This window comes from Novosphingobium aeonii, assembly GCF_052279045.1.
In the GTDB taxonomy this organism is placed as follows: domain Bacteria; phylum Pseudomonadota; class Alphaproteobacteria; order Sphingomonadales; family Sphingomonadaceae; genus Novosphingobium.
On the sequence record NZ_CP176832.1, the window covers coordinates 332,757 to 443,323 of the forward strand.

General features: G+C 66.2%; 105 protein-coding genes (2 of these 105 cut by a window edge). 63 read left to right on the forward strand and 42 right to left on the reverse strand.

Annotated features, from left to right (window positions below; translation table 11 throughout):
• The 5 genes from lnt to ACLIMP_RS01735 all read left to right on the forward strand — a co-directional run.
• A protein-coding gene (gene lnt / locus ACLIMP_RS01715; protein WP_324697119.1) for an apolipoprotein N-acyltransferase crosses the window boundary here: on the forward strand, nucleotides 1-330 show its 3' end. Its footprint begins 1,320 nt before the window's first position; only the last 330 of its 1,650 coding nucleotides appear in the window; the start codon falls outside the window, past its left edge; it ends in the stop codon at nucleotides 328-330.
• Nucleotides 331-371: 41 nt separating this feature from the next.
• On the forward strand, nucleotides 372-1,589 hold the full coding sequence (metK, locus tag ACLIMP_RS01720; RefSeq protein WP_324697121.1) for a methionine adenosyltransferase: 1,218 nt from the start codon (nucleotides 372-374) through the stop codon (nucleotides 1,587-1,589).
• Between the two features lie 484 nt (nucleotides 1,590-2,073).
• Complete coding sequence (gene pepF / locus ACLIMP_RS01725) at nucleotides 2,074-3,933, forward strand: oligoendopeptidase F (RefSeq protein ID WP_324697123.1); 1,860 nt, start codon at nucleotides 2,074-2,076, stop codon at nucleotides 3,931-3,933.
• Between the two features lie 112 nt (nucleotides 3,934-4,045).
• Nucleotides 4,046-4,894, forward strand: a complete 849-nt coding sequence (locus ACLIMP_RS01730) for a sulfurtransferase (protein WP_443478011.1) — start codon at nucleotides 4,046-4,048, stop codon at nucleotides 4,892-4,894.
• Nucleotides 4,895-5,050: 156 nt separating this feature from the next.
• Nucleotides 5,051-7,969: a CHAT domain-containing tetratricopeptide repeat protein gene (locus tag ACLIMP_RS01735; protein ID WP_443478012.1), complete on the forward strand. Its 2,919-nt coding sequence runs from the start codon at nucleotides 5,051-5,053 to the stop codon at nucleotides 7,967-7,969.
• A gap of 120 nt (nucleotides 7,970-8,089) precedes the next feature.
• Here the strand turns inward: ACLIMP_RS01735 and nadB are convergent, their stop codons facing one another.
• From nadB to ACLIMP_RS01750, 3 genes are all read right to left on the reverse strand, one after another.
• On the reverse strand, nucleotides 8,090-9,703 hold the full coding sequence (gene nadB / locus ACLIMP_RS01740; RefSeq protein WP_324697129.1) for an L-aspartate oxidase: 1,614 nt from the start codon (nucleotides 9,701-9,703) through the stop codon (nucleotides 8,090-8,092).
• 441 nt (nucleotides 9,704-10,144) lie between these two features.
• The gene (locus ACLIMP_RS01745; RefSeq protein ID WP_185998488.1) at nucleotides 10,145-10,474 is read right to left on the reverse strand and encodes a DMT family transporter; all 330 of its coding nucleotides are present in this window, start codon (nucleotides 10,472-10,474) and stop codon (nucleotides 10,145-10,147) included.
• Nucleotides 10,475-10,482: 8 nt separating this feature from the next.
• Nucleotides 10,483-11,430 carry an ABC transporter ATP-binding protein gene (locus tag ACLIMP_RS01750; RefSeq protein WP_054442307.1) on the reverse strand — a complete coding sequence of 316 codons (948 nt, stop codon included), beginning with the start codon at nucleotides 11,428-11,430 and terminating at the stop codon, nucleotides 10,483-10,485.
• Between the two features lie 155 nt (nucleotides 11,431-11,585).
• On the opposite strand from ACLIMP_RS01750, the gene ACLIMP_RS01755 reads away from it, so the two are divergent.
• Nucleotides 11,586-12,857 carry a cytochrome P450 gene (locus ACLIMP_RS01755; protein WP_443478013.1) on the forward strand — a complete coding sequence of 424 codons (1,272 nt, stop codon included), beginning with the start codon at nucleotides 11,586-11,588 and terminating at the stop codon, nucleotides 12,855-12,857.
• 8 nt (nucleotides 12,858-12,865) lie between these two features.
• On the opposite strand, the gene ACLIMP_RS01760 is transcribed toward ACLIMP_RS01755, so the two are convergent.
• On the reverse strand, nucleotides 12,866-13,303 hold the full coding sequence (locus tag ACLIMP_RS01760; RefSeq protein WP_185998485.1) for a winged helix-turn-helix transcriptional regulator: 438 nt from the start codon (nucleotides 13,301-13,303) through the stop codon (nucleotides 12,866-12,868).
• 115 nt (nucleotides 13,304-13,418) lie between these two features.
• Here ACLIMP_RS01760 and ACLIMP_RS01765 point away from each other — a divergent pair, with 115 nt between their 5' ends.
• The 6 genes from ACLIMP_RS01765 (at nucleotide 13,419) to ACLIMP_RS01790 (ending at nucleotide 17,384) form a co-directional block, all read left to right on the forward strand.
• Complete coding sequence (locus ACLIMP_RS01765; protein WP_443478014.1) at nucleotides 13,419-13,988, forward strand: FMN-dependent NADH-azoreductase; 570 nt, start codon at nucleotides 13,419-13,421, stop codon at nucleotides 13,986-13,988.
• A 93-nt stretch (nucleotides 13,989-14,081) separates the two neighbouring features.
• A complete protein-coding gene (locus tag ACLIMP_RS01770; protein WP_054442253.1) occupies nucleotides 14,082-14,294 on the forward strand; it encodes a zinc-finger domain-containing protein in 213 nt (70 codons plus the stop codon).
• A gap of 90 nt (nucleotides 14,295-14,384) precedes the next feature.
• Nucleotides 14,385-15,806, forward strand: coding sequence for a metalloprotease TldD (gene tldD / locus ACLIMP_RS01775; protein ID WP_132468676.1), 1,422 nt, complete (start codon nucleotides 14,385-14,387; stop codon nucleotides 15,804-15,806).
• Nucleotides 15,807-15,936: 130 nt separating this feature from the next.
• Nucleotides 15,937-16,353, forward strand: a complete 417-nt coding sequence (locus ACLIMP_RS01780; RefSeq protein ID WP_420719850.1) for a hypothetical protein — start codon at nucleotides 15,937-15,939, stop codon at nucleotides 16,351-16,353.
• Nucleotides 16,354-16,447: 94 nt separating this feature from the next.
• A complete protein-coding gene (locus ACLIMP_RS01785) occupies nucleotides 16,448-16,846 on the forward strand; it encodes a DoxX family protein (RefSeq protein WP_324697138.1) in 399 nt (132 codons plus the stop codon).
• Nucleotides 16,847-16,892: 46 nt separating this feature from the next.
• On the forward strand, nucleotides 16,893-17,384 hold the full coding sequence (locus tag ACLIMP_RS01790; RefSeq protein WP_324697140.1) for a methylated-DNA--[protein]-cysteine S-methyltransferase: 492 nt from the start codon (nucleotides 16,893-16,895) through the stop codon (nucleotides 17,382-17,384).
• Nucleotides 17,385-17,446: 62 nt separating this feature from the next.
• Here ACLIMP_RS01790 and guaA read toward each other — a convergent pair whose 3' ends face one another.
• Nucleotides 17,447-19,030, reverse strand: a complete 1,584-nt coding sequence (gene guaA / locus ACLIMP_RS01795) for a glutamine-hydrolyzing GMP synthase (protein WP_054442251.1) — start codon at nucleotides 19,028-19,030, stop codon at nucleotides 17,447-17,449.
• Between the two features lie 557 nt (nucleotides 19,031-19,587).
• Here guaA and gyrB point away from each other — a divergent pair.
• The 5 genes from gyrB to ACLIMP_RS01820 all read left to right on the forward strand — a co-directional run bounded on the left by gyrB (nucleotide 19,588) and on the right by ACLIMP_RS01820 (nucleotide 28,146).
• A complete protein-coding gene (gyrB, locus tag ACLIMP_RS01800; RefSeq protein WP_324697142.1) occupies nucleotides 19,588-22,137 on the forward strand; it encodes a DNA topoisomerase (ATP-hydrolyzing) subunit B in 2,550 nt (849 codons plus the stop codon).
• A 133-nt stretch (nucleotides 22,138-22,270) separates the two neighbouring features.
• Nucleotides 22,271-23,788: a tetratricopeptide repeat protein gene (locus ACLIMP_RS01805; RefSeq protein WP_324697144.1), complete on the forward strand. Its 1,518-nt coding sequence runs from the start codon at nucleotides 22,271-22,273 to the stop codon at nucleotides 23,786-23,788.
• Nucleotides 23,789-23,826: 38 nt separating this feature from the next.
• Entirely contained in the window at nucleotides 23,827-25,728 is a 1,902-nt protein-coding gene (locus tag ACLIMP_RS01810) for a M1 family metallopeptidase (protein WP_324697146.1), read from the forward strand.
• Between the two features lie 5 nt (nucleotides 25,729-25,733).
• Nucleotides 25,734-26,147 carry a metallopeptidase family protein gene (locus ACLIMP_RS01815; protein ID WP_054442248.1) on the forward strand — a complete coding sequence of 138 codons (414 nt, stop codon included), beginning with the start codon at nucleotides 25,734-25,736 and terminating at the stop codon, nucleotides 26,145-26,147.
• A 226-nt stretch (nucleotides 26,148-26,373) separates the two neighbouring features.
• Complete coding sequence (locus ACLIMP_RS01820; protein WP_443478015.1) at nucleotides 26,374-28,146, forward strand: bifunctional metallophosphatase/5'-nucleotidase; 1,773 nt, start codon at nucleotides 26,374-26,376, stop codon at nucleotides 28,144-28,146.
• 55 nt (nucleotides 28,147-28,201) lie between these two features.
• Here the strand turns inward: ACLIMP_RS01820 and ACLIMP_RS01825 are convergent, their stop codons facing one another.
• Nucleotides 28,202-30,952 (reverse strand): [protein-PII] uridylyltransferase, encoded by a 2,751-nt coding sequence (locus ACLIMP_RS01825; RefSeq protein ID WP_054442246.1) that lies wholly within the window; start codon nucleotides 30,950-30,952, stop codon nucleotides 28,202-28,204.
• A gap of 185 nt (nucleotides 30,953-31,137) precedes the next feature.
• Between ACLIMP_RS01825 and lgt the strand changes: the two genes are divergently transcribed.
• From lgt to ACLIMP_RS01850, 5 genes are all read left to right on the forward strand, one after another.
• A complete protein-coding gene (lgt, locus tag ACLIMP_RS01830) occupies nucleotides 31,138-32,037 on the forward strand; it encodes a prolipoprotein diacylglyceryl transferase (protein ID WP_324697153.1) in 900 nt (299 codons plus the stop codon).
• 25 nt (nucleotides 32,038-32,062) lie between these two features.
• Complete coding sequence (locus ACLIMP_RS01835; RefSeq protein WP_324697155.1) at nucleotides 32,063-33,118, forward strand: class I SAM-dependent methyltransferase; 1,056 nt, start codon at nucleotides 32,063-32,065, stop codon at nucleotides 33,116-33,118.
• A 22-nt stretch (nucleotides 33,119-33,140) separates the two neighbouring features.
• Entirely contained in the window at nucleotides 33,141-33,686 is a 546-nt protein-coding gene (locus ACLIMP_RS01840) for a DUF2306 domain-containing protein (protein ID WP_082370632.1), read from the forward strand.
• An 87-nt stretch (nucleotides 33,687-33,773) separates the two neighbouring features.
• Nucleotides 33,774-34,946, forward strand: a complete 1,173-nt coding sequence (locus tag ACLIMP_RS01845) for a patatin-like phospholipase family protein (protein WP_324697158.1) — start codon at nucleotides 33,774-33,776, stop codon at nucleotides 34,944-34,946.
• Nucleotides 34,943-35,725, forward strand: a complete 783-nt coding sequence (locus ACLIMP_RS01850) for a 3-hydroxybutyrate dehydrogenase (RefSeq protein WP_324697160.1) — start codon at nucleotides 34,943-34,945, stop codon at nucleotides 35,723-35,725. The genes ACLIMP_RS01845 and ACLIMP_RS01850 overlap by 4 nt, the downstream gene beginning before the upstream one ends.
• Before the next feature lie 65 nt (nucleotides 35,726-35,790).
• Here the strand turns inward: ACLIMP_RS01850 and gltX are convergent, their stop codons facing one another.
• Both gltX and ACLIMP_RS01860 read right to left on the reverse strand, forming a co-directional pair.
• Complete coding sequence (gene gltX / locus ACLIMP_RS01855) at nucleotides 35,791-37,125, reverse strand: glutamate--tRNA ligase (RefSeq protein ID WP_324697162.1); 1,335 nt, start codon at nucleotides 37,123-37,125, stop codon at nucleotides 35,791-35,793.
• Between the two features lie 32 nt (nucleotides 37,126-37,157).
• Complete coding sequence (locus ACLIMP_RS01860) at nucleotides 37,158-38,327, reverse strand: benzoate/H(+) symporter BenE family transporter (protein ID WP_324697164.1); 1,170 nt, start codon at nucleotides 38,325-38,327, stop codon at nucleotides 37,158-37,160.
• 109 nt (nucleotides 38,328-38,436) lie between these two features.
• Between ACLIMP_RS01860 and ACLIMP_RS01865 the strand changes: the two genes are divergently transcribed.
• Complete coding sequence (locus ACLIMP_RS01865; protein ID WP_324697166.1) at nucleotides 38,437-38,865, forward strand: YbaY family lipoprotein; 429 nt, start codon at nucleotides 38,437-38,439, stop codon at nucleotides 38,863-38,865.
• Here the strand turns inward: ACLIMP_RS01865 and ACLIMP_RS01870 are convergent.
• Both ACLIMP_RS01870 and ACLIMP_RS01875 read right to left on the reverse strand, forming a co-directional pair.
• Nucleotides 38,862-40,517, reverse strand: a complete 1,656-nt coding sequence (locus ACLIMP_RS01870) for an NAD+ synthase (protein ID WP_443478016.1) — start codon at nucleotides 40,515-40,517, stop codon at nucleotides 38,862-38,864. The two genes, ACLIMP_RS01865 and ACLIMP_RS01870, sit on opposite strands and share 4 nt — an antisense overlap.
• A gap of 187 nt (nucleotides 40,518-40,704) precedes the next feature.
• Nucleotides 40,705-40,878 (reverse strand): hypothetical protein, encoded by a 174-nt coding sequence (locus tag ACLIMP_RS01875; RefSeq protein WP_021232409.1) that lies wholly within the window; start codon nucleotides 40,876-40,878, stop codon nucleotides 40,705-40,707.
• Between the two features lie 168 nt (nucleotides 40,879-41,046).
• Between ACLIMP_RS01875 and ACLIMP_RS01880 the strand changes: the two genes are divergently transcribed.
• The 6 genes from ACLIMP_RS01880 to ACLIMP_RS01905 all read left to right on the forward strand — a co-directional run bounded on the left by ACLIMP_RS01880 (nucleotide 41,047) and on the right by ACLIMP_RS01905 (nucleotide 48,712).
• Complete coding sequence (locus ACLIMP_RS01880) at nucleotides 41,047-42,069, forward strand: ArsR/SmtB family transcription factor (protein WP_324697170.1); 1,023 nt, start codon at nucleotides 41,047-41,049, stop codon at nucleotides 42,067-42,069.
• Complete coding sequence (gene metF / locus ACLIMP_RS01885) at nucleotides 42,066-42,968, forward strand: methylenetetrahydrofolate reductase [NAD(P)H] (RefSeq protein WP_324697172.1); 903 nt, start codon at nucleotides 42,066-42,068, stop codon at nucleotides 42,966-42,968. Before ACLIMP_RS01880 ends, metF begins: the two co-directional genes overlap by 4 nt.
• 97 nt (nucleotides 42,969-43,065) lie before the next feature.
• Nucleotides 43,066-44,112, forward strand: a complete 1,047-nt coding sequence (locus ACLIMP_RS01890) for a homocysteine S-methyltransferase family protein (protein WP_132468672.1) — start codon at nucleotides 43,066-43,068, stop codon at nucleotides 44,110-44,112.
• 4 nt (nucleotides 44,113-44,116) lie between these two features.
• On the forward strand, nucleotides 44,117-44,644 hold the full coding sequence (locus ACLIMP_RS01895; RefSeq protein WP_054442239.1) for a GNAT family N-acetyltransferase: 528 nt from the start codon (nucleotides 44,117-44,119) through the stop codon (nucleotides 44,642-44,644).
• Between the two features lie 36 nt (nucleotides 44,645-44,680).
• Nucleotides 44,681-47,383, forward strand: a complete 2,703-nt coding sequence (gene metH / locus ACLIMP_RS01900; protein WP_324697175.1) for a methionine synthase — start codon at nucleotides 44,681-44,683, stop codon at nucleotides 47,381-47,383.
• Nucleotides 47,384-47,524: 141 nt separating this feature from the next.
• A complete protein-coding gene (locus tag ACLIMP_RS01905) occupies nucleotides 47,525-48,712 on the forward strand; it encodes a cation:proton antiporter (RefSeq protein ID WP_054442238.1) in 1,188 nt (395 codons plus the stop codon).
• Nucleotides 48,713-48,714: 2 nt separating this feature from the next.
• Here ACLIMP_RS01905 and ACLIMP_RS01910 read toward each other — a convergent pair whose 3' ends face one another.
• Complete coding sequence (locus ACLIMP_RS01910; protein WP_324697179.1) at nucleotides 48,715-49,569, reverse strand: SDR family NAD(P)-dependent oxidoreductase; 855 nt, start codon at nucleotides 49,567-49,569, stop codon at nucleotides 48,715-48,717.
• A 108-nt stretch (nucleotides 49,570-49,677) separates the two neighbouring features.
• Here ACLIMP_RS01910 and recQ point away from each other — a divergent pair, with 108 nt between their 5' ends.
• Nucleotides 49,678-51,510, forward strand: coding sequence for a DNA helicase RecQ (gene recQ / locus ACLIMP_RS01915; RefSeq protein ID WP_420719851.1), 1,833 nt, complete (start codon nucleotides 49,678-49,680; stop codon nucleotides 51,508-51,510).
• A gap of 13 nt (nucleotides 51,511-51,523) precedes the next feature.
• Here the strand turns inward: recQ and ACLIMP_RS01920 are convergent, their stop codons facing one another.
• Entirely contained in the window at nucleotides 51,524-52,174 is a 651-nt protein-coding gene (locus ACLIMP_RS01920) for a glutathione S-transferase family protein (RefSeq protein WP_185998455.1), read from the reverse strand.
• Nucleotides 52,175-52,266: 92 nt separating this feature from the next.
• Here ACLIMP_RS01920 and ACLIMP_RS01925 point away from each other — a divergent pair, with 92 nt between their 5' ends.
• Nucleotides 52,267-52,719, forward strand: coding sequence for a YaiI/YqxD family protein (locus ACLIMP_RS01925; RefSeq protein WP_197283158.1), 453 nt, complete (start codon nucleotides 52,267-52,269; stop codon nucleotides 52,717-52,719).
• Nucleotides 52,720-52,786: 67 nt separating this feature from the next.
• Here ACLIMP_RS01925 and ACLIMP_RS01930 read toward each other — a convergent pair whose 3' ends face one another.
• Nucleotides 52,787-53,068, reverse strand: coding sequence for a hypothetical protein (locus ACLIMP_RS01930; protein WP_054442236.1), 282 nt, complete (start codon nucleotides 53,066-53,068; stop codon nucleotides 52,787-52,789).
• Nucleotides 53,069-53,206: 138 nt separating this feature from the next.
• Nucleotides 53,207-54,415 carry a L,D-transpeptidase family protein gene (locus tag ACLIMP_RS01935; RefSeq protein WP_420719852.1) on the reverse strand — a complete coding sequence of 403 codons (1,209 nt, stop codon included), beginning with the start codon at nucleotides 54,413-54,415 and terminating at the stop codon, nucleotides 53,207-53,209.
• A 7-nt stretch (nucleotides 54,416-54,422) separates the two neighbouring features.
• On the opposite strand from ACLIMP_RS01935, the gene ACLIMP_RS01940 reads away from it, so the two are divergent.
• From ACLIMP_RS01940 to acnA, 3 genes are all read left to right on the forward strand, one after another.
• Nucleotides 54,423-54,692 carry a hypothetical protein gene (locus tag ACLIMP_RS01940; RefSeq protein ID WP_243692594.1) on the forward strand — a complete coding sequence of 90 codons (270 nt, stop codon included), beginning with the start codon at nucleotides 54,423-54,425 and terminating at the stop codon, nucleotides 54,690-54,692.
• Nucleotides 54,693-54,861: 169 nt separating this feature from the next.
• Nucleotides 54,862-55,761 (forward strand): DMT family transporter, encoded by a 900-nt coding sequence (locus ACLIMP_RS01945; protein ID WP_054442294.1) that lies wholly within the window; start codon nucleotides 54,862-54,864, stop codon nucleotides 55,759-55,761.
• A 170-nt stretch (nucleotides 55,762-55,931) separates the two neighbouring features.
• Complete coding sequence (gene acnA, locus ACLIMP_RS01950) at nucleotides 55,932-58,604, forward strand: aconitate hydratase AcnA (RefSeq protein WP_443478017.1); 2,673 nt, start codon at nucleotides 55,932-55,934, stop codon at nucleotides 58,602-58,604.
• Between the two features lie 153 nt (nucleotides 58,605-58,757).
• On the opposite strand, the gene ACLIMP_RS01955 is transcribed toward acnA, so the two are convergent.
• The 3 genes from ACLIMP_RS01955 to ruvA all read right to left on the reverse strand — a co-directional run bounded on the left by ACLIMP_RS01955 (nucleotide 58,758) and on the right by ruvA (nucleotide 61,775).
• Nucleotides 58,758-59,645, reverse strand: a complete 888-nt coding sequence (locus tag ACLIMP_RS01955; protein ID WP_165913178.1) for a PEP-CTERM sorting domain-containing protein — start codon at nucleotides 59,643-59,645, stop codon at nucleotides 58,758-58,760.
• A 246-nt stretch (nucleotides 59,646-59,891) separates the two neighbouring features.
• On the reverse strand, nucleotides 59,892-60,941 hold the full coding sequence (gene ruvB / locus ACLIMP_RS01960) for a Holliday junction branch migration DNA helicase RuvB (RefSeq protein ID WP_054442234.1): 1,050 nt from the start codon (nucleotides 60,939-60,941) through the stop codon (nucleotides 59,892-59,894).
• 225 nt (nucleotides 60,942-61,166) lie between these two features.
• The gene (gene ruvA / locus ACLIMP_RS01965) at nucleotides 61,167-61,775 is read right to left on the reverse strand and encodes a Holliday junction branch migration protein RuvA (RefSeq protein ID WP_054442233.1); all 609 of its coding nucleotides are present in this window, start codon (nucleotides 61,773-61,775) and stop codon (nucleotides 61,167-61,169) included.
• A 96-nt stretch (nucleotides 61,776-61,871) separates the two neighbouring features.
• Between ruvA and ACLIMP_RS01970 the strand changes: the two genes are divergently transcribed.
• On the forward strand, nucleotides 61,872-63,374 hold the full coding sequence (locus ACLIMP_RS01970; RefSeq protein ID WP_324697188.1) for a glycosyltransferase family protein: 1,503 nt from the start codon (nucleotides 61,872-61,874) through the stop codon (nucleotides 63,372-63,374).
• Between the two features lie 4 nt (nucleotides 63,375-63,378).
• Here the strand turns inward: ACLIMP_RS01970 and ACLIMP_RS01975 are convergent, their stop codons facing one another.
• From ACLIMP_RS01975 to ACLIMP_RS01995, 5 genes are all read right to left on the reverse strand, one after another.
• Nucleotides 63,379-63,873, reverse strand: coding sequence for a nucleoside deaminase (locus ACLIMP_RS01975; RefSeq protein ID WP_185998447.1), 495 nt, complete (start codon nucleotides 63,871-63,873; stop codon nucleotides 63,379-63,381).
• A 34-nt stretch (nucleotides 63,874-63,907) separates the two neighbouring features.
• The gene (gene ruvC / locus ACLIMP_RS01980; RefSeq protein WP_054442230.1) at nucleotides 63,908-64,384 is read right to left on the reverse strand and encodes a crossover junction endodeoxyribonuclease RuvC; all 477 of its coding nucleotides are present in this window, start codon (nucleotides 64,382-64,384) and stop codon (nucleotides 63,908-63,910) included.
• A gap of 4 nt (nucleotides 64,385-64,388) precedes the next feature.
• Nucleotides 64,389-64,913, reverse strand: coding sequence for a hypothetical protein (locus ACLIMP_RS01985; protein ID WP_185998446.1), 525 nt, complete (start codon nucleotides 64,911-64,913; stop codon nucleotides 64,389-64,391).
• Between the two features lie 29 nt (nucleotides 64,914-64,942).
• Nucleotides 64,943-65,707, reverse strand: coding sequence for a YebC/PmpR family DNA-binding transcriptional regulator (locus tag ACLIMP_RS01990; protein ID WP_132468669.1), 765 nt, complete (start codon nucleotides 65,705-65,707; stop codon nucleotides 64,943-64,945).
• A gap of 161 nt (nucleotides 65,708-65,868) precedes the next feature.
• A complete protein-coding gene (locus tag ACLIMP_RS01995) occupies nucleotides 65,869-66,105 on the reverse strand; it encodes a DUF2312 domain-containing protein (protein ID WP_021232392.1) in 237 nt (78 codons plus the stop codon).
• Between the two features lie 259 nt (nucleotides 66,106-66,364).
• On the opposite strand from ACLIMP_RS01995, the gene sugE reads away from it, so the two are divergent.
• Nucleotides 66,365-66,682, forward strand: a complete 318-nt coding sequence (sugE, locus tag ACLIMP_RS02000) for a quaternary ammonium compound efflux SMR transporter SugE (protein ID WP_054442293.1) — start codon at nucleotides 66,365-66,367, stop codon at nucleotides 66,680-66,682.
• A 64-nt stretch (nucleotides 66,683-66,746) separates the two neighbouring features.
• Here sugE and ACLIMP_RS02005 read toward each other — a convergent pair whose 3' ends face one another.
• Nucleotides 66,747-67,058 (reverse strand): DUF1244 domain-containing protein, encoded by a 312-nt coding sequence (locus ACLIMP_RS02005; RefSeq protein ID WP_324697196.1) that lies wholly within the window; start codon nucleotides 67,056-67,058, stop codon nucleotides 66,747-66,749.
• A gap of 79 nt (nucleotides 67,059-67,137) precedes the next feature.
• Between ACLIMP_RS02005 and pyk the strand changes: the two genes are divergently transcribed.
• Nucleotides 67,138-68,622: a pyruvate kinase gene (gene pyk, locus ACLIMP_RS02010; protein WP_292635473.1), complete on the forward strand. Its 1,485-nt coding sequence runs from the start codon at nucleotides 67,138-67,140 to the stop codon at nucleotides 68,620-68,622.
• A 68-nt stretch (nucleotides 68,623-68,690) separates the two neighbouring features.
• On the opposite strand, the gene ACLIMP_RS02015 is transcribed toward pyk, so the two are convergent.
• Nucleotides 68,691-69,353 (reverse strand): YggS family pyridoxal phosphate-dependent enzyme, encoded by a 663-nt coding sequence (locus ACLIMP_RS02015; protein WP_324697200.1) that lies wholly within the window; start codon nucleotides 69,351-69,353, stop codon nucleotides 68,691-68,693.
• Here ACLIMP_RS02015 and ACLIMP_RS02020 point away from each other — a divergent pair.
• The 4 genes from ACLIMP_RS02020 to ACLIMP_RS02035 all read left to right on the forward strand — a co-directional run bounded on the left by ACLIMP_RS02020 (nucleotide 69,352) and on the right by ACLIMP_RS02035 (nucleotide 74,774).
• The gene (locus ACLIMP_RS02020; protein WP_443478018.1) at nucleotides 69,352-69,963 is read left to right on the forward strand and encodes a thiamine phosphate synthase; all 612 of its coding nucleotides are present in this window, start codon (nucleotides 69,352-69,354) and stop codon (nucleotides 69,961-69,963) included. The genes ACLIMP_RS02015 and ACLIMP_RS02020 overlap by 2 nt on opposite strands.
• Nucleotides 69,964-70,030: 67 nt before the next feature.
• Nucleotides 70,031-72,415 (forward strand): FtsK/SpoIIIE family DNA translocase, encoded by a 2,385-nt coding sequence (locus ACLIMP_RS02025; RefSeq protein ID WP_324697204.1) that lies wholly within the window; start codon nucleotides 70,031-70,033, stop codon nucleotides 72,413-72,415.
• Between the two features lie 5 nt (nucleotides 72,416-72,420).
• Nucleotides 72,421-72,894, forward strand: coding sequence for a hypothetical protein (locus ACLIMP_RS02030; protein ID WP_443478019.1), 474 nt, complete (start codon nucleotides 72,421-72,423; stop codon nucleotides 72,892-72,894).
• A gap of 125 nt (nucleotides 72,895-73,019) precedes the next feature.
• Complete coding sequence (locus tag ACLIMP_RS02035) at nucleotides 73,020-74,774, forward strand: cation:proton antiporter domain-containing protein (RefSeq protein WP_054442224.1); 1,755 nt, start codon at nucleotides 73,020-73,022, stop codon at nucleotides 74,772-74,774.
• A 23-nt stretch (nucleotides 74,775-74,797) separates the two neighbouring features.
• Here the strand turns inward: ACLIMP_RS02035 and ACLIMP_RS02040 are convergent, their stop codons facing one another.
• On the reverse strand, nucleotides 74,798-75,253 hold the full coding sequence (locus ACLIMP_RS02040) for an Lrp/AsnC family transcriptional regulator (RefSeq protein WP_054442223.1): 456 nt from the start codon (nucleotides 75,251-75,253) through the stop codon (nucleotides 74,798-74,800).
• A gap of 137 nt (nucleotides 75,254-75,390) precedes the next feature.
• On the opposite strand from ACLIMP_RS02040, the gene ald reads away from it, so the two are divergent.
• Nucleotides 75,391-76,506: an alanine dehydrogenase gene (gene ald / locus ACLIMP_RS02045; protein ID WP_054442291.1), complete on the forward strand. Its 1,116-nt coding sequence runs from the start codon at nucleotides 75,391-75,393 to the stop codon at nucleotides 76,504-76,506.
• 56 nt (nucleotides 76,507-76,562) lie between these two features.
• On the opposite strand, the gene ACLIMP_RS02050 is transcribed toward ald, so the two are convergent.
• Nucleotides 76,563-76,967, reverse strand: coding sequence for an acyl-CoA thioesterase (locus ACLIMP_RS02050; protein ID WP_185998440.1), 405 nt, complete (start codon nucleotides 76,965-76,967; stop codon nucleotides 76,563-76,565).
• Complete coding sequence (locus ACLIMP_RS02055) at nucleotides 76,964-79,069, reverse strand: S9 family peptidase (protein ID WP_324697212.1); 2,106 nt, start codon at nucleotides 79,067-79,069, stop codon at nucleotides 76,964-76,966. Before ACLIMP_RS02055 ends, ACLIMP_RS02050 begins: the two co-directional genes overlap by 4 nt.
• Before the next feature lie 42 nt (nucleotides 79,070-79,111).
• Here ACLIMP_RS02055 and ACLIMP_RS02060 point away from each other — a divergent pair, with 42 nt between their 5' ends.
• The 5 genes from ACLIMP_RS02060 (at nucleotide 79,112) to ACLIMP_RS02080 (ending at nucleotide 84,630) form a co-directional block, all read left to right on the forward strand.
• The gene (locus ACLIMP_RS02060; RefSeq protein WP_443478020.1) at nucleotides 79,112-80,932 is read left to right on the forward strand and encodes an aminopeptidase P family protein; all 1,821 of its coding nucleotides are present in this window, start codon (nucleotides 79,112-79,114) and stop codon (nucleotides 80,930-80,932) included.
• 111 nt (nucleotides 80,933-81,043) lie between these two features.
• Nucleotides 81,044-81,445, forward strand: a complete 402-nt coding sequence (locus ACLIMP_RS02065) for a cupin domain-containing protein (RefSeq protein ID WP_324697216.1) — start codon at nucleotides 81,044-81,046, stop codon at nucleotides 81,443-81,445.
• Between the two features lie 189 nt (nucleotides 81,446-81,634).
• A complete protein-coding gene (locus ACLIMP_RS02070; protein ID WP_324697219.1) occupies nucleotides 81,635-82,393 on the forward strand; it encodes an EF-hand domain-containing protein in 759 nt (252 codons plus the stop codon).
• A gap of 40 nt (nucleotides 82,394-82,433) precedes the next feature.
• Nucleotides 82,434-83,168, forward strand: coding sequence for a response regulator (locus ACLIMP_RS02075; RefSeq protein ID WP_324697221.1), 735 nt, complete (start codon nucleotides 82,434-82,436; stop codon nucleotides 83,166-83,168).
• A gap of 28 nt (nucleotides 83,169-83,196) precedes the next feature.
• On the forward strand, nucleotides 83,197-84,630 hold the full coding sequence (locus ACLIMP_RS02080) for an ATP-binding protein (protein ID WP_324697223.1): 1,434 nt from the start codon (nucleotides 83,197-83,199) through the stop codon (nucleotides 84,628-84,630).
• Nucleotides 84,631-84,650: 20 nt separating this feature from the next.
• On the opposite strand, the gene ACLIMP_RS02085 is transcribed toward ACLIMP_RS02080, so the two are convergent.
• Together ACLIMP_RS02085 and ACLIMP_RS02090 are read right to left on the reverse strand one after the other, a co-directional pair.
• Nucleotides 84,651-87,335 (reverse strand): M1 family metallopeptidase, encoded by a 2,685-nt coding sequence (locus tag ACLIMP_RS02085; protein ID WP_324697225.1) that lies wholly within the window; start codon nucleotides 87,333-87,335, stop codon nucleotides 84,651-84,653.
• Nucleotides 87,336-87,339: 4 nt separating this feature from the next.
• A complete protein-coding gene (locus ACLIMP_RS02090) occupies nucleotides 87,340-88,938 on the reverse strand; it encodes a helicase HerA-like domain-containing protein (RefSeq protein WP_324697227.1) in 1,599 nt (532 codons plus the stop codon).
• Between the two features lie 103 nt (nucleotides 88,939-89,041).
• Here ACLIMP_RS02090 and pabB point away from each other — a divergent pair, with 103 nt between their 5' ends.
• From pabB to arfB, 4 genes are read left to right on the forward strand one after another with little or no spacing between them, the layout of a single operon-like run.
• Nucleotides 89,042-90,847, forward strand: coding sequence for an aminodeoxychorismate synthase component I (gene pabB / locus ACLIMP_RS02095; protein ID WP_324697229.1), 1,806 nt, complete (start codon nucleotides 89,042-89,044; stop codon nucleotides 90,845-90,847).
• A gap of 13 nt (nucleotides 90,848-90,860) precedes the next feature.
• Nucleotides 90,861-92,042, forward strand: coding sequence for a pyridoxal phosphate-dependent aminotransferase (locus ACLIMP_RS02100; RefSeq protein WP_132468663.1), 1,182 nt, complete (start codon nucleotides 90,861-90,863; stop codon nucleotides 92,040-92,042).
• A gap of 1 nt (nucleotide 92,043) precedes the next feature.
• Nucleotides 92,044-92,700: an RluA family pseudouridine synthase gene (locus ACLIMP_RS02105; RefSeq protein WP_324697233.1), complete on the forward strand. Its 657-nt coding sequence runs from the start codon at nucleotides 92,044-92,046 to the stop codon at nucleotides 92,698-92,700.
• Nucleotides 92,697-93,113, forward strand: coding sequence for an alternative ribosome rescue aminoacyl-tRNA hydrolase ArfB (gene arfB, locus ACLIMP_RS02110; protein WP_185998432.1), 417 nt, complete (start codon nucleotides 92,697-92,699; stop codon nucleotides 93,111-93,113). The genes ACLIMP_RS02105 and arfB overlap by 4 nt, the downstream gene beginning before the upstream one ends.
• Before the next feature lie 3 nt (nucleotides 93,114-93,116).
• On the opposite strand, the gene ACLIMP_RS02115 is transcribed toward arfB, so the two are convergent.
• From ACLIMP_RS02115 to dksA, 5 genes are all read right to left on the reverse strand, one after another.
• Nucleotides 93,117-93,338 carry a hypothetical protein gene (locus tag ACLIMP_RS02115; protein WP_324697236.1) on the reverse strand — a complete coding sequence of 74 codons (222 nt, stop codon included), beginning with the start codon at nucleotides 93,336-93,338 and terminating at the stop codon, nucleotides 93,117-93,119.
• Nucleotides 93,339-93,343: 5 nt separating this feature from the next.
• Nucleotides 93,344-93,733 carry a DUF4112 domain-containing protein gene (locus ACLIMP_RS02120; RefSeq protein WP_054442215.1) on the reverse strand — a complete coding sequence of 130 codons (390 nt, stop codon included), beginning with the start codon at nucleotides 93,731-93,733 and terminating at the stop codon, nucleotides 93,344-93,346.
• 69 nt (nucleotides 93,734-93,802) lie between these two features.
• A complete protein-coding gene (locus tag ACLIMP_RS02125) occupies nucleotides 93,803-95,386 on the reverse strand; it encodes an ABC transporter substrate-binding protein (RefSeq protein ID WP_443478021.1) in 1,584 nt (527 codons plus the stop codon).
• Between the two features lie 343 nt (nucleotides 95,387-95,729).
• Entirely contained in the window at nucleotides 95,730-96,107 is a 378-nt protein-coding gene (locus tag ACLIMP_RS02130; protein WP_054442213.1) for a PilZ domain-containing protein, read from the reverse strand.
• A 197-nt stretch (nucleotides 96,108-96,304) separates the two neighbouring features.
• Entirely contained in the window at nucleotides 96,305-96,763 is a 459-nt protein-coding gene (gene dksA / locus ACLIMP_RS02135) for an RNA polymerase-binding protein DksA (protein WP_054442212.1), read from the reverse strand.
• A gap of 299 nt (nucleotides 96,764-97,062) precedes the next feature.
• Here dksA and ACLIMP_RS02140 point away from each other — a divergent pair, with 299 nt between their 5' ends.
• Complete coding sequence (locus ACLIMP_RS02140) at nucleotides 97,063-97,413, forward strand: SEL1-like repeat protein (protein ID WP_054442211.1); 351 nt, start codon at nucleotides 97,063-97,065, stop codon at nucleotides 97,411-97,413.
• 19 nt (nucleotides 97,414-97,432) lie between these two features.
• On the opposite strand, the gene ACLIMP_RS02145 is transcribed toward ACLIMP_RS02140, so the two are convergent.
• The 5 genes from ACLIMP_RS02145 to ACLIMP_RS02165 are packed head-to-tail and all read right to left on the reverse strand — an operon-like array spanning nucleotide 97,433 to nucleotide 100,727.
• Entirely contained in the window at nucleotides 97,433-98,569 is a 1,137-nt protein-coding gene (locus ACLIMP_RS02145) for a GNAT family N-acetyltransferase (RefSeq protein WP_324697243.1), read from the reverse strand.
• A complete protein-coding gene (locus ACLIMP_RS02150) occupies nucleotides 98,566-99,336 on the reverse strand; it encodes a glycerophosphodiester phosphodiesterase family protein (protein ID WP_324699089.1) in 771 nt (256 codons plus the stop codon). Before ACLIMP_RS02150 ends, ACLIMP_RS02145 begins: the two co-directional genes overlap by 4 nt.
• Nucleotides 99,317-99,781, reverse strand: coding sequence for a RidA family protein (locus ACLIMP_RS02155; protein WP_324697245.1), 465 nt, complete (start codon nucleotides 99,779-99,781; stop codon nucleotides 99,317-99,319). The genes ACLIMP_RS02150 and ACLIMP_RS02155 overlap by 20 nt, the downstream gene beginning before the upstream one ends.
• 2 nt (nucleotides 99,782-99,783) lie before the next feature.
• Complete coding sequence (locus tag ACLIMP_RS02160; protein WP_132468662.1) at nucleotides 99,784-100,449, reverse strand: HAD family hydrolase; 666 nt, start codon at nucleotides 100,447-100,449, stop codon at nucleotides 99,784-99,786.
• The gene (locus ACLIMP_RS02165; RefSeq protein ID WP_221937217.1) at nucleotides 100,446-100,727 is read right to left on the reverse strand and encodes a DUF3572 domain-containing protein; all 282 of its coding nucleotides are present in this window, start codon (nucleotides 100,725-100,727) and stop codon (nucleotides 100,446-100,448) included. The genes ACLIMP_RS02160 and ACLIMP_RS02165 overlap by 4 nt, the downstream gene beginning before the upstream one ends.
• A 58-nt stretch (nucleotides 100,728-100,785) precedes the next feature.
• On the opposite strand from ACLIMP_RS02165, the gene ACLIMP_RS02170 reads away from it, so the two are divergent.
• The 3 genes from ACLIMP_RS02170 to spt all read left to right on the forward strand — a co-directional run bounded on the left by ACLIMP_RS02170 (nucleotide 100,786) and on the right by spt (nucleotide 102,749).
• Entirely contained in the window at nucleotides 100,786-101,148 is a 363-nt protein-coding gene (locus tag ACLIMP_RS02170; protein ID WP_054442205.1) for a response regulator, read from the forward strand.
• Nucleotides 101,149-101,262: 114 nt separating this feature from the next.
• On the forward strand, nucleotides 101,263-101,502 hold the full coding sequence (locus tag ACLIMP_RS02175; RefSeq protein WP_054442290.1) for an acyl carrier protein: 240 nt from the start codon (nucleotides 101,263-101,265) through the stop codon (nucleotides 101,500-101,502).
• Nucleotides 101,503-101,513: 11 nt separating this feature from the next.
• Entirely contained in the window at nucleotides 101,514-102,749 is a 1,236-nt protein-coding gene (gene spt, locus ACLIMP_RS02180; RefSeq protein WP_132468660.1) for a serine palmitoyltransferase, read from the forward strand.
• Between the two features lie 48 nt (nucleotides 102,750-102,797).
• Here the strand turns inward: spt and ACLIMP_RS02185 are convergent, their stop codons facing one another.
• The 3 genes from ACLIMP_RS02185 to ACLIMP_RS02195 form a co-directional block, all read right to left on the reverse strand.
• Nucleotides 102,798-103,346, reverse strand: a complete 549-nt coding sequence (locus tag ACLIMP_RS02185; protein WP_054442203.1) for an NADPH-dependent FMN reductase — start codon at nucleotides 103,344-103,346, stop codon at nucleotides 102,798-102,800.
• 53 nt (nucleotides 103,347-103,399) lie between these two features.
• The gene (locus ACLIMP_RS02190; RefSeq protein ID WP_324697252.1) at nucleotides 103,400-103,975 is read right to left on the reverse strand and encodes a nuclear transport factor 2 family protein; all 576 of its coding nucleotides are present in this window, start codon (nucleotides 103,973-103,975) and stop codon (nucleotides 103,400-103,402) included.
• A 77-nt stretch (nucleotides 103,976-104,052) separates the two neighbouring features.
• Nucleotides 104,053-104,691, reverse strand: a complete 639-nt coding sequence (locus ACLIMP_RS02195) for a YqaA family protein (RefSeq protein ID WP_185998424.1) — start codon at nucleotides 104,689-104,691, stop codon at nucleotides 104,053-104,055.
• Nucleotides 104,692-104,881: 190 nt separating this feature from the next.
• On the opposite strand from ACLIMP_RS02195, the gene ACLIMP_RS02200 reads away from it, so the two are divergent.
• The 8 genes from ACLIMP_RS02200 to ACLIMP_RS02235 form a co-directional block, all read left to right on the forward strand.
• On the forward strand, nucleotides 104,882-105,388 hold the full coding sequence (locus ACLIMP_RS02200) for a hypothetical protein (RefSeq protein WP_054442201.1): 507 nt from the start codon (nucleotides 104,882-104,884) through the stop codon (nucleotides 105,386-105,388).
• Nucleotides 105,381-106,709 (forward strand): DNA-packaging protein, encoded by a 1,329-nt coding sequence (locus ACLIMP_RS02205; protein ID WP_324697255.1) that lies wholly within the window; start codon nucleotides 105,381-105,383, stop codon nucleotides 106,707-106,709. The genes ACLIMP_RS02200 and ACLIMP_RS02205 overlap by 8 nt, the downstream gene beginning before the upstream one ends.
• 35 nt (nucleotides 106,710-106,744) lie before the next feature.
• Complete coding sequence (locus tag ACLIMP_RS02210; protein ID WP_324697257.1) at nucleotides 106,745-107,926, forward strand: phage portal protein; 1,182 nt, start codon at nucleotides 106,745-106,747, stop codon at nucleotides 107,924-107,926.
• On the forward strand, nucleotides 107,923-108,231 hold the full coding sequence (locus ACLIMP_RS02215) for a DUF6127 family protein (protein WP_054442199.1): 309 nt from the start codon (nucleotides 107,923-107,925) through the stop codon (nucleotides 108,229-108,231). The genes ACLIMP_RS02210 and ACLIMP_RS02215 overlap by 4 nt, the downstream gene beginning before the upstream one ends.
• Nucleotides 108,228-108,650, forward strand: a complete 423-nt coding sequence (locus ACLIMP_RS02220) for an HK97 family phage prohead protease (RefSeq protein WP_132468657.1) — start codon at nucleotides 108,228-108,230, stop codon at nucleotides 108,648-108,650. The genes ACLIMP_RS02215 and ACLIMP_RS02220 overlap by 4 nt, the downstream gene beginning before the upstream one ends.
• A 65-nt stretch (nucleotides 108,651-108,715) precedes the next feature.
• On the forward strand, nucleotides 108,716-109,858 hold the full coding sequence (locus tag ACLIMP_RS02225) for a phage major capsid protein (protein ID WP_185998422.1): 1,143 nt from the start codon (nucleotides 108,716-108,718) through the stop codon (nucleotides 109,856-109,858).
• A gap of 154 nt (nucleotides 109,859-110,012) precedes the next feature.
• On the forward strand, nucleotides 110,013-110,561 hold the full coding sequence (locus ACLIMP_RS02230; RefSeq protein WP_324697263.1) for a head-tail connector protein: 549 nt from the start codon (nucleotides 110,013-110,015) through the stop codon (nucleotides 110,559-110,561).
• Nucleotides 110,558-110,567 carry the start of a hypothetical protein gene (locus ACLIMP_RS02235; protein ID WP_054442196.1) on the forward strand. Its footprint extends 170 nt past the window's final position, so only the first 10 of its 180 coding nucleotides appear in the window; the start codon lies at nucleotides 110,558-110,560; the stop codon falls past the right edge of the window. Before ACLIMP_RS02230 ends, ACLIMP_RS02235 begins: the two co-directional genes overlap by 4 nt.

Sequence of the window (110,567 nt, forward strand, 5' to 3'; positions counted from 1 at the left end):
CCTGACTATATCTTCAACCCGTCCAACGACGGCTGGTTCGGGAGCTGGGGCCCGCCGCAGCACCTCGCCCAGGCCCGGCTTCGTGCTATCGAGGAAGGCCTGCCCGTCATGCGCTCGACCACGACCGGGATCAGCGCCGTGATCGATGCCGATGGTATCGTGCGCTCGTATGTCCCCTGGCATAGCGCAGGAAGGCTCGACGGAAGCATTCCGCCGCCTCACGAGCCCACGCCGTTCGCACGGTTCGGCAACCTGCTGCCGCTGACGCTTGCCCTCGGTTTCTGGCTTGTTGCGGTTTCCGTTATTGCGCTCCGGCGTCGGCGCGGGTAGACCCGTAACCACATAAAGATTTCTTTATATGTGGTGTCACGATGCGCAATGACTATGTCTTCACCTCCGAGAGCGTCTCGGAAGGCCATCCCGACAAGGTTTCGGACCAGATTTCCGACGCCATCGTCGATCTCTTCCTGTCGAAGGACCCGGAAGCCCGCGTCGCCTGCGAAACCCTGACCACCACCCAGCGCGTCGTCCTCGCCGGCGAAGTGCGTGGCAAGGGCATGATCGACAAGGACGGCCACTGGGAAGATGGCGCGCAGGAGGAAATCCAGCACATCGTCCGTGAAACCGTGAAGCGCATCGGCTACGAACAGGCCGGCTTCCACTGGCAGGACCTGCTGTTCGAAAACCACCTGCACCCGCAGAGCGCGGACATCGCGCAAGGCGTGGACTCGGCCGGCAACAAGGACGAAGGCGCAGGCGACCAGGGCATCATGTTCGGTTTCGCCTGCGACGAGACGCCGGACCTCATGCCGGCCACGCTCGACTACAGCCACAAGATCCTCGAACGCCTCGCGGCGGACCGCCATTCGGGCACCGCGCCGTTCCTCGAACCCGACGCCAAGAGCCAGGTGACCCTGCGCTTCAAGGACGGCGTGCCGGTGGAAGCAACCGCCGTGGTCGTCTCGACGCAGCACAAGGCCGGCTACCACGAAGGCGCGAAGGATGCGGAACTCAAGGCTTACGTGAAGAAGGCCGTGGGCGAGATCCTGCCCGCGGGCTTCGTCACCGAGAACACCAAGTTCCACATCAACCCGACCGGCAAGTTCGAAATCGGCGGCCCTGACGGCGACGCCGGCCTGACCGGCCGCAAGATCATCGTCGACACTTACGGCGGCGCGGCCCCGCATGGCGGCGGCGCTTTCTCGGGCAAGGACCCGACGAAGGTCGACCGTTCGGCTGCCTATGTCACCCGCTACCTCGCCAAGAACGTCGTCGCGGCGGGCCTGGCCAAGCGCTGCACGATCCAGATCGCCTATGCGATCGGCGTTTCCGAGCCGCTTTCGCTCTACGTCGACACGCACGGCACCGGCAAGGCCAGCGATGCCGAACTCGAAGTGGCGATCACCAAGGTCGCGGCTGACGCGCTTGGCGGCCTGACCCCGCGCGGTATCCGCGTCGGCCTTGGCCTGAACAAGCCGATCTACGGCAAGACCGCGGCCTATGGCCACTTCGGCCGCAAGCCGGAAGGCGACCTGTTCCCCTGGGAACGCACCGACCTTGCCGATGCACTGAAGGCCGCACTGGCCTGACCGGCCGCACCTTCGAAGGCATTGAAACGGGCCGGGTTTCCGAAAGGAAGCCCGGCCCGTTCGCTTTGGCGCGGAGCCGGTCCGGCCCTCGCCATCGATGAACCGCCAACCTTGATCGACCAACGACGGCTTCCGGCTTGCACTGCGCGGCAAGCGGTCTAGGTCGTAAACTCATAAACGGCGCCATCGAGGCGCCCAAATGGCGAACAGCTCGGGCCGAAGCTGACGCCGGGCGGGCTGGTTGCCCGTCCAAGGCAGCTTAGGCCCGAGATGGAAGCCATTTGGGCGTCCCTTCGGGATTTGACCAAAATGGCCCAGCGCTGCGTCGGGAAGGCTTGAAATATCGACATATTCCATCACCTTCCCTCCTGGCGCTGAGCCATTTTGCCTCAAACCTCGATGGTGCCGTTTATGAGTTTACGACCTAGCCTCATGGCATCGGCTTGCCGCGCCTTGCCGGCAGGCATCAAGGGACACACTCCACATGATCGAACTCGACCGCCGCGGCGCCCTGGGACTGGCTGCCGCGCTTCCGCTCGTATCGGCATTGCCCGGTCTCGCCAGCGCCGCCACGAACGATCTTGCCGCCTGGGATCTCACTGATCTCTATCCCGACCTTGCAAGCTGGGAAACCGCCCGCAAGCAGGTGATGGATGCCCTGCCCCGCCTTGCCGCATACAAGGGCACGCTCGGCCAGAGCGCCGAGGCCATGGCGAAAGTGCTTGAGGACATCTCCGCCGTCACTCTCAAGGCGATCCGCGTCTACACTTATGCCGCGCTCAAGGCCGACGAGGACCTGCGCATCGCCCCCAACCAGGAACGTCAGGCCCAGGTGCAGGACATGTTCGCCGCCTTCGGCGAGGCAACCGCCTGGACCAGCCCGGAAATCCTCGCCGCGGGCAAGGACAAGGTGGAGCGCTTCATCGCCTCCAACGATGCGCTGAAGCGCCGCTTCGCCTTCTCGCTGCGCAATACCCTGCGCAAGGCCGACCACACGCTCGACACACAGGGCGAGCAGATCCTCGCGGCCGCATCGTCGCCGCTCTCCGGTCCCGGCACGATCCGCGAACAGTTGTTCAACTCGGACATCCCCTGGCCCACGATCACCCTTTCGGACGGACGCGAAACCCGGCTCGACAGCCAGGGCTATTCGCTTACCCGGGATGCCGCGAACCGCGAGGACCGCAAGAAGGTGTTCGATGCCTACTTCGGAGAGATGGGCAAATTCGAAAGCTCGCTGGGCGCCGCCATGGCCGCCAAGCTCAAGGGCGACGTGTTCGAGGCGCGCATCCGCAAATACCCCAATTCGCTCGCCATGGCCCAGGCGGACGACGATGTGCCCGAGACCGTCTACCGCACGCTCGTATCGGCCACGAACGAAGGGCTTCCCCAGCTTCACCGCTATTTCCAGCTCCGCCGCAAGATGCTGAACCTGCCGGATATCCATTATTACGACATCTACCCGCCGCTGGTCAGCCTCGACCGCAAGTTCACGCTCACCGACATGCGCAACATCACGCTGAAAGCCGTCGCCCCGCTCGGGCCGGATTACGTGAAGCAGCTGGGCGAGGCGACCGCGGCCCGCTGGATGGATCCGCTTCCCCGGCCCGGCAAGACGTCCGGCGCCTACATGAACGGCTCCGTCTACGACGTGCACCCCTACCTGCTACTCAACCTCGGCGAGAACTACGAAGGTCTGTCCACTTACGCGCACGAGTGGGGCCATGCCATGCACAGCCTGCTGGCGAAGTCAGCCCAGCCGTTCGAACTGGCGGACTATCCCACTTTCACGGCGGAAATCGCCTCGACCTGCAACGAACTGCTGCTCACCGACTACATGCTGGACCAGGCCAAGACGAAGCAGGAGCGCATCTACTACCTCGGCATGCGGCTGGAAGGGCTGCGCGGCACTTACTTCCGGCAAACGATGTTCGCGGAGTTCGAACTGAAGATGCACGAGATGGCGGAGGCTGGTCAGGGCCTTTCCGGCGAGAGCCTGACGAGGGTCTATCTCGATCTGCTGAAACGCTATCACGGCCCGGATTTCGTGATCGACGAACCCTATGCGATCGAATGGGCCTATATCCCGCACTTCTTCAGCTTCTTCTACGTCTACCAGTACGCCACCTCGATCACTGCGGGGACATGGTTCGCCAATGCCATCCTCAAGGGAGGAAACGCGGAGCGCGAACGCTATCTCGACGTGCTGCGCGCGGGCGGCTCGGACCATCCCACGGCGATCCTCAAACGGGCCGGTCTCGACATGACCAGCCCCCAGCCCTACCGCGATCTCATCGCCGGCTTCGGCCAGACGATAGACGAGATCGAATCCCTGCTCGGCTAAGCCGGCGATGCGACCGTAATTCGGGACGGGAGGCGTCGACATCGCGCCTTCCCCGTCCTACCTGCCGCACGATTGCACCGGCCATTCTCCGTGGCTGACCCAAGGCTGACCCATGGCATATGAAACGCTGATTTCCGTCTCCCAACTCCATGACCTGCTGGCTTCCGGGGAGGACGTGCTGATCCTCGACTGCGACTTCGAGCTGGGCCAGCCAGACAAGGGCCGCGAAAGCTATCGCGCCGGGCACCTTCCCGGCGCGCGCCATGCCCATCTCGACGACGACCTGGCCGGGCCGCCGGACGGTACCAACGGTCGCCATCCGCTGCCCGCCCCGGTCGCGCTCGCCGCGTTCCTGCGCGGACAGGGACTGAAGCCGGGACAGCAGGTCGTCACCTGCGATTCCAGCGGCGGGGCCTGGGCCGCCCGCGCCTGGTGGCTGCTGCGCTGGGTCGGCCATGCCCCGGTCGCCGTGCTGGACGGCGGCAAGCAGGCTTGGGTGGCGGCAGGCCTGCCGATCGAAACCGGAGAGCCTGCCCCCTGCGCACCGGGTACTTTCGTTGCGGGCCAGCCGCTGGTGCCCGCCCCGGTAAATGCCGCGCAAGTGCTCGCAAATATCGAAACCGGCGCCGCGCAGACGCTTGACGCCCGCGATCCGTCGCGGTTCCGGGGCGATCCCAATCCGATCGACCCCGTTGCCGGGCACATCCCGGGCGCGCGAAACCGGTTCTTCCGGGACAACCTCGGGCCGGACGGACGCTTCCGTTCCGCCGAGGAACTTGCCGCCCGCTTCAGCGACCTGCTCGGCGGCCGGCCCGCGATACTCAGTTGCGGTTCGGGCGTAACCGCCTGCCACAATGCACTCGCCATGGCCGTGGCGGGGCTGGCCGAACCACATCTCTATCCCGGCTCGTGGAGCGAGTGGATCGCCGATCCGGCGCGTCCCGTCGCCACGGGCGACTGACGGCAGGCCGCATCGAAGCCGCTCTCGAAAGCTGCGATTCCCGCCGAAGAACAATTACATCCTTGCCGTCAGGCCGCATTCCTGTGCTTGACGAACATCGTACCGGAAATCGGGGGCTGGCCCCGAAGCGATGAATTCTTCCGGTCGGGGGCGACGATGACGATGCGGCTCTGGGCAGGCCTGACAGCATGCCTCCTGGCGGGGACGGCAATGGGCGGGTCAGGCACGGCCATGGCCCGTCCTGCACCTTTGCCGGGCCAGCTCGCCAGCGAGCTTCATGCCCTTGCCGACTATGACACCTCAGGCGACCCGCAAGCCGCGCTGAACCGGATCGACGCGCTGCTCGCAAAGGCGCGCGAAATCCGGGGCCTCGACCCTGTGGACCTGCTTCTTGCCGATGCCACGCGCGGCGAAGCCCTGTTCTGGCTCGGCCGCTACGCGGAAGCGCTCGCCGTCTTCCGCCGGTTCGATGCGGAAATGACCGCTCGCGGCCAACCGATGACACCGCGCCGGGCCGACATCGTCAACAATATCGGTTCCGCGCTCTCCAGCCTCGGAAAGCTCGACGAGGCCCACGGCTACAAACAGCGCGCTCTCGCGATCGCCGAGGAGATCTCCGGGCCGGGCAGCAGCGAATATGCCGCCGCGCTCTACGGGCTCGCGGTGATCGACTATCGACGCGGCCTGCCGCTGGAGGCGATCCCGAAAGTCGAGCAGGCCCTCGCCATCAGCCGCGCCGCTGCGGAGCGCACCGGAACGAACCTCGAAAATCCGGCCATCTACGGCATCACGCTGTCGACCCTTCGCATACAGGCAGGCGATTCCGCCTCCGCCGTCGATGCCGCCCGCGATGCCGCCAGCTGGGCCGAGGCTCGCCTTGGCAAGGGACACCGGATCACGCTGGCATCGCTCAATGCACTGGGGGCCGCGCTCAACGATGCCGGCCTCTACGGACGGGCCACCCCGATCCTGCGCCGCGCGCTGGACTTGCGCATGGCGAACCCTTCGCCTGACCAGCGCGACGTCGGCTATTCGCTCAATGCGCTGGCCTACTCGCTCGACCTCGCCGGTTTTTCCGAAGAAGCGCGTCCTTTCTACGAGCGCTCGGCAGCGATCTTCGAGGCATTGCCACCTTCGGGCCAGTCGATGTCGGGCGCCAACATCTTCGGCCAGATCGCACGCATCGCGCGGGACGACGGAGAAACCGAAACCGCGCTGGCCCTCTATCGCAAGGCACTGGCGCTGGCTCGCCGCAACGCGGCCTCTCCCGACGATCCCGAAGTGCTGTGGGCCGAATTCAGCCTCGCCAAGATGCTCAATCTGACGGGCGATCCAAAAAGCGCGCTGGCGCTGCTCGATCACGTCAACGCGGGCTATGCGAAGCGGGCGCAGGCCGCCAATCTTGATCGCATCTCCGGTCTCGCGCTGCGGGGTCTTATCGATGCGCGTCAGGGCGATCCGGTCGGTGCGCTCGAACGGCTGAAACCCGTCCTGGCTACCTTGCGCGAACATTTGCTGGACCGGGCATCCCCTGCTGCGGGCTCGGTGCGCCTGCGCGATCAGGCTTCGGGGCTCTTCGTGCTCGAAAGCCGCGTGGCGCTTGCCGCAGGGGACATGGAAACCGCGTTCGGCGCCCTCCAGATGGCGGGAATGGGGGACCTCCAGACCGCGTTCGGCGGCGCAGGCCCCTATCGCGGCGGCCATGGCCCCGAAGCCGAAGAGGCCATTCGCGCCTACCGCAACGAAGCCGCCGAACTGCGCGCCCTGCGCCGAGAACGTGACCGGGCGACCGGCGACGGCCAAAGCCTGTCCCCAGATGCTGAGGAAAAGCTCGCCGCATCGGAAACGCGCCTTTTCCGGCTCGATGCCGAGATCGCGCGGCTCGTCCCCGGCCATACCGCGCTGTCCAGCCTGACCCCCGCCGGGCTCATCGCCACCCGCGCACACTTGCGCGGCGATCAGGCGGTTCTCCTTTACGGACAGGATGCCGAAGGTCTGGTCGTGCTTGCGGTCACGCGCGGGGGCATCGCTTCCGCGCTGGTGCCGGTAACACCGCGCCGCCTGCTGGACCTGCAACGCCGCCTGCGCGGATCGATCGAGGAAGGCGTGCTAACGGACGGCCGATCCGCTTTCGACCGGCAGGCTGCCCACGAACTCTACACGCTGCTGTTCCCTACCCCTATCGCGCGCGCCGTGCATGACCGCGAAGAGTTGGCCGTCCTCGCGCAGGGCACCCTGGCCGCGCTGCCGTTCGACCTGCTCGTCACCGCACCGCCCCGTGGATCGGACAGCGATCCACAAGCCCTGCGCGAAACCCCGTGGCTGGTGAGGACTCACGCCGTCGGCACCCTGATAAGCGCTTCCACGCTGTCATCCGGTACATCGCGAAGAGCCGGCCGGCGCGGATTCGTCGGCATCGGCGCTCCGGTGCTGCGAAATCCCGATGCCGATGCCTCTGATGCCGTCGCCACGGTAGTCTCCGCTCTCCCCGGCCTGCCGAGCCTGCCCGGCGCCGGGAATGAGCTTGCCGCGATGGCCGCAACCTTCAGGGGCGAACGCCGGCTGCTCCTCGGCTCCGGCGCCACCGAGGCAGCGGTCAAGGCCGCGCCGCTGGACCGGGCGGGGGTGATCGCCTTCGCCACGCACGGACTGGTGGGCGGCGCCTATCGCAACATGCTCGAACCCGCGCTCGTCCTGACGCCTCCCGCCGATGCGGGCGGGTCCGAAGACGGGTTGCTCACGGCCTCGGAAATCGCGCGGCTCAAGCTCGACGCGGACTGGGTGATCCTTTCCGCCTGCGACACCAGTGCGGGCGACAGCGAGAATGCGCCGACTTATTCCGGCCTGGCACAGGCCTTCATTTCCGCCGGCGCCCGTTCGCTGCTGCTGTCGCACTGGCCGGTGCGGGACGATGTCGCCAGCCGGCTGACACTGGCCACGGTGAAAGGCGCGCGTGGACATACCCGCCGCGCCGAAGCGCTGCGCCGGGCCCAACTCGATGTGCTGGGCGACCGGAGCGTGGCGGGCGCGGCCCATCCGGCGATCTGGGCGCCGTTCGTGCTGGTGGGGAACTAGGTCGTAAACTCATAAACGGCACCTTCGGCCCGAGCTGTTCGCCATTTGGGCGCCTCGATGGTGCCGTTTATGAGTTTACGACCTAGGTGGACGGGGGCGGTGCCACGCCCCCTTGTTCCGTCAGGGCACGAGCACCGTATCGTGCGGTTCCCCTTCCGTCTCCGGATAGTCCAGCGTGAAATGCAGGCCCCTGCTCTCATGCCGATGCAGCGCGGATCGCACGATGAGTTCGGCGGTCTGCAGCAGATTGCGCAGTTCGATCAGGTCCGTGCGCACGCGGAAGTGGCGGTAGTATTCCTCCACCTCGCCGTTGAGCATCTGGATGCGGTGCATGGCGCGTTCGAGGCGCTTGGTCGTGCGCACGATGCCGACGTAGTTCCACATGAAGCGCCGGATTTCCGTCCAGTTCTGCTTGATGACGACTTCCTCGTCGGAATCGGTCACGCGGCTTTCATCCCAGGCGCGAACCGGCGGGGGCGCGTCGAACGTATCCCAGTTGTCGAGGATATGCGCGGCACAGGCCTCCCCGAAGACGAAGCATTCGAGCAGCGAGTTCGAGGCGAGGCGGTTGGCGCCGTGAAGGCCGCTTTCGGTGCATTCCCCGGCCGCATAGAGGCCGGGCAGGTCGGTCTTGCCATCGAGATCGATGAGCACGCCCCCGCAGGTATAGTGCTGCGCCGGGACGACCGGGATCGGCTCCTTCGTCATGTCGATGCCGAGGCCGAGCAGCTTCTCGTAGATGTTCGGGAAATGCTCGCGGATGAACGCTTCGGGTTGGTGGCTGATGTCGAGGTGGACATAGTCGAGGCCATAGCGCTTGATCTGGTCGTCGATGGCGCGGGCCACGACATCGCGCGGGGCCAGTTCGGCGCGCTCGTCGTAATCGGGCATGAAACGGTGCCCGGTGACGGGATGCCTGAGCTGCCCGCCTTCGCCGCGAACAGCCTCGGTGATGAGGAAGTTCTTCACGTCGAGGTTGTAAAGGCAGGTCGGGTGGAACTGCATCATTTCCATGTTGGAAACGCGCGCGCCCGCCCGCCAGGCCATGGCGATGCCGTCTCCGGTGGCGCCGCGCGGCGCCGTGCTGAACTGGTAGACGCGGCCCGCCCCGCCAGTGGCAAGGATCGTCGCGGCGGCGGTGTGCGCCTCGACGCGGCCGGTCTTTTCGTCGAGCGCATAGACGCCCCAGACCCGGCCCGATCCCGAATAGCGCAGTTCATGGCGCCCGGTGATGAGGTCTATGCAGGACTGACCGGGCAGCAGGGTGATGTTGGGATGGCTTTCCGCCGCCTTGAGCAGCGCGCTCTGCACCGCCCAGCCGGTCGCATCGGCGACGTGGACGATGCGGCGGTGGGAATGGCCGCCCTCCCGGGTGAGGTGCAGTTCGCTGCCCTCGGTGTTGAACGGCACCCCCAGTTCGACCAGCCGCTCGATCGCATGAGGTGCGCGCTCGATCACGAACTCCACGGTCTCCAGCCGGTTGAGGCCGGCGCCGGCGATCATGGTGTCGTTGATGTGCTCCTCGAAGGTATCTCCCGCGTCGAGCACCGCCGCGATGCCCCCTTGCGCCCAGGCGGTGGAGCCGCCGGTGAGACTGCCCTTCGCCAGCACGAGAACCTTCAGCCTGTCTGCCAGCGCAAGCGCCGCGGTGAGGCCGGCAGCGCCGGAGCCGACGACGATGACATCATGGGCGCTGGAGCAAGCATTGTCGGAGGGGACATTGGACATGGTCATGACGGCTCCATGCCCAGACTATGACCGGTGCGCAATATTTAGCTTTGCATCCGTATTTGCCCTGCAATCATGTTGCAGTGCAGCGTCGCAAGGGGTAAGGTTGCCGAGCATTCACAACAAGATAATCAGAAAAACGCACGAGGTCTGCCGGGCGGTCGCACGCAGGGAAGCAGTTGGAACTGCTTCGTGATCTGAACTCCAGTACGGAGCGTGCCGCAATGTCAGCCTTTTCCAAGCAACCATTTCAAACGGTGCTTTGCACTTTCAACCGACACGAACCCAACCGGAACACCGTACATTGGGACGGCACGCACTATACCTCGACATGTCTGGGTTGCGGCAAGGATATACGCCGCCAGGCGCACAAGGTATGGAAAGAGGACACGGAAAAAAGCTGATCGGGGCAAGCTGGAGAGGCCCCGGCGGCGAATTGCCGAACCGTCAGTGCCCGGCCGCTCCGGAGAACAGGTTCATCACCATCACGCCCGCCATGATGAGCGCAATTCCGATCAAGGCCGGGACATCGAGCTTTTGACCCTGGAATATCCACGCGATCGCCGTGATCAGGACGATCCCCACGCCTGACCAGATCGCATAGGCCACGCCCGTCGGGATGCTCCGCAGGGCGAGCGACAGGCAGAAGAACGCCACGATGTACCCCGCCGCCATGATCGCGGTGGGTACCAGCTTCGCAAAACCCTCGGACTGTTTCAGGAACGAGGTCGCGATGACTTCCGCAATGATGGCGATGACGAGATAGATGTAGCTCATCGCCCTTTTCAGGCCGCCACGGCACTCGTGAGGCTGACGAACACGTCCTCCAGATCCGCCTCGCGCGTGGTCACGTCAACGATGGCGAAGCCCTGCGCCTGCACGGCCGACAGGATTTCCCCGGCATTGCTGCGGTCCTTGTCGTAAGTGACCTGCAGGACCCGTTCGCCGATCTTTTCCGACTTGAGGAAACCGGGATGGGTGGGCAACGCGGTCACGTCGCGGTCGAAGGTGAGGACGAGGATCTTCTCGCGTGCCATGCCGACCAGTTCGCGAGTCGGCTTGTTGGCGATCAGTTCGCCATGATTGATGATGGCGATACGGTCGCACAGTTCCTCGGCTTCCTCGAGGTAGTGCGTGGTCAGCACGATCGTCGCGCCTTCGCGGTTCAGTTCGCTGACCAGTTCCCAGAGCTGGCGGCGCAGTTCGACGTCGACACCTGCGGTCGGCTCGTCGAGCACGAGCACCGGCGGCTGGTGGACCAGCGCCTTGGCGATCAGCAGACGACGCTTCATGCCGCCCGAAAGGGTGCGGGCGTAAGCATCGCGCTTGTCGGAAAGATGGACCGCCCGCAGCAGCTCTTCCGAACGGCGAAGCGCCTTGGTGATGCCGTAGAGCCCGGCCTGATTCTCCAGCACCTCGAACGGCGTGAAGAACGGGTCGAACACGATTTCCTGCGGCACGATGCCGATCGAACGCTTTGCGTTGCGCTGGTGCCTGTCGATATCGAAGCCCCAGATGTCGATCGTGCCCGAAGTCTTGCGGACGAGGCCCGCCATGATGTTGATGAGCGTCGACTTGCCCGCCCCGTTCGGGCCGAGCAGCCCGAAGATGCCGCCCTCGGGCACGTCGAACGACACGCCCTTGAGCGCCAGCTTGCCCTCGCCGCTGCCGGCGGGCGCATAGCGCTTCTTGAGGTCGCGGATCGAGATGGCGGCAGAGGTCGTGCTGGTCATGGCCCGCATGTGGGGCAGGTTCGCGCGCCAGTAAAGGGCGCGTGTGCGCCGCGCAGCCATTCCCGGCGTTGACGCGCTTCTTCGTTGGATTTACGATCCACAATATATCATAATTGTAGGACAGCACGATCCTGCGGATGATCGGGAGAAGAACCATGGCAACCACCCCCGAGGCCGGCATCGCGGAACGCGACTATTTCACCGACCATGCCGTCTTGCTGGACCCCTACGATTATTTCGAAAGCCTGCGCGCGCGGGGCGCGGTCACGCAGATGCCGGGCAGCGACGTGCTGATCGTGACGGGTTTCGCCGAAGCCGTGGAAGTGCTCCTGAACACCCGCGATTTCTCGTCATGGCTCAACCCCGATCCGCTGGCGCCGCTCCCTTTCGAACCCGAAGGTGACGACATTTCGGCGCAGCTTGCGGCCCATCCCAGCGGGGAGATGGAACTGCTGGTATCCTATGACGGAAACCGGCACGCAGCGGCGCGGTCCTTGCTCAACCCGCTGTTCACGCCTTCGCGGCTACGCGCGAACGGCGAATTCATGCGCGGCTATGCCGAAGACATGGTGCGCGGCCTTGTCGAACGTGGCGGCTGCGAACTGGTGGCCGAAGTGGCGACGCCCTTCGTCACCATGGTCATCGCCGACTTGCTGGGCGTTCCCGCGCAGGACCGCGAGGCCTTCCGCGCGCTCATCGATTCCGCGCCGCCGCCGGGCAACATGGATGCCGCCGACGATGGCCAGAGCATTCATCCCCTGTTGGCGATGGCCGGCTACTTCGCCCGCTACATCGCGGAACGCCGCGCCGTTCCGCAGGACGACGTGATGACGGAAATGGCGCTTGCCCGCTATCCCGATGGATCGACGCCGGACGCGATGGAAGTGGTCAAGTCCGCCATGTTCCTGTTCGCGGCCGGACAGGACACCAGCGCCAAACTGATCGGCAATGCCCTGCGCCGCCTTGCCGAGGACCAGCCACTCCAGCAGCGCCTGCGGGAGGATCGCAGCCTGATCGGCCCGTTCCTGGAAGAAGTCCTGCGCATAGAAGGTTCGACCAAGGCCACCTTCCGCATCGCCTCGCGCCGAACGACGCTGGCGGGCGTGGAGATTCCCGCCGGTCAGCGCCTCGTCATCTCGCTCGCGGCGGCCAATCGCGACCCGCGCCGCTGGGATGAACCCGAGCGGTTCGTGATCGGGCGGCCGCGCATCAAGGAACATGTCGCTTTCGGCCGCGGTGCCCACACTTGCGCCGGCGCGCCGCTGGCCCGCGCCGAAGTCTCGGTCCTGCTCGACCGGCTGCTCGAACAGACCCGCAGCATCACCCTGGACGAAGAGCATCACGGCCCCGCCGAAGCGCGCCGCATCGCCTATGAGCCCAGCTACATCATCCGGGGGCTTGCCGCCCTGCACCTCAAGCTGGAATAGGGCCGCCGTCAGGCGTCGCTGCGCTCATCGAAGACCGAACGGCTGGCCTCGATCGCAGGGCGGTTGGCAAAAGCCCATGAGCCCAGTGCCTGCACCGGCTGCGAAAGCGAACGGCCAAGGTCGCTGAGGGAATATTCGACACGAACCGGCACGCTGGCGTGAACGGTGCGCACCACCAGTCCGTCCCGCTCCAGGGCGCGCAAGGTTCGGGAAAGCATCTGCTGCGAGATCCCGTTGATCGCGCGCTTCAACTCGTTGAAATGCAGGTCGCCCTCCAGCAGGGTCATCACGACCAGCATCGACCACTTGTCGCCCACGCGGCTGAGAATATCGCCGATAACCCGGCATGCACTTGCCGAGTGTACGATGGCCGGTCCGGTTTCGGGCGGGCTTTCCGCAATCTGTTCCGCCGCCTGTTCCGCCGCGTCGAAGGTGGTCATCTCCATGGTACCTGGTCCTGAAAAAATGCGCTCTTGGCGTCCGTCGCAGTGCAACATAGCTATGGCCAGTCACTTTTCCAGACCACCATTTTTCCAGACCACCCCTTAGAGGTTCTCTCCCATGAAGCTTCTCCATCTCGATTCCAGCATTCTTGGCGAAAACTCGGTCAGCCGCGCCGTTTCGGCGGAGATCGTCGCCACCCTGACCAAGGCCGATCCCTCGCTCGAAGTCACTTACCACGACCTCGCCGCCGAGGCCCTGCCGCACCTGACGCTCGACGTGCTCGGCAACCCCGACGGTACTCCCGAACTCGCGGAATTCCTGGCCGCCGACGTCGTCGTGATCGGCGCGGGCATGTACAACTTCACCATTCCCAGCCAGCTCAAGGCCTGGTTCGACCGCGTCCTCGTGGCCGGCAAGACCTTCCAGTACACCGCCGAAGGTCCGCAGGGTCTCGCTGGCGGCAAGAAGGTCTATGTCGCCCTGTCGCGCGGCGGCTACTACAGTGAAGGCCAGCCCGGCGCCGCTGTCGAACATGCCGAAAGCTACCTGCGCGCCGTGCTCGGCTTCGTGGGCATCAGCGATCCGATCTTCGTGCTTGCCGAAGGCATCGCCATCGGTCCGGAAGTCCGCGAAAAGGCCGTTGCCGATGCCTTGGCCGAAGCCGGTGCGCTCGCCGTACCCGCCTGAAGCCTGACGGAAATGGTCCCGGCGCGCCCAACAATGCGCCGGGACCATTTGCCCGCTGGAAATTCCCGTGAAGGCTTGGTAATCGGCCGATCCATGAGCACGCAGCCCGAAACCGTCTTCACCGATTCCCACCGCGTTTCCTGCGACGGGGCCACTGACATCCGCGCCACGGGGAATTACGCCCCCGCCGCCCTCGGCCACCCCCGCGTGTGGCTGGAGATCGACGAGAAAGGCTACGTCGATTGCGGCTACTGTGACCGTCATTTTGTCCTCAAGGGCGGCCCGGCCGACCAGCAGGCAGCCTGAACAGGTAGTCCGGCGGGGGCTTCGGTGCCCCCTCCCTTCCCGTCTCCCTCCCGTATTGCCTCCCGCCCCGTGCGGCCTATATCGGGAGGCATGACCATGACCGACCCGCGCTCGCTCCTCTATCGCCAGCTTTCGCCCGAGGATGCACAGGCACTCGCCGCCGAAACCCTGCGCAATTGCGAGGACGGCGAACTCTACATGCAGTTCATGGCCACCGAAGCCTTCGGCTTCGATGACGGCCGCCTGAAGACGGCGGATTATTCGCGCGATGCCGGTTTCGGCCTGCGCGGCGTAACCGGCGAGATGACCGGCTTCGCGCATGCGAACGAGATTTCCCCCGCCGCCATCCGCCGTGCGGGCGAGACCCTGCAACTGCTGGACCCCGCCACCGGCACGATCCGTCCGGCAGCGCCGCAGAAAAGCAACCGCCACCTCTATACCGACGTCTCGCCGCTCGATCTCGTGCCCTTCGAGGCCAAGGTAAAGCTGCTGGAGACCATCGACGCCGCCGCCCGCGCCCGCGATCCGCGCGTCTCGCAGGTCAGCGCAAGCCTGACCGGGCAGTGGTCGGTAATCGAGATCGTGCGGCCTGACGGCTTCATCGCCACCGACGTGCGCCCGCTGGTACGCCTGAGCGTGTCGATCGTCGCGGAAAGCAACGGCCGCCGCGAAACGGGATCGTTCGGCATGGGCGGCCGCCATCTCTACGATTCGCTGTTCGACCCTGCGAACTGGAACCGGGCTATCGACACCGCGCTCAGCCAGGCGCTCGTCAACCTGGAGAGCGTGGACGCTCCCGCCGGGGAAATGGCCGTGCTGATGGCCCCCGGCTGGCCCGGCGTGATCCTCCACGAAGCCGTCGGCCACGGGCTTGAGGGTGACTTCAACCGCAAGGGAACTTCCGCCTTCTCCGGCCGCATCGGCGAACGCGTGGCAGCTCCCGGCGTCACCATCGTCGACGATGGCTCGATCGCGGACCGGCGCGGCTCGCTCTCCATCGACGACGAAGGCACCCCCACGCAGGAAACCGTGCTGATCGAGGACGGCATCCTCAAAGGCTACATGCAGGATCGCATGAACGCCCGCCTGATGGGCGTGCAATCGACCGGTAACGGCCGCCGCGAGAACTATGCCCACGCGCCCCAGGTCCGCATGACGAACACCTTCATGAAAGCGGGCAACGACGATCCGGCCGAATTGCTCTCCCGCATGAAGAGCGGCATCTTCGTGAAATCGATGGGCGGCGGCCAGGTCGATATCGTCTCGGGCAAGTTCGTGTTCTCGTGCAACGAGGCCTACAAGGTTGAGAACGGCAAGCTCGGCGCGCCGATCAAGGGCGCCACGCTGATCGGTGACGGCCCGTCGGTCCTCACGCGCGTCACCGGCATCGGCAACGATCTCGAACTCGATCGCGGCGTCGGCATCTGCGGCAAGGGCGGACAAAGCGTTCCGGCCGGCGTCGGCCAGCCGACCCTGCTGATCGAGGGCATTACCGTGGGTGGGACTGCCTGATCGATCCAGTCGCTGCCGTTATCTCGCTGCCATTCTGCAAGAGCCCTGCAAGCGGCGAATAATTTCAGCGCAGGTTCAGACGAACCGTGCCATAGTCACGATCTAGGGTTGGGAAAGTGAGGTAAAGACCATGTCACTGAAGCATGTCGTCGGCGCCACGCTGATCGCGGCAAGCCTGCTCGCCGCGCCCACCGTGAACGCCCGCCAGAAATTGACCGGCGAGGAACAGCTTGCAAAGCTGCTCGACGGCCGCGTGGCCGGAGACCCGGTATCCTGCATCCAGCTCAGCCAGTCGCAGGACACTCAGGTGATCGACAAGACCGCGCTCGTCTACCGCGTCGGCAGAACGCTCTACGTCAACCGTCCGACCAATGCTGACCGGCTCGATTCGGACGATATCCTCGTCACGAAGCTCTATTCGAGCCAGCTCTGCCGTCTCGATACCGTGCAGCTTCACAGCCGCAGCACGCCGAGCATGTGGAGCGGATTCGTCGGCCTGCAGGACTTCGTGCCCTATACCAAGCCGAAAGCCGCATCGGCCAAGTAGAACCTGAAGCGTCCCCTGAGGAAGGCGGCCCGGGCATGACCCGCGGCCGCCTTCTGCGTTGCGGACCATGCGGCAAGTGATGCGCGGAAGAGCCTTGCGGCGATACATCCCGCGGTGGCTGCTGGCATTCTTCTACCTGGCCGCAGGCATTCTCCACCTTGTCCTTCCCGCGCCGTTTGTCTCGATCGTTCCGGGATGGGTACCCGCCCCCGCCACAACCGTCTCGCTGACCGGCGTGGCGGAAATCCTCGGCGCGGCGGGATTGCTCCAGCCCTTCTCAAACGGTTTGCGCAAAGCCGCCGGCTGGGGCCTGGCCGCTTACGCCCTCTGCGTCTGGCCCGCCAACGCCCAGCATATGCTTATCGATCTGGCAAACCCCGGCCACGGCCTGGGCCTCGCCTATCATATCCCGCGCCTCGCCTTGCAGCCGGTACTGATCTGGTGGGCTCTGTGGGCGAGCGAGGCGGCGCACTGGCCGCGGCGGCGGCACTGAACTACTGGAGCCGGGAGACCTCGTTCGAACACGGAAAGACCGCCCGATGCCGCTGCTCCGAAACAAGATGCCCTCTCCCGTCGGTGAGCTCACGCTAATTGCCGGAGACCGGGGCCTTGCAGCGATCCTCTGGGAGAACGACGACCCCAGCCGGGTGCGACTTGGCGACATCGCGGATTCGGAAAGCCATCCGATCCTGGACGAAGCCAAGGCACAGCTTGCCGACTACTTCGCCGGGAAGCGACAATCGTTCGACCTCCCCCTCGACTTTCGCGGCACCGATTTCCAGAAGAGCGTCTGGGCCCAGCTTCTCCTGATCCCCTTCGGCGAAACGCGCAGCTACGGCGAGATCGCCGTGGCCCTTGGCCGCCCCAGTGCAAGCCGCGCCGTGGGCGCCGCGAACGGCCGCAACCCCATCTCGATTGTCGCGCCCTGCCACCGGGTAGTCGGCGCGAACGGCACCCTCACCGGGTTCGCGGGCGGGCTGGAAGCAAAAGCCTTCCTGCTCCGCCTCGAAGGCCGCGGCTTCCTGCTCTGAAAGAGAAGGAGCCGGCATCCCTGGGGACCCGGCTCCTTGGAAAACTCAATGCATGCGCGGGATCACTCCCACTCGATCGTGCCCGGCGGCTTCGAGGTGTAGTCGTAGACCACGCGGTTGATGCCCTTGACCTCGTTGATGATGCGGGTCGCGACGCGCGACAGGAAGGCGGCGTCGAACGGGTAGATGTCCGCGGTCATGCCGTCAGTCGAGGTGACGGCGCGCAGGCCGCAGACGCTGTCGTAGGTGCGGCCGTCGCCCATGACACCCACGGTCTTGACCGGCAGCAGCACCGCGAAAGCCTGCCAGATCGCGTCATAGAGACCCGCGTTGCGGATTTCCTCGAGGTAGATCGCATCGGCCTTGCGCAGGATGTCGCAGCGTTCGCGGGTCACTTCGCCAGGGATACGGATCGCCAGGCCCGGTCCGGGGAACGGATGGCGGCCCACGAAGATCTCGGGCAGGCCGAGTTCGCGGCCGAGCACGCGGACCTCGTCCTTGAACAGTTCGCGCAGCGGCTCGACGAGCTGCATGTTCATGCGCTCGGGCAGGCCGCCGACGTTGTGGTGGCTCTTGATCGTCACCGAGGGACCGCCGGTGAACGAGACCGATTCGATCACGTCCGGATAGAGCGTGCCCTGCGCCAGGAACTGGGCGCCGCCGATCTTCTTCGCTTCGTCCTCGAAGACGTCGATGAAGGTCTTGCCGATGAACTTGCGCTTGGCTTCAGGGTCGGTGACGCCTTCAAGACCCTTGAGGAACAGGGTCGAGGCATCGACGTGTACCAGCGGGATGTTGTAGTGGCCGCGGAACAGGCTGACGACCTGCTCGGCCTCGCCCATGCGCAGCACGCCGCCGTCAACGAAGACGCAAGTGAGCTGGTCGCCGATCGCCTCGTGGATCAGCAGCGCCGCAACCGCCGAATCGACGCCGCCCGACAGGCCGCAGATCACGCGACCTTCGCCGACCTGCGCGCGGATTTCCTCGATCTTGGTCTTGCGGAACTCGGCCATGGTCCAGTCGCCGGCAAGGCCGCAGACGTGACGGACGAAGTTCTTGAGCAGCTTGCCGCCGTCGGGCGTGTGCACGACTTCGGGGTGGAACTGCATCGCGTAGATGCGCTTCTCGTCGTTGGCGATCACCGCGAAGGGCGCGCCGGCGCTCGATGCCACCGGGCGGAAGCCGGGAGCGAGGCTGGTCACCTTGTCGCCGTGGCTCATCCAGACCTGATGGCTTTCCCCCTTGGCCCAGAGCCCGTCGAACAGCGCGCAATCGTCACCGATCTCGATGAAGGCGCGGCCGAACTCACCCGAATCTCCCGACAGCACTTCGCCGCCAAGCTGATGCATCAGCGACTGCTGGCCGTAGCAGATGCCCAGCATCGGCAGGCCGCTATCGAGGATTTCGTCAGGAATGCGGGGACCGTTCGCGTCCAGCACCGACGCTGGCGATCCGGAAAGGATCACGCCGGCAGGGTTCATGCGGGCGAAGGCTTCCTTCGCGGCGTTGAACGGGGCGATTTCGGAATAGACGCCGGCTTCCCGCACGCGGCGAGCGATGAGCTGCGTGACCTGACTGCCGAAATCGACGATCAGGATGGAATCGGACGTCTGGGTAGGGCTCTGGCCAGGAGTCGAAGTAGTCATGGGCGGCCACTATAGCGGGATAGTGCGAGTGTCCAGTACGCGCAGGCCCTGCACCTGCCATTTTGCGCGCTTCCCGGAACCGGCAATGCAGTTGCATAAATAGCAAACAAGATTGTTGCTTTTGACGTTGCAGAAATTCCAATCAAGCCTATCTCGCACTTGCAGCATGAGCGACGAGAAGAGCCATGCATGCGATAAAAAGAAAACAAGAATGTTTGCAGGAGCATTTCAATGACCATCGTCGAAAAGACGTTCGGTTTTGCCGCAGCGCTGGGTGTGAGCGCTCTGGCATTTGCCGTCACCCTCATCTGAGGGTCGGCATTTCCGACTAGACAGAAGGGCGGCCCTCGTGGCCGCCTTTTTTGCGTCCGGCACAACCGCGATCCCGGATTCCCCGTCAGCCGGGCATGCGCCGCGCGCAACCGGGCGCTCCTCGGCAACAGGTTGGCGACACCGCACGGAGGACGTTTTCCGGGAGAGTTCAATCCTTGTGGAAAAGCCCGCCCCCGAACCCGGTTTTGCTTGGGTTTATAGCCGCCAAACCCTATATGCTCGGCATGGCAAGCACCGAAGACAGCACGCCCGGCACCGGGCCCGACAACGGCAAGAACCAGAACAGCTACGGCGCTGACTCGATCAAGGTCCTCAAGGGGCTGGATGCGGTACGCAAGCGGCCGGGCATGTACATCGGCGATACCGACGATGGTTCGGGCCTGCATCACATGGTCTTCGAAGTCTCGGACAACGCCATCGACGAGGCACTGGCAGGTCACTGCGACCTCGTGCTGATCGAACTCAACGCCGACGGCTCCGTCTCGGTGGAAGACAACGGACGCGGCATCCCCACCGGCATCCATGCCGAGGAAGGCGTCTCCGCCGCCGAGGTCATCATGACCCAGCTCCACGCGGGCGGAAAGTTCGAGAACACCTCGGACGACAATGCCTACAAGGTTTCCGGCGGCCTCCACGGCGTGGGCGTCTCGGTGGTCAATGCCCTGTCCGAATGGCTGGAACTCACGATCTGGCGCGAGGGCAAGGAACACTGGATGAAGTTCGCCCACGGCGATGCCGTGAACCCGCTGGAAGTGCGGGGCACCGCACCGAAGGTTGCGGACAATGCGGACGACAACGGCTTCAAGAAGGGCACCCGCGTGACCTTCCTCGCCTCGACCGACACGTTCAAGAACGTCACCGAATTCGATTTCGACAAGCTCGAGCACCGCTACCGCGAACTCGCGTTCCTCAATTCCGGCGTGCGCATCAAGCTGCGCGACAACCGCCATGAGCAACCGCTGGAGCATGACCTCTACTACGAAGGCGGCATCGGCGCCTTCGTGAAATACCTCGACCGCAACAAGCAGGCGCTCATGCCCGAACCGATCGCGATCGGCGCGGACAAGGACGGCATCGGCATGGAAGTCGCGCTCGAGTGGAACGATTCCTACTACGAGAACGTGCTGTGCTTCACGAACAACATTCCGCAGCGTGACGGCGGCACCCACCTGGCCGCGTTCCGCGCGGCGCTGACCCGCACGCTCAACGGCTATGCCGAGCGTTCGGGCCTGCTCAAGAAGGAAAAGGTCTCGCTCTCGGGCGACGACATGCGCGAAGGCCTGACCGCGATCGTCTCGGTCAAGCTGCCCGATCCCAAGTTCTCCTCGCAGACCAAGGACAAGCTGGTCTCCTCGGAAGTGCGCCAGCCGCTCGAATCGCTGATGGCCGACAAGATGAGCGAATGGCTGGAGGAAAACCCCGGCCACGCCAAGACCATCATCCAGAAGGTGATCGACGCCGCCGCCGCGCGCGAAGCTGCCAAGCGCGCCCGCGAACTGACGCGCCGCAAGGGTGCGATGGACATCGCCTCGCTGCCCGGCAAGCTGGCGGACTGCCAGGAGCGCGATCCCAGCAAGTGCGAACTGTTCCTGGTCGAGGGTGACTCGGCAGGTGGCAGCGCCAAGCAGGGCCGCGACCGCAAGACCCAGGCGATCCTGCCGCTCAAGGGCAAGATCCTCAACGTGGAGCGCGCGCGGTTCGACCGCATCATCTCCTCGAAGGAGGTCGGCACGCTGATCCAGGCCATGGGCACGGGCATCCGCGACGACTTCAACCTTGAGAAGCTGCGCTACCACAAGATCGTCATCATGACCGACGCAGACGTCGACGGTGCGCATATCCGCACCCTGCTGCTGACGTTCTTCCATCGCCAGATGCCGGACATCATCCGTTCCGGGCACCTCTTCATCGCCCAGCCGCCACTCTACAAGGTCGCCAAGGGACGCTCGGAAGTCTACCTCAAGGACAATCCCGCGCTCGATCGCTACCTTGTCGAGGCGGGCCTTGCCGGCCGCGTGCTGGAAACCGAAGGCGGCGCGCGCATGGGCGCGGACCTCGAGGCGCTGGTCGAACATGCGATCCGCATGCGCAACCTCATGGCTTTCGTTCCCCGACGCTTCGATCCCGTCATCATCGAAGCCCTGGCGATCGCCGGCGCATTCGCACCTGATCTCTCGCCGGCGGACCGCACCAACGCGCTCAACCGCTCGACCCAGTGGCTCGACCTCGGCGATCCCGAGGCGAAGTGGACCGCCCGCCTCACCGAGGACGGCAATCTCGAGATCGAGCGCCTCTGGCGCGGCGTCACCGATCACCACAAGATCGAAGCAGGCTTCCTTGCCAGCGCCGAAGCCCGCAAGCTCGCCAAGCTCGCGGTGGAGAACGCCGAAGTCTATTCCGCCACCGCCCGCCTCGTTCGCGCCAGTGCGGCAGCGGTCGAAGCCGAAACCACCGATGGCGAGGAGGAAACCCCCACCGCCCGTCCGGTGGCTGGCGGCGATATCATCAGCCGCCCTTCGCAGCTTCTCGAAGCCGTGCTCGCCGCGGGCCGCAAGGGCCTCTCGATCCAGCGCTACAAGGGCCTGGGCGAAATGAACGCGGAGCAGCTCTGGGAAACCACGCTGGACCCGGAAAACCGCGCCCTGCTCCAGGTCAAGGTCGAGGATGCAGACGTCACCGACGAGATCTTCACCCGCCTGATGGGTGACGTGGTGGAACCGCGCCGCGACTTCATTCAGGAAAATGCGCTGAACGTCGCCAACCTCGACGTGTGACGGTAAAGGGCAGGGAAGCCGCGCGCTTCCCTGCCTGCCGGCACCGTCCGAAATGACCGCGATTTTAACGCTTTGCCCGGCTGACAAGCCAACTCCGCTCCCCTAGCATGGCCGCTCGGCAATGGGGGACGACATGACGAAATTCGGACGCGGTGCATCCGCGCGCGCGGCACTGCTGGCAGGTCTGGCACTGGCCCTGGCTCCGCAGGCAGCCTTGGCCCGCAAGGATATCGGCCAGACGGCAGCTACCGCGCTCACGCAGGCGCAGCGCTACATGGAAGCGGAAAACTGCGAGGGTGCCTTGGGCCAGGTCTCGCCCATCGTCGCCAGCAAGGATTTCCCGGCGCTGGAAGAACCGGTCCGCTTTCCCTTCCTGCTGATCTCGACCCTGTGCGAAGCGCGGACGAACCGGATCGAACCCGCGCTCGTCCATGCCCGCGCCGCCACGGCCATCACCGGTGCGCCCGAGATCGCATGGACGCTGCGCTTCGGCATCGAACTCGACGGCGGCAAGCCGGAGGACGCCGTCGCCACGCTGGAAGCCATGCAGCAGCGCCTTCCGGAAGGGATCGACGGTGTCGACACCGAATGGCTCTTCGCGCTTAGCCGGAAGTTCCAGGAGGACAAGGACAACCCGGCCTATCGCCGCCTCCTCGCGCTGCTCACCGCGCCCGAATTCGCGCGGGGCAAGGAAGACATGGCGTTCGACTGGATGCGCCGGTCCTATGCGCGCCTGCTCCTCTCCTCCGGCGATCGACCGGCCGCGGCTGCTCAGATAGCGGCGATCCGGTCCGCCGATGCCCTGCGCGAGATAACCCTGGACCCCGCGCTTCGGGACATGCTGCCCGCCAGCTTCGACTTGCGCGCCGCCTATGAACGGCAGATCGCAGCGCTGGAAAGCCGCAGCGTCACCCGCCCCGGCCTGCTCGAACTGCCCATCGCCATCGCCGCATCCCGGCGCACGCTCGGCCAGGCCGAAAAGGCGCTTGCCACGCTGGAGGCCGCACGGCCGGAAGGGGTGCTTTCCAAGCAGTTTTCGGATCACGACAAGCAGCTCAACTGGTGGTGGGACGGCATGGCCCGCACTTACGAACAGCTCGGCCGCTACGACGAGGCGGCTGCGGCCTATCGCAAGGCCATCGAGGGCGGCGAACGAGGCGCCGGCAACTTCAGCCAGACCATCAACCTGGCCTATCTCCATTCACGCTTCGGGCACGACGACGCTGCCCTTGCCACGCTGGCCACCGTCGAAGGCAAGACGGACAGCATGGCCAGCCCCTACGGCGTGATGGAACTGCGCCTGGCGCGGGGCTGCGCGGCGCAGGCGCTGGGCAAGACCGACCTGGCACAGGCCGACCTCGCCTATGCCGAAGCCCACGCGGCCGACCATCCCGAGGCGGTTACCGACCTGCAGATCTGCACTGGCCGGATCGACGCGGCAGCCGCATCGATGATCGCCCGGCTGGACGACCCGGATCGCCGGATCAACGCGCTGACCCAGCTCAGCGACTACGATCCGCTCCCGGCGAACCTGCCGCCCTCACCCTTCGCGGCGGGCCTCGAAACCCTCAAGCACCGCCCCGACGTGCAGGCCGCGATCGCGCGGGCCGGAGGAACGCGAAAGTTCAACATCTTCCCCGCGACGCTGTAGCTTGCACGCCGGCATGGGCGCGGCCATAAGTCGCGCCCATGCGTATTCTCCTTGCTGCCGCGCTGCTTGCCGGAACCGCCGCCCCTGCCGCCTCCCCTGCCGCCTCCCCTGCCATCGCCCAGACAGCGCCTGCCCCGATCCTGACGACGCCCGACGCGAAAGACGTCTGGACTCACGCCCAGCCTCAGGTTGCCCGCGTCACCCATGTCGCCCTCGATCTCGACGTCGATTTCGGCACGAAGACTCTCGCGGGGAGCGCCGTGCTTGACGTGCTGGCCGCCCCCGATGCGGCACAGATCGTGCTCGACGCCGACGATATCGACATTGCCGCGATAACCGACCCTGCCGGCAAGCCGCTGAAATGGACGCTTGGCCCGAAGGACAAGGACATCGGTTCGGCGCTCACCGTCGAACTGGCCGGTGCCAGGCAGATCCGGATAACCTACCGGTCGAAGCCCGGCGCCACCGCGCTGCAATGGCTGCCGCCGGAGATGACCTTCGGAAAGAAGAAGCCCTTCCTGTTCAGCCAGGGCCAGGCAATCCTCAACCGTTCCTGGGTGCCGACGCAGGACAGCCCCGGCATCCGCCAGACCTGGGAAGCCACCCTGCGCGTGCCGGGCGACATGGTTGCGGTGATGAGCGCGGAAAAGCTTTCGGGCGACAAGGGAGAGGCGCTGCCCGACGGCCGCCGCCAATTCCGCTTCCGCATGGACAAGCCGGTGCCGCCCTACCTGATCGCCTTTGCGGTGGGCGATCTCAAGTTCAAGTCGCTCGGCCCGCGTTCCGGCGTTTGGACCGAGGCGCCGATGCTGGACAAGGCGGCGAAGGAATTCGTCGACGTCGAAAAGATGATCGACGCCGCCAGCAAGCTCTACGGTCCCTATCGCTGGGGCCGGTACGACATGCTCGTGCTGCCGCCTGCCTTCCCTTACGGCGGCATGGAAAACCCGATGCTGACCTTCCTGACGCCAACCATCGTCACGGGGGACCGCTCAAACACCGATGTCGTCGCGCATGAACTGGCGCATTCGTGGTCGGGCAACCTCGTCACCAATGCCACCTGGTCGGATTCGTGGCTGAACGAGGGCTTCACCACCTACTTCGAGAACCGCATCATGGAGTCGCTCTACGGCAAGGAGCAGGCCGCGACGTATGCCGATCTCGACTGGGACGTGATGAGCCGCGAAATCGCCGATGCCGGCGGCCAGACCGGCGCCGCCACGCGCCTGAACGGTGAACCGGGCGCGGGCGAGGTGGACTATACCAAGGGGTCCAACTTCCTGCGCATGATCGAATACACCGTGGGCCGCGAGAAGTGGGACGCCTATCTCACTTCCTACTTCGACCGCCACGCTTTCCAGCCGCAGACCACCGCCGGATTCCTGTCGGACCTGCGCGAACGCCTGCTGAAGGGGCAGCCCGACCTCGAACTGAAACTCCAGCTCGACCGCTGGTCCTACGGCGCGGGCCTGCCCGGCAATGCCGTTCGCGTCCACAGCGCCACACTGGCGAAAATCGATACAAAGCTGGCGGCCTTCAATGCGGGCGGCCCCGCCAGCGCGGTGCAGCCCAAGGGCTGGACCACGCAGGAATGGCTGCGCTTCCTCAACGGCATCGACCGCCGGCAGACGCCCGCGCGCCTGAAGGAACTGGACGAGACGCTCGGACTCTCGGCCTCGGGCAATGCCTATGTCCAGTCGGCCTGGTTCGAACTGGCCATCACCAACCGCTACGATCCGGCAGTACCTTATCTGCGCGGCTATCTTTCGCGGATCGGGCGCGGGCTGCTGGTCTATCCGCTCTACAAGGGGCTGATGAAGCAGGGCGACTGGGGCCAGCCCAAGGCGCGGGACTTCTTCGCCGAAGCCAGGCCGACCTATCACCCCTCGACCGCTGCGGGTATCGGGCGCATCGTCGCGCCGGATGCCGTGCAGGAGTAGCCATCATGACGTCAGGCCTGTCCACTCGCTTCGGCAATGCCCCCGGGCCCGACGTGTTCGAGGCTCTCGCCCATGCCGCCTTCGCGCGCATTCCCGAACCGTTCGCGCAGCACCTCGACGGGGTGACCGTCCACGTCGAGGAGTTCGCGGACGAGGACACCCTGCGCGCCGTCGGGCTGGAAGATGCATGGGAACTGACCGGCCTCTACCACGGCCGCCCGCTGGACGAGGAATCCGTCTGGGTCGCGGGAGAGTTCCGCCCGCGCATCACCCTCTACCGCCAGCCGCTACTGGCGGAATGGTGCGAGACCGGGGTGACGCTGGAAGACCTCGTGACGCATGTGGTGGTCCACGAAGTTGGCCACCACTTCGGCCTTTCCGACGACGATATGCATGGCCTGGAGGACGACGCGGACTGAACGTTCCGCTTTCCTACAGTTGCCGCCGCGCAATATCCTGACCGGCATGGCTCACGCAGACCCCCTCCTTCCACTTCGGCCGGACCCGGCGGCGGGTCTGCGGCAAGGGAGCCGCTTTTTCGTCCCCTGGACTGTGTAAACCGTGTCAAGCAGTGGGTCTGGCGAGGTGCAAAATGGCGCGAAAAATCGTTGCCGCGCCGCGCAATGATCCGATAGGAGCAGGGGCATGACTCTCTCCCTCCCCCGTCATCTCCCGCTCCTTTCCGCCTCGCTCATGGCCGCGCTGCTTGCCGGTTGCGCAACGACGCCCGTATCCGGCCCCACCCAGCAACAAGCCGCGGCCCCGATCGAGGTCGGCGTGATCGCCATCAACGATTTCCACGGCGCGCTGGAACCGCCGAACCAATCGGTCGATGCGCCGGACGGACAGGGCAACGAAGTTTCGGTGCCGGCGGGCGGCGGAGCCTGGCTCGCATCTGCGGTGGATTCGCTGAAGGCAAGGCATGCCAACAACGTCGTCGTGGCGGCGGGCGATCTGACCAGCGCCTCACAGCTCGCCTCCTCGCTCTATCTCGACGAGCCTGCGGTGGGCGTGATGAACCGCGTCGGCGTGGAATTCAACGCGGTGGGCAATCACGAATTCGACCGGGGCTGGAAGGAACTGCGGCGCCTCCAGAACGGCGGCTGCGAGAAGAACACGCGGGTCCAGCCCTGCCAGCTCGAAGCCTTCAAGGGCGCCAGCTACAAGTACCTCGCCGCCAGCACGACCCTGGCTGACGGTTCACCGCTGTTCCCCGCCACCGGCATCAAGACCTTCGGCGAGGGCAAGGACAGGATCACCGTCGGCTTCGTGGGCCTTTCGCTCAAGACGGTGCCCACGCTCGTCGCGCCCGACCGGGTGGAAGGGCTGAAGTTCGCGGACGAGGCGGAGACGATCAACCGCGCCGCCGGGGCGCTGAAGGCGCAGGGCGCGGATGCCGTGGTCGTGCTGATCCATCAGGGCGGACGCACCACCGGTACGCCCGATCCCAACGGCTGCAACCAGATGACCGGCGAGATCGAACCCATCCTCGATCACCTGAATCCCGGCGTCGATCTCGTGGTTTCGGGGCATACCCACTGGGCCTATGTCTGCGACTACACCGCCAACATCCGGGCCGGGCCGATCCTGCTGACCAGCGCGGGCGTCTACGGCAAGCTGGTGACGGACATCACGCTGAAGTTCGACCCGGTGACGCACAAGTTGATCGACAAGCAGGCGCACAACCTGATCGTGCAGTCCGCCGCCTACAAGTCCGCCAAGGGCGAGGTTGCCAACAGCGCGGCCTTCCCGCAGTTCCAACCCCGAGCCGACGTCGCGGCGTTCATCCAGCGCTACAAGGATGCCTCGCTGCACCTCGTCGCCCGGCCGGTGGGTCATCTGTCCGGCCCGCTTGGCAAGGAAGAAGGAAACGGCACCGCGCAAGGCGGCTCTCTCGGCAACCTGATCGCCGATTCGCAGCTCGCCGCGACCCTCAAGGCCGGCGCGCAGATCGCCTTCACCAACCCCTTCGGCATCCGCACCTCGCTGATCCCGGCGGCAGACGGCACCGTGACCTTCGGCCAGATCTATGCGGTGGAGCCGTTCAACAACGAACTCGTCACCATGTCGCTGACCGGCGCGGCCATCCGCGCGACGCTTGAACAGGGGCTCGACGATACCGGCGACAAGCAGATGCTTACGCCCAGCGCCGGCATGCGGATCGCCTTCGACATGCGCCGCCCCTCAGGCTCGCGGATCACGGCAATCACGCTGAACGGCAAGCCGCTCGATCCGGCGAAGAGCTACCGGGTAAGCGTGGTCAACTTCCTGGCCGAAGGCGGCGACGGCTTCAGCGGCTTCATCGGCGGTATGGACCGCACGCGGGGCGGCATCGATATCGAGGCGATGGAAGACTGGCTCTCGGCAGTGCCGATGCGAAAGGTGCCGGAAGAAGACCGGACTTCCGAGACGAAGTGATCGCAAAAAAGGCCCCGAAGCAGACGCTTCGGGGCCTTTTTTCATGGCGCCGGCTTCAGGCCGCCACCTCGGTCAGGCTGCCTTCGCTGGCCGCTTCCAGCAGGCGACGTTCGAGCGCCCTGATGCGGGAGGACGACGTCAGCTTCTCGCCCAGCAGGTCGGTAACGTAGAACGTGTCTGCCGCACGCTCCCCATAAGTGGCGATATGGGCGGAGTGGACCATGAGCTTCGATTCGAACAACGCATGCGCCAGCCGGTTGAGCAGCGCCGGACGGTCACGGGCGTTGACCTCCACCACGGTGAGGCGGTTGGATGCCTTGTTGTCCACCAGCACGCGCGGCCGCACCTCGAAAGCGTCGGCCCGCGGCCTGGCATCGGGCCGGGCAACGAGTTGCGGCAGGATCTTGATGCGGTTCGCCAGCGCGTTCTCGATCGAGGATCGCAGGCGGGCCAGCTGGGTCTCTTCCATGAAGGGCCGGCCCAGCGGGTCCTGAACAAGGAAGTTGTCCACCGCGCGGCCCGTACGGGTCGTGTGAATGCGTGCGTCGATGATATTGCCGCCAGCCAGATGAATGCCGCCGGCAATGCGGTAGAACAGGCCCGGATGGTCCGAGGCGATCACGGTCACGAGAGTGGCCCCGCGCGCCGGGTAATACTCGGTCACGATCGAGAGCGGCTCGTCCTTCGAGGCATGGAACTGCGCAAGGTTCTTGGCGATGACGTCTTCCGGCTCGGCGATCCAGTAGGCATCGGCAAACTGGCTGCCCAGTTCCTGCACCAGCAGCTCGTTCCGGGGGACACCGGCGGCGACGATGGCCTTCTTGGCCGCCACACGCTTCTCGCGCCCGAACTCGACATGGCCGAGACGCAGCCTTTCCTCGGCGGCACCGTAAAGTTCGCTGATGAGCTGGCGCTTCCACGAATTCCACGTTCCCGGCCCCACCGCGCGGATATCGACGATGGTGAGCAGGGTAAGCTGGCGGAGGCGATCCACCGATTGCACCAGCTCGACAAAGTCGGTGATCGTCTTGGTGTCGGACAAGTCGCGCTTGAAGGCGGTGGCGGACAGCACGAGATGCTGCAGCACGAGCCACGAAACCAGCTCGGTCTCCTCCTCGTCGAGACCGAAGCGAGGGCAGAGCTTCAACGCGATCTCGGCGCCGAGCTCGGAATGGTCGCCGCCGCGGCCCTTGGCGATATCGTGCATGAGCACCGCCGCGTAGAGCGCCCGGCGCGAACGGACCTTGTGGATGATCTCGTGAGCAAGGGGGTGGTCCTGCTTCAGTTCCCCCTTCTCGATGCGCGATAGCAGGCCGATCGCACGGATCGTATGCTCGTCCACCGTGTAGTGATGGTACATGTCGAACTGCATCTGCGCGTTGACGCGGCCGAATTCGGTGACGAACCGCCCAAACACGCCTGCCTCGTTGAAAGAGCGCAGCGCGACTTCCGGGTTGTTGCGGCTGGTGAGCAGTTCCATGAACAGTTCGTTGGCGCGCGGATCGCGGCGCACGTCGTCACGGATCAGCGCCGCATCGCGCGAGACGAGACGCATGGTCTCGGGATGGATTTCCAGCCCCTCGCGGTCCGCGATGACGAAAATCTCGATCAGGCGCACCGGATCGGTCTCGAACCAGTTCTCTCCGGGGACCATGATGCGGCCGCCAAAGACCTTGTAGCCCTTCACCGTGCGAGGGCGTGCCCGGAACCCCGCGAGCAGACCGCGCGGCTGGCGCTTGGCGAACTGGTCATCAAGCTGCGCAAGGAAGACGCCGGTAAGCGTTCCCACGACTTTCGCCTGAAGGAAGAACATCTGCATGAACCGCTCGACCGCGCTTTTCCCCGGCCGGTCGGAATAGTTCATCCGCGCCGCCACCTCGCGCTGGAGATCGAAGGTCAGACGGTCCTCGGCCCGGCGGGTGATCGTGTGGAGGTGGCAGCGCACTGCCCAGAAGAAATTCTCGGCCCGTCGGAAGGCGCGATATTCCTTGTGCGTAAGCAGGCCCACGTCGACGAGTTCGCTGGGATCGCGCACCTTGTGGATATACTTGCCGATCCAATAGAGCGTGTGCAGGTCGCGCAGGCCGCCCTTGCCCTCTTTCACATTGGGTTCGACCACGTAGCGGCTGTCGCCCATCCGCTTGTGACGTTCCTCCCGCTCGGCCAGTTTCTCGACCACGAACTGGCGCTCGGTCCCGGCGACGACATCCTTCCAGAAGCGCGCGCGCACTTCCTCGTAGAGTTCCTGGTCGCCCCAGACATAGCGCCCCTCCAGCATGGCCGTGCGGATGGTGAGGTCCGACCGGCTCATGCGGACCATGTCGTCCACCGAGCGGCTCGAATGGCCGATCTTGAGGCTGAGATCCCAGAGGAAATAGAGCATCGCCTCGATGACCTGCTCGCACCAGGCGGTCTGCTTGATCGGGGTGAGGAAGGCGAGGTCCACATCGGAATGCGGGGCCATCTCGCCGCGTCCGTAACCACCCACGGCAATGATCGAAAGACGCTCGCCCTTGGAGCGGTTCATCGCCGGGTAGACGTGAGTGGAAACGTGATCGTGAATCACTCTCAGGAGCTGGTCGACCAGATAGGCCTGCGCCTCGGCAACTTCGTGCCCGGCGGACGGCTTTTCCACGAGACGTCGTGCAATCTCGGCCCGGCCGTTCTCCAGCGCCTCGCGCAGGAGTTCGACCACCTGCTTGCGCCCCTTGGCGGCACCGACTTCGGCAACAACGGCTTCTATGGCCTCGACCAGCGCGCGGCGGTCGATCACGGAACGGGGCGAAGGGATGCGGATCACGCTCATGTCGGGTGATATCTAGACATTCAAGAGCTTGAGGGGAACAACATCCGCACGCTCGGCCTGCCGATTTTGGGTGGAGGGCCGAAATCCGGCCTACCATCGCCCCCCCGGCTATGCCAGAAGGCCCCGGCAACGCACCGTCGGCGCCGCTCCGGCCCGATGGCAAGACGAGATACGAGGTCGAGCACTTGTCCCTGACAGCACTTGCCGCAACCGCCGCCGCAGAAGCGCACCAGCCGATCTATTGGGTCAACCTGGGCCTCAAGAACTATCTTTTCCGGATCGGCAGCTTCGAACTGCGCTGGTACTCGCTAGCCTATCTGGCGGGCATCATGCTCGGCTACTGGCACCTGTCGCGGATGATCAAGGCCCCCGGCGCGCCGCTCGCGCAGCGCCATGCCGACGACCTGTTCTTCTACTGCACGATCGGCATCATCCTGGGCGGGCGCCTCGGCTACGCCACGTTCTATACGGGCGGCGACACCGGCATTCCCAGCCTCTGGTCGGACCCGGGCGCGCTGGTCTCGCTCTGGCACGGCGGCATGAGCTTCCATGGCGGACTGATCGGCGTGCTGTTGGCCATGGCGTGGGTTTCCTGGCGCGGCCAGCTCGATTTCCTGCGGGTGGCGGACTACATTTCGGTCTGCGTGCCCTTCGGCATGATGTTCGGCCGCCTCGCGAATTTCGTGAACGGCGAACTCTGGGGCCGCGTCGTCACCGATCCCAACCTGCCCTGGGCCATGGTCTTCCCCGACGCCGGGCCGCTGCCGCGCCACCCCAGCCAGCTTTATGAAGCCGGGCTCGAGGGCCTGCTGATGATCGTCATCATGCTCACGCTGTTCTGGAAGACCCGCGCGCGGTTCCGTCCAGGCCTGCTGGTCGGCGTCTTCACCACCGGCATCGCCTGTGCGCGCTTCACCGTGGAATTCTTCCGCCAGCCCGACGCCCAACTCCAGGACTTCGCCTCCCGCACCGGCCTGTCGATGGGCCAGTGGCTGACGATCCCGTTGATCCTGCTGGGCCTCGCGCTGGTCGCCCGCGCACTGACCAAGCCGGCGCTGGCGGCAGTTCGCCCGGTCACCGCCTGATCCCCGCCGGCCAGGCCGCCCGACGATGACCAAAGCGAATGCCGAGCCGCTCACCACGATCTTCCGGCGGCTGATCGGCAGCTACGGGCCGATCTCGCTGCTGCACTACATGGGCGAATCGAACGCCCGCTACTATGCCGACAAGGATCCTCTCGGCAGCGCGGGCGACTTCATCACCGCGCCCGAGATCAGCCAGATGTTCGGCGAACTGATCGGCCTGTGGCTGGCGGACATCTGGATGCGCGCGGGCAGCCCGGTTCCCGTCCACTACGTGGAACTCGGCCCCGGGCGCGGCACCCTGGCGCGCGACGCGCTGCGCACGATGAAACGGGTCGGCCTGGAACCGCAGGTCCACTTCGTTGAAAGCTCGAACGCCCTGAAAGCACTTCAGGCCGAGGCCGTGCCGGATGCGCAGTGGCATCACGACCTCGCCAGCGTGCCCACCGATGCGCCGCTGCTGCTGGTAGGAAACGAATTCCTCGACGCGCTGCCGGTTCGACAACTGGTGAAAACGGCAGAAGGCTGGCGCGAACGCATGGTCGACTGGGGGGAAGATCGCTTCCGTCCCGTCGCCGGGGACAAGCCGATGGACGCTGCCGTGCCGGACGCGCTCAAACCGGCGGACGAAGGCACCCTGATCGAGACTTGCCCGGGCGCGGCCGCCGTCATGCACGAGATTGCCACGCGCATGGCCGCGCAGGGCGGAGCCGCCCTGCTGATAGATTATGGCTATGCCGAGCCCTGCACCGGCTCCACGCTTCAGGCGCTCCACGCGCATACCAAGGTCGATCCCTTCGCCATGCCCGGCGAGGCCGACCTTACCTGCCTCGTCGATTTCACGATCCTTGCCGACATTGCCCGAAATGAAGGTGCGACCTGGCTCGGAACGGTGACGCAGGGCGATTTCCTGCGTGCGCTGGGGATCGAGACGCGCGCCGCCAACCTGTCATCCGCTGCACCGCAACACGCAGAGACTATCCGGCGGGCCACGGATCGGCTTATCAGGGATGACGAGATGGGAACCCTGTTCAAGGTCATGGGCGTGACCGGGCCGGACTGGCCGCAAGGCGCAGGGTTCTGACCGGACCGGACAGGGGACGAGCATGAACGAAGCGACGGCAGGGGTAGTTCAGGAAGTGGATAGGCAAAAGGTAAAGGGCGTGAGCGTGCAGGACCTGCGCGGCCCCGACCGGCTGGAACGGGCGCTGGGCGCTCTGGCGCTGGTCATGCTCGGCTTCATCTGCGTGGCGATCCTGCGCGGGATGCCGCAGTGGCCGCTCATTCCGGCGGTCATCTGGATACATCTCGCCACGATCCTCGTTGCGCTGGTGCTGACGCCCGTGCTGCTCTGGCGGCGGCGCGGCGACGGGCGGCACCGCGTGATCGGCTATATCTGGTCCGCCGCCATGATGCTGACCGCGCTCGACAGCTTTTTCGTGCATGTCGGCAAGCCCGGCCACTTCAGCCTGATCCATATCCTTTCGGTGTTCACGCTCATCATGGTCCCGGTGCTGGTCCTCGCCGCGCGTCGCCATAATGTCACCCGGCACCGCCGCACCGTGCGCGGCCTCATCACCGGCGCCCTGTTGATCGCGGGCTTCTTCACCTTTCCGTTCGACCGCCTGCTGGGACACTGGCTGTTCGGCTGATCGATATCACGGCATCCGGCGCTTGAAACGCGGCGCGCCTGGCCCCAACTGTTGCGGTGCAACATCCCCATGCGCAGGACCCTGCCCATGAACGCCCGCAGAACTACCGATTTCAACGACAAGCTCGGCTGCGACCAGTCGGTTCTGGTGCTGCAGGGCGGCGGCGCGCTGGGAGCGTACCAGGCCGGTGTGTACGAGGCTCTTGCCGACGAAGGCCATGCGCCGGATTGGGTCGCCGGCATCTCCATCGGTGCGATCAATGCCGCGATCATCGCCGGCAACGCACCGGAAGACCGCGTGCCGCAGCTTCGGACATTCTGGGAGGGGCTGAGCAACGAGCTGCTCTACAAGCTGGATATCGGCAACGGGTTCGCCCGCCGCGCCTTCAACGAGGTTTCGGCTGGATGGGCGGCCACTTTCGGCGTGCCCGGCTTCTTCACCCCGCGCCTGCCCACACCGCTGCCCGAGTGGCCCGCAGAACTGGACCGCCTCAGCTTCTACGATACCGCGCCGCTGCGCCAGACCTTGCTTGATCGGGTCGATTTCGAACGGATCAACCGGGCGGAAACCCGCTTTTCGGTAGGGGCGGTCAACATGATGACCGGCAACTTCGCCTATTTCGACAATAGCAGCGATCGCAGGATCGGCCCCGAGCATATCATGGCCAGTGGCGCACTGCCGCCCGGCTTTCCGCCGGTGGAGATCGACGGCGAATGGTACTGGGACGGAGGCCTGGTCTCCAACACGCCGCTGCAGTACGTGCTCGACAATCGCAGCCCCTGCGAGATGACGGTGTTCCAGGTAGACCTCTTCCCATCGCGCGGGTCGGTTCCGCGAACGATGGCCGATATCGCCCAGCGCGAGAAGGACATCCGCTTTTCCAGCCGCACGCGTCTCAACACGGACCTCTCGAAGCAACTCCAGGAAATGCGCGCCGCGGCTCAGCGGCTTGCCCACAGGCTGCCCGAGGAACTGCGCGACGATCCTGACCTGCACCGACTGCTCGGCTGCCGCCCTGCCGGCGCGGTGGCGGTGATGCACCTCATCAACCGCCCCCGCGGGTACGAGACGATGTCCAAGGACTACGAATTCTCGCGCATGACCGTAACCGAGCATTGGGAAGCCGGAAAGGCCGACGCCCAATTCTCGCTGGAGCACCCCGAGTGGACGAGGCGGCATCTCAAGCCTGACGAAATCATGACGTTCGACCTTGCGGACAAAGCCCCGCACCGGATCGGACAACCAGGAGTAGGTGAATGAAACTGAAGGACAAGGCCTGCATCGTCACCGGCGCCGCCAGCGGCATCGGCAACGCCATCGCCCACAAGTACGCCTCCGAAGGCGGCAAAGTGGCAATCGCCGACCTCAACATCGATGCCGCGCAGAAAGCCGCCGACGAGATCAAGGCCCGGTACGGCACCGAGACCCTCGCCGTCGCCATGGACGTGACCAGCGAGGATCAGGTGAACGCGGGCGTCGCCGCCGTGGTGGAAGCCTGGGGTACGGTGGACGTGCTCGTTTCCAATGCCGGCATCCAGATCGTCAACCCTGTCGACCAGTTCGCCTTCTCCGACTGGAAGAAGATGCTTGCCATCCATCTGGACGGCGCCTTCCTCACCTCCAAGGCCGTGCTGCCGCACATGTACGCGCAGAAGTCCGGCTCGATCATCTTCATGGGCTCGGTCCATTCGAAGGAAGCGAGCCCGCTCAAGTCCGCCTACGTCACCGCCAAGCACGGACTGCTCGGCCTTGCCCGCGTGGTCGCCAAGGAAGGCGGCAGGAAGGGCGTCCGCTCAAACGTGATCTGCCCCGGCTTCGTCCGCACCCCGCTGGTGGACAAGCAGATCCCGGAACAGGCCAAGGAACTCGGCATCTCCGAGGACGAAGTGATCAGCAAGGTGATGCTCGGCCAAACCGTGGACGGCGAATTCACCACCGTTGACGATATCGCCGAAGTGGCGCTGTTCTTCGCGGGCTTCCAGACGAATGCGCTTACCGGGCAGTCCCTGGTGGCCAGCCACGGATGGTTCATGGAATAAGGACGCGGGGATTCCGGTCCGATATTCCGGGAGGCTGGGCATCTGCTGCCCGGCCTCCCCCTTGCTCAGCCAGCGGCGATCTTCAGCCGCGCCAGAGCCTCATCGCGCCCGATCAGCGGCAGCAGCGCGCCCATGTCCGGCCCATGCTCCATGGCCGTCAACGCCAGACGCAGCGGCAGGAACAACGCCTTGCCCTTGCGCCCCGTCGCGTCCTTGAGCGCGCCGGTCAGCATCTTCCACACGCCCTCGCTCCACTCGATCCCCGCCAGAACCTTGCCTGCCTGTGCCAGGAAAGCCCGGTCTTCTTCCGAAAGCTCGGGCGCTTCGATGGGGCCGATGACCACCTTCCACCAGTCATGCACCTCGTGAACATGTGCGAGGTTGGGGCGCACCGTCTCCCATGCCCCGGCGTCCATCTCCTCGGGCAGGCGCGCGGACACCGCCTCGAATGGCAGCGCATGAACGATCGCCGCGTTGACACGCTCCAGTTCCGCCTCGTCGAAACGGGCGGGCGCACGGCCGAAACGGGAAAGGTCGAACGCCGCTGCGAGGGCCTCGGCGTCCAGCGAGGGATCTACCGGATCGCTCGTGCCGAGCCGCGCGAGCAGCGCAACGACCGCCTGCGGCTCGATACCGACCTCACGAAAATGCGCGACGCCCAGCGAGCCGAGACGCTTGGACAGCTTGCCCTCGGCGCCGACCAGCAGCGCCTCGTGCGCAAAGGCCGGGACCGGCGCGCCGAGTGCGGTGAACATCTGGACCTGCGCCGCGGTGTTGGAAACGTGGTCCTCACCGCGCAGGATCCGGGTCACGCCCATGTCCACATCGTCGATGGCGGAAGGCAGCATGTAGAGCCAGGAACCATCGGCGCGGCGAATCACCGGATCGCTGATCTGCGCGGGATCGAATTTCTGGGCGCCGCGAATCCCGTCTTCCCACTCGATCGGTTCGTCATGATCGAGCAGGAAGCGCCAGTGCGGCAGATCCCCCGCAGCGATCCTCGCGGCCTTTTCCTTTTCCGGCAGCCTGAGCGCGCCGCGATCGTAGATCGGCGGTAGCCCACGGCCGAGCAGGACCTTGCGCTTCAGTTCCAGTTCCTGCGGCGTCTCCCAGCAGGGATAGACGCGCCCGGCAGCCTTCAGCCGCTCGAACTCGCGCTCGTACAGGGCAACGCGAGCAGACTGGCGCTCCTCCCCGCTCCACGCGATACCGAGCCAGGCGAGATCGGCGCGGATGCCGTCTACATATTCCTCTTTCGAACGCGCCGCGTCGGTATCGTCGATACGCAGAAGGAAGCGTCCACCCGCCTGCTTCGCGAGCAGCCAGTTGTGCAGTGCCGTGCGGATGTTGCCGACGTGGAGGTGCCCGGTGGGCGAAGGAGCGAAGCGGGTAACGGTCATGTCCCGCGCGTTACGGCGGGCGCGCTCCGCCGTCAAACGCGGCGCGCGAACATGGCCTTGGCGGCCAGCGCCGCGAACCCCGCCAGCAGGCCCCAGAAAGCGGAGCCGATGCCAAGGACCGAAACCCCGGAGGCGGTCGCGGCGAAAGTCAGGATCGCGGCGTCCCGTTCGGTTTTCTCGACCAGCATGTGCTCAACCGCGCCCGAAAGCGGCGCGATGAGCGCTATGCCTGTGAAGGCGGCGATGGAGGTCCGGGGCATTGTGAGGAAGAACTGCACCAACGGGGCCGAGAACAGGGCCAACGCCAGGTAGAAGCCGGCATAGATAAGGCCGACCATCCAGCGGCGCCCCTGGTCGGGGTGCGCATCCGAACTGGTGCAGATCGCCGCCGTGATCGCCGCGAGGTTGACCCCGTGCGCTCCGAAGGGCGCCAGCACCATCGTAGCCAGTCCTGTCCCCAGCAGCAGCGGTTGCGGCCTGGGCGTGTAGCCCGCCGTCCGCAGCACGACGAGACCGGGCAGGTTCTGCGATACCAGCGTCACAAGGAACAGCGGCACGCCGATGCTGACCACCGCCTTGATATCGAAGGCCGGGGTTACCGGCTCCATCCCGCCGAGCAGCGATCCGGGTTCGAAACCCGCCACATCCCCGCGCGCCAGCACGATGGCGACGCCGGAAACCAGCACCAGCAACAGCGCGTAGAGCGGAAACCTCTGCCGGGCGATCACGAAGACCACCAGCAGGACCACGACCAGCAACGCGTCGGTTTCCAGCGTCCGGAAAAGCTGGAGGCAGAACGGCAGAAGCACCCCCGCGAGCATCGCCGAGGCGACCGAGGCCGGTATCCGCGCCGCCAGTCGCCCGAGTGCGGGAACCAGGCCGAGCAGGCACATCAGGCCCGCCGCGGCAACGAACGCGCCTGTCGCCACCGGCCATGCAACGGCCCCGTCACTCGCGGCCAGCAGTGCCGCGCCGGGCGTCGACCAGGCGAGCACCACCGGCATGCGCATCCACAGCGAGAGAATCGCCCCCGCCACGGCAATGCCGAGGCACAGGGCCGTGACTGCCGAACCGACCTGCCCGCCGTTGGCCCCGAGCGCCTGCATGGCCTGGACCACGAGAGCGACGGTTCCGCCGAACCCGATCAGGGCGGCGACAAGGGCGGAAGTCCAGGATGCGAGCGGCGGCAGTCGGGAAATCATTTTCGCGCTATGGCAGGTTTGCCGTGGAAGGAAAGACGCCTCGCCCTGCCCGAGGTTTACCTCGCCGTCCCCCTCGGGCAAGCTTTCGGAACTGGATAGGAGGATCGACATGAAAATGCGCGCCGGACTGATTCTGCCCCTGATTGCAGCCATGTCTGCCTGCACCGCCCCCGCGGCGAAATCCCCTCCTGCCGGAGCGAGCGCCTCGATGGAAACCCTGAACGGCACGGTCGCCTATCGTGAACGGATCGCCCTGCAGCCCGACGCCCGCGTGAAAGTCACGCTGGCCGACGTCGGCCGCATGGACGCGCCTGCCACGGTCATCGCCGAAACCGAATTCGCCAGCGAGGGCCGCCAGGTGCCGCTGCCATTCGCCCTCAGCTACGATCCGGCCCGCCTCGCGCCGAACGGCACTTATGCGGTGTCCGCGAGAATCACCGATTCGGGCGGGCGGCTGCTGTGGATTACCGACACACGCGTAACCCTGCCCGCGCCCGGAACGCCGGTTTCGCTGATGCTGGTGGGCGTTCGGAACTAGGCGCTGCGGAAGGCGTGCGTGATCGGATAGCGGCGGTCACGGCCGAAATTGCGCGCGGTCAGCTTCACCCCGGGTGAGGCCTGGCGCCGCTTGTATTCGGCGCGGTGAAGCAGGCGCTCCATCTCCCGCACGGTTTCCCGGTCGAACCCCTCGTTGACGAGTTGCTCCACGCTCTTGTCATGATCGACAAGGCCGAGAAGAATCGGGTCCAGCACTTCGTAGGGCGGCAGGCTGTCCGAATCGCGCTGGTCCGCCCGCAGTTCGGCGCTGGGCGCCCTGACCAGGACTTCCGGGGGAATCACCTCCCCGCGCGGTCCGATCCCGATGCGCGGAACATGGCCGTTGCGCCAGCGGGCCAGCGCATAGACCGTCGTCTTGTAGGCGTCCTTGAGCGGATTGTAGCCACCGGCCATATCGCCGTAGATGGTCGCGAATCCGACGCTCATCTCGCTCTTGTTCCCGGTGGTCAGGAGCATCGGCCCGAACTTGTTGGACAGCGCCATCAGCAAGGTGCCGCGAATGCGGGACTGGAGGTCTTCCTCCGCAAGGTCGCGGCGGGTTCCTTCGAAGCATTCGCCCAGCACCGAATCGAAGCCGTTCACCGCCTCCGCTATCGGCATGACCGAATAGCGTATGCCCAGCGCCTTCGCGCAGTCCGCCGCATGGTCCAGGCTGGCGCGGCTGGTGAAACGGGATGGCATCATCACGCCCCACACCCTCTCCGCCCCGAGCGCATCGACCGCGATCGCGGCGCATAGCGCCGAATCGATGCCGCCCGAAAGGCCCAGCACAACGCCAGGAAAGCCGTTGCGGTTCACATAGTCGCGCAGCGCGAGCACCATCGCGCAGTAGATATCCTCGGGATGGACCGCGAGATCCTCGATCAGCCCCCGGTCGCAGCGCCAGCCCTGCGCGGTTCGGGTCCAGTTGGTCTGGACGACCTGTTCCCGCCAGTCCGCCATCTGGACCGCCACGGCGCCATCGCCGTTGACGACGAAGCTGGCACCGTCGAACACGAGTTCGTCCTGCCCGCCCACGCGGTTGAGATAGGCGAGCGGAAGGCCGGTATCGACCGCGCGGCGCTTGGCCACACCTTCGATGCGCAGCGCATCCTTGTTGATTTCGTAAGGGCTGCCGTTGATGCAGATGAGCATTTCGGCACCGAAATCGGCGAGGTGGCGGCACACTTCCGGGCGCCAGATATCCTCGCAGATCGGCACGCCGATCATTGCCCCCCGCAGAATCACCGGCTCGGGCAGCGGGCCCGGCTGGAACAGGCGCATCTCGTCGAACGTGCCGTAGTTAGGAAGTTCGTGCTTCAGCCGGACAGCCGCGACTTTGCCCTGGTCGAGCAGCGCAACCCCGTTGTGCAGCGCACCATCGAGTACGAAAGCGGAGCCTACCAGCATGGCCGGGCCTTCCGATGCACTGGCTTGGGCCAGCATCTGGAGGCGGGCGGCGGCGCGTTCGATCAGCGCCGGCTTGAGGATCAGGTCCTCCGGCGGATAACCGATCAGGTGGAGTTCGGGAAAGACGACAAGGTCCGCGCCCTGCGCCGCGGTGCGCGCTTCAAGCACTCCGGCAGCGTTGCCGTCGAGATCGCCGACGGACTGGTTGAGCTGCGCCAGCGTGATCCGGAGCGTATCGGCCATGGCGGATTTGATGCCCCGCGCATCGGGCCGGTGCAAACGAAAGATGAAAACGAACGAGACAAATAAAAAACCCTCCCGTCGGGGAGGGCTTTTTCCGTCTCGGACGGACTTTCCGTGATTCCCTGAAAGGGCGGAAAGCAACCGGGGGCCGGCAGACCGTAAGGTCAGTGCGCGGCCCCCTGCCGGATTACTCGGCAGCCGCGGTGGCTTCTTCAGTAGCCGCTTCGGTGGTAGCAGCCAGAGTTTCCTCGGGCAGGGTCTCAACCGACTCGGTAGCAGCTTCGGTGGGCTTTTCGCCACCGCAAGCAGCGAGCGACAGAGCGGCAGCCGACGCGAACGCGGCAAAAGCAATCTTCTTCATGCGAATCCCCTTGCATTGTTTGGCGCACAGGCCAACGCTTGCAGGCAAGCCTGCGGTGCCATTCTTTAGACGAGACAATGGTGCAACGCAAATGGGAAGTATGGGGGTTGAAATCCGCAGAAATCCTAGGGCTTGCACACATATAAAGATATCTTTATATGCCATCGCATGCAAATCGACCCCCTCCTGAGGGCTCTTTCGGAGCCGACGCGCCTGCGCATCATGCGTCTGCTGGCGCATATGGAACTGGCGGTCGGGGAGCTTGCGCAGGTGCTCGGCCAGAGCCAGCCGCGCGTCTCGCGTCATGTGAAGATTCTCTGCGACGCCGGCCTCGCGCAGCGCCGCAAGGAAGGTAGCTGGGTCTTCCTGCGCACTGCCGTGAAGGAGAAGAGCGAGCCGCCGCTAGGGGCCGCAGCCGCCCAGCTCCTCACTATTGCCGAGCGCGACGATCCGGCCTTTTCCGCCCGCTGCAACGAGGATCGCCGCCAGCTTGCGGCGATTCGCGACGCCCGGGAGGCCAGCGCGCAGGCCTACTTCGCCAGCCATGCCGAGGAGTGGGACACGCTGCGCCAGCTTCATGGTGCGGACGGCCCCGTCGAATCGGCACTGCTCACGGCTTTCGGACGACAGAAGCTGGGCGCGCTGCTCGACGTCGGCACCGGCACCGGCCGCATGGCCGAACTTCTGGCGGGCAAGGCGGGGCACGTCACCGCGCTCGACAAGAGCCCGGACATGTTGCGAATTGCACGCGCACGGTTGCAGTCTTTGCCAGCGGACAAGATTTCCCTGGTGCAGGGCGATTTCACGAAGCTGCCGTTCGCAGCTGCGAACTTCGACACCGTGCTGTTCCATCAGGTCCTGCATTATGCACAGGCTCCCGGCCTGGTCCTGGCCGAAGCGGCGCGCGTCACGCGCGAAGGCGGGCGGATCGCCGTAGTCGATCTTGCCGCGCACGAACGCGAGGAACTGCGCGAGCGCCATGCCCATGCCCGCCTCGGTTTTGCCGACGAGCAAATGGAGACCCTGCTGGCGGAAGCCGGGTTCGCACCCGAAGCGCCCGTCTCGCTGCCGGGCGACCCGCTTACCGTGAAGATCTGGACGGCCCGCCGTCTTCCTGCCGCCGCCCATGCTGCCGAGATGGCGGAAACCGGCACGATCGAGACTCAAGAAAGAAAGACCCCGCACTCATGACTTCTGCCCAGCGACCGGTCCAGGCTCCCCTGCTGGGATGCCTGCCGGGCGACATTTCGGTTTCCTTCGAATTCTTCCCGCCCAAGTCGGAGAAGATGGAGGAGCAGCTCTGGGATGCGATCACCCAGCTTGCCCCGCTGGACCCCAGCTTCGTCTCGGTGACGTACGGCGCCGGCGGCTCCACGCGTGAGCGCACGCATTCCACCGTCGCCCGCCTCGTGCGCGAGACCGAGCTGGTTCCCGCCGCGCACCTCACCTGCGTAGGCGCAGGCAAGGGCGAGATCGCGGAAATCGCGGACCAGTACTGGGAAGCGGGCGTGCGCCACATCGTGGCCCTGCGCGGCGATCCGCCGCCGAGCAGCGGCGGCGTCTTCACCCCGCACCCCGAAGGCTACACCGGCGCCGCCGATCTCGTGGCGGGCCTGAAGGCACGCCATGACTTCGACATCTCGGTGGCCGCCTATCCCGAAGTCCACCCCGAAGCGGCCAGCGCGGAAGCCGACCTCGACAACCTCAAGCGCAAGCTCGACGCGGGCGCCAACCGCGCCATCACGCAGTTCTTCTTCTCGACGGACGCCTACTTCCGCTTCATCGACAAAGTGCTCGCCGCAGGGATCACCGCGCCGATCCTGCCAGGGATCATGCCGGTGACCAACTTCACGGCGATCCGCCGCATGTCGGGCAACACCGAGATTCCCGCGTGGCTGGAAACGATGTTCGAAGGGCTAGACGAACGCCCCGGCCCGCGCGCACTTGTCGCCGCCGTCGCCGCTGCCGATCTGTGCCGCAGGCTTTACGAAGGCGGCGTGCGCGATTTCCATTTCTACACGCTCAACCGCGCCGAGCAGGCCTATGCCATCTGCCAGCTCCTGGGCCTGCGCCCCGGGACCGGCGCCTGAGCAGACTTGTTTCCGGACCGTTCGTGCAGCAAGGCGCGCGCGAACGGTCCCTCAAGGGAACTTTGGGCCCGCATCCGGGCGACGAAGGACAACGACCATGACTGCCAGAGAACAGTTCCTCGCCGAAGCGGCCAAGCGTATCCTCATCACGGACGGCGCTTTCGGCACCGAAATCCAGAGCTGGAAGCTCAGCGAAGCGGATTACGCAGGCAATCTCGGCCTCTCGCACGACCAGAAGGGCAACAACGACATCCTCGCGCTGACCAAGCCAGAGGTGCCGGAATCGATCCACCGCGCCTATTTCGAGGCCGGGGCCGACATCGCCGAGACCAACACCTTCTCCGCCAACCGCATCAGCCAGGCCGATTACGGCGCCGAGCACCTCGTGCGCGAGATCAACGTCGAATCGGCACGCCTCGCCCGCCGTCTGGCGGATGAGTATCAGGCAAAGGACGGACGCCCGCGCTTCGTCGCCGGCGCGATCGGGCCGACCAACAAGACGCTCTCGCTCAGCCCCGACGTCAACGATCCGGGCTACCGCGAGATCGACTGGGACGAACTGGTCGATGTCTACAAGGAACAGGCCGCGGCCCTCGTCGAAGGCGGCGCCGACTTCATCCTGATCGAAACCGTGTTCGACACGCTGAACGCCAAGGCCGGGATCATGGCAGTGCGCCATCTGGAGGCCGAACTGGGCCGCGAAGTGCCGATCATGATGTCGATGACGCTTACCGATCTGTCGGGCCGCAATCTCTCGGGCCATACGGTGGAAGCGTTCTGGCACGCGGTGCGGCACGCCAAGCCGGTGACGATCGGGCTCAACTGCTCGTTCGGCGCCACCCAGTTGCGCCCGCATGTGAAGACGCTGTCGGAACTCGCCGACACGCTCATCATGATCTACCCGAATGCCGGCCTGCCCAACGAACTGGGCGCTTATGACGAAATGCCCGAGACCACGGCAGGCTATGTCGGCGAATGGGCGGTTGCCGGCCAGGTCAACGTGCTGGGCGGCTGCTGCGGCTCTACGCCGGCCCACATTGCCGCAATGGCGCGCAAGGTCTCCGGGCTGGCCCCGCGCCGCCTGCCCGATCTCGATCCGGTGACGCGCCTCGCCGGCCTTGAACCCTTCACCATGGCGGTGTGATCCCATGACCGATTTTCCCATCTGGCGCATCCGCCCTGCCGGAGCCGACGACGCCGAGGCGCTCTCGCTCGTGGCATCGGCGACCTTCCTCGAAAGCTTCGCGGGCCAGGTAGACGGGGCCGGGCTCGTCGCGCACTGCATCAGGCAGCACTCTGCCGACAGCTATCGCAAATATATCGCGCAGGGCGCGAAGGCCTGGCTGACCGAAGTCGAGCCCGGCCACGCCCCGGTCGGCTATGCGCTGCTTTGCGAGCCCGAACTGGAACTCGCGCGTGAAGGCGATCTGGAACTCAAGCGCATCTACCTGTTCTCGCGCTTCCAGGGTTCCATGATGGCCAGCACGATGATGCGCACCGTGCGCGATGCCGCTGCGGCGGGCCATTCGCGCCTGTTGCTCGGCGTGAAGAACGACAATCACCGCGCCCTCGCCTTCTACGCCAAGCATGGCTTCGAGACGATCGGCACCCGGACTTTCGACGTGGGCGGCAAGACCTACGACGATTTCGTGCTCGCGCTAAATTTGGCGAACTGATTCGCTGGCCCAGTGTCCCAACGAGAACAACAAACCATGACCTCGATTCATTCCGGCGCCCGTTTCGTCAATATCGGCGAGCGCACCAACGTCACCGGCTCGGCCGCGTTCAAGAAGCTCATCATGGCCGGCGACTATGCCAAGGCCGTCGATGTCGCGCGCCAGCAGGTGGATAACGGTGCGCAGGTCATCGACGTCAACATGGACGAAGGCCTGCTTGACGCTGTCGTGGCCATGACCACCTTCCTCAAACTCATCGCCGCCGAACCGGATATCGCCCGCGTCCCGGTGATGATCGACAGTTCCAAGTGGGATGTGATCGAGGCCGGTCTGAAGTGCGTATCGGGCAAGCCGATCGTCAACTCGATCTCGATGAAGGAAGGCGTGGAGCCGTTCCTGGCCCAGGCGAAGAAGTGCATGGACTATGGCGCCGCCGTGGTCGTCATGGCCTTCGACGAGACCGGCCAGGCCGACACCCGCGAACGCAAGATCGAGATCTGCTCGCGCGCCTACCAGTTGCTGACCGGCATCGGCTTCCCGCCCGAGGACATCATCTTCGACCCCAACGTCTTCGCGGTCGCCACCGGCATCGAGGAGCATGACCGCTACGGGCTCGATTTCATCGAGGCGGTGGTCGAAATCCGCAAGGCCTGCCCCCACGTCCACTTCTCGGGTGGCCTTTCCAACCTCTCGTTCTCGTTCCGCGGCAACGAGACGGTGCGCCGGGCGATGCACTCGGTGTTCCTCTACCACGCGATCCCCGCCGGGCTCGACATGGCCATCGTCAATGCGGGCCAGCTCGACGTCTACGACCAGATCGACCCCGCCCTGCGCGAGGCTTGCGAAGACGTCATCATGATGCGCCGCCCCGGCGTGGGCGAGGACGGCAAGACCTCCACCGAACGCCTGATCGACCTCGCCGAAAGCTACAAGGGCAAGGACAAGGTCGCGGAAAAGGCCGCCGAGGAATGGCGCGGCTGGGACGTGACCAAGCGCATCGAGCATGCCCTCGTGCGCGGCATCGATGCCTATGTGGTCGAGGATACCGAAGAAGCGCGCGCCGCCATCGCCGCAGCGGGCGGACGCCCGATCGAGGTGATCGAAGGCCCGCTGATGGGCGGCATGAACGTCGTCGGCGACCTGTTCGGCTCGGGCAAGATGTTCCTGCCCCAGGTCGTGAAGTCGGCCCGCGTGATGAAGAAGGCCGTGGCCCACCTGATCCCCTTCATCGAAGCGGAAAAGGACGCCGGCGCCAAGGCCAAGGGCCGCATCATCATGGCCACCGTCAAGGGCGACGTGCATGACATCGGCAAGAACATCGTCGGCGTCGTACTCCAGTGCAACGGCTACGAAGTGATCGACCTCGGCGTGATGGTGCCGTGGAGCAAGATCCTCGAATCCGCCAACGAGAACGATGCCGACATCATCGGCCTTTCCGGTCTCATCACCCCCTCGCTCGACGAGATGGTGACCGTGGCCGAGGAAATGCAGCGCGCCGGGATGGATATCCCGCTGCTGATCGGCGGCGCCACCACGTCCAAGGTCCACACCGCCCTGCGCATCGATCCCGCCTACAAGGGCCCCGTGATCCACGTCCTCGACGCCAGCCGCGCGGTCGGCGTCGCCTCGCAGCTCCTGTCGGACACGCAGGCGGTGCCTTTCGTCAGCTCCGTGGCCGACGAATACGAAAAGGTGCGCATTGCGCGCGAGGGCAAGGGCCAGAGCGAACTGCTCCCGATCGCCGATGCCCGCGCCAATGCCTTCGCGCCCGATTTCGCGCAGAAGCCCGGCGCCCCGCTGGAACCCGGCCTCCACGTATTCGCGGACTGGGATCTTGCCGAACTCGTCGAGACGTTCGACTGGACGCCGTTCTTCCGCGCCTGGGAACTGGCGGGCAACTACCCGGCCATCCTCGATGACGAGATCGTGGGCGAAAGCGCCCGCAACCTCTTCGCCGATGCCCAGGCGATGCTAGCGAAGATCGTCGAGGAAAAGTGGCTGACCGCCAAGGGCGTCTGCGCCTTCTGGCCTGCCGCCACCCAGGGTGACGATGTGATCGTCGGCGCCGGCGGCATGGACCCGCAGGTCGTCTACGACGCCATCCAGCAGGGCGTGGACGAAGGCCCGGACTTCGTGCGCCTGCCGTTCCTGCGTCAGCAGGTGAAGAAGAGCCGGGGCCCAAATGGCAAAGGACGGGCCAACTTCTGCCTGTCCGACTTCGTCGACCCCGCCGGAGACTGGCTGGGCGGCTTCGCGGTCGGCATCCACGGCATCGAACCGCACCTCGAACGCTTCCAGGCCGCGCACGACGACTATTCGGACATCCTTCTCAAGGCCCTGGCCGACCGCTTCGCCGAAGCCTTCGCCGAACGCCTGCACCAGCATGTCCGCACGAAACTGTGGGGCTATGCGCCGGACGAGCAGTTCACCAATGTCGCCCTGATCCGTGAGGAATATCGCGGTATCCGCCCTGCGCCCGGCTATCCGGCCTGCCCGGACCACTCGCTCAAGCCGATCCTGTTCGACCTGCTCAAGGCGCAGGACAATGCGGGGATCGTGCTGACCGAAAGCCAGGCGATGCTGCCCACCGCCGCCGTCTCGGGCTTCTATTTCGGCCACCCGGAAAGCCAGTACTTCGGCGTTGCCCGGATCGGCCGCGACCAGCTCGAAGACTATGCCGAACGGCGCGACGTGGACCTCTCCGTCGCCGAGCGCTGGCTGCGTCCCAACCTCGACTGATTGCAAAAGGCACCGCCGCCATCCCGATCGCGGCGGTGCCTCTCGTTACAATCCGGAAAAACCCCATCGAGCCCGATTGCCCAATGCCGCCGGGCAAGGCATCCATGCCCCAACGAAAAATGAATGGGGACGGGGCACCCGATGGGGACGACCGAAATCTACCTGATTGCGCTGACGATCATCCTCGCGGCGCCATATCTCGTGTGGCGGCTGCTGCGCACCGAGCATTGGGCGCCGCTGGTCGTCGTCCAGATCATCGGCGGCATCCTGCTCGGCCCCGGCGTGCTCGGCCATGCGGCGCCGGACTTCCACGCGCTGGTCTTCAACCCGCAAGTCATGACCGCGCTGAACGGCGTGGCCTGGTGGGCGGTGATGATGTTCGTCTTCGTCGCCGGAGTCGAACTCGATCTCAGCGACGCCTGGAAGCATCGCGGCGAAACCACCCTCACTGCCGCCTGCGCCCTGCTTACCCCGCTCGCCTTCGGCGCCCTCGCCGCTGCGCTGCTGCTGCGTTCGCCCGGCTGGATCGGCCCCGAAGGCAGCTATCCGCAAGCCGTGCTCGGCGTGGGCATGGCCTGCGCCGTCACCGCCCTGCCGATTCTGGTGCTGCTGATGGAAAAGCTCGGCATTTTCCGGGAACCGCTCGGCCAGCGCCTGCTGCGCTATGCCAGCCTTGACGATATCGCGATCTGGGGCGTGCTGGCGCTGATCCTGGTGGACTGGGAGCGCGTCGGCCGGCAGGGCCTGTTCCTCGCCGCCTTCGCGGTGGCCTCCTTCGCCGTCCGCGCGCTGTTCAGGCGCCTCGGCGAACAGGACCGCTGGTATGTGGCGCTGATCTGGCTGGCACTCGTCGGCTTCGCGGCGGACTGGTCCGGACTGCACTTCATGGTCGGCGCCTTCCTTGCCGGCGTCGTGCTGGACGCCGGCTGGTTCAGCCGCGAGAAACTCGACCTGTTCCGCGAATTCCTGCTGCTGACCGTGATGCCGGTGTTCTTCCTCAGCACCGGCCTGCGGACCAACTGGGGAATGGGCGGGGCGATGGTGATCGGTGCAGCGATCCTGTTCCTGGTCGCCTCGGTCGTCGGCAAGCTGGCGGGCATTCACCTCGCCGGAAAGCTGCTGGGCTGGAAGAAGGGCGAAGCGAGCGTGATCGGCTGGATGCTCCAGACCAAGGCGCTCATCATGATCATCTTCGTCAACGTCCTGCTGGACAAGAAGATCGTCACCCCGGAGACCTTCACCGCCCTGCTGCTGATGGCGGTGATGAGCACGATGCTGACCGTGCCCATCGTCAAACCCCGCCTCGCCCGGCTGGCCGCCAGCGACTAGGTCTAGACACCCGCCCTTCCGGCCAGCGCTTCCGCCGCCTGCCAGAACGCCTCGACGAAAGCCTGATCCTCGACCAGCGGATTGGGCTTTCGCGGCGCGCGTTCGAACCAGTAGCCGCCGCTCGACCGGCCCGGCTCTTCCGCCGTCGCCAGCCAGATCACCGTATCCGCCCCCTGCACCGGCGTCAGCTTCGGCGCATCGCCGTAGGCCGCCTGCACGCTGTCCGGCGTATGCGAGAAGAAATTGCTGCCGACCGTGCCGGGATGGACCGAATGGGCCACGACACCATCCGCCGCCAGCCGGGGCGCCAGCGCGCGGGCATGAAGCACATTGGCGAGCTTCCCGCTGCAGTAGGCCGCGCCCGGGCTCCAGTTGCCGAGGTTCTGCAAGTCGGCAAGATTGATGGCGGGGATCATCTCGCTGCCATCCGAGGCGGTGTTGACGATCCTGACACGGCCCTCCGGCGCATCCGCCGCAGCCTTGCGCAGGAGCGGCAGCAAGCGGGCGGTCAGCGCGAAAGGCCCGATGAAGTTGGCGGCGTAATTCGCCTCGAAACCCTCGGCCGTCAGCGCCTGTTCGCGCGCCATGCCGCCCGCGTTGTTGACCAGTACATCGATGGAATCGACCTTTTGCGCGATCGCATCCGCCAACCGGTCGACTTCGGCCAGCAACGATAGATCGGCGCGCAGCATCTCGATCTCGCCGCCATCGGCCGCAAGGTCTGCCTCGGCCGCCGCACATCGCTGCGGATCGCGGCCCACGCCGATCACCCAGAACCCCTGCTTCGCCAGGGCCCGTGCCGTCTCCAGCCCGATGCCCGAACTTGCGCCCGTCACTACCGCCACGCGTTTGGTCATGCCTGCCAATCCTCTCCATTCATTGCCGCCATTTCCACTACCCGGGCGGCCAAACCGCAAGCTTTGGCGCGGAAACGGAGGAAATCATCGGTTCGGCGGTTTTCAGACATGCCCATGCTCTGCCATAAGCGCCCCGTGCCAGACGCTGACCTTCTCGCCGATCTCCTGCCTGATGCTCACGAAGCGCTTCATGCAACCTTCGGCTTCAACGCCTTCCGCGGGGTGCAGGATCAGGTCGTCATGCGCGCGCTTTCCGGCCGCTCGACCCTGGCCGTCATGCCCACAGGCGCGGGCAAGTCGCTGACCTACCAGCTTCCTGCGGTCATGCTGGACGGGACCTGCGTGGTCGTGTCCCCGCTGATCGCGCTCATGCACGACCAGCTTCGCTCGGCCCGCGCCAACGGCATCCGCGCCGCCACGCTCACCAGCGCCGACACCGATCGCGGCCTCACCATGGACCGCTTCCGCGCCGGTGAGCTGGACCTGCTCTACATCGCCCCCGAACGCGCCAGCCAGCCGCATTTCCGCGAGCTTCTGGAACAGTCGCGCGTCGCCCTCTTCGCCATCGACGAAGCACACTGCGTGTCCGAATGGGGCCATGACTTCCGGCCAGACTATCGCCTGCTGCGACCGCTGCTCGACGCTTTCCCGGACGTGCCGCGCCTCGCGCTGACGGCCACGGCAGACCACCATACCCGCACCGACATCCTCGCCCAGCTCGGCATTCCCGACGAAGGACTGATCGTTGCCGGGTTCGACCGTCCCAATATCCGCTACACGATCCGCCCCCGCGAAAGCGCGATGCGGCAGATCAAGGCAGTCATGGACGAGAACCCCGGCCCCGGCATCGTCTATGCACCCACCCGCGCCCGCGTCGAGCAACTGGCAGAAACCCTCGCATCCGCCACCGGGCGGCGCGTGCTGCCCTATCACGCCGGGCTCGACCCCGAAGTCCGCGCCCGCAACCAGGCGGCTTTCGTGGCCTCGGAAGACATGGTAATGGTCGCCACGGTGGCTTTCGGCATGGGTATCGACAAGCCCGACGTGCGCTTCGTCGCCCACGCCGGCATCCCCAAGTCGATCGAGGCCTATTACCAGGAAACCGGCCGTGCCGGGCGCGACGGCGATCCCTCGGTCGCGGTGATGTTCTGGGGGGCCGACGATTTCGCCCGCGCCCGCCAGCGTCTGTCCGAGATCGAGCCGCACCGCCTGCAAAGCGAACGCCAGCGCCTCGATGCGCTCGCAGGGCTCGTGGAAACCGCCGAATGCCGCCGCGCGGTGCTGCTGCGCCACTTCGGCGAAACACCCGCCTCGTCCTGCGGCAATTGCGACAACTGCCTCGAACCGGCGGGCGTGATCGATGTATCCGAGCTGGCGCGAAAGCTCCTCTCCACGGTCTATCGTACCGGGCAGAGCTACGGCCTCGGCCATCTTGAAAAAGTGCTGCTGGGCATGAGCGACGACCGCGTGCTGCAACGCGGGCATGACCAGCTCTCGGTCTTCGGCATCCTGACGGCGGACGAGCAACCGCTGCTAAAGCCGCTCGCCCGCGCCCTGCAGGCCCGCGGCAGCCTGCTGCCGACCGAGCATGGCGGCCTGTCCCTGGGCGGAGATGCGCGGGAAATCCTCAAGGGCGAAGCCGCGGTGATGATCGTCGTTCCGCCCAAGCGCGAAAAGAAGAAGCGCGGCGGCAAAGGCGGGGCGGACAGCGGCGCCAACCCGGTGGGCGATCCGCTGTTCGACGCCCTGCGCGCGCTCCGCCGCGATCTTGCGCAGGAAGCAGGGGTTCCGCCCTATGTCGTGTTCCACGACGCCACCTTGCGCGAAATGGCCACCGCGCGCCCGTCTTCACTGGCGCAGCTCGGTGAAATCGGCGGCATCGGCGCGCGCAAGCTCGAAGCTTATGGCGAGGCTTTCCTGGCGGTGATCCGCCAGCACTGAAGGCCCAGCGCCCTCAGGCCTTCGCTTGTTCGAACACCGCAAGCTGGGCGGCGAAGGCGCGCTGGAAGGCCGGACGCGCCTCGCCGCGCGCCACATAGGCAAGCACGGTTTCGTTGGCGGCCAGCACATCCGATCCGCCGAGCCGCCGCAGCACCTGCACCATCATCAGGTCGCCCGCGCTGAATTCGCCTTCCAGCCACTCCGACGTGCCGAGACGCACGGCGAGTTCCGCCAGCCGCGCCTCGATACGCTGTTCGATGGAAGCGAGGCGCGTTTCATACCAGGGGCGCTCACGCTCGAACAGCAGGACCTCGGAGCGCTGCACGATCACCGGTTCGACCGTGCTGAGGGCGGCGAAGATCCACATAACCGCCCGCATCCGCGCGTCTCCACCTTCCGGTAGCAAGCCCGGATGGCTCTGCGCGATATGCAGGACGATGGCCCCGGATTCGAACAGCGCGAGATCGCCTTGCTCATAGGTCGGGATCTGCCCGAAAGGATGGCGCGAGCGGTGATCCGGCTGCTTCATTTCCTCGAAAGAGACGAGGCGCACGGCGTAGGGCTGGCCCACTTCCTCCAGCGCCCAGCGCACCGCCATATCGCGGGCGAGGCCCCTGCCGCGATCGGGCGACTGGGCAAAAGCGGTGATCGTAGGCTGCGGCATGGCGGCTCTCCCGTTCACCGGCATGATGGGCCGCGAGCGCAATTTCGGCAACCGGGTTCGTCATTTGCGCCGAGTTGGGTTATGGGGCCGCGATGATCCGCATATTGATCGATGCCGACGCCTGCCCGGTGAAGGACGAAACCTACCGTGTCGCCGCGCGCTACAAAGTGCCGGTGGTGGTTGTCAGCAACAGCCCGATCCGGGTGCCGCAAAGTCCGCTCATCTCCCGCAAGGTGGTGAGCGATGCCTTCGACGCCGCCGACGACTGGATCGCCGAGAACACCGGGCCGGGCACCGTCGTCATCACCGCCGATATCCTGCTGGCGGACCGCTGCCTGAAGCTGGGGGCGCAAGTCGTGGCGCCGAACGGAAAGCCCTTCACCACCTCCTCGATCGGCAGCGCCATCGCCACCCGCGCAATCATGGCCGACCTGCGCGCCGGCGGCGATGCCATCGGCGGCCCGCCGCCGTTCAGCAAGACGGACCGTTCCCGGTACCTCTCAAGCCTCGATCAGGTGGTGGTCAGGCTTCTGCGGAGAGGCTGAGCGCCCCTCCCTAATCCCGAGCTCATGCTCGCACGTCCGCGCCTGACGGGTGGAGGCCGCCTGCGACCTAATTTTCCCGCCGTTCGAAGGAAACCGGAACGGCCAGCCGGAACGGCAGCTCTGGCGAGGCAATCCGCGATTCCGTACCGTTATCGTGAATCAGCACCGCGCGGCCGACGCCGGGCGTGGCGACCACGGCCACCACACTATCGACCCATTCGTGCAGCAGCGCCTTGGCGCGGACCAGTTCGGCCTCGGCGCGGGTGGTGGTGCCCGAAGCTTCGAGTTCGGCTTCGAGCTCGACGATCCGGGAGGTCGCCTCGCCGATGCGGTCGGTGTTCTCGCTCATGATCGGGATTCCTCGGCAAACATCGTTCGCCTAGGTGGCCACCCCGATCAGGCGAGGCAAGGCCGGAGCACCGGCAATCGCCTGCGCGTTACCTCCGTCCGGCCCGCTTCGCCGTTGCCAAGGCGAAACCCGCACTTTTTAAAGCGGGTTGTCGAGCTTGATGATCTCTTCCTCGCTCGCGCGCTGGGTGGTCTTGATCTGGCGCGGGGCGAGGAAACTGTCGAGCACCGGCTTGTCGCGTTCGTAGAGATCGTTGAACGGCTTGAGCTGCCCGTCGATCGAGCGGGCATATGTGAAGTAGGTCAGGTAGACCGGGAACGTCCGGGTCATCTCGACCTTGGTATAAGTGCCGGAACGAGAGATTTCGGCAGCTTCGGTGGCGCTCTTCTTGGCGCCGAGAATGGCCATCGTCATGCCCAGTTCCACCGCGCGCTCGGTGCGGATGCAGCCATGGCTGAAGGCGCGCACGTCCGAGTTGAAATACTGCTTCGACGGCGTGTCGTGCAGATAGATCGCGTGCGGGTTGGGCATGTCGATCTTCATCAGGCCAAGCGAGTTGTTGGCACCGGGCTGCTGGACCACGGTGATGGTGCCGTCGCCGTTCTTGGTGGCCTTGTAGCCCGCATTGCGCGCCCAGGTCGGGTTGTTCAGCACCTTCGCGCCAAGGCCTTCACCCTTCACGATGGATTGCGGCACCGTCCAGGTCGGGTTGAAGACCACCGCGCTCACCGTTTCGGCGAGCTGCGGCGTCGCCGTGCGGCCGGGCTTGCCGACCACGGTCTTGTAGCTGCGGATGATCTTGTTGCGGACCACGAGGCGGAGCTGGAATTCCGGAATGTTGGTCATCAGGTACACGTCGCCAAGGTCGCGGGCGAGCCAGCGCCAGCGGTCCATATTGGCCTGGATCAGCGCGCGGCGCGCCTTGTTCGCCATGGGGGTGGCGTTGAGATCGGCCTTGAGCGCGGCATAGTCGGGATTGGTCGGGGCCAGCTTGTCGACGACGCCCGCCACGTCATGCTCCGAAAGCGCCTGCGCCATGATCTGGGCGGTCGGCATGAGATCCTGGTCGGGATCGACCGCGAACCACTGCACGCGCGACTTCATCGGCGTGCGACCGTCGCGAAGATCCTCGATCAGCCAGCCGAACACGCGGCTCGCCAGCGCATCGAGGTCGTCACCCTCACCCTTGGCGATCGCCGCCTTAAGCGCGGCGGGCTGATAATCGGCCGGAACGAGACCTTCCTTGCCGATGTAGCCCACGGTCGACAGCAGCGCCTTGGCATCGGCCACCGACCAGGACATCACCGGCTCCGCCAGCAGCGTATCCTGCACGACCGGATAGGACACGGTCGGAATGGCAGTGGGAACCGCGCTGGGCTGGATGACCGGCTGCACGGCCGGGCGCGAGACCGGCTTCGTGGAAGCGGAAGACGGCACGGCCGGGGTCGCCTGCGTGGTCGGCAGGATCGAGGTCGGCGTCGACACGGTCTTCTTCTTCGTTGCCGTATCCGTCCTGGCGGAATCCGCCTTCTGGGCCAGGGCCGGCTCCGCTGCGAGACCCGTCGCCGCGATGACCGCCAGCACGCTGCAACCGAACCTCATGAAACTCGCCATTGTGATCTGAACCTGCCCGTAGTGATGCGTGTGTGATGCAAGGAGGAAACGCAGCCATGTGAAGACGGCTGCCGATAGTCCCCGCTTTGCCCCTATATAAGGCCTACATCAAGGATTTCGCCTGTCGCTGCGATGAATTGCTTGCCTGGAGGCTTGCGCCCGGCGACAGGCAGGGCCTGATGAGTACAGCCGCAGCCCCCCTTTCGGACCATCGTCCCTCAGTCCTGCCGGTGCTTGCGGTGATTGCGGGGATCGCCACGTTCAGCGCGATGGACGCCGCGATCAAGGGCGCCTCCATCGCGATCGGCGTGTTTACCGCGCTGCTGCTGCGCAATCTCTTCGGCACGATCCTCACCCTTCCGCTCTGGCTCGTCGCGGGCCGCCCGGTACCCTCGCGCGCGGTACTGAAGGTCCACGCCCTGCGCGCGGCGATCACTTCGGCGATGGCTGCGCTGTTTTTCTATGGCCTGGTACGAATTCCTATGGCCGAGGGAATCGCGATTTCCTTCGTCTCGCCGATCATCGCGCTCTATTTCGCGGCGATCCTGCTGGGGGAGACGATCCGCCGCCGCGCCATCGTCGCCTCGCTGCTGGGCATTCTGGGCGTGCTGGTGATCGGCGCCGGACGCTTCGGCGCGGGGAGCTATTCGAACGAGGCGATAGAGGGCACGACCGCGATCCTGCTCTCCGCCGTGTTCTATGCGATCAACCTCGTTCTCCAGCGCAAACAGGCGCTGCTGGCAGGGCCGGTGGAGATCGCGCAGTTCCAGAACCTGCTCGTTACGCTGATTTTCCTGGCTTTTTCGCCCTGGTTCGCGGTCGTGCCGGATGGGCGGAGCCTGGTTCTCATCCTTGCCGGAGCGGCGCTGGCGACAAGTGCCCTGCTGTTCCTGTCCTGGGGCTATGCCCGTGCCGAGACGCAAGTACTGCTGCCGATCGAATATACCGGCTTCTTCTGGGCCGCCCTGCTGGGCTGGCTGATGTTCGGGGAGCGACTTGATGTCTCCACCGTTGCCGGGACGATTCTCATCATGATCGGCTGCTGGACAGGTGCAAGAAACGCAAAAGTCGAGTCCTAGTCACCACGCACGCCCCCTTGACCTGAGGGCCGCGAACGCGCATCGGCGGGGCCGAAGAATCCGCTTGTCGCGATGCAGCACGGCGATGATTTTCGGAACCTGGGCTAGTGGGTTTCGGAATAGCCGCTCTTCACGTGGCACGCTCCATACAGAAGGGGATAATACCCAATATGACCCAGGTCGGACAGGATACGCTCGGCACCCGCAGCACCATGATAGTCGGCGGCAAGCAGATCGCCTACTACTCTCTCAAGAAGGCTGCCGAAAAGGTTGGCGACGTTTCGCGCCTTCCCTTCTCGATGAAGGTCCTTCTTGAAAACCTCCTGCGCTTCGAGGACGGCGGCTTCACCGTCTCGACCAAGGACATCCAGTCGGTTGCCGACTGGCAGAAGAACCCGGTTACCGGCGACGAGATCCAGTACCGTCCCGCCCGCGTTCTGCTTCAGGACTTCACCGGCGTTCCCTGCGTGGTCGATCTGGCCGCCATGCGCGATGCCATCGCCACCCTCGGCGGCGACACCAGCAAGATCAACCCGCTGGTTCCCGTGAACCTGGTGATCGACCACTCGGTCATGGTCGACGAATTCGGCCACCCCAAGGCGTTCGAAGAGAACGTGGAAATCGAATATCAGCGCAACATGGAGCGCTACGACTTCCTCAAGTGGGGCTCCAAGTCGCTCGACAACTTCTACGCCGTTCCCCCGGGCACCGGCATCTGCCACCAGGTGAACCTGGAAAACATCGCCAAGACCGTTTGGTCGAGCGAAGACCAGAACGGTGAACTGGTCGCCTATCCCGACACCTGCGTCGGCACCGACAGCCACACCACCATGGTCAACGGCCTGGGCGTGCTGGGCTGGGGCGTGGGCGGCATCGAGGCGGAAGCCGCGATGCTCGGCCAGCCGGTCTCGATGCTCATCCCCGAAGTCGTCGGCTTCAAGCTGACCGGCGAGCTTCAGGAAGGCGTCACCGCCACCGACCTCGTGCTGACCTGCACCGCCATGCTGCGCAAGCACGGCGTGGTCGGCCGCTTCGTCGAATACTTCGGCCCCGGCCTCGCCTCGCTGAGCCTTGCCGACCGTGCGACGCTTGCCAACATGGCCCCGGAATACGGCGCCACCTGCGGCTTCTTCGGCATCGACGAAAAGACCATCGACTACCTGCGCCTCACCGGCCGCGAGGAAGAGCAGATCGCCCTCGTCGAAGCCTATGCCAAGGAACAGGGCTTCTGGATCGACCCGGCCGCCGCCGACCCGATCTTCTCCTCGACCCTCGAACTCGACATGTCGACCGTCGTGCCTTCGCTCGCCGGCCCGAAGCGTCCGCAGGACTGGGTCGCGCTTCCCGACGTCGACGACGTGTTCAACAAGGACATGGCCGACACCTACAAGAAGACCGCCACCCGCGTTCCCGTGGAAGGCAAGGACTTCGACATCGGTGACGGCGACGTCATGATCGCCGCCATCACCTCGTGCACCAACACCTCGAACCCGGGCGTGCTGGTTGCGGCAGGTCTCGTCGCCAAGAAGGCCGACGAACTGGGCCTGAAGCCCAAGCCCTGGGTCAAGACCTCGCTGGCACCGGGTTCGCAGGTCGTCACCGACTACCTGAACAAGGCCGGTCTCCAGTCTCACCTCGACAACATCGGCTTCAACCTGGTCGGCTACGGCTGCACCACCTGCATCGGTAACTCGGGCCCGCTCGCGGAACCGATCTCGAAGGCGATCAACGAGAACGGCCTCGTCGCCTCGGCGGTCATCTCTGGCAACCGCAACTTCGAAGGCCGCGTCTCGCCGGACGTGCGCGCGAACTTCCTGGCCTCGCCGCCGCTGGTCGTCGCCTACGCTCTGAAGGGCACCGTGGTGGAAGACTTCACCACCACCCCGATCGGCGTGAGCAAGGACGGCGTGGACGTCTACCTCAAGGACATCTGGCCGACCAACCTCGAAGTCAGCACCACGATGAATGCCTGCGTCGATCGCGGCATGTTCCAGGCCCGATACGCCGACGTCTACAAGGGCGACAAGCACTGGCAGGCGATCAACGTCGTCGGTTCGGACACCTACTCGTGGCGCGCCGGTTCGACCTACGTCGCCAACCCGCCGTACTTCGAGGGCATGGAAATGACCCCGGCGCCGGTGAACGACATCATCGAGGCGAAGCCCCTGCTGATCCTCGGCGATTCGATCACCACCGACCACATCTCGCCGGCCGGTTCGATCAAGGCCGACAGCCCGGCAGGCCAGTGGCTGATGGAGCACCAGGTCGCCAAGGCGGACTTCAACTCCTACGGTTCGCGCCGTGGCCATCACGAAGTCATGATGCGCGGCACTTTTGCCAACATCCGCATCCGCAACGAAATGGTCCCCGGCATCGAAGGCGGCATGAGCCGCTTCGGTGAAGAGGTCCTGCCGGTCTACGACGTGGCGCAGAAGTACAAGGCCGAAGGCACGCCGATGGTGGTCGTGGCCGGCAAGGAGTACGGCACCGGTTCGTCGCGCGACTGGGCGGCCAAGGGCACCAACCTGCTCGGCGTGCGCGCCGTGATCGTCGAGAGCTTCGAGCGTATCCACCGTTCGAACCTGGTCGGCATGGGCGTGCTTCCGCTGCAGTTCAAGGACGGCGACAGCCGCCAGTCGCTCGGCCTGACCGGCGACGACGCCTTCACGATCAAGGGCGTTGCCAGCCTCAAGCCGCGCCAGGACGTGGAAGTCGAAGTGACCCGTCCGGACGGTTCGACCTTCACCTTCACCGCGCTGTGCCGCATCGATACCGCCAACGAAGTGGAATACTTCAACAACGGCGGCATCCTGCAGTACGTGCTGCGCAAGCTGGCCGCCTAAGCGACCGGCAGCCTTAACCGGCTCGGTAAAACCCCGTCCCGCGTTCGCGCGGGGCGGGGTTTTCCTTTTGGCGCTGCCTCGGCGACATGACCGGACACGAAAAAGGGCGGCGCCGAGGCGCCGCCCTTCCTGCTTCCCCCGGTGGTGGGAAACTCAGGTCTTGCGGCGGGCCAGCCGCTGGCGACCGATCACCGCTGCCGCCGCCGCGCCAAACAGGATCAGCATCGGCGGTGCCGGAACGTCGGTCGGCGGTCCAGGCGGCGAACCATCTCCGCCGGTCGAAGTGGTGGTCGAACCTGACGAACCGGTCGAGCCCGACGATGTCGAGGTCGAACTCGAACTGCTCGTCGACGACGACGTTGAACTGGACGAGGAGGTGGAACTGGACGACGAGGTGGAGGAACTCGTGCTGGTCGAAACATCGCCGGAACTGGACGAAGTCGTCGTCGAGGTGATTCCGCCCGTTGTTGTGGTGGTGGTCAGCCCCCCCGTGGTCGTGGTGGTCGTGAGACCGCCGGTCGAGGAAGAGGAAGACGTCGATCCGCCGGTCGTCGTGGTCGTCAGTCCGCCGGTGGACGATGAACTGGAGGTGGAACCACCGCTGCTGGTCGAGCTGATGATGACGTTGCCGCCGCTAGAACCACCGCCGCCGCCGAAGAAGCCGCCGAAGAAACCACCGCCGAAACCGCCTCCTCCGCCGCCGATCACGACCGGCGCGCCGCCGCTGCCGCCGGCGTAGCTCGGCGGCGGGGCGGGCGGAATGTAGGGCGGGGGCAGCGGCACCATGGCCACTTGCGGCTGGTCGCAGCAGGTCCGCTTGACGATGCGGCGCATGCGCCTGGTGGTCCGTTCCGGCTCCTTGCGCACGAGGCGCCTGGCCGGACGCTCGACTTTCGCCACTTTCGCGACCTTCGCCGACTTCAGCTTGCGATACTCGACACCGCTCTTCTGAGTCTCGGCGACATGGACGGCGCCGCCGCCAATGATAGCGCAGCCCGCCGCACAGGCAGACAGTTTCGCCAAGGCCATCCGAACCGACATGATCGTCTCTCTCTTCGTTCTGCTCGGCTCGTGTGCGACTGCGACCGACACCACTTGAACCGACTTGCCATCAACAAGCGCAGAGAGCGGTTAACGGAACAATGCCGTTAACCGAGTTTCGACAGTCCCGTAGCGGGAAATCGCGTTAGTTTTCCGATGTAACGCACAACCTGTGCCGAAGCGGGACTATCGAAAGACAGGTCTGTAAACACAACCGACAGTTTTCTGGCGGAAATCGCCTTTCCCTCAATCGCCTTCCGAATCGAAAAGTCCGCCCGGAATGGGGCCCTGCGGGCCTCCGGATTGCGGCGGCGTCATGCCCAGGTGCTGCCAGCCCATGTCGTTCAGGCAGCGCCCGCGCGCAGTCCGCGCGACGAGGCCGAGCTGGATCAGGTAGGGCTCGATCACTTCCTCGATCGTGTCGCGCGGCTCGGACAGGCCCGCCGCCAGTGTCTCCACACCCACCGGGCCGCCCTTGTAGATACCGGCGATCATCCGCAGGTAGCGGCGATCCTGCGCATCGAGGCCGATGGAATCGACTTCCAGCCGCGTCAGCGCGTCATCGGCGATTTCGTGAGTGATGATATCGCTGCCCGCGACATGGGCGAAATCGCGCACGCGGCGCATCAGGCGGCCTGCGACGCGCGGGGTGCCGCGCGCGCGGCGGGCGATCTCGGTCGCGCCGCCCTTGTCGATGCCGATGCCCAGCAGCCCGGCGCCGCGGGTCACGACCTTTTCCAGTTCCTCCACAGTGTAGAACTGGAGACGCACCGGAATGCCGAAACGATCGCGCAGCGGCGTCTGGAGCAGGCCCTGACGCGTCGTCGCACCGACCAGCGTGAAGGGCGGCAGGTCGATCCGCACCGAGCGCGCCGAAGGGCCTTCGCCGATCATGAGATCGAGCGCACGGTCCTCCATCGCCGGGTAGAGCACTTCCTCGACCACCGGATTGAGGCGGTGGATCTCGTCGATGAACAGCACGTCGCCGTGTTCGAGATTGGTCAGCAGCGCGGCAAGGTCACCCGCCTTGGCGATCACCGGGCCGCTGGTGGCGCGGAAACCCACGCCCAGTTCGCGCGCGACGATCTGCGCCAGCGTGGTCTTGCCGAGGCCCGGAGGCCCGAAGAACAGCACATGGTCCATCGCCTCGCGGCGCGACTTGGCGCTTTCGATGAAGACACGAAGATTGTCCTTCGCCGCAGCCTGCCCGACGAATTCGGCAAGCGTCTTGGGCCGCAGCGCCGCATCGACGTCCTCGGGCTGGCGGGCAGAGGTAAGGATGGGATTATCGGTCATTGAAAACGGCAAACCTTCTTCGTGTAATCCCACGCTCCGCCCCCGTCCAAACAATGGTCGATGGCAAGGTCATTGCGGATAGACAGATAACCGGCCGCGGCAGCAAGCGCGAGCGCCGACACAATCATATACCGGCGCCTCAACACCGCGCCGGTTCCGGAGCACGCGGCGACAAGGCCGCTGACGCAAGTTCAGGATGACATTGGGGCGGGACGAAAACCTTGTTCACCCCGCCGCCTTCTTCAGCGCGACGCGGACAAGGTCGTTGAGCCCGGCATCCTCGCCCAGTTCCTCCACCGCCTTGCCGACCGCCATCGCGGCGATTGCGGGCTTGAAGCCGAGGTTCTGGAGTGCGGAAACGGCATCTGCGCTGGAAAATCCGGCAGGTGCCGCCACCGCCGCAAGGCCCGGCGCTCCGGGCACGGTGGGCATGCCGCCCGCCTTGTCCTTGAGTTCGTTGACGATGCGGCTGGCCAGCTTCGGGCCGACGCCGTTGGCGCGCGCGACCATGGCGCTGTCGCCGCCCGCACAGGCGCGCTGCAGTTCCTCGGTCGTCAGCGCCGAGAGGATCGCCAGCGCCACTTTAGAACCGACGCCCTGCACCGCCGTCAGCAGGCGGAACCAGTTGCGTTCCGCCCCGCTGGTGAAGCCGATCAGGCGCTGGTCGGTTTCCGAGACCTGCATCTCGGTATGGACGACAACCTTGTCACCCCGGATGCCGAGATGGTCGAGCGTGCGCGCCGAACAATGGACGAGATAACCGACGCCGTTGACGTCGATAATCGCCCAGTCGGGGCCGGTGTCGTCGAGCAGACCTGTAAGCTTGGCGATCATGGTTTGTTCCTATGGCATAGCGCGGATGGCCAAGGAAGGGCGAAAAGCGCCAAGGCTCTGGATGACTTGGCACAGCCGCTCGGCTAGCACGAAGGCATGGGGCAGAGCGGACAGCAGGGCGCAGCCGGAACGCGCAACCGGAACCGGCAAACGGGGTGGCTGGTCACAGGCGGCGTGCTGATCCTTGCGCTGGTGCTGAGGGCGCTGGCCTTCGCCCCGCTTGACCTGCTGCACCCCGACGAACTGGCGCAGTATCTCGAACAAGCCAACCGGCTCGCCACCGGGCATGGGCTGCTGCCGTGGGAAACGCGCTTCGGCATCCGCAACGAACTGATCCCGCAGCTTCTCTGCCTGCCGATGTGGATCGCCCACAGGCTGGCGCCGGGCACTCTCGCGCCGATGTACGCCGCGCGGATCTGCTATGCCGTGCTGACGCTGCTGGCCCTTCCCGCCGCGTGGCGACTGGGCGCGCTGACGTCCCGCCGCCATGCGCTGGTCGCGATGTTCGTCGTGGCGACATGGTGGCAGAGCGTGCTGTTCTCCGACCTGCTGCTGTCGGAAAGCCTTGCCGCGGCCCTGATCCTGCTTGCCGCCGCTCCGCTCCTGGACAGCGCCGCCGGCCGCGCGGCGATCACCGGCAGCGGCTTCCTGCTCGGCATCGGCCTGCTCGTCCGTTTCCAGTTCGCACCTTTCGTGGCGGTGCTCGCCCTTTCAGCCCTGTTCGCCGACGTCAGGCGGTGGAAACCGCTGGCGATCGGCGGCATCGCGGCGCTGGCGATCGGCGCGGCAAGCGATCTTGCGCGCGGCGCTGTGCCGTTCGGCTGGGTGATCGCCAACCTCACCAAGAACATCGGCGAGGGCAAGGCGGCTGGCTTCGGAACCAGCGGGCCGCTTGAATACCTGTTCGAATTCTATCGCCATTTCGGCGCCGCACCGTTGCTGTTCGCCGTGATTGCCGTGGTTCCGGCGGCGCGGCGATATGCCCCGCTGCTTCTCGCTGCCGCGCTCACCGTGGCTGCGCACAGCCTGATCGCGCACAAGGAATACCGCTTCGTCTGGATCGCCACGCTCGGCACCCTGACGATCGCGGGCATCGGCTCCCTGACGCTGGTGGACTGGCTGCTGAGAAACCGGACGGCCGGTCGACGCGATACGCTTCCACTGGCGGCGACCATGGCGATCTGGGCGCTGCTCAGCTTCGCCTCCTTCGCGACGACCGGCGGCTACCGATCGATGCGCGGAGGCGGCGGACTGAGCGAACTGGCGATAGCAGCCGCGCAGGACCCGCGCGTCTGCCGGCTTGCCGTAGCCGAATCCTACTATCTCTACGTGGTGCCTTCGATCCTGCCCCGCGACCTGCCGATCTCGGTGGCGCCCAAGGGCGTGCAGGAGGGGCGCAAACCGCTTCCTCCGGGGCTTGCCCGGGCGGCCAATGCCCTGCTGGCGGGAAGCGAACGCCCGCGAGGGGCGGAAGGGTACGAGAAGATCGCCTGCCGGCAACTTCCGAAGGAGCAGCCCTGCCTCTACCTTCGCCCGGGAAGCTGCACTCCTGACCCGGTGTACAATCTCCAGAGCTCGATCGAGCGGGCGGGGCTCTAGGCGCTTAAAGGTTCGCTTGCTGATCCTCGGGCACATCGTCCCACGGCCGGTAATAGAGCGCGGCGCAATCCTGCGCGAGCACGCCGCCTCTCAGCGTCAGGTCGTCCTTGTAGGCGTCCGCCACGAAATCGAGCGTCGAGAGGTGGCGATCCTCGAAGTACATCGGATGGACATCGCCGCGCCCCGCGCCATGGACGATGCGGCTAACCCCAGCCCAGATCGCGGCCATGGTGCACATGCCGCAGGGCTGGAGCGTGGAATAGAGCGTGGCGCCTTCGATGCGCATGTCGCCCATCGCCTTGCCAGCGGCGCGGAAGGCTTCGATCTCGGCGTGGGCGGTGGCATCGCAGCATTCGGCGGTACGATTGACGCCCGAGGCGACGAGGCGGTCCCCCAGCACGACCAGCGCGGCGATAGGGGTGTGCGACGGGTCGGTGCCCTTTCGCTCCACCGCAAGACGCAGGGCCTCGCGCATCCAGTTCTCGTCGGTACTGTCCATGAAGAGGCAACGGCGCTGCCCCCTGCCGGTTCCGTCAGCGATGGCTGCCGAGCATGTTGGCATGCGTGATGGCCACCGCCAGCGCGTCCGAGGCATCCTCGCCCGCCAGCGTCACGCCGGGCAGCAGGACCTTGAGCATATGCTGGATCTGCTTCTTGTCCGCCCCGCCGGTGCCGACGAGCGCCTTCTTGATGACCTTGGTGGAATATTCCGCCACCGGCATTCCGGCCCGCGCAAGGCTGAGCATGGCAACGCCGCGCGCCTGACCGAGCTTGAGCGTCGATTGCGGGTTCACGTTGACGAAGACCTCCTCCACCGCGCCCGAATCCGGACGGTGATGCAGGATCACGTCAGTGAGCGCGGCATCGAGTTCGACCAGCCGTTCGGCCATTCCGGCCTTGGCGTCCGTGCGGATCTGGCCGTTGGCGATATGGCTGAGCCGGCTGCCGCTCTTGGCGACGATGCCCCAGCCGGTGCAGGTCAGCCCCGGGTCGAGCCCGATGATGATCATCGCCTCAGTACCACATGTCGAAGGGGCCGTTCGGCTCCTCCGCTTCGGCGCGTTCCTGGAGGAGGGGAGCGGAAAGGTCGTGCGCGGACCGTCCGGGGCACGACAGGGTGGTGAGTTCCCGTTCCCCGCGCGCGCCTTCCAGCACGGCGATGCCCGAATAGGCCCGCCCCGGGCTCTCGCTCAGTTCGCCGTTCATCCCTTCGAACACGACGTAATGGAAGCGGCCGCGGCTGATGCGGACATGCCGTTCATAGCCGTTGCCCTGCCCGCGCACGTCGCCGACGCGCACGTTCGACCAGTCCGGCAGGCCGGCAAGGTCGATCTCCGCCTTTCCGCGCGGGCCGTAGCGATAATGCACGGTCTCGCCGTCGGAGCAGAGCGACCCCACTCCGCGCGGGAACGCGCAGGAGTAGAGCACCCGCTCGCCCGGCACGCAGTGGCTGGCCACTGGCGCGCCGCTGTCCGCGACCGCCGGCCCGGCAGGCGAAAGCGCCAGGCACGCGGCTCCCAGTGCCGCTACCGCGAGCACCGGGAAAACGGACGCTACGGGAAGCTGGATCAGCCCAGCTTCTCCATGACTTCGTCCGAGATTTCGTAATTGCCCCAGACGGTCTGGACGTCGTCGTCGTCTTCGAGAGTATCGACCAGCTTCATCAGCGTGCCGGCGGTGTCGGCATCGACATCGACGGTGAGGTTGGGCTTCCACGCCAGCTTCACGCCCTCGGCTTCGCCAAGGACCTTTTCCAGTTCGCGGGCGACTTCGTGAAGCGAATCGACCGAGACCCAGATCTGGTGGCTGCCGGGATTCTCGTCGCCATCGCCCATGTCGCTCTCGACATCGTCGGCACCGGCTTCGATGGCGGCTTCGAGGACCTTGTCCTCGTCACCCACGCTGGCGGGATACTCGATCAGGCCGAGACGCTCGAAACCGTGCGAAACCGCGCCCGAAGCACCAAGATTGCCGCCGTTCTTGGAGAAAGCGGTGCGCACGTTGGTGGCGGTGCGGTTGCGGTTGTCGGTCAGCGCCTCGACGATGAGGGCGACGCCGCCGGGGCCGTAACCCTCGTAGCGCACTTCCTCGTAGTTCTCGGCATCGCCCTTGCTGGCCTTGTCGATCGCGCGCTGGATGTTGTCCTTGGGCATCGACTGCGCCTTGGCCGCGTTGACGGCGGCGCGCAGGCGCGGGTTCATGTCCGGATCGGGCATGCCCATCTTGGCCGCAACGGTGATTTCACGGCTGAGCTTGCTGAACTGCGCCGAGCGCTTCTTGTCCTGCGCGCCCTTGCGGTGCATGATGTTCTTGAATTTGGAATGGCCTGCCATTGGGTCCGCCGTATTCGTTGTTCTGTCGAAAGGATGGGCGCCCTTACAACAGGCGCAGGGCAGAGGGCAACCGCCCCGCTGGAACGCAAGCGTCCTGCGCGGGCCCGGCCGAAAATTCGCCGGACCCGCACAACGGAAAGCAACCTTGCCTTTTCAGGCGATCAGTCGATGCCGAGAGCCGTCTTGTAGGTATCGAGCAGCATGTCCATCTCGCGGCGGTCGTCCGGCTTCATCTTACGGATGCGGACGATCTGGCGCATGATCTTGACGTCGTAGCCGACTGCCTTGCCTTCGTTGTAGACGTCGCGGATGTCGTCCGAAATGCCCTTCTTTTCCTCTTCGAGGCGCTCGACGCGCTCGATCAGCAGACGCAGGCGATCGTCGGTGGTTTCGGCCATCGGTATTGGTGCTCCAGAAAAAATCGTGAATCGGTTTGGCGGCGGCTGATAGCGGCTGCACCGGATTCGGGCAAAGGCGCCCCCTGTGGAAATCCTGTGCGTAGAGCGGGAAAAGTGCCCCGGTTGCCTCTGCCCGCCCCCTTGGCTAAGCAGCGTAAACGGTGACAACGTTCCCGGCTTTCAGCGGCTTCGGCCCTGAAGGATTCAAGTCCGGGACGGCCCGGCAGCCACTTTTTGGAGGTTGCCGATGCCCACTGCCATGCCCTGGATCGTTCTCGTCATTGCCGGTTTGTTCGAAGTCGTCTGGGCTTCGGCCATGAAACAGTCCCACGGCTTCACCCGGCTGTGGCCCAGCATCGTCACGCTCGCCGCGATGCTCGCCAGCTTCGGCCTGCTTTCCTGGGCGATGCGGGTGCTGCCGCTCGGCACCGCCTACATGGTGTGGACGGGCATCGGCGCTCTGGGCGCTTTCGCGGTGGGGATCGTGCTCCTCGGAGAAACGCTGAGCGTCATGCGCCTTGCCGCCGCCGGACTGATCCTCGCCGGGCTCGTGCTCATGAAGCTCGCGAGTTCCTGATCGACGCAACCGCGCGGGCGGCGACCCGGCGAACCGGGCCACAGGGTCGCCGACGGCCGAAGGATCAGTGCCCCGGGACGTTCTTCTTCACGCTTTCTTCCATCCGCGCGATCTGCTCCGGCGTCGCCTCGGTCTGGTAGGCCTGCTTCCATTCCCCGAACGGCATGCCGTGGATCACTTCGCGGGCGGCGGCCCTGTCGCCTGCGAACCCGGCATCGACGATCCAGTCGGCCAGGCAGTTGCGGCAGAATCCGGCCAATCCCATCAGGTCGATGTTCTGGGCATCGTGGCGGTTCTGGAGGTGGCGCACGAGGCGACGGAACGCGGCGGCGGCCACGGCGTCGTCAAGCTGGTCGATCTGGTCGTTTCCGTTCATATTTCTGCCAATCGTCCTTGGTTTGTCATGCCGCCTTTGCCATATGTCGCCGAAATATCGAAAGAGAGGCAGACAGATTTTGGCCACCACCCCTCCGTTTCGCCGTTCGCCGCACCATCGCGGCATCAAGCGCCAGCGCAAGGTGAAGATTCTCGCCACGCTGGGGCCTGCCAGCCGCGACAAGGAGACGATCGCCAAGCTGCTCAAGGCCGGCGCCGACGCCTTCCGCGTCAACATGAGCCATGGCGACCATGAAACCCACCGCGAAACCATCGCCAACATCCGCGCGGTCGAAAAGGACCTGATGCGCCCGGTCTCCATCCTGTGCGACCTCCAGGGCCCCAAGCTGCGCGTCGGCACTTTCGCGGAAGGCAAGGTCTTCCTGCGCCACGGCGCGCACTTCACGCTGGACCGCGATCCCACTCCGGGTGACGAGAACCGCGTCTGCCTGCCCCATCCCGAACTGTTCGGCATCCTCCAGAAGGGCCAGCGCCTGCTGATCGACGACGGCAAGCTGCGCCTCGTGGTCATCAAGCCGGAAGCCGATTCGATCCTGTGCACCGCCGAAGTCGGCGGCTACATCTCGGATCGCAAGGGCGTGAACGTGCCTGACGCCATCGTCCCGGTCCCGGCGCTGACCGACAAGGACCGCCGCGACCTCGCTTTCTCGGTGGAGCAGGGCGCGGACTGGATCGGGCTCTCCTTCGTCCAGCGTCCCGAAGACGTGGCCGAGGCTCGCCGCCTGATCGGCGGGGCCTGTGCGCTCATGTCGAAGATCGAGAAGCCGGCTGCGGTCGATGCGATCGATGGTATCATCGAGCTCTCGGACGGCATCATGGTCGCCCGCGGCGATCTCGGCGTGGAACTGCTGCCCGAGGAAGTGCCCCCGATCCAGAAGCACATCATCGCCAAGACCCGCGCCATCGGCAAGCCGGTGGTGGTGGCCACGCAGATGCTGGAATCGATGATCACCAGCCCCTCGCCCACCCGCGCCGAAGTGTCCGACGTCGCCAACGCCGTCTATGACGGTGCCGATGCGGTTATGCTCTCGGCCGAGACGGCGGCAGGCCAGTGGCCGGTCGAAGCCGTGACCATCATGGACCGCATCGCCGTGAAGGTGGAAACCGATTCCACCTACCGCGAACGCATCCACCTCGCCCAGACCCCGCCCGATGCCACCACGGCAGACGCGCTCTCGGCATCCTGCGCCACCATCGCCGACACCCTGCCGATCGAAGGCATCATCGTCTTCACCGGCTCGGGCGGTTCGGCCCGCCGCGTCGCACGCGAGCGTCCCGGTGCGCCGATGCTGGTGCTGACCCCCTCGATGAAGACCGCCCGCCGCCTCGCGCTGCTGTGGGGCGCCCATACGGTGACCACCAAGGATATCGGCAGCTTCGAGGAAATGATCGCCAAGGGCAAGCGCATGGCCCTGCGCCACGGCTTCGGCGCCGCCGGCACGCGCCTGGTGGCGCTGGCGGGCGTGCCCTTCGGCACCCCGGGCTCGACCAACCTGCTGCACGTCGTGACGCTGACCGGCAACGAGCTGGATTCGCCGAACTGAAAGTGACGGCCGAGGAATGAACCCGACTTGTCCCGGACTCGATCCGGGACAAGTCGGGAAGATTTCGATCAGTCCCGCGCGCCGAACAGCGCGCTGCCGATCCGCACATGCGTGGCGCCAAGCATGACCGCGACCTCGAAATCGTCGCTCATGCCCATCGAGAGCTGCGAAACGCCGTTGTCCGCCGCGATCTTGGCGAGCAGCGCGAAGAACGGCGCCGCCTCGATGCCGAACGGCGGCACGCACATCAGGCCAGCAACGGGAATCTGCGCCTCGCGCGCGGCAGCCAGCAGCGCGGGCACCTCGGCAATCGCGCAGCCGCCCTTCTGCTCTTCCGCGCCGATGTTGACCTGCACGAAACAGGGAACCTGCCGCCCGGCCTTGTCCATCGCCTTGCCCAGCGCCGAAACCAGCGACGGCCGGTCGACCGAGTGGATGCAGTCGAACAGCGCCAGCGCGTCTTCCGCCTTGTTCGACTGAAGCTGGCCGACGAGGTGGAGCCGCAGGTCGGGGTGCGCCTCGCGCAGGGCGGGCCACTTGGCCTCCGCTTCCTGCACGCGGTTCTCACCGAACACGCGCTGGCCCTGTGCGATCAGGGGCGCGATGGCCTCGGCCGGGTGAGTCTTGGAAATGGCGACGAGTTCGATCGACGCGGGCTCGCGGCCGGCGATATGCGCGGCTTGCGCGATGCGGGCGCGAATGTCTTCGAGCGGAGATGCTGGCTGATCCATGGCGCGCTGCTATAGCGCCATCGTGCCGAACCGCCAGATGCCTCGTCCTTCCAGATCGCCGCTTCCCGACATTTGGCTGGTGAGCGATGCCCGCAACGATCGCGGGCTGGAGCACGCCCTTGCCCGGCTTCCGCGCGGATCGGGCCTGATCTACCGGCACTATCACCTCGCGCCGGCCGATCGCCGGGCGCGGTTCGAGGCGCTTGCCCGCGCCGCGCGGCGCTTCGGGCACCGCGTGGTCCTGTCCGGCACCGCCCGGCAGGCGCGGGAATGGCGGGCGGACGGCGCTTACGGAGCGGCCGGAAAGCTCGCCCCCGGGCCCGCGACCTTGCGCCTCGTCACCGTCCATTCCCTGCGCGAAATCGCCGAAGCCCGCCGGGCCCGTGCCGACGCCGTGTTGCTCTCGCCGGTGTTTCCCACCCGCTCCCACCCCGGCGCAGGCACGCTCGGCCCGGTGCGTTTCCACCTTCTCGCCGCACGTTCCGGCGTTACGGTGATTGCGCTTGGCGGCATGACCGGGCATCGGGCACGCCATCTGCCGACGCGAAAATGGGCCGCGATTCAGGGCCTTGCCCGATCACCCACAAGGGTGTTCCCGATCCATTCTTGACGGCGAGTCCCGCCAGAGCGCATTATCCAGGGCCCGACCAAGGCCCGATTTCCAGGGGGAATTTCCAATGGCCACACGGCCCCTCGCGCCCGGACGGCGAATCGCCAAGCCGAACTGGCGCGCCGTCATGAAGCGTTCTCTGCGCCGCGCCTCCGAGTTGAGCGGCGCGCTGGCGCTGTTCGCGGCGATGGCGTTCCTCGCCCTTGCGCTGGTGAGCTATCACCAGACGGACCCCTCCGCCTCCACGGCGGCAGGCGGCCCCGCGCAGAACTGGATGGGATCGGTCGGCGCCTGGGTGGCGGAGCGCGCGCTCGTGCTGTTCGGCCCGGTCGCGGCGCTTTTCATTCCCCTGCTTTACGTCTTCGCCCGCAAGCTCTGGCTGCTGGTCGAGGAGGACGACAACGAGATCGAGCATTCGAACCAGCGCTGGTGGCGCCCGGTGGCGGTGCTGGCGATCGCCATGATGCTGATCGCCACCGTCATGTCGCTGCTGTTCACCGAGCCCGGCGGCGTCCTTCCCGCCTCGATGGGCGGCATCACCGGCCTGCTCGGCGCCAAGGCCATCAATTCGATCTCCGCCTTCACGCCGGCGGCCGTGCAGGGCTGGATCACGCTCGTTCTGGCGCTGCTCTGCGCGCTGGCGGGCGTGGCGCTGATCGGGCAGGTCTTCGCGTTCGACTGGGTGCGCCTGCTGACCCTCCCCGGCCGCATCGGCCGCGCGCGAGAGGATGGCCCCGCTCCGGCCGCTGCCGCGAAGAAGGCGGAACTGCGCGAAACGGCGGACGACAAGCCCCGCGCCGCCGCCCGCGCGGAAGCGCCCGCCGGGATCGACGGTCCTTCGGAAAAGCCGCGCAAGGCCCCGGAGATCAGCGACCCCAAGGCCAGCCCCACCCCTGCGCAGCTCACCCTCGGCAACCGCCAGAAGGACATGTTCGACAAGTACGCGCTGCCGGGTCTCGACCTGCTGGCCGACCCGCCGCCCAATTCGCAGCCCAAGGTCGACAAGCTCAGCCTCGAACGCAACGCGCGCCTGCTGGAAACCGTGCTCGACGACTTCAACGTCAAGGGCGAGATCACGGCCGTGCGCACCGGCCCCGTCGTCACCATGTACGAACTGGAGCCTGCACCCGGCATCAAGGCCAGCCGCGTGATCGGCCTGGCCGACGATATCGCCCGCAACATGAGCGCGATCTCGGCGCGCGTCTCCTCGATTCCGGGGCGCACCGTCATGGGCATCGAACTGCCCAACGCCGACCGCCAGATGGTCTCGTTCAAGGAGATGGTCGCCTCCGAGGCCTTCGCCAATCACAAGGGCATGCTGCCGATCATCCTGGGCAAGGACATCGCCGGCGAACCCGTGGTCGCCGACCTTGCGACGATGCCGCACTTGCTCGTCGCCGGTACGACCGGTTCGGGTAAGTCGGTCGGCCTCAACGCGATCCTGCTCTCGCTGCTCTACCGCCTGACCCCGGCGCAGTGCCGCCTGATCCTCGTCGATCCCAAGGTGCTGGAACTCAAGAGCTACGACGACATCCCGCACCTGCTCTCGCCCGTCGTCACCGAACCGCCCAAGGCCGTGCGCGCGCTGAAGTGGGCGGTGGAGGAAATGGAGCGCCGCTACCGCCAGATGAGCGAGATCAGCGTGCGCAACCTCGCCAGCTTCAACGAGAAGGTCCGCACCGCCGCCGCCAAGGGCAAGCCGCTGGGCCGCCGCATCCAGATCGGCTTCGATCCCGAGACCGGCGAGGAACTCTACGAGGACCGCCAGCTCGACTACGAGGCGCTGCCGCAGATCGTCCTCATCGTCGACGAACTGGCAGACCTCATGGTCACCGTCGGCAAGGAAATCGAAGTGTTGATCCAGCGCCTCAGCCAGAAGAGCCGCGCCGCGGGCATCCACCTCATCATGGCGACCCAGCGCCCCTCGGTCGACGTCATCACCGGCGTCATCAAGGCCAACCTGCCGACCCGCATCTCCTTCGCCGTCACCAGCCGCATCGACAGCCGCACCATCCTGGGCGAACAGGGCGCCGAGCAGCTGCTGGGCAAGGGCGATATGCTCTACAAACCCAGCACCGACCCGATCAAGCGCGTCCACGGCCCCTTCGTCTCGGACGAGGAAGTCGAACACGTTGCCGACCACTGGCGCGGACAGGGCAAGCCGGATTACGTCGATGCCGTCACCGAAGAGCCGGAAGAAGGCTCCTTCGGCTTCGACGACCTCGACGCCACCGCTTCGGATGCACCGGAAGAGCGCAAGTACCGCCAGGTCTGCCAGCTCGTGTTCGAGAACCAGAAGGTCTCGGTCTCGTGGCTCCAGCGCCAGATGGGCGTGGGCTACAACACTGCCGCCAAATGGGTCGAACGCATGGAGCAGGACGGTTACGTCGGCCCCGCCAACCATGTCGGCCGCCGCGACATCTATCGCGACGAAAACGGCAGCCCGCTCTGATCGCGATGAATAGGCCGCACCCTCCGCTTCTGGCCGTGCTTCCCGTCCTGGCATCCCTGAGCCTGAGCCTGAGCCTGAGCCTGGGCCTGAGCCTGAGCCTGATCGCGGCGCCGACGCTCGCCGCCGCGACCGCGCAGTGGCAGCGCCTCTTCGTGCCGAATGTGGAGAACATGCTCGGCCGCAGGATCTATGTGGACAAGCTGAGCGTGAAGAGCGGCATGATCGGGCGGCAGTTCCAGCAGATGCAGGTGCTGCTGCGCGCCGGTGGCGGCTATCCGCAAGGCACCATGCTCTACGCCGACCGCGCGGTGGACTGCGCGAACGGGCGGGTGCTGTCCTATCACTGGCGGATCGTCCAGCCGAACGGCGCCGTCCTGCGGGACTGGAGCGACGCCAGCCCGGCGGTTTCCGCGGTACAGTGGGCAGGCGAGGACGGGCTGGTGCTGAAGTACGTCTGTACGGGAATATTGCCCCGCTAGGCGGCGCGGATAAATTCGGCCAAACTTCTCCGGCCCCCCTCCATCGAGGGTTACGCGCTGCGCTGCGAGGTTCTAAGTAACCCCTTCGCGCCCCGCTTTTTCCGCTTCCCGCCCGAAAGGCCCCGATGGAAGATCATACTCAGGCATTCCTGCTGAACGACGGCTTCCTGCTGCTCGGAACGGCGCTTGCCTTCGTCCTGCTGTTCCGCCGCCTCGGCCTTGGCGCCACCCTGGGCTACCTGCTCGCGGGGGCCATTCTCGGGCCCTATGCCTTCGGCCTCGTCGGCGATGCCGAGAACAAGCTGGGGATCGCGGAACTGGGGATCACGCTGCTGCTGTTCATCGTCGGCCTCGAACTGGCGCCGCGGCGGCTGTGGCGGATGCGCAGCGAGATCTTCGGGCTCGGCTTCCTGCAAGTGACCCTGTGCGGCCTCGCGGTTTCGGCGGTGATCTTCTATTCGACCGGGTTCAGCGTCGCCGCATCGCTGGCGCTGGGCCTGCCGCTCGGCCTGTCCTCGACGGCGCAGGTCCTGCCGATGCTCCAGAGCGCCGGACGCCTCAACACCCCGTTCGGCGAGCGTTCCTTCGCGGTCCTGCTGTTCCAGGACCTCTCGATCATCCCGCTCATCACCATCATCGCGGCGATGAACCGCAACCCGCACCTGCCGGAAGGCCCTCCGGGCTGGATCCTGGTGCTGGAGACGCTGGCCGCCATCGCCGGGCTCATCCTGGCCGGGCGCTTCGTGATCCGGCCGCTGTTCCGCCTGATCGGCAACCTGGGCGAGCGCGAGATGTTCGTCTTCGCCGCGCTGTTCACGGTAATCGCCTCGGCCGCGCTGATGCAGTCGCTCGGCCTGTCGACCGCGCTGGGGGCCTTCATCGCCGGGGTCATGCTGGCCGATACCCCCTATCGCCACGAACTGGAAGCGGACGTGGAGCCGTTCCGCTCGATCCTGCTCGGCCTCTTCTTCATGTCGGTGGGCATGATGCTGGACCTTTCGGCCATTGCCGAGCGGCCGATGTTCGTCGCCGCCATGGCGGTGGCGCTGATCGCGGTGAAGGCATCGGTGATCTTCGGCCTCGGCCTGCTGTTCAGGATGAACTGGCGCAGCGCGCTGGCGCTTGGCCTGCTGCTGAGCCAGGGCGGCGAATTCGGCTTCGTGCTCTTCGCCCAGGCCCAGAACGCCTGGCTGATCGAGCCGCAGGCGGCCAGCCTGTTCAGCGCCATCGTCACCCTGTCCATGATCACCACCCCGTTCCTGATGATGGCCACCGCGCGCATCCGCGAAATGCCCGTCAGCAAGGAAACCCGCGAAGGCCCGCGCAAGGACGGTGCCAGCGCGCTGGTCGTCGGCTACGGCCGCTTCGGCCAGACCGTGGCGCAAGTGATGATCGCCGCCGATATCCAGGTGACGCTGATCGACACCGATATCGAGATGATCGACGTGGCCAGCGGCTTCGGCGCGAAAGTCTGGTTCGGCGACGGCACCCGTATCGACCTGCTGCGGCAGGCAGGCGCGGGCCATGCGCAGATGATCGTGTTCTGCATCGACGGCGACCAGCTTTCGGAAAGCTTCCTCCTCAACGTCCACGAGGCTTTCCCGGATGCCCGCATCGTCGCCCGCGTCTACGACCGCCGCGCGATGATCCGCCTGAAGGACGCACCCGTCACCTTCATGGTCCGCGAAGTGATGGAATCGGCCGTGGTCATGGGCCGCGAGGCGCTGGAAGTGCTCGGCCTGTCCCTCGAACAGATCGACATTGCCGAGAATACCTATCGCTCCAGCGACAAGGAGCGCCTGTCGATCCAGTACGAGACCGGCGATCTGCGCGCCGCCCGTGACCGCATCCTCACCCAGGACCTGCGCGACGCTCACTGAAGGCGATCGGCCACCGGCGGCGGTCAGGGCACCGCATAGCCTTCGAAGCGCTTGATCCGCCGCAGCGAGAAGCTGGTCCGCATCGAGGAAACCCCCGGCAGCCGCGCCAGGCAGTCCCGGTGGATGCGGTCGTAATGATCGAGGTCGGCGGCGGCGACGCGCAACTGGTAATCCGCCGCGCCTGACATGAGGTGGCATTCGAGGATATCCTCGAAATCCCCCACCGCGCGTTCGAAGCGCTCCATCGCTTCGCGGGTCTGGCTGGTCAGCGTGATCTCGACGAAGACCTCCACGGCAAGCCCGAGCCGCCTGGCATCCACCCTTGCGGCATATCCCAGGATCAGACCCTGCTCCTCCAGCGCGCGGATACGGCGATGGCAGGCAGACGGCGAGAGATTCACCAGCGCGGCCAGTTCGGCGATCGAGCGCGAGGAGTCTGCCTGCAACGCACCAAGAAGTGCGCGGTCCGCCCGGTCCATGGAAAATTCTCTTGTCGTTTGTTTCAAGAGTGGGAAATATTCCTGTTCTTCTTTCTGACAAGCCCCAATTCGGTGAAACATTGCAGGGTGCCGGGTGTATCTCACGGGCAGGAGAGAATTTTGCCGGAGTGGAAAACATGCGTGTCGGTACCGTCAGGGAAATCAAGAACCACGAATACCGCGTCGGCCTGACGCCGGAGAGCGCCTGCGAACTCGTGGCGCACGGGCACGAAGTCTGGGTGGAAAGCGGCGCGGGTCTCGGCATCGGCGCCAGCGACGCCGATTATACCCGTCAGGGCGCGAAGATCGTGGCATCGGCGAGCGAGGTCTTCGAAGGCTGCGAAATGGTCGTGAAGGTCAAGGAACCGCAAGCGGGCGAACGCGCCATGCTGCGCGAGGGCCAGATCCTCTACACCTACCTCCACCTCGCGCCCGATCCCGAGCAGACCGCCGATCTCGTGAAGTCCGGCGTCACCGCGATCGCTTACGAGACCGTGACCGGCCCCGGCGGCCAGCTTCCGCTGCTCAAGCCGATGAGCCAGGTCGCGGGGCGCATGTCGATCCAGGCCGGCGCCACCGCGCTGGAAAAGGCCCATGGCGGACGCGGCGTGCTGCTGGGCGGCGTTCCCGGCGTGATGCCGGGCAAGGTGGCGGTGATCGGCGGCGGCGTGGTCGGCTTCAATGCCGCGCAGATGGCGGTGGGCCTCGGCGCCGACGTGACCATCCTCGACCGCAGCCCCGACGTGCTCGAACGGCTCGGCATCCACTTCGAGGCGCGCGCCAAGACCCGCTTCTCCAGCACCGCCAACCTTGCCGAGAGCGTGGCCGAGGCCGATCTCGTGATCGGCGCCGTGCTGATCCCCGGCGCCGCCGCGCCCAAGCTGGTAACGCGCGAGATGCTGGGCACCATGAAGGCCGGCGCGGTACTGGTGGATGTCGCCATCGACCAGGGCGGCTGCTTCGAGACGAGCCATGCCACCACCCATGCCGATCCGACTTTCGTGGTGGACGGGGTCGTCCACTATTGCGTCGCCAACATGCCCGGCGCGGTGGCCCGCACCAGCACTTATGCGCTCAACAACGTCACCCTGCCCCATGCGCTGGCGATCGCCAACCTGGGCTGGAAGGCGGCGCTCAAGGCGGACCCCCACCTTGCGAACGGGCTGAACGTCCACGCCGGGAAAGTGACCTTCGAGGCTGTTGCGACTGAGCTGGGCTACGATTACACGCCGGTCGGCGACGTGCTGGGCTGAGTTTGCGCGAAGGACATCGTCACCCTGAATTCGCTTCAGGGTGACGATAGGGATGGTTATCCGGCCCCGTCCCAGAACGGCGCGGCCACTTCCGGCGGCACCCGCATCAGGCGCTGCGAGGCGATCTCGATCATGGCCCAGGTCGTCTTCGCGGAAACGAGCACCCTGCCCGCCGCATTGCGGAAATCCACCCGGCGCACGAACCGCGCGCCGGTCGGGCCTTCGGGGATGAAGGTTTCCCCGGTCACGCTCTCGCCCTCGCGGATATTGCCGCGATAGTCGATCTCGTGCCGGGTCACGACCCAGGCGTATCTCGCCTGATGATCGGGCATGGCCACCGCTTCCCAGTGCGCCGTGGCCATGGCCTCCATCCACCGCACCCAGACCGCATTGTTGACGTGGCCCATGACGTCGATGTCATGGGCCTGCGCCGTGAAGGTCAGGGTGAAGGGCGGCTTCACTCGGTAACGCCGAGCTGCCAGAGGATGAAGGCGAACTCCTCCGCCGTTTCCTTCAGGCTCTCGAACCGGCCGGACTTGCCGCCGTGGCCCGCGCCCATGTTGGTCTTGAGGATCAGCTCGTTATCGTCGGTCTTCAGTTCGCGCAGCTTCGCCACCCACTTGGCGGGTTCCCAGTACGTCACGCGCGGGTCGTTGAGGCCGGCCGTCACCATGAGCGGCGGATAGGCCTGGGCCTTGACCTGATCGTAGGGCGAGTAGCTGCGGATCAGCTCGAAGGCGGCCTTGTCCTCGATGGGATTGCCCCATTCCGGCCATTCGCCCGGCGTCAGCGGCAGGGTATCGTCGAGCATGGTGCTGAGCACGTCCACGAAGGGCACATGCGCCACCACCGCGCCGAACAGTTCAGGATCGGAGTTGACCACCGCGCCCATCAGCTCGCCGCCCGCCGATCCGCCCGAGATCGAGATCCTGCCCGCCTCGGTGAAGCCGCGCGCGATCAGGCCCCTGGCCACATCCACGAAGTCGTTGAAGGTATTGTTCCGCTTCTCCAGCTTGCCCGCCTTGTACCAGGCGCGGCCCAGATCGTCGCCGCCGCGGATATGGGCGATGGCATAAGCGAAGCCGCGATCGACCAGGCTGAGCCGCGTGGTCGAGAAGCCGGGATCGATCGAGATGCCATAGGCGCCGTAGCCGTAGAGGTGCAGCGGCCCCGCGCCCGTCCTGTCGCGGCGGTAGACGATCGAGACCGGGATCGGCGTGCCGTCCCGCGCCGCGATTTCCAGCCGTTCCGTCGCATAGAGCGAGGCATCGTAGCCCGAGGGGATTTCCTGGACCTTGAGCACTTCCATCGTGCGCGCCGCCACGTCGTAATCGATGACCGACGAAGGGCTGACCATCGATTCGTAGGTCAGGCGCAGCACGTCCATGTGCCATTCGGGATTGTTCGAAAGGCCTGCCGAATAGCTGGCTTCCGGGAAGGTGATCGGCTCCACGCGGGCGGGATCGTCGTAGTAGCGGACCTCGATCTGGTCGAGCCCGGCGCCGTGGCCCACCAGCTTGCGGCCTTCGGTCACGTAGAAGTCGCGGAACAGGTCGGCGCCGGTGAGGTAGAACGCGTCGGTACCCTCGATCAGCGTGGTCCATTCGCCGGGATTCTCCAGCGGCGCGGTGGCGAAGCGGAAGTTCTCGTGGGTGTCGTTGGTGTGGATGTAGAGCACGCCGTCGCGCTCATCGACATCGTATTCCACGCCCTTCTGGCGCGGCTTCACCAGAATCTGCTCGCCCAGCGGATCGCTGGCGAGGACCATGCGGCATTCGCTGGTCTCATGGTCGCTGGTGCCGATCAGCAGCCACTTCTCGTTCGACGAGAGCGACGACCCGACGCGGAAGCCCTCGTCGTTCTCGTGATAGAGTTCGACGTCGTTTTCCAGCGGCTGGCCCAGCCAGTGCAGGCGGGCATTGTCGGTGCGCCACTGCTCGTTGGCGAGCGAATAGACCAGGCCCTTGTCGCCCGCGACCCAGACGAGACCGGACAGCGTGCCGGGAATCTCGTCCGCCAGGAGTTCGCCGGTCGCCAGCACCTTGACGTGGACGGTGAAGCGCTCGGAGCCGTTGTCGTCCACCGAATAGGCAAGCAGCTTGCCGTCGTTGCTGGTCGAGATCGCGCCGAGGTTGAAATACTCCTTGCCCTCGGCCAGCGCCACTTCGTCGAGGATCAGTTCGTCGGCGCTGCCGTCATCGGTCGCGCCGACGGGGCGGCGCCACCACTTCTTGTATTCGGCGCCTTCCTCGAATTCGATCCAGTAGAGCCAGTCGCCGTCCTTCTGCGGCACCGACTTGTCGGCTTCCTTGATGCGCGCGCGCATTTCCTTGAACAGCGCGTCGATCTTGCCCTGACGATCCGCCATGCGCGACTCGAACCAGCGGTTTTCCGCTTCGAGGTGCTCCAGAACGGCCTTGTCGGTAACTTCGGGATAACCGGCGTCGCGCAGCCAGGCGTAGTCGTCTTCGACGGCAAGGCCATGGTGAGTGAAGGAATGCGGCTTCTTCGCCGCCTGTGGAGGACCGGAAAGGGTCTGGGTGGAATCTGCCATGACCTCCATCTATGATCGCACCATGACCCCCGCAAGCCGGATACCTTTTCCATGTTGATGAATACCCATGAAGCGCGCCTCGATGCCCTGCGCGGCGAACTGAAATCGCGCGGCCTCGATGGCTTCGTGATTCCGATCTCGGATGAGCACATGAGCGAATATGTCGGCGCCTATGCGCAGCGCCTTGCCTGGCTCACCGGCTTCGGCGGCTCGGCCGGCAGCGCCGTGGTGCTGACCGATCCCGCGCTGTCGCCCGCCGCCGCCATGTTCGTGGACGGTCGCTACACCCTTCAGGTGCGCGATCAGGTGGACGGCCGGTTCTACGCCTATGAAAGCGTGCCGCAGACCAGCCCCGCGCGCTGGCTGGGGCAATATGCCCCCAAGGGCGCCAGGATCGGCTACGACGCCTGGCTGCACGGATCGAAGTGGGTGGAAGCGGCGCAGGCCGCGCTCGCCGCTGTGGGCGGCACCCTCGTCGCGGTGGACGGCAACCCGATCGACGCGGTGTGGGAAGACCAGCCCGCACCCTCACCTGCCCCCGCGCTCGTCCATGACGATGGGCTCGCCGGCGAATCGAGCAAGGCCAAGCGCGCCGCCGTCTCCGAATGGCTGACCGCGCGAGGCCTCGACGCCACCGTGATCTCGGCGCTGGATTCGATTGCCTGGCTGCTCAACCTGCGCGGCACCGACGTGGAGCGGACCCCGGTGGCGCTGTCCTACGTCGTCGCCCATGCCGACGGCACCGCCGATCTCTACATCGCCGACGAGAAGGTGACGCCGCAGCTTCGCCAGCACCTTGGCAATGCCGTGCGCATCCAGCCGCGCGGCGCTTTCGTTTCCGGCCTCGGCACCCTGGCCGGCAAGCGTGTCGCGGTCGATCCCGACAATGCCGTGGCCGCCGTGTTCGAGACCCTGCGCGCCGCGGGCGCCACGATCGTCGAGGAACGCGATCCCACGATCCTGCCCAAGGCCGTGAAGAACCCGGTCGAACGGCAGGGCCACCGGCAGGCGCAGGCGATCGACGGCGTGGCCGTCACCCGCTTCCTGCACTGGCTGTCGGTCGAAGGCCCCAGGGGCGAAGTGACCGAGATGAGCGCGTCCGACCGCCTCCACGCCTTCCGCCGCGAATGCGGCGACTTGCGCGATCTCTCGTTCGACACGATTTCGGGCGCGGGCCCGAACGCGGCCAGCCCGCACTACCGCGTCTCCGAGGAATCGAGCCTGACCCTGCTTCCCGAAAGCGTCTATCTCGTCGATTCAGGCGGACAGTACCCTTACGGCACCACCGACATCACCCGCACCGTATGGATCGGCACCGGCGAACCCCTCGCCGAAGTGAAGGACCGCTTCACCCGCGTGCTCAAGGGCACCATCGCCATCGACCGCGCCGTGTTCCCCAAGGGCACCAACGGCGGCCAGCTCGATGCGCTTGCCCGCCAGTTCCTGTGGCAGGTCGGTCTCGACTACGCCCACGGCACCGGCCACGGCGTGGGCAGCTTCCTTTCCGTCCATGAAGGCCCGCAGCGCATCGGCAAGCCGGCCGGCGGACAGGCCGGCACGTCGCAGGAACTGCTCGCGGGAATGATCCTCAGCGACGAGCCGGGCTACTACAAGGCGGGCGAGTACGGCATCCGCATCGAGAACCTGATCCTCGTCGAACCGCGCCGGTTCGCCGGTTCGGACGGCGAATACTTCGGCTTCGAAACGCTGACGCTGGTGCCGATCGACCGCCGCATGGTGGACACCTCCCTGCTCTCGGCGGACGAGACGGCCTGGTGGAACGCCTATCACGCCAGGGTGCTCGACGTGATCGGCCCGCAGCTTGACGGCGAAGTGAAGGTCTGGCTCGAAGAGCAGTGCCTGCCGCTCTGATATCGCCGCATCGATACGGAGCCGTTGCGGTGCGGCTGCTTCCGATATTGTGAGCCTTGCGGCTCAGGCGTAGCATCCTCCCGGCAACAGGATTGCCGGGAGGATCTGCCCATGACGGAACCCGTACACGATCTCAGGACCCATCCGGTCCACCTCGGCCTCGGCGCGGCAGCCCGTGCCCAGCCCGCCTTCACCGGCATGGAATGGTACGCCGCCTATTCCGAACGCACCGCGCCGGACGGTGCCGAGGGCCGGCTCGTCTCGATGTACGATTTCGCCGAAAGCTGGGACAGCTGGGAAATGCACCCGGCGGGCGACGAACTCGTGGTCTGCCTCGCCGGCGCCATGACCCTGCATCAGGAACTGGCGGACGGCAGCGCCCGCAGCGTGACCATCGGCCCCGGCGAATATGCGATAAACCCGCCCGGCGCCTGGCACACCGCCGATGTCGACGGACCGGCCACCGCCCTGTTCATTACCGCCGGTGCAGGAACGCAGCATCGCCCGCGATGAGTTTGCCGGAAGGCTTGCCTCGCGCTGAATGGAGTGCCAAGCCTGTGACAATTGGCGACAATAAACCCGCAAGACGGCACAACTGCGCGACAAGCGGCGATTAGACCGGGCATCAGAAAGCCGCGGGGCGTTCCTTCCCCCTCCCTTCCCCGCCCCACGGCTTTCGCCAGTTTTTCGAGAAAGAGAGCCATGAGCATGAATCGCTTCCGCACGATCACCATCGGCATCTCCGCCGCAGCCCTGGCGATTGGCGGAATGGCCGGCGCCCAGAATGCGACGACCAGGCCGGCGGCCCCTTCGGCGACATCGCCGGCAGCCCCCGAGCGTGACCGTATCGAAACCCGCGCCGAGGCACAGGCCCGCGCGGAGGCGATGTTCGCCCGGCTCGACGTGAACAAGGACGGCAAGCTCGACCGCGCCGACCGCGAGGCCCGCCGCCAGCAGAGGCGCGAGGGCATGTTCGACCGGCTCGACACCAACCGGGACGGCTCGATCTCCAAAGCCGAGTTCATGGCCGATCGCGGCCCGGACGGCGATCGCGGTCCCCGCCCCGGCGGCGATCGCCCCGATGGCGCAGGGCCGGGCGACATGCCCCCGCCGCCTCCCGGTGGCCCCGACATGAATGGCCCCGACATGAATGGCCCCGGCAAGGATGGCCGCCCCGAACGCCATGGCCGCCACGGCGGTCCGCGCGGCGGGATGAAGGGGCCGATGATGGGCCTGGGCAAGGCCGATGCCGATGGCGACCGCGCCGTCACCCGCGCCGAATTCGTCACCGCCGCGCTCCAGCGCTTCGATGCGGTGGACACCGACAAGGACGGCAAGATCACCCCCGAGGAACGCCGCGCCGCGCGTGACAGGATGCGCAGCGAGTGGCAGGCCCGCAAGAACGACCGCCGGGACGCACGCGGCGCGCCTGACGCTCCGCCGCCGCCCGCGAAGAAGTAAATCGAAGCCCGCCCGAGCGACCGGCCGGAAAAGGAATGGAATGAACGACATCTCGCCCGCCCGCGTCCTGCTGGTCGACGACGAAGCTGCACTCCGCGAGCCCCTGGCCGACTATCTGTCGCGCCAGGGGTTTGCCGTCACGCCGGCCACCAGCGCCGCCGAAGCCCGGAGCAAGCTGCAGGGCGAGAAGCCCGACCTCGTCCTGCTCGATATCATGATGCCCGGCGAGGACGGCCTCTCGCTGTGCCGCCACCTCGTGGAAGCGCAGGACATTCCGGTGATCTTCCTCACCGCCCGCGGCGAGGCGACCGACCGGATCGTTGGCCTTGAGATCGGCGCGGACGACTATGTGGTGAAACCGTTCGAACCGCGCGAGCTGGTGGCCCGCATCCGCTCGGTGCTGCGCCGCGCCGCCCGCGTACCCGCGCAGGCACCGGAGAACGAGGCCTTCGCCTTCGAGGGCTGGCTGCTGGACCCGCTCAAGCGCCGCCTGTCCGATGCCGAGGGCGCGACCGTGCCGATCTCCTCGGTCGAGTTCCGCCTGCTCATGGCCTTCCTCGAACACCCCCGCCAGGTGCTGAACCGCGACCGCCTGCTGGACATGGTGCAGGGCCGCGAGGCGCACCTGTTCGACCGCGCGGTGGATAACCAGGTCAGCCGCCTGCGCCGCAAGATCGAAGTCGATTCGCGCAATCCGCAACTGATCCAGACGGTCTGGGGCGGCGGCTACATGCTCGCTACCGACGTGCAGCGCGTACCGCTCGAAGCGGACTGATCGGATCGCCCCCATGTCGAGCCTGAAGATGCCTCGTCCCCACAGCCTGATGGGCCAGATGCTGCTTGCCATCGCGGTCGCGCTGATGCTCGTGCAGGGCCTCGGCGCGTTCTTCGTCTACCGCGCCCAGCGCGAAGGGTACGAGGCGAGCATGCTCAACGCCTCCGCCTTCAGGCTGGTCATGGAAACGCGCGGCCCCCGTGCGCTATCGCGCCGCCATGACGGCGGCCCGCGCGTGCAACTTTCCGGCCCGCCGCCCAAGGGCTACCACCTCGAATACAGCACGCGCTCGCCCGTCGCCCCCGGCGAGACCCGCGACGAGGAGGCCGAGGCCGGCATAGCCCGCATCCTTGCCGACCAGGAATTCCCGATCCGCGAGATCGTCGTCGTCCACCGCGATGTCGGGCGTGACCGCGTGGCCCGCCGGAACGCGCTGGAACGCGCGGCGGGCTACGGCCTCTCGCGCGAGGAAACGCAGGGCCTGATGCGCGCCAACCTGCTGGTGGTGGGCGTGCGCACCGATGACAGCGGCAACTGGATCATCTCCCGCGTGCGCGCGCCGCGGGCCGAGAACGTGCTGATCACGCCGATCCTGATCCAGACGATCATCATCTACGTGGTCATCATGGGCGCCGTGGCGCTGATCCTGCGCCGCATCACCCGCCCGCTGGCCGCCCTTACCCGCCGCCTCGAACGCTTCGCCGCCACGCAGGACGTCGACGGCCAGCTTGCCCCTTCCGGCCCTGAGGACATGCAGCGCCTGATCGTGGCGCACAACGCCATGGAATCGCGCATCGCCGCCCTGCTGGACGAGAAGAACGTCATGCTCGGCGCCATCGGCCACGATCTCAAGACCCCGCTCGCCGCGCTGCGCGTACGCATCGAATCCGTCACCGACGATGTGGAACGCGGCCGCATGGCCACCACCATCGAGGACATCGTCCATACCCTGGACGATATCCTGTCCCTCGCCCGCGTCGGCCGCCCGAGCGACCCGCTGGAACGCACCGAACTTTCGGCGCTGATGTTCTCGGTGATCGAGGAATACGAGGACATGGGCGAGCCGGTGGACGTGGGCGATACCGAACGCGTCGCGCTCGAACTGCGCCCGACCTGGATCCGGCGCGCCCTGCGCAACCTGATCGGCAATGCCCTGCGCTACGGCGAGCGCGCACGCGTCTCGCTCTCGCGCGAGGACGGGCGCGATGGAACGACGCGGGCGGTGATCCTCATCGAGGACGATGGGCCGGGCATACCCGACGATTCCATCGACGCGATGATGAACCCCTTCACCCGCGGCGACCCTTCGCGCAACAGCGCCACCGGCGGCGCCGGCCTCGGCCTTGCCCTCGCCCGCGCGATCGCGGACCAGCACGGCGGCGCGCTCAAGCTGTCGAACCGGGTCTCGGCAAACGGCACGATCGAGGGGCTGACAGCGCGGCTGGAACTCCCGGTCGGTTAGGAGAAGCCCCTGCCTGCCGGTTACTTCATCCTCGCGAAACCGGCGTCGATCTGCTCGCCCAGCATGTCGTCCAGCAAGCCGCAGTTGCGCACCCGCTCGATCGCACGGTCCAGTTCGAGAGCGCCGGGCGTTCCGGCGAGGCGCAGCCTGAAATCGCGGGCGATGCGCTCGGCGCGGGCGACCGAGCAGAACCGGCCGAGCATTTGCGGCAGCCGGGTGGCGAAGAACTGGCCGTCGCCGCTGTCCAGCATCCCGTCGAGATGGGCGAGAGCCCAGTCGTAGCCCATCTCGCGCGTGGCGCTGCGCGCCATTACCCCATCGAGCAGGTCGCGCTTCTCGCTTTCGCGCAGGCGCGGATCGTCAAGCGCGAGAAGCCAGGCGGCCAGCTTGGGATCGCTGGTGCGCGAGGCGGCGGCAAGCGCGGCGGGGCGAAACACCGGGTCTTCGGAAGACAGCGCACGGTCCACCAGATCGCGAGCGGCCTGATTGTCGCGCTTGTAGAGATAGAGATCCAGCGCATGGTCCAGCCAGGCCGGATCGAGCGCGGTCCTGTCTCCCGCGAGATAGGCGGCCATGGCATTGGAAAGCTGGTCGCGCAGGCTGCCGCCGCGCCCGGTGTTGAGCAGGGCGGATACCACCTGGACCCGCCGCTGGGTGCGCGCCGAAGCCTCGCGCGCATAGATGCCGTAGCGGGGATCGAAGCCCAGCTCCTTGAGCAGCGGAGCGTAAAGATGTTCGCGCAGCAGGCCGAAACTGCGGCGCGCCTGCGGGCTGACGAAGCCCTGCATCATGTAGCGGGCCAGCGCCTTGTCCGGTGCGTCGGCGGCGTGCGGATCCTGGTGGTGGATGAGCTTGCGGGCGAGCTGCGCCATTTCGCCGACATTGCCGCGCCCCGCGCGGATGGAGGCGTCCAGCGAATCGACCAGCGCCAGCGCCTCGCCGCCGGGAAGACCGTCTGCCGAAGCGATGAGTTCGTTCCAGTGCCGGGCCGTCAGTTCGAAACGGTAATAGCCGCTGCCGCCGGCATTGGGGAACACCGGGCCTTCGCCGGGAACCGTGAAGATCTGGCTTCGCTGGTCCATGATCGTGCAGGTGCGCTGAAGGCCGCGGCGGAAGCACAGCGGAATGGTCCAGCGGGCATCGGGCGTCGCCACCCCGGCGGTCGTGTAGCGAAGCTGGGTCACGGCCAGCCGGTCGCCGGTCTGGCGCATGGCGAGGAGCGGCACGCCCTGCTGCTCCACGAAACTGCGCAGCGCCGGCACCAGCCGGGGATCGCCCGCCACTTCGGCAAGGGCGGCGAAAAAGTCCGCGCTGGTGGCGGTGCCTTGCCGGTGCGCGGCGATGTATCGGCGCACACCCTGCCGGAAGCGATCCTCGCCCAGCCAATCGGCAATCATGCCGACGACGTGGCCGCCTTTGCCATAAGTGATGGAATCGAATGCCGAATCGATCTGGTCGCTGGTCTCGATCGACTGGCGGATCGGGCGGCCCGCCAATAGCCCGTCGATATCCATCGCCTGATAGCCGGTGCCCAGCGCGTCGCCCGCGATCCCGAGATCGGGCCGCCAGCGATCGCCCACCCGGTAACCGATCCAATTGGCGAAACTCTCGTTCAGCCAGAGATCGTCCCACCAGTCCGGCGTGACGAGATCGCCGAACCACTGGTGGCCCAGTTCATGGGCCACGATCATGCCGAACTGGCGCTGCTGCTCCACCGGCGCGTTTTCGTCCATGACGAGGATATCGTCGCGGTAGAGGTCGGCGCCGGGGTTCTCCATGGCGCCGGGCAGGATCGGGCTGGTCACCTGGTCGAGCTTGGGGAAGGGAAAACGCTCCCCGAAATAGTCCTCCAGCAGGGTGACGATGCGCTTGCTCCCCTCCATCGCGAAAGCAAGGTTTCCGGCATTCTGGCGCGTGGAGACGATCCGCAGCGGCAGCGGCTCGCTCCGTTCCGGCGTAGGGGGCACTTCGCCGGACAGGATCGCGAAAGGCCCGACCATCACCGCAACAAGGTAAGTCGGCAGCGGCGGCCCCGGAGCGAAGCGGTGAACCGCCAGCCCGTTCTCGAGCGCGGGAGTGCCGGTCTCCGGCCCGTTGCTGATCGCGGCGAGGCCGGGCGGCGTGCGCAGCGTGATCGCGAAAGGCGTCTTGAATCCCGGCTGGTCGAAACCGGGAAAGGCGGCGCGGGCATCGATGGACTGGAACTGGCTCCAGGCATACCAGGCGCCCTCCACTTCCACGCGGAACAGACCGGCCGGTCCCTGTCCGAAGGCTGCGGTGTAATCGAAGGCCAGGGTCAGCGGACCTGCGGGAAGGTCTTCGTCGAAGCGCACCTCGGCAAGACCCTCTGCATCGAGTTGCCTCCAGTGGCCGACAAGGGTCCGCCCGGCAAAATGGGCCTCGACCCGGGTCATGCCGAGCTCCCGGCCGTGCAGGTATAGTCTAGGTGTCTTTCTGGTCAGGTTCAGGTCGATCTCTGTCCGACCGGAAAATCGCGGCTTCGACGGGTCCACGGTGAGGTCCAGCCGATAGGCCAGCGGCCTTGCCGAATCGTCCAGTCGGCCGAACGGAAGGTCGGGTTTCTGCGCCTCCACCACGATTGCGGCAGCCGGCTCGGCCATGGTGCCACCCGTCTCCTGCGCCGCGGCGGCACCCGGCACAGCAAGCAGCGCCGCGAACGGGATCGAGCCCCGGAATATCCCCATCAGCTCAGCGCATCAGGCCGCCGATGAGATTGCGCGCAAACCGGCCAAGCCCCGGAAAACCTATGGCTTTCCCAAGAGCATCCCCCACCGTTCCCGCCGCCGCGCTGGCGGCCGAAGCCTTGGGATCGGCACGGCTTTTCCTGCCCTGCATCGACTGCGCGAGAATCGAACCGGCGCTCGCCGCCGCCGCGCCGGCAGCGGCCTTGGCCACCTTTCCGCCCAGACCGTCCCAAAGACTGGGGCTCTTGCGCTCCTGCTTGCCGACTTCCTCCTTGCCCTTTTCCGCCACTTCCTGCGCGGTTGCGGCCGCATCGGCAGCCTTGGCGGCAAGGATTTCCTCCGCGCTTTCCCGGTTCACGGGGGTATCGTACTTGCCGTCGAACGGGCTGACGGACTGGATGATCGCGCGTTCCTTCGCCTCGATCGGACCCAGCCGCGAACGCGGCGGCGCGATCAGCGTGCGCTGGACAACGGTGGGCGCGCCTTCGTCGTCAAGCGTGGAAACCAGCGCCTCACCGACCTTCAATTCGGTGATCGCCGCCTCCACGTCGAGCGCGGGATTGATGCGGAACGTATCCGCCGCCGCCTTGATCGCCTTCTTGTCGCGCGGGGTGAAGGCCCGCAGCGCGTGCTGCACGCGGTTGCCGAGCTGACCGGCGATATCCTCGGGAATGTCGATCGGGTTCTGGGTGACGAAGTAGACGCCCACGCCCTTCGAACGGACGAGGCGGACGACCTGCTCCACCTTGTCCTGCAAGGCCTTGGGAGCATCGTCGAACAGGAGGTGAGCCTCGTCGAAGAAGAACACCAGCCGGGGCTTGTCGGGGTCGCCGACTTCGGGAAGCACCTCGAACAGTTCGGACAGCAGCCAGAGCAGGAAAGTGGCGTAAAGCTTCGGACTGCGCATCAGCTTGTCGGCCGCGAGCACGTTGATGTAGCCGCGCCCCTTGTCGTCGCAGCGGATGAAATCGGCGATTTCCAGCGCCGGTTCGCCAAAGAACCGCGCCGCGCCCTGACTGTCGAGCGCGAGGACCTGCCGCTGGATAGTACCGACACTGGCCTTGGTCACATTGCCGTACCGGGCCGAAAGCGCAGCGGCATTTTCCGCGACATGCGCAAGCATCGCCTGGAGATCGGGCAGATCGAGAAGCAGAAGCCCCTGCTCGTCGGCATAGCGGAAGACGATGTTGAGAACGCCTTCCTGCGTATCGTTGAGGTCCATCAGCCGCGCGAGCAGCAACGGCCCCATTTCCGAGATCGTGGTGCGGACGGGATGGCCCTGCTCGCCATAGATATCCCAGAAGACCGCCGGATTATCGGAGTAGGCATAGTCGGTTATGCCGATTTCCCTGGCCCGCCCTTCCAGGATGGCGGCATTCTTGAACTGCGGGCTGCCCGGCATCGAAATGCCCGAGAGATCGCCTTTCACGTCCGCGAGGAAAACCGGCACGCCGGCGGCGGAAAACTGCTCGGCAATAGTCTGGAGCGTGACGGTCTTGCCGGTGCCGGTGGCTCCCGCGATCAGCCCGTGACGGTTGGCGCGGCCCAGCCGCAGGACCTGCCGTTCACCATTCCCACCGAGTCCCAGGAAAATCTCGTCCATTCACCGCTCCTTGCACCCGCCATCGTGATAGAGCGGCCTCGGTGCGAGGGCGAGAGGGATTTTGCCAGCGGCGCCGTTCATCGCTAAAGGCCCATTTCCGAACATGTCCGAAGCTTTCGTCCTCCTTGATGATGCGCGCCGCGAAGGCGCCGCCGATGCCCGGTTTTACCGGGCCGCGACCGAAATCGTCGTGGCCCGCCAGCCGCACGAAATCGCCCCCGCGCTGGAGCGTATCGAGCAGTTGGCGGCAAACGGACTGCATCTTGCCGGATATCTGACTTACGAGGCCGGCCTCGCCCTGGAACCGAAGCTGGCCGCGCTGCTGCCGGACCGGATCGGCGCTGCGGGACCGCTGCTGTGGTTCGGCGCCTTCGAGGGATACGAGACGGTTGCGGCCGCCGAAATGCCCGGCTGGCTGGCCCGCCATGCCTCGGGCGGACCGCGCGGCATCGGCCCGCTTGAACCGCAGATATCCAGCGGGACCTACGCCCGGGCCTTCGCCCGCCTGCATGACGCGATCGAGGCCGGCGACATCTACCAGGCCAACCTCACCTTCCCGCTGGCCGGACCATGGCATGGCGACCCGCTGGCGCTCTACGCCGCGATCCGCCCCTCGGCGGCGGCCGGGTACGGCGGAGTGATTCACGACGGCTCGCACTGGCTGCTGAGCTTCTCGCCCGAACTGTTCTTCACGCTGGAAGGCGGGCAAGTAACGGTCCGCCCCATGAAAGGCACCCGCCCGCGCGGCAGGGATGCGGCACAGGACGAAGACCTGCGCGCCGAACTCGCAGGCTCCACCAAGGACCGGGCCGAGAATCTCATGATCCTCGACCTGATGCGCAACGACCTCTCGCGCGTGGCCGCTGCAGGCAGTGTCCGTGTCGAGGATCCCTTCGCCATCGAAAGCTATCCCACCGTCCACCAGATGGTCTCGACGGTGCGGGCCGATCTGGCGCAAGGCAAGGGCGCGGTGGACATCCTGCGGGCGCTCTTCCCCTGCGGCTCGATCACCGGTGCGCCGAAGATCCGCGCCATGGAACTGATCGCCGAAGTGGAACGCCATGCCCGCGGCCCTTATTGCGGCTCGATCGGCAGGATCGATCCTACTGGCGAGGCCGCGTTCAATGTGGCAATCCGCACTCTGCGCCTGACGCCGGGCGACAACGGCACCGGCCGCGCGGTGCTGGGCGTCGGCTCGGCCGTGGTCGCCGATTCACAAGCGCTTCCCGAATGGCGGGAATGCCTGGTCAAAGGGGGTTTCGTGAGAGAGTCGGCAGGGGCATCCTCGCCCGCCAGTTTCGACCTGATCGAGACGATGTGCTTTACGCCCGAAAAGGGCATTCCGCTGCTCGAACTCCATCTCGAGCGGATTCGCGCCAGCGCCGAAACGCTGGGCTTCAGTTTCGACCGTCACGCCGTGCGCAATGCCATCCAGGCATTGTGCTTCGATGCCGATGCCCCCTCTAAGCTGCGCCTCGTCGCCTCGCGCAGCGGCGCCTACGCGCTCGAACTTTCCGAACTGCCCCCAGCCTTTGCCGGGCCGGTGATCGTGGGCGTGCTGCGCCTGCCGGTCGACAGCGGCGACTGGCGCCTGCGCCACAAGACCAGCGACCGCGGCTTCTACGAGGCTGGCCTCGCGGCAGCCAAGGCGGCAGGCGCAGGGGAAGCCCTGTTCCTGCGGGACGACGGGCTCGTGACTGAGGGCACGTTCACCAATCTCTTCGTCGAACGGGACGGCATGCTGCTTACCCCGCCCCTCGCGCTCGGGCTGCTGCCCGGCGTGCTGCGCCGCTCGCTGATCGAGCAGGAACGCGCGGTGGAAGCGGCACTCACGCTCGACGATCTCGCCGATGGCTTCATGATCGGCAATTCGCTGCGGGGGCTTCTCCCGGCCCAACTCCTCAAGTGATGTTGTCCTGCTGATGCATAGCTCCGCCGCCCTCTCCCGCATCGCCCCCTCGGGGACGACCGCGATGACCGACCGCGCCATCGAACTGCGCGAATCCGGCCTCGACATCATCTCGCTTTCGGTGGGCGAGCCTGATTTCGCCACCCCGCCCCACGTGATCGAGGCCGCCAAGGCCGCGCTCGACGATGGCCAGACCAGATACACGGCAGTCGGCGGCACTTCGCAGCTCAAGCAGGCCGCTGCCCTGCACTTCGCGCGCGACCTCGGGATCGAGGTTCCTGCCTCGCAAGTGACGGTGAGCGCGGGCGGCAAGCAGGCGATCTTCCACGCCATGCTGGCCACGGTGAGCGAAGGCGACGAAGTGATCGTGCCTTCGCCCTGGTGGGTCAGCTATCCCGAGATCGTGCGCTTCGCGGGCGGCAAGGTCGTGCCCCTGCCAACCCTGGCGAAGGACAACTTCCGCTTCACGCCCGCCGATCTCGAAGCGCAGATCGGCCCGCGCACGCTGTGGGTTCTGCTCAACAGTCCCGGCAATCCGACGGGCGCCTACTATCCGGAAGACATGCTTCGCGGCATCGGCGAAGTGCTGCGCCGCCATCCGCGCGTCATGGTGCTTTCCGACGATATCTACGCGCCGCTCAACTATACGCTCGATGGTACAGAGGCCCGCCCGCATGCAACGCTGGCGAACCTCTGCCCCGATCTTGCGGACCGCATCCTGACCGTCTCGGGCGTTTCCAAAAGCCACGCGATGACGGGTTTTCGCATCGGCGTCGCCGCCGGCCCGCAGTGGTTGATAAAGGCGATGGAAAAGCTCCAGTCGCACTCCTCGGGAAACCCCTGCTCTATCAGCCAGGCCGCCGCCGTGGCCGCCTTTGCCGGCCCGCAGGACTTCCTGGCCGAATGGCGCGAGCGTTTCCGCGCCCGCAGGGACAGGGTGGTGGCCGCGATCAACGCGATTCCCGGACTGTCCACGCCGACTCCGGAGGGCGCGTTCTATTGCATGATCGATGCCGCCCCGCTGATGGAGCGCTTCGGAGACGACGTGAAACTCACCCTTCACCTGCTGGAGCAAGGCGTCGCACTCGTGCCGGCCTCGGCGTTCGGCGGGCGTGACGGCTTCCGCATCAGTTTCGCCGCAGACGACGCGCGGCTCGAAGAAGCGCTCCGGCGCATAGAGAAAGCATTGACGTAACATGGAACTGGAAATCCTCTTCGAGGACGGCGAGGCGCTGGTCATCGACAAGCCGGGCGGCCTTCCGCTCGACACGCCCCGCGCGGGCGGCCGCAGCCTCGAAGACCGGCTCGACGAGCTGAAACTCGGCTTCCACCGCGCGCCTGCGCCGGTCCACCGGCTCGACCGCGACACCTCGGGCTGCCTGCTGCTCGCCCGCAACCCCAAGGCGCTGAAGCGGTTCTCCGCCGCCTTCGAGGAAAAGGTCGTCGAGAAGCGCTACCTCGGCATCGTCGCCGGGACCATCGCCGACGAGGAAGGCACTATCGCGCTCAACCTTTCCAAGGTCAGCACCGTCAAGGATGGCTGGCGCATGATCCCGGCCAAGAAGGGCAAGCCCGCCGTCACGCACTGGCGCAAGCTGGACGAGAAGAACGGGATGACCCTTGTGGAATTCCGCCCTGAAACCGGCCGCACGCACCAGATCCGCGTCCATGCCGCTTCCGGTCTCGGCGTGCCGCTGCTTGGCGATCCGGTCTATGGTTCGAGCAAGGGCGCGCCGCGCACCATGCTTCACGCCGCCGCGATCACGGTCCCACGCGGTGGTGACAAGGAGCCGATCGTGGCGGTTGCGCCCCTCCCGGCAGACTTCGCCGCGTTCGGCTTCAGCGATGAATGAGCGAGGTTGAGGAGACCATCGGCCGCGCCCAGGCGCTGGCGAGCGAAGCCTTCATCGCCTCGACCGGCCCGGGCGGGCAGAACGTCAACAAGGTGGCGACGGCGGTCCAGCTGCGGATCAACGTCTATGCGCTGCGGCTGGCTCCGCCGGTCTTCGCACGGCTGAGGGAACTGGCCGGCAGCCGCATGACCTCGGCGGGCGAACTGATGTTCACCGCCCGCCGCTTCCGCACGCAGGAAGCGAACCGCGCCGATGCGCGCGAACGACTGGCGGAAATGCTGCGCGATGCTCACAAACTGCCGGAAAAGCGCGCAAAGAGCCGTCTCAACCGGGTTGGCAAGGAGCAGCGGCTGAAAGGCAAGAAGCTGCGCGGCTCGGTCAAGGCCGGGCGCGGCAGGATCAGTTTCGACTGAGGTTCAGTTGCGGGCGGGGGTGGCCGCTTCGCTGGGGCTGGATTTTCCCGGCTCTCCATGGGCGCCGCCGACTCCGGCAGGCGGTCGCCGCACCTCCAGCATCTCGGCCGCCTCGCCCAGCGCGCGGGCTTCACCCATGGTGACGGCGCCCGGGCCGGGTACCGAATCGGATGGCCCGCAAGCTGCCAGCGGCAGGACTGCGATCAGCAGGCAGGGAAGTCTCAAGGATCTCAGCCCTCGATCACCCGGGCATGGGGGTGGTGCCTGTCGATATGCTTGCGAATCATCTTGAGGTTCCGGCTATTCGAACGGAACATGAAGTCGAACAGGTCGCCCGCGAGGGGAATGGCGCCCAGCAGCGTATCCACGCCGACATTCGCGGTCATCCGCGCGAGTTGCCACTTCGACATGCCGAGATTGCGGGCTTCCCAGACGAGGTACATCCCCAGGACCGCCGAAACCACGTCTCCGGCCACCGGCACCAGCCCGACGACCGCATCGAGCCCCACTTTGCGACGGAGGCCGGGCAGGGCGATGGCGCGTTCCAGCACATATTCGACCATCTCGACGCGGCGCACGATCGAAACCGCGTCAGCGCCCAGCGGCAGGTCCATGTCCATGCGGCGGGCGGAAGTCTGTCCAGTCGCCAAAGTCGTGGCACTCCTCAATCGGCATGAACGCCGTTCCGCTTATTTGGGCACCCAGGCCAGCGGCATCAAGGGGTGCCATCCCCAGGTGTTCGGCGCGAAACCGGCCACGCTGCCACGGACCAGCGACCAGCGGATGGGTGTTCCGAAGGGAATGAAGACGTTGGCGGCAGTCAACTCCGCCTCGGCTTCGGTCAGCAGCGCCGAGCGTTCCTGAGGGGTCGCCGCTGTGGCGGCTTCGGCAACGCGGGCATCGGCATCCGTGGAACAGAGGCCGTGCCGGGCGCTGCAGGAAAGCCGATTGAGGAACCATGCCGCCCGCGGATAGCGGGCTACGTCGTCAATCAGCAGGAGATCGGCTTCCTCGGCGCTGCCGGTTCGCGCCAGATGCACGCCGATCGCGGCGAGGTCGGCGGTCAGCCGGTCCAGCAGGATGTCCGATCCGCTGCCCACGGGCAGCCAGACCGTAACACGCGGACCGTTCGGAGCGGGAAGGGGCACCGGGGACGAAGCACCCCGCGCGCTCCGCACCGCCGGAGCCGGCGGTTCGGACGCGCCTTTGCCCCCCGAAGCCGCCACCCAGCGGCGTATCCGCGCGGTGGCCAGGCTGCGGCGCTCCTCAAGCGATTGCTCGCTCCAGCGTTCGCCTATGGTGCCGAGATCGCCGTCAAGGCTTGGCGTGACGATCCGCGTCGTCCCGGACCAGCCGCCAAGGCTGAACGGTGCGATCAGGCCATCGCGGTCGATCGCCATGGACAGGGCTTCCCGGTTTGCAGGATCGGCAAGGAAACCCTTCTCGTTCATTATCTTGAGGCCGAACAGCCCGACCACGGGATCAACCTGGATGGTGCCGCGCAGAATTCCCACCGAACGGGTCAGCGGAAAGTCCTGTATCTCGCCCCCCATCACCAGATCGACCGTGCCATCATTGAAGGCATCCACTGCAGCGGGACCATTCAGCGCCTGCACGTCGATCCGGCGTGTGCGCTGTGCCCAGTTCTCGATCGCGGGAAGCCCAAGGGTTGCGGGGTCGATCGGTGTCAGGCGCGCCGTCTGCCGATCACGCTCCAGCCGCATGGGCCCGGCGCCGCGCCGCTTGAAGGTCAGGCCGAGTTCGGGCTGCGCAAGCAGTTGCAGCAAATAGGGCATCGGCCTGTTCAGGCGGATTTCGACGACCCTTCCGGCCATTGCGCGAATTTCGTCGATACCGGCAAGGTCACGCGCCAGAGGTGTGTCGTCGAGCGATTTCAGTGCCTCTTCCAGCGACTTCTTCGCCGATTCGGCAGTCAGCGGATCGCTTGAAAGCCAGTCTCCGTCGCGGAGCCGGAAGATGTAGCTCTGTCCGTCGTCGGTAACGATCCAGCGGTCCGCCAAGGCGGGAATCACCCGCCCCTTCTCGTCGAAGGAAACGAGCCCCTCGGCGGTGGAGGCACGAATGAGCTGGCCTGCCAGGGGCAGATTGTCTCCGGCCTCGAAAGGATCGCCGGCAGCACCAATCACCGCGACGCTCAACGCCGAATTGTCGGAAGATCCGCAGGCGGCGAGCGCCAGCCCGGCCAGCGGGACCAGAGCCCGGAAGGCTTTGCGCGAAGCGAACATCGGCACCGGCCTAGGTCGTAAACTCATGAACAGCATCATCGAGGCGCCCAAATGGCGAACAGCTCGGGCCGAAGCTGACGCCGGGCGGGCTGGTTGCCCGTCCAAGGCAGCTTCGGTTCGAGATGGAAGCCATTTGGGCGTCCCTTCGGGATTTGACCAAAATGGCCCATCGCTGCGTCGGGAAGTCTTGAAATATCGACATATTCCATCGCCTTCCCTTCTTGCGCTGAGCCATTTTGCCTCAAACCTCGATGGTGCCGTTTATGAGTTTACGACCTAGTCCATTTCGGCAGATGCGCAAATGGCCGGCAAGGCTCGGAGGCGAGTTTTCGTAAGGCTATCGGAAGCACGATCCGCAGCGTGACGCGAATCAGACCTTGCGCAGGTTCTGGTCGGTCGACGTCACGGGTGCGTACTGCGCTTCGTAATTGCGCACGTAATTGGGTGCATGATCGGCCGCCGGAGCCGCGGTTGCGCGCGCCAGCTTGGGATCGATCTCATCGCTGAAAGCCACACCGAAGCGGTTTTCCTGGACCCAGGCCACAGACCCCGGAACCCAGCCGATATTGCGGATGTTCACCGAAACCACGGTGCCGCGCATGACCTGCACGCCGCCTTCCCCCATCATGCCGCCCGCCGAAAGGTTGCGGACCTTGATGCGGTACTCACCCTCAAGGCCATCGATGCGCAAATCCGCCATGAGGAACAGGCTGTCGCGCGCGATATGGCGGTTTTCGGTTTCGTTCATGAGGTCTCGTCCGGCATTCCGTCTGGCGGCGATGATATCACGAAGAACGGTCCGCGATAGCCACCGCACCCGCGCCCAAGGCGCGTTTCCGGTCGATACCTAAAGGCGAGTGGCAAAGAAAGCCTTAACGCCCCGATCTGCCTGCAAGGGTTGCCGGCCGGTAGATCGGGGCTTCAAGCGCTGAAAACAGCCGAGAACTATTCGTCCCGAGAGACTTTTTCGCGCCGCTCGTGCGCTTCCTGGGCCTCTACGGTCATGGTCGCGATCGGTCGGGCTTCGAGCCGTCCAAGGCCGATCGGTTCGCCGGTCACTTCGCAGTACCCGTATTCGCCTTCCTCGATCCGGCGCAGGGCGGAGTCGATCTTGGCGATCAGCTTGCGCTGACGGTCGCGGGTGCGCAGTTCGATGCCCCAGTCGGTCTCGCTCGAGGCACGATCATTCAGATCGGGCTCACGGATAGGACCGTCCTGAAGCTGTGCCAGCGTGCCGGCAGAGGCATCGAGGATCGATTTTTTCCAGGCCAGCAGCAGCCGCCGGAAGTAATCCTGCTGAGCCTCACACATGTAGGTCTCGTTCTCAGCGGGAACGTAAGAACCGCCAAGCATACGCTTTGCCTTGGCGAGGACATCAATTTCGTCAGCTAGGGCCGTTGCCATCCAGAGAATCTCCGCACGAATCCCCCCGGCCTGCCTACGCCCTGCGACCCCGGATTTTTCCAGTGGCCTATACGGCAAACCGCGGTGGGCGGCCTATAAGACCGCCCCATTGCCTGCACAAGGCCATAACCATGGCAGTCCACAAAAAACCTGAACGCTAGTTCGGTTCGGGACGGTTTTGCTCCGTATCCCTACAAGGAACCTTGCAGATTTATCCTTAACCGTTTGTTGACCATGCGCAGGTCACTGTTCCCTCATCGGGCCGCAGACCGCGGCAGAAATGTCTCGGGATACGAACGATGAAGGATGTCTGGATCAAGGAGAGCCGCCTTACCGCTGCCGGCGTGGCCGACCTGAAGGGTAACGACCTGCTGGTGGCCGACCGGCTTGCAGCAGCGGCACATGGCGATTTTTCGGCCTGCTTCGACCTTGGCGTAGCGTATTCGACCGGAAGCCACGGCATGGCCTGCGATCTTGTCGAAGCGCACAAGTGGTTCAACCTCGCCGCCGTGAACGGGCATGAGGAAGCCGCGACATGCCGGGCCGAACTGGCCGATGAGATGACCGCGCGCGAGATCGCCGAAGCCCAGCGCCGCGCGCGTCAGTGGCTTGCCGCCTCGCCCTCTTCCCCGTTACCCGGGGCCGCCTGACATCGGAAACAGGCCGTGTTCAGGGTTTCCTGAATGGCGTCCGCCCGCCCAGCAGGAGCTGATCCTGCGCGATTCCCGCGCGTTCCTGTTCGAGATAGTCGGCGATAGCGGCTCGCAGCCCCTCGTGGACGATGTAGTGCGCCGAGATCGTGCGCACCGGTTCATAGCCTCGTGCCAGCTTGTGCCCGCCCTGCGCCCCCGCCTCCACGCGCGAAAGCCCGAGCGCGATCGCCGCGTCGATGGCCCGGTAGTAGCAAAGTTCGAAGTGCAGGAACGGCTTGTCCACCAGCGCGCCCCAGTACCGTCCGTAGAGCGCCTGATCGCCGATGAAGTTGAGCGCGCCCGCCACCGGCCGGCCGTCCATGTAGGCGAGCAGCAGCAGAATCCGGTCCCCCATGGTCTCTCCGAGCAGGGAGAACGCCTCGCGCGTCAGGTAAGGCTGCCCCCACTTGCGCGCGCCGGTATCCTGATAGAAGGCCCAGAACGCGTCCCAGTGCCGTTCACCGAGTTCATCCCCGGTGAGCACGCGGACCTCCAGCCCCTCGCAGGCCTTCTCCCGCTCCTTGCGGATGTCCTTGCGCTTGCGGGATGAGAGCGCGCCAAGGAATTGATCGAAGCTTTCGTAGCCGCGATTTTCCCAGTGGAACTGAATATCCTCGCGCAGCAGCCACCCGGCCGCCTCGAACACGGGAACCTGATCGGGTGCGATGAAAGTCGCATGAGCGGAGGAGAGCCCGTTCTCGCGGCAAAGCGTTTCGGCAGAGGCCAGCAGCGCCGGAGCAAGCTCGGGGTGAGGCGTGAGCAGGCGAGGCCCGGTCGCGGGCGTGAAGGGCACCGAAATCTGCAACTTGGGATAATACGAACCGCCAGCACGGTGCCACGCATCGGCCCAGGCATGGTCGAACACGTATTCGCCCTGGCTATGTTCCTTGAGGTACGCGGGAAGCGCTGCCGCGAGCCTGCCTCCGGGGCCGTCCACGGTGATCGGCACCGGCGTCCAGCCGCTGCGCCCGCCAACGCTGCCCGACGCTTCCATGGCGGAAAGGAAAGCATGGGAAACGAATGGATTGCCGCCGCCGCTCAGCGCATCCCATTCAGCTGCGGGGAGTTCACTGACGCTGCCGTGAATGCGGGCCGTGAATTCCCCCGCACTCATGCCGTTTCTTCCGCTGGTCGTTCGAAGATGACCGCATCGGCATGAAGCCCTGCGCGTGCGTGGTGCTCAGGCCGCCGCACCGTCCAAGTCGCGACCGGCAGGCCGCGCTTGCGCTGCGCGGCGGCGAAACGACTCGGCAGGTCGCGAACGTCATAGGCAAGAAAATCGGGACGAGCCTGCCAGAGCGCGAGACGGCGGCGCAGCTTGCCGGGAAGCGCGCGGTCTTCGCCCTCGGATACGACCAGTCCGCGCACGGTGTGCGGCGAATGACGGTGATACCAGCGCGAGACGCGCGGATCGAAGCTCATCACCGCATGAGAGCCGGTATAGCCCTCCAGCACGCGGCGCACCGCCAGGCACAGGGCGGCAACTCGCGTGCTGCGTGACGACTTCAGCTCGATCAGCACAGGCGCACGGCCGGCGATCTGGTTCAGCGCCTGCCGCAGGCTCGGGATCGTCTCCGCCGTCCCGCCCAGCGTGATGCCCGCAAGCTGGGCGGCACTCCGGCGGAACACCGGCCCTGTCTCGCCCGTGAGCCGGTCCAGTTCGCCATCGTGGAATACGACCGGCGTACCGTCACCGGCTCGCTGCACGTCGAGTTCGACGCCGTAGCCCTCCTCTACCGCGAGCCGGAAAGCCGCGAGCGAGTTTTCGGGAATGACAGCGCCGTGAAGCCCACGATGGGCATAGTCGTGTCCGCCGATCCACCCGACCTTGCGCGGATCGGGCGGCGGCGAACACCAGCGGTCAAGCAGGGCGAACGGCAACGATGGCGTCCACTTCGACAGCGGCGCCAAGCGGCAACACCGGCACGCCCACAGCGCTTCGGGCATGCTTGCCCGCCTCGCCGAACACCGCCACCATCAGTTCCGAGGCGCCATTGGCGATCTTGGGCTGGTCCGTGAAATCGCCGGTGGAATTGACGAAGGCGCCAAGCTTCACCACGCGCTCCACCCGATCCAGCGAACCGAGCGCCGCCTTCAGCTGCGCCAGGATCATCACCGCGCAGGCCTGCGCCGCCTCCACACCCGATTCGAGGCTCACGTCATCGCCCAGACGGCCGGTCACGAGCTTGCCCTCGACGAACGGCAACTGGCCGGAAACATGCGCCAGGCCGCCCGCGACGACGACCGGCACATAGGCCGCGACCGGCGCGGCGGGCTCGGGAAGCGTCAGGCCAAGCTGCGAAAGGCGGGTTTCGATCTCACTCATGTTCAGGGCTTTCCTTCAATCGGGCCTTCAATCGGGGCGTCAGTCGGGTTCTGGGTCAACCAGTCGATAAGCCAGGGGGTTGCGGCATCCCATCGGTCGATCCGCGCATGGGCATGACCGGCCAGATGGGCACAGGCGATGTGCGGCGCCAGCAAGGGCTCGGCACAGAGATGCAGGCGGCCGATCTCCGGCGCAACCCCGGCCACGGAGCCGTGATGCTGGGCGAGATCGTCGACGAAAACCGCGCGAGAGGGCGTATATTCATCAAGGATCGCCTTCAACGCCGGGCCTTTCGGCCCCTGGTTGGTGAAGACGCGCACGTCGATGCCATGATCGGCCAGTTGCAGGCGGCGCGCCTCCTGCCGGAAATCCATGAGGTTGGTGAGCACCACCACGTCGGCATGTTCGCCGATCGCGCGGATCGCCTCGACAGCGCCCTCCACCGGGGTCTGCCGGTGCATCTGGCCATCGAAGAACTTGTTGAGCAACGACCACATCTCGGCCTGTTCGAGCAGGTCGCCGGTCTTGATTCGCCGCATCGCGCTCGAAAACTCGCCCCGGCCCATGTCGAAGGCCACGCCTTCCTCCTCGGCCAGCCAGTCCCTGAAATGCGATACCATGTAGAGCAGCACTTCGTCGCAATCGGTGATGAGCAGCGGGCGGTTCATGAGCCGAGCCTTTCGCGCGCCGAGGCCAGCGCCATCGGCGAAACCGCCAGTGCTTCCGCCGCCGCCACGAGATCAGGCTCGTGCGAGCACAGGAATTCCAGCACGGCCGCCATCGTCGCGGGTTCCCCCAGCGAGGCGCGCAGTTCGTCGGGCGTCAGCCCGGTCAGCGCCAGGAAGCGTTCGGCGCGGTCGGGATCGCCCAGCACCCAGCCGAGCGCATTGAGCGCGAGCGCCTGGGGGTCCTGCGATGGGGATGGCGACTCTCGAAGAATTGTCAGTCTCGCTTGCGTGTCATAGAGCGGGAAGTCCCAGCCCTAGATGGTGTTCAGGCGTCGAATGGCAAAGCGTATCCTTGTTGTCGAGGACAACGACCTCAATCGGAAGCTCTTTTGCGACGTGCTCAAGAGCCAGGGCTATGCCGTGGAGCCGGTGGCCGACGGACTGGACGCGCTGGAAAGGGCGCGCCAGTTCGTGCCCAACCTCGTCATCATGGACATCCAGCTGCCCAATGTCTCGGGGCTGGACCTGATCGAGGCGGCGAAGAAAGACCCCGTCCTGCGCACGATTCCGGTGCTCGCCGTCACCGCCTATGCGGGCAAGGGCGACGAGGAGCGCATCCGCGAAGCAGGCGCGGAAGGCTACCTCGCCAAGCCGGTGTCGATCGGCCCGTTCATGCAGGCGGTTCGCGCCCTTCTGTGATAGGGCGAAGCACCAGGCGAATCCGGCCTTCGCTTGACTTTACCCCTCGCCGCCGCTTTTGCGCCGCAATTCCCGGCCAGAGAGCCGCCCGAAATTACCGGAGTTGAAATGACCATGGACCGCGCAGAGACCTCGGCCCGCATCGCCGCGCTGATCGAACCCTTCAACAAGAAGGGCGTCGAGATTACCGACGCGACCCGCTTCACCGACGATCTCGAATTCGACAGCCTGACCGTCATGGACTTCGTGGCCGAGATCGAAGACGGCTTCGACATCATCATCTCGATGAACCAGCAGGCCGAGATCGAGAACTACGGCCAGCTCGTCGACGCCGTGGTCAAGCTCCAGGGCTGAAGGACTTCGCGATGACCGACATGCTCAGCGACAACGAAACGCAAGCCGCAACCGACCTGTTCAGCAAGTTCGATCCCCTGATCGAAATGCGCCGCGGCCTGCTGTCCACCGGCGTGACCGACCCGTTCGGCCTCGTCATGGAGAAGGTGATCTCGCCCACCGTGGCCATGTGCAACGGGCGCGAGACGATCCTGCTCGGCACCTACAACTACATGGGCATGACGTTCGACCCTGACGTGATCGCGGCGGGCAAGCAGGCGCTGGACGATTTCGGCGCCGGTACCACCGGCAGCCGCGTGCTCAACGGCACCTACGCCGGGCACAAGGCGGTCGAGGAAGCGCTATGCGACTTCTACGACATGAAGCACGCGATGGTGTTCTCGACCGGCTACCAGGCCAACCTCGGGATCATTTCCACGATCGCCGGAAAGGGCGATTACATCGTCCTCGACATCGACAGCCACGCCTCGATCTGGGACGGCTGCAAGATGGGCGATGCCGAAGTCGTGCCGTTCAAGCACAACGACATCGAAGCCATGGAAAAGCGCCTGCGCCGTATCCCGGAAGGTGCCGGCAAGCTTGTCGTGCTCGAAGGCGTCTACTCGATGCTGGGCGATATCGCTCCGCTCAAGGAGATGATCGCGGTCGCCAAGAAGTACGGCGCGATGGTGCTGGTGGACGAAGCGCACTCGATGGGCTTCATCGGTCCCAACGGTCGCGGCGTGGCCGAGGACCAGGGCTGTCTTGACGATGTGGACTTCGTGATCGGCACGTTCTCCAAGTCGGTCGGCACCGTCGGCGGCTTCTGCGTTTCGAACCACCCCAAGTTCGAGATCATGCGCCTGGTCTGCCGCCCTTACGTCTTCACCGCCAGCCTCCCGCCGAGCGTTGTCGCCACCGCGACGACCTCGATCCGCAAGCTGATGACGGCGGCCGAGAAGCGCGCGCACCTCTGGGAAAGCTCTCGGACCCTGCACAAGGGCCTGACCGATGCCGGCTTCCAGCTCGGCACGGCAGAGCCGCAGAGCGCGATCATCGCGGTGATCATGCCCGACCTCGAACGCGGCGCGGCGATGTGGGAAGCCCTTCTGCACGAGGGTCTCTACGTGAACCTTGCACGTCCGCCGGCAACCCCTGCGAACATGACCCTGCTGCGCTGCTCGCTCTGCGCCGAGCATTCGGCCGAACAGGTCCAGCAGATCATCGGCATGTTCACCCGCGCGGGCAAGACGGCCGGCATTCTCTGACGCCGATCCGGCGCCGTCCCGGACCCGGTTCCGGGACGGCGCCTCGTATCAGCCCTTGTGGCGGTCCACCAGTGCGAGGAATGCCTCCAGCCAGCCGCCGACGAACCCGGCAGACTGCGCGCCAACGGTTCCATCCTCGCCGATCAGGCCGTCCTTCCACTGGATGAACGCTTCCGGCGCGCCGAGGGTCGGCATGTCGAGGTAGGCCAGCACGTTGCGCAAGTGCTGCTGCGAAAGCGCCGTGCCTATCGCCCCGATCGAAACGCCGATCACCCCCGCAGGCTTGCCCGCCCAGGCGCTGTCCCCGTAAGGGCGCGAGGCGTTGTCGATGGCGTTCTTGAGTACGCCGGGGATGGAGCGGTTGTACTCCGCCGTCACGAAGATCACGCCGTCTGCTCCCCGCACCAGTTCCTTCAGCGCCTTGACCGAAGGGGCCTGATCGCCGTCATCGTCCTGGTTGTAGAGCGGCAGGGCGGCAATATCCGCAAACACGAATTCATGGCCGGATGCGGCGGGGAGGCGGGTCAGCGCCTGCGCGAACCGGCGGTTGTACGATTCGGCGCGAAGGCTTCCGACGACGACGACGATCTTCGACATGACGACTCCTCATGACTGGTTGCAGCCGATCACAGGTATCGGTGCAAAAGGTGTCAGTTGGAAGTCCCCGGTTCGGCCCCGGTTCCTCGGACCGCGCGGGGGCGGCGCGGCACCGGCGGGCGGTGATAGCTCACGTCACCGCGATCCCGCCGGGCCTGGCAGGGCTCTTCGGCGGTATAGGCGCTGGCCGGGCTCGGCGCATGGGCGGCCTTGGGCACGTCGTAGGTCCCCTCGACCAGCGTGACCCGGTTGGCGATCCGCCATTCTCCTGCGCGCTTGCGGAAATGATCGACGTAGCGCCCCGTGGACATGAAGTTCGGTCCCTGCGCCGTCACGCCCGAGAAGTGGTAGTAGGTCTCGCAAAAGGCCTCTTCCCCGGCCAGTTCGCAGACATGGTTGAGGATCGCGTGCTGGGTCGATTCGAAAAGCAGCGTGGTGCCGTCCGCCCAGGCCACGAACTGATCCGGCATGCCCACGAACTGGCCGTGGTCCTCGATACAATCGTCCCAGTAGCAGGAGCGGACCAGCGCGTTATCCAGCCGGTCGAGCCCGCGCGCATAACGCAGCAGCACCTGGTGGATCTCATGCCGATCGGCCAGTTCGGCCAGCTTCGAGGCAGGATCGGTCACGGCATCTCTCCTTCGCGCGTTCTTTCGCGCGAAGCTAGGTCGTCCGCCCTGCCCCTGTAAGTCCGCTCAGGCCGGGATCACGCCGTTTTCGCGGCGGCGATCACGTCGCACTTCTCGTTGGTCTCCTTGGCGCCGCCGCCAAGGAAGGCCACGGCGAGGAAACCCGCGACGACCGCGACCGCGAAGGCCGCCGTGACTTTACCGAGATGCTTGTCGATCACCGCCTTGATCGGCGCGCCGAACAGGCGGAACAGCACGCCCACGATCAGGAAGCTGATCGAACGGGAGACGATCGAGGCGCCGATGAACACGGCAAGGTTCATGCCGATGAAGCCCGCGGTGATCGTCAGCAGCTTGAACGGGATCGGCGTCGCGCCTTTCACGACGATGATCTCGGCGCCATATTCGCGCAAGTAGCACGCCGCCTTGGGGAAGCTCGCCGCCAGCCCCAGCGCCTTGAGCAGCGCCTCGCCGAAAGCGGCATAGGCGAAGTGGCCGATGGCATAGCCGAGCAGCCCGCCCACCACCGAAGCCAGCGTGGCGATCAGGGCGAAGCGAATCGCCTTCTTCGGTTCTGCCAGGCACATCAGGCCCAGCAGCGGATGCGGCGGAACCGGGAAGAAGCTTGCCTCCATGAAGGCGAACAGCGCCAGCCACCATTCGGCGTGGCGGTGCGCCGCCTTGGCCATGGTCCAGTCGTAGAGGCGGCGCAGCATCGAGTTCTCCGGGAAGTGACGTGGCGTGCTTAGTAGGCCGATGATGAGGCGGCAAGCTATAACCCATTTGGTTATATCCGCTTGACATCGCCTATCGCAATTGGTACAAAACAGGAACAGCGAGTGAAACGGGTCGCTCATCGCGGCACGTTCTTCCGCCCCGGAATTTTCCAGAAACAGGATCATCCCCATGGCCGAGCCGAAAGCGGCTTCGCCGGGTGCTGCCCCGCGCAGGCCCCGGACGAAGATCAGTCCCGTCATCGCCCAAGCCGAGGACAAGTTGAACCGGCACTGGCGCGCCGTCTTCCTGGCGGCGCTGGCCGAAACGTCGAACGTCAGCGCGGCGAGCGCCGCCGCCGGAGTTCACCCGAGCCGGCCTTACAAAGTGCGCCGCTCGGAACCCGAATTTGCCCGCGAATGGCGCACCGCCCTGCTCGAAGGCTACGAAAACCTCGAGATCGAGGTTCTTTACCGCCTTCGCTTCGGGGAGCCCAAGGATGGCGAGGTCAAGTTCGACAACGCCAATGCCCTGCGCCTGCTGGGCCTTCACCGCGAAACGGTGACGCGCGAGCGGGCCATCCGCGAAAACGAGGATCTCGGCGCTGTCCGCGCCTCGATCCAGACCAAGCTGGCGCAGCTGCGCGAACAGGTCCTGGCGCGCCGCACCGCCCGCGAAGAGGAGGAAGAGGATGGCTGAAGCAGATCCCCTGGACTGGCTCGCCAAGGCCCATGCCAGTGACCTTGACGGCTTCGTCTCCAGGCTCGCCCCGCGCGAACAGGAGGAATGGCGCTGGAACTGGCGGGTATGGGGTCGTCCCTCGCAGATCGCACCCGCCGGTGACTGGCGCGTATGGCTGGTCATGGCGGGGCGCGGTTTCGGCAAGACCCGCTGCGGCGCCGAATGGGTAAACGAAATCGCCGAACGCCACCCGCAAGCCCGGATCGCGCTGGTTGCCGCTCATCTTGGCGAGGCGCGCTCGGTCATGGTGGAGGGCGAGAGCGGGCTGCTTTCGGTCGGCGCGCCCTGGCGGCGTCCGGTGTTCGAGCCTTCGCTCAGGCGGCTGACCTGGCCCAACGGCGCGCAGGCCACGCTCTATTCCGCCGCCGAGCCGGAAGCCCTGCGCGGCCCCCAGCACAGCCACGCCTGGTGCGACGAGATCGCCAAGTGGGACAATGCCTCGGGCCGGGCCGTCTCGGCCTGGGACAACCTGTTGATGGGCCTGCGGCTCGGCCACGATCCGCGCCTCGTTGCCACCACCACCCCGCGCAGCGTGCCGCTGGTCATGCGCCTGCTGGCCGAAAGCGAACAGGGCGACGTGATCGTGACGCGCGGCAGCACTTTCGACAATGCCGCCAACCTGCCCGCGCGCTTCCTCAAGGCCATGCGCCGCACCTTCTCGCGCAGCCTGCTCGGGCGGCAGGAACTGGACGGCGAACTTATAGCCGAGGTCGAAGGCGCGCTCTGGAGCCGCGCCCTGCTGGAAACCAGCCGCGAGGAACGCGCGCCCGAATGCGGCCGCGTCGTCGTCGGCGTGGATCCGCCGACATCGGCCGGGGGGGATGCCTGCGGCATCGTGGTGGTCGGCATGGCCGAGGACGGCACCGCGCATGTGATGGCCGATGCCTCGGTGGAAAAGGCCGGCCCCGAACGCTGGGCCCGCGCCGTTGCAGGAACCGCCGAAGCGTGGCGCGCCGACCGCGTCGTCGCCGAGGCGAACCAGGGCGGCGCGATGGTCGCCTCGGTCCTGCGCGCGGCGCGCCTCTCCCTGCCGCTGCGGCTGGTGCACGCCTGCCGGGGCAAGGTCGCCCGCGCCGAACCCGTCGCCGCGCTCTACGAAGCCGGACGCGTCCGCCACGCGGGGCAGTTCCCCCGGCTGGAGGACGAGATGTGCGGGCTGATCGCCGGCGGCGCCTACCAGGGGCCGGGGCGTTCTCCCGACCGTGCCGACGCGCTGGTCTGGGCGCTTACCGAACTGATGCTCGGCAAAAGCGGCGAGCCTCGGGTCAGGCTGGCGTGAACCGCCGAATTCGAAACTCTTCCGAAAGGATCGACATGTCCTTCATCGATACGCTCGTCGCCGCCTTCAAGGGCGAGAGTGCCCGCGTGCCACTGGCGCGCGGGCCGGCCTCGCCATGGTTCTTCGCCGAGAGCGGCGGCGGGCGTGCCCCCTTCGAATACGGTTCGGCAGTGCGCCGCGCCTATCTCGAGAATCCCGTCGCCCAGCGTGCGGTGCGCCTGGTGGCCGAGGGTATCGGCGGCGCCCCGCTTCGGCCCGCCGACCCCGCGCTCATCGCGCTCGTCACCGAAACCAGCGCCGGCCAATCGCTGCTGGAAACGCTCGCCTGCCATCTCCTGCTTCACGGCAATGCCTATGTGCAGGTGCTCAAGGATGCGCGGGGCCGCCCGGTCGAACTGTTCGCCCTGCGCCCCGAACGCGTCTCGATCCAGGCCGGGGAGGACGGCTGGCCCGCCGCCTTCGCCTATGACGTGGCCGGCCGCCGGCTGACGATCCCGCTGCTGGACGAGGACGCCTCGCCCAACGTGATCCACATCCGCCACTTCCACCCGGTGGACGATCACTACGGCGCGGGCTGTCTGGCCGCCGCCGACGAAGCCATCGCCACGCACAATGCCGCCGCGCAGTGGAACCGCCAGCTCCTGGAAAACGCCGCCCGCCCTTCCGGCGCGCTGGTCTACGAGGCGGGCGACGGCAATACCCTGACCGGCGACCAGTTCGACCGGCTCAAGGCCGAACTTGCCAGCGCCTATGCCGGATCGGGCAATGCCGGACGGCCGATGGTGCTGGAAGGCGGGCTCAAGTGGCAGGCCATGGCGATGACCCCGGCGGACATGGATTTCGCCACGCTCAAGGCCGCCGCCGCGCGCGACGTGGCACTCGCCTTCGGGGTGCCGCCGATGCTGCTGGGCCTGCCGGGCGATGCCACTTACGCCAATTACCGCGAGGCCAACCGCGCGCTCTGGCGGCTCACCCTGCTGCCGCTGGCGAGCAAGATCTTCGCCGGGCTCTGCGAAGGGCTGGCCCCGTGGTTCCCGAACGACTGCCGCGAGAACATCCTGGCCATCGACCTGGACCGGGTTCCCGCACTTGCCGAGGACCGCGAGCGGCTCTGGGCCCAGGTCAGCGCCGCCGACTTCCTTGGCGACGACGAAAAGCGATCCTTGTTGGGGCTGCCCCCCGTTTCGGCCTCGAAGGATGAGGAGAACAAATCATGAACCAGAAGGACATGCTGGCCGGCCTGCTCGCCCAGGCGACGACGGAGGGCAGCGAACTCGTGACGCTGCGCGCCATCGTCGAGGAAGCCAGCGAAGTCGGCGCGCGGCGGATGCTCTCGCGGATCGGCCTCGACGACGCGACCGCGCCGGGCGACCTCTCCGAACTGCGCGAACTGCTCCAGGCCTGGCGCGACGCCAAGGCCAGCGCGCAGGCCGCCGCGATCGGCTGGCTGGTGCGCGGCGTGCTGGCCTTGCTGCTGCTCGGCCTGGCGGTGCGCCTCGGCGCGGGCGAGCTGCTGCGATGACGCTGCAACCGGCTCTGCATGAGCGCACCCTCCGCTTCGCCGGCTATGCGGCGCTGTTCGGCAAGCGCGACGCCGGACGCGACACGATCCGCCCCGGCGCCTTCGCCCGGACGCTGGCCGAGCGGCGCGATCCGATCCCGTTGTTCTGGCAGCACCGGCCGGATCTCAGGATTGGCTGGATCGAAACCGTGGCGGAAGACGATCGCGGCCTGCGCGTGGTCGCCACGGTGGACAACCCGGACGGCGCCGCCGGTCTCGCGCTTCGGCGCGGCACCGTGAACGGGCTCTCGTTCGGCTACCGCGCCCGCGCCAGCCGCAACAGCGCCGAAGGCCGCGAACTGCTCGACCTGGAGCTGTTCGAGGTCAGCCTCGTCACGCACCCGATGCAGCATGGCGCGCGGGTGCACCTGATCTCCTGACGACCTCCCCCGACCCATTTTCCCGCCGCCCCGACGGGCGGCTCCAACCGAAAGGTGAATGCCCGATGGAATCCATTGCCCCGGTCGAAGCGCTCGACTCCTCGTTCGACCTCGTCGCCCGACAGGACGCCACCGAAGCCGCCGTCGAAGCCCTGCGCGGTGACGTCGACGACGTGAAGGCCCGCCTCGACCGCGTCAGCCGCGCCGCGTCCCGGCCGGTGATCGAAGGCGGCGCCGCGACCACCGCCAGCCTCGAAGTGAAGGGCTTCGTGGACGGCTACCTGCGCATGGGCCGCGAGACCGAGATCAAGTCGATCTCCGGCATCGTCGCCTCGGATGGCGGCTATGCGGTCCCGCGCGAAGTCGATGCGCTGATCTCCGCCCGCCTCAAGAACATCAGCCCGATCCGCTCGATCGCGCAAGTCGTGCAGACCGGCACGGCGGGCTACCGCAAGCTCATCACCACCGGCGGCACCGCCTCTGGCTGGGTGAGCGAGACCGGCGCCCGCACCGAAACCGCCACCCCCAGCTTCGCCGAGATCGCCCCGCCCGCCGGCGAACTCTACGCCAATCCGGCCGCGAGCCAGGCCATGCTCGATGATTCCGCCTTCGACATCCAGTCCTGGCTGGCGGACGAGATCGCCATGGAATTCGCCCGTGCCGAAGGTGCCGCCTTCGTGAACGGCACCGGCACCAACCAGCCCAAGGGCTTCCTTGCCGCCCCCAACGCCGCCACTGCCGACGCCGCCCGCCCCTTCGGCACGCTCCAGTTCCTGGTCTCGGGCAATGCCGCCGGGTTCGACACCTCGCCCGAACTCAAGCTGATCGACCTCGTTCATTCGCTCAAGGGCGGCCACCGCCAGGGCGCGAGCTGGGTGATGAATTCGAAGACGCTGGCGGTGGTCCGCAAGCTCAAGGCGGCTGACGGCTCGTTCCTGTGGCAGCCGGGCCTCATGGAAGGACAGCCGAACCGCCTGCTGGGCTATCCGGTGGTCGAAGCCGAGGACATGCCCGACGTGGCGGCCAATGCCTTCCCGATCGCATTCGGCAACTTCCGCGCCGGCTACCTGATCGCCGAACGCAGCGCGACCTCGATCCTGCGCGATCCCTTCACCAACAAGCCCTTCGTCCACTTCTACGCAACCAAGCGGATCGGCGGGCAGGTGCTCGATTCCGACGCGATCAAGCTGCTCAAGATCTCGGCCTGACGCCATCCGGGCCGTGCGGGGCCGCATTTGGAAAGGAGCCCGCTCCTTTCCGGCCCCGCACGTCTTGAGCAGCGGCCCGCGCCGTCTCCCCGCTCCCTCACCTCGGGCGGCGGCGCGGGCCAACCGCCTCCTTCCTTCCTGATCGGAGACATCCATGAACCGGGCCATTCCCGCCCCGCCCGTGCTTCCGTCCTCGGCACTCGCCGAGCTCAAGCAGTGGCTCGGCGTGACCACCACGCGCGACGATCTTCCGCTCGTTGCCCTGCTCGCCAGCGCGGTCGAGACTTGCGAGGCCTTCACCGGCCGGATGCCGCTGGTCGCCCCGTGCGAAGAAATGCTGCCCGCCGAAGCAGGCTGGCATGCGCTGTCCACCCGTCCGGTGCAGGCCATCACCCTGATCGAGGGGGTCGATGCCAATGGCACCCGGTTCCCGCTTTCGGCCGGGACTTACGAGATTGACCTCGATGCCGACGGCACCGGCCGTGTCCGCCTTCCCTTCGGCACGCCCGCCACCCGCATCGCCATCGGCTTCACGGCCGGGCTCGCCGATGACTGGGACAGCCTGCCGGACGGGCTGCGCCACGGCATCGTCCGGCTCGCCGCGCACCAGCACCGCGAGCGCGAAAGCGGCAGCGCCGCGCCGCTTCCGCCTGCCTCCGTCGCGGCGCTCTGGCGGCCCTGGCGGCGGATGCGGCTGGCGTGACCGGCA

What these genes read in the sequence shown, in the direction of transcription:
- metK (WP_324697121.1), top strand. Translation starts at nt 372, where the DNA reads ATGCGCAATGACTATGTCTTCACCTCCGAGAGCGTCTCGGAAGGCCAT.
- pepF (WP_324697123.1), top strand. Translation starts at nt 2,074, where the DNA reads ATGATCGAACTCGACCGCCGCGGCGCCCTGGGACTGGCTGCCGCGCTT.
- ACLIMP_RS01730 (WP_443478011.1), top strand. Translation starts at nt 4,046, where the DNA reads ATGGCATATGAAACGCTGATTTCCGTCTCCCAACTCCATGACCTGCTG.
- ACLIMP_RS01735 (WP_443478012.1), top strand. Translation starts at nt 5,051, where the DNA reads ATGACGATGCGGCTCTGGGCAGGCCTGACAGCATGCCTCCTGGCGGGG.
- nadB (WP_324697129.1), bottom strand. Translation starts at nt 9,703, where the DNA reads ATGACCATGTCCAATGTCCCCTCCGACAATGCTTGCTCCAGCGCCCAT.
- ACLIMP_RS01745 (WP_185998488.1), bottom strand. Translation starts at nt 10,474, where the DNA reads ATGAGCTACATCTATCTCGTCATCGCCATCATTGCGGAAGTCATCGCG.
- ACLIMP_RS01750 (WP_054442307.1), bottom strand. Translation starts at nt 11,430, where the DNA reads ATGACCAGCACGACCTCTGCCGCCATCTCGATCCGCGACCTCAAGAAG.
- ACLIMP_RS01755 (WP_443478013.1), top strand. Translation starts at nt 11,586, where the DNA reads ATGGCAACCACCCCCGAGGCCGGCATCGCGGAACGCGACTATTTCACC.
- ACLIMP_RS01760 (WP_185998485.1), bottom strand. Translation starts at nt 13,303, where the DNA reads ATGGAGATGACCACCTTCGACGCGGCGGAACAGGCGGCGGAACAGATT.
- ACLIMP_RS01765 (WP_443478014.1), top strand. Translation starts at nt 13,419, where the DNA reads ATGAAGCTTCTCCATCTCGATTCCAGCATTCTTGGCGAAAACTCGGTC.
- ACLIMP_RS01770 (WP_054442253.1), top strand. Translation starts at nt 14,082, where the DNA reads ATGAGCACGCAGCCCGAAACCGTCTTCACCGATTCCCACCGCGTTTCC.
- tldD (WP_132468676.1), top strand. Translation starts at nt 14,385, where the DNA reads ATGACCATGACCGACCCGCGCTCGCTCCTCTATCGCCAGCTTTCGCCC.
- ACLIMP_RS01780 (WP_420719850.1), top strand. Translation starts at nt 15,937, where the DNA reads ATGTCACTGAAGCATGTCGTCGGCGCCACGCTGATCGCGGCAAGCCTG.
- ACLIMP_RS01790 (WP_324697140.1), top strand. Translation starts at nt 16,893, where the DNA reads ATGCCGCTGCTCCGAAACAAGATGCCCTCTCCCGTCGGTGAGCTCACG.
- guaA (WP_054442251.1), bottom strand. Translation starts at nt 19,030, where the DNA reads ATGACTACTTCGACTCCTGGCCAGAGCCCTACCCAGACGTCCGATTCC.
- gyrB (WP_324697142.1), top strand. Translation starts at nt 19,588, where the DNA reads ATGGCAAGCACCGAAGACAGCACGCCCGGCACCGGGCCCGACAACGGC.
- ACLIMP_RS01805 (WP_324697144.1), top strand. Translation starts at nt 22,271, where the DNA reads ATGACGAAATTCGGACGCGGTGCATCCGCGCGCGCGGCACTGCTGGCA.
- ACLIMP_RS01810 (WP_324697146.1), top strand. Translation starts at nt 23,827, where the DNA reads ATGCGTATTCTCCTTGCTGCCGCGCTGCTTGCCGGAACCGCCGCCCCT.
- ACLIMP_RS01815 (WP_054442248.1), top strand. Translation starts at nt 25,734, where the DNA reads ATGACGTCAGGCCTGTCCACTCGCTTCGGCAATGCCCCCGGGCCCGAC.
- ACLIMP_RS01820 (WP_443478015.1), top strand. Translation starts at nt 26,374, where the DNA reads ATGACTCTCTCCCTCCCCCGTCATCTCCCGCTCCTTTCCGCCTCGCTC.
- ACLIMP_RS01825 (WP_054442246.1), bottom strand. Translation starts at nt 30,952, where the DNA reads ATGAGCGTGATCCGCATCCCTTCGCCCCGTTCCGTGATCGACCGCCGC.
- ACLIMP_RS01835 (WP_324697155.1), top strand. Translation starts at nt 32,063, where the DNA reads ATGACCAAAGCGAATGCCGAGCCGCTCACCACGATCTTCCGGCGGCTG.
- ACLIMP_RS01840 (WP_082370632.1), top strand. Translation starts at nt 33,141, where the DNA reads ATGAACGAAGCGACGGCAGGGGTAGTTCAGGAAGTGGATAGGCAAAAG.
- ACLIMP_RS01845 (WP_324697158.1), top strand. Translation starts at nt 33,774, where the DNA reads ATGAACGCCCGCAGAACTACCGATTTCAACGACAAGCTCGGCTGCGAC.
- ACLIMP_RS01850 (WP_324697160.1), top strand. Translation starts at nt 34,943, where the DNA reads ATGAAACTGAAGGACAAGGCCTGCATCGTCACCGGCGCCGCCAGCGGC.
- gltX (WP_324697162.1), bottom strand. Translation starts at nt 37,125, where the DNA reads ATGACCGTTACCCGCTTCGCTCCTTCGCCCACCGGGCACCTCCACGTC.
- ACLIMP_RS01860 (WP_324697164.1), bottom strand. Translation starts at nt 38,327, where the DNA reads ATGATTTCCCGACTGCCGCCGCTCGCATCCTGGACTTCCGCCCTTGTC.
- ACLIMP_RS01865 (WP_324697166.1), top strand. Translation starts at nt 38,437, where the DNA reads ATGAAAATGCGCGCCGGACTGATTCTGCCCCTGATTGCAGCCATGTCT.
- ACLIMP_RS01870 (WP_443478016.1), bottom strand. Translation starts at nt 40,517, where the DNA reads ATGGCCGATACGCTCCGGATCACGCTGGCGCAGCTCAACCAGTCCGTC.
- ACLIMP_RS01875 (WP_021232409.1), bottom strand. Translation starts at nt 40,878, where the DNA reads ATGAAGAAGATTGCTTTTGCCGCGTTCGCGTCGGCTGCCGCTCTGTCG.
- ACLIMP_RS01880 (WP_324697170.1), top strand. Translation starts at nt 41,047, where the DNA reads ATGCAAATCGACCCCCTCCTGAGGGCTCTTTCGGAGCCGACGCGCCTG.
- metF (WP_324697172.1), top strand. Translation starts at nt 42,066, where the DNA reads ATGACTTCTGCCCAGCGACCGGTCCAGGCTCCCCTGCTGGGATGCCTG.
- ACLIMP_RS01890 (WP_132468672.1), top strand. Translation starts at nt 43,066, where the DNA reads ATGACTGCCAGAGAACAGTTCCTCGCCGAAGCGGCCAAGCGTATCCTC.
- ACLIMP_RS01895 (WP_054442239.1), top strand. Translation starts at nt 44,117, where the DNA reads ATGACCGATTTTCCCATCTGGCGCATCCGCCCTGCCGGAGCCGACGAC.
- metH (WP_324697175.1), top strand. Translation starts at nt 44,681, where the DNA reads ATGACCTCGATTCATTCCGGCGCCCGTTTCGTCAATATCGGCGAGCGC.
- ACLIMP_RS01905 (WP_054442238.1), top strand. Translation starts at nt 47,525, where the DNA reads ATGGGGACGACCGAAATCTACCTGATTGCGCTGACGATCATCCTCGCG.
- ACLIMP_RS01910 (WP_324697179.1), bottom strand. Translation starts at nt 49,569, where the DNA reads ATGACCAAACGCGTGGCGGTAGTGACGGGCGCAAGTTCGGGCATCGGG.
- recQ (WP_420719851.1), top strand. Translation starts at nt 49,678, where the DNA reads ATGCCCATGCTCTGCCATAAGCGCCCCGTGCCAGACGCTGACCTTCTC.
- ACLIMP_RS01920 (WP_185998455.1), bottom strand. Translation starts at nt 52,174, where the DNA reads ATGCCGCAGCCTACGATCACCGCTTTTGCCCAGTCGCCCGATCGCGGC.
- ACLIMP_RS01925 (WP_197283158.1), top strand. Translation starts at nt 52,267, where the DNA reads ATGATCCGCATATTGATCGATGCCGACGCCTGCCCGGTGAAGGACGAA.
- ACLIMP_RS01930 (WP_054442236.1), bottom strand. Translation starts at nt 53,068, where the DNA reads ATGAGCGAGAACACCGACCGCATCGGCGAGGCGACCTCCCGGATCGTC.
- ACLIMP_RS01940 (WP_243692594.1), top strand. Translation starts at nt 54,423, where the DNA reads ATGGCAGTGGGAACCGCGCTGGGCTGGATGACCGGCTGCACGGCCGGG.
- ACLIMP_RS01945 (WP_054442294.1), top strand. Translation starts at nt 54,862, where the DNA reads ATGAGTACAGCCGCAGCCCCCCTTTCGGACCATCGTCCCTCAGTCCTG.
- acnA (WP_443478017.1), top strand. Translation starts at nt 55,932, where the DNA reads ATGACCCAGGTCGGACAGGATACGCTCGGCACCCGCAGCACCATGATA.
- ACLIMP_RS01955 (WP_165913178.1), bottom strand. Translation starts at nt 59,645, where the DNA reads ATGTCGGTTCGGATGGCCTTGGCGAAACTGTCTGCCTGTGCGGCGGGC.
- ruvB (WP_054442234.1), bottom strand. Translation starts at nt 60,941, where the DNA reads ATGACCGATAATCCCATCCTTACCTCTGCCCGCCAGCCCGAGGACGTC.
- ruvA (WP_054442233.1), bottom strand. Translation starts at nt 61,775, where the DNA reads ATGATCGCCAAGCTTACAGGTCTGCTCGACGACACCGGCCCCGACTGG.
- ACLIMP_RS01970 (WP_324697188.1), top strand. Translation starts at nt 61,872, where the DNA reads ATGGGGCAGAGCGGACAGCAGGGCGCAGCCGGAACGCGCAACCGGAAC.
- ACLIMP_RS01975 (WP_185998447.1), bottom strand. Translation starts at nt 63,873, where the DNA reads ATGGACAGTACCGACGAGAACTGGATGCGCGAGGCCCTGCGTCTTGCG.
- ruvC (WP_054442230.1), bottom strand. Translation starts at nt 64,384, where the DNA reads ATGATCATCATCGGGCTCGACCCGGGGCTGACCTGCACCGGCTGGGGC.
- ACLIMP_RS01990 (WP_132468669.1), bottom strand. Translation starts at nt 65,707, where the DNA reads ATGGCAGGCCATTCCAAATTCAAGAACATCATGCACCGCAAGGGCGCG.
- ACLIMP_RS01995 (WP_021232392.1), bottom strand. Translation starts at nt 66,105, where the DNA reads ATGGCCGAAACCACCGACGATCGCCTGCGTCTGCTGATCGAGCGCGTC.
- sugE (WP_054442293.1), top strand. Translation starts at nt 66,365, where the DNA reads ATGCCCTGGATCGTTCTCGTCATTGCCGGTTTGTTCGAAGTCGTCTGG.
- ACLIMP_RS02005 (WP_324697196.1), bottom strand. Translation starts at nt 67,058, where the DNA reads ATGAACGGAAACGACCAGATCGACCAGCTTGACGACGCCGTGGCCGCC.
- ACLIMP_RS02020 (WP_443478018.1), top strand. Translation starts at nt 69,352, where the DNA reads ATGGCGCGCTGCTATAGCGCCATCGTGCCGAACCGCCAGATGCCTCGT.
- ACLIMP_RS02015 (WP_324697200.1), bottom strand. Translation starts at nt 69,353, where the DNA reads ATGGATCAGCCAGCATCTCCGCTCGAAGACATTCGCGCCCGCATCGCG.
- ACLIMP_RS02025 (WP_324697204.1), top strand. Translation starts at nt 70,031, where the DNA reads ATGGCCACACGGCCCCTCGCGCCCGGACGGCGAATCGCCAAGCCGAAC.
- ACLIMP_RS02030 (WP_443478019.1), top strand. Translation starts at nt 72,421, where the DNA reads ATGAATAGGCCGCACCCTCCGCTTCTGGCCGTGCTTCCCGTCCTGGCA.
- ACLIMP_RS02035 (WP_054442224.1), top strand. Translation starts at nt 73,020, where the DNA reads ATGGAAGATCATACTCAGGCATTCCTGCTGAACGACGGCTTCCTGCTG.
- ACLIMP_RS02040 (WP_054442223.1), bottom strand. Translation starts at nt 75,253, where the DNA reads ATGGACCGGGCGGACCGCGCACTTCTTGGTGCGTTGCAGGCAGACTCC.
- ald (WP_054442291.1), top strand. Translation starts at nt 75,391, where the DNA reads ATGCGTGTCGGTACCGTCAGGGAAATCAAGAACCACGAATACCGCGTC.
- ACLIMP_RS02055 (WP_324697212.1), bottom strand. Translation starts at nt 79,069, where the DNA reads ATGGAGGTCATGGCAGATTCCACCCAGACCCTTTCCGGTCCTCCACAG.
- ACLIMP_RS02060 (WP_443478020.1), top strand. Translation starts at nt 79,112, where the DNA reads ATGTTGATGAATACCCATGAAGCGCGCCTCGATGCCCTGCGCGGCGAA.
- ACLIMP_RS02065 (WP_324697216.1), top strand. Translation starts at nt 81,044, where the DNA reads ATGACGGAACCCGTACACGATCTCAGGACCCATCCGGTCCACCTCGGC.
- ACLIMP_RS02070 (WP_324697219.1), top strand. Translation starts at nt 81,635, where the DNA reads ATGAGCATGAATCGCTTCCGCACGATCACCATCGGCATCTCCGCCGCA.
- ACLIMP_RS02075 (WP_324697221.1), top strand. Translation starts at nt 82,434, where the DNA reads ATGAACGACATCTCGCCCGCCCGCGTCCTGCTGGTCGACGACGAAGCT.
- ACLIMP_RS02080 (WP_324697223.1), top strand. Translation starts at nt 83,197, where the DNA reads ATGCCTCGTCCCCACAGCCTGATGGGCCAGATGCTGCTTGCCATCGCG.
- ACLIMP_RS02085 (WP_324697225.1), bottom strand. Translation starts at nt 87,335, where the DNA reads ATGGGGATATTCCGGGGCTCGATCCCGTTCGCGGCGCTGCTTGCTGTG.
- ACLIMP_RS02090 (WP_324697227.1), bottom strand. Translation starts at nt 88,938, where the DNA reads ATGGACGAGATTTTCCTGGGACTCGGTGGGAATGGTGAACGGCAGGTC.
- pabB (WP_324697229.1), top strand. Translation starts at nt 89,042, where the DNA reads ATGTCCGAAGCTTTCGTCCTCCTTGATGATGCGCGCCGCGAAGGCGCC.
- ACLIMP_RS02100 (WP_132468663.1), top strand. Translation starts at nt 90,861, where the DNA reads ATGCATAGCTCCGCCGCCCTCTCCCGCATCGCCCCCTCGGGGACGACC.
- ACLIMP_RS02105 (WP_324697233.1), top strand. Translation starts at nt 92,044, where the DNA reads ATGGAACTGGAAATCCTCTTCGAGGACGGCGAGGCGCTGGTCATCGAC.
- arfB (WP_185998432.1), top strand. Translation starts at nt 92,697, where the DNA reads ATGAGCGAGGTTGAGGAGACCATCGGCCGCGCCCAGGCGCTGGCGAGC.
- ACLIMP_RS02120 (WP_054442215.1), bottom strand. Translation starts at nt 93,733, where the DNA reads ATGGACATGGACCTGCCGCTGGGCGCTGACGCGGTTTCGATCGTGCGC.
- ACLIMP_RS02125 (WP_443478021.1), bottom strand. Translation starts at nt 95,386, where the DNA reads ATGAGTTTACGACCTAGGCCGGTGCCGATGTTCGCTTCGCGCAAAGCC.
- ACLIMP_RS02130 (WP_054442213.1), bottom strand. Translation starts at nt 96,107, where the DNA reads ATGAACGAAACCGAAAACCGCCATATCGCGCGCGACAGCCTGTTCCTC.
- dksA (WP_054442212.1), bottom strand. Translation starts at nt 96,763, where the DNA reads ATGGCAACGGCCCTAGCTGACGAAATTGATGTCCTCGCCAAGGCAAAG.
- ACLIMP_RS02140 (WP_054442211.1), top strand. Translation starts at nt 97,063, where the DNA reads ATGAAGGATGTCTGGATCAAGGAGAGCCGCCTTACCGCTGCCGGCGTG.
- ACLIMP_RS02145 (WP_324697243.1), bottom strand. Translation starts at nt 98,569, where the DNA reads ATGAGTGCGGGGGAATTCACGGCCCGCATTCACGGCAGCGTCAGTGAA.
- ACLIMP_RS02155 (WP_324697245.1), bottom strand. Translation starts at nt 99,781, where the DNA reads ATGAGTGAGATCGAAACCCGCCTTTCGCAGCTTGGCCTGACGCTTCCC.
- ACLIMP_RS02160 (WP_132468662.1), bottom strand. Translation starts at nt 100,449, where the DNA reads ATGAACCGCCCGCTGCTCATCACCGATTGCGACGAAGTGCTGCTCTAC.
- ACLIMP_RS02170 (WP_054442205.1), top strand. Translation starts at nt 100,786, where the DNA reads ATGGCAAAGCGTATCCTTGTTGTCGAGGACAACGACCTCAATCGGAAG.
- ACLIMP_RS02175 (WP_054442290.1), top strand. Translation starts at nt 101,263, where the DNA reads ATGGACCGCGCAGAGACCTCGGCCCGCATCGCCGCGCTGATCGAACCC.
- spt (WP_132468660.1), top strand. Translation starts at nt 101,514, where the DNA reads ATGACCGACATGCTCAGCGACAACGAAACGCAAGCCGCAACCGACCTG.
- ACLIMP_RS02185 (WP_054442203.1), bottom strand. Translation starts at nt 103,346, where the DNA reads ATGTCGAAGATCGTCGTCGTCGTCGGAAGCCTTCGCGCCGAATCGTAC.
- ACLIMP_RS02195 (WP_185998424.1), bottom strand. Translation starts at nt 104,691, where the DNA reads ATGCTGCGCCGCCTCTACGACTGGACCATGGCCAAGGCGGCGCACCGC.
- ACLIMP_RS02200 (WP_054442201.1), top strand. Translation starts at nt 104,882, where the DNA reads ATGGCCGAGCCGAAAGCGGCTTCGCCGGGTGCTGCCCCGCGCAGGCCC.
- ACLIMP_RS02205 (WP_324697255.1), top strand. Translation starts at nt 105,381, where the DNA reads ATGGCTGAAGCAGATCCCCTGGACTGGCTCGCCAAGGCCCATGCCAGT.
- ACLIMP_RS02210 (WP_324697257.1), top strand. Translation starts at nt 106,745, where the DNA reads ATGTCCTTCATCGATACGCTCGTCGCCGCCTTCAAGGGCGAGAGTGCC.
- ACLIMP_RS02215 (WP_054442199.1), top strand. Translation starts at nt 107,923, where the DNA reads ATGAACCAGAAGGACATGCTGGCCGGCCTGCTCGCCCAGGCGACGACG.
- ACLIMP_RS02220 (WP_132468657.1), top strand. Translation starts at nt 108,228, where the DNA reads ATGACGCTGCAACCGGCTCTGCATGAGCGCACCCTCCGCTTCGCCGGC.
- ACLIMP_RS02225 (WP_185998422.1), top strand. Translation starts at nt 108,716, where the DNA reads ATGGAATCCATTGCCCCGGTCGAAGCGCTCGACTCCTCGTTCGACCTC.
- ACLIMP_RS02230 (WP_324697263.1), top strand. Translation starts at nt 110,013, where the DNA reads ATGAACCGGGCCATTCCCGCCCCGCCCGTGCTTCCGTCCTCGGCACTC.